At 75.9% G+C, this 113742-nt stretch carries 105 protein-coding genes and 2 tRNA genes (1 of these 107 only partly in view); 66 read left to right on the plus strand and 41 right to left on the minus strand.

The genetic code is table 11. The annotated features are described in order from the left end of the window. Positions 1-118: 118 nt before the first annotated feature. Positions 119-1207, minus strand: a complete 1089-nt coding sequence (locus tag ACI8AC_RS06770) for an EAL domain-containing protein (protein WP_456896449.1) — start codon at positions 1205-1207, stop codon at positions 119-121. 166 nt (positions 1208-1373) lie between these two features. Here ACI8AC_RS06770 and ACI8AC_RS06775 point away from each other — a divergent pair, with 166 nt between their 5' ends. Continuing rightward, positions 1374-4124 carry a SpoIIE family protein phosphatase gene (locus ACI8AC_RS06775; protein ID WP_456896451.1) on the plus strand — a complete coding sequence of 917 codons (2751 nt, stop codon included), beginning with the start codon at positions 1374-1376 and terminating at the stop codon, positions 4122-4124. Here the strand turns inward: ACI8AC_RS06775 and ACI8AC_RS06780 are convergent. Beyond that, positions 4103-5323: a saccharopine dehydrogenase family protein gene (locus tag ACI8AC_RS06780; protein WP_456896453.1), complete on the minus strand. Its 1221-nt coding sequence runs from the start codon at positions 5321-5323 to the stop codon at positions 4103-4105. The genes ACI8AC_RS06775 and ACI8AC_RS06780 overlap by 22 nt on opposite strands. A 273-nt stretch (positions 5324-5596) precedes the next feature. Here ACI8AC_RS06780 and ACI8AC_RS06785 point away from each other — a divergent pair, with 273 nt between their 5' ends. The 6 genes from ACI8AC_RS06785 (at position 5597) to ACI8AC_RS06810 (ending at position 12989) form a co-directional block, all read left to right on the plus strand. Next, the gene (locus tag ACI8AC_RS06785; RefSeq protein ID WP_456896455.1) at positions 5597-7147 is read left to right on the plus strand and encodes an amidase; all 1551 of its coding nucleotides are present in this window, start codon (positions 5597-5599) and stop codon (positions 7145-7147) included. 272 nt (positions 7148-7419) lie between these two features. After that, a complete protein-coding gene (locus ACI8AC_RS06790; protein ID WP_456896457.1) occupies positions 7420-8946 on the plus strand; it encodes an ABC transporter substrate-binding protein in 1527 nt (508 codons plus the stop codon). Between the two features lie 3 nt (positions 8947-8949). Continuing rightward, positions 8950-9894 carry an ABC transporter permease gene (locus ACI8AC_RS06795; RefSeq protein WP_456896459.1) on the plus strand — a complete coding sequence of 315 codons (945 nt, stop codon included), beginning with the start codon at positions 8950-8952 and terminating at the stop codon, positions 9892-9894. Positions 9895-9943: 49 nt separating this feature from the next. Beyond that, positions 9944-10882: an ABC transporter permease gene (locus tag ACI8AC_RS06800; protein WP_456896461.1), complete on the plus strand. Its 939-nt coding sequence runs from the start codon at positions 9944-9946 to the stop codon at positions 10880-10882. Then, complete coding sequence (locus ACI8AC_RS06805) at positions 10879-11904, plus strand: ABC transporter ATP-binding protein (protein WP_456896462.1); 1026 nt, start codon at positions 10879-10881, stop codon at positions 11902-11904. Before ACI8AC_RS06800 ends, ACI8AC_RS06805 begins: the two co-directional genes overlap by 4 nt. Further along, positions 11895-12989 carry an ABC transporter ATP-binding protein gene (locus tag ACI8AC_RS06810; RefSeq protein ID WP_456896465.1) on the plus strand — a complete coding sequence of 365 codons (1095 nt, stop codon included), beginning with the start codon at positions 11895-11897 and terminating at the stop codon, positions 12987-12989. Before ACI8AC_RS06805 ends, ACI8AC_RS06810 begins: the two co-directional genes overlap by 10 nt. 461 nt (positions 12990-13450) lie before the next feature. Here ACI8AC_RS06810 and ACI8AC_RS06815 read toward each other — a convergent pair whose 3' ends face one another. Then, positions 13451-13990 carry a hypothetical protein gene (locus ACI8AC_RS06815; RefSeq protein ID WP_456896466.1) on the minus strand — a complete coding sequence of 180 codons (540 nt, stop codon included), beginning with the start codon at positions 13988-13990 and terminating at the stop codon, positions 13451-13453. Positions 13991-14187: 197 nt separating this feature from the next. On the opposite strand from ACI8AC_RS06815, the gene ACI8AC_RS06820 reads away from it, so the two are divergent. Both ACI8AC_RS06820 and ACI8AC_RS06825 read left to right on the plus strand, forming a co-directional pair. After that, positions 14188-14601 (plus strand): TIGR03668 family PPOX class F420-dependent oxidoreductase, encoded by a 414-nt coding sequence (locus ACI8AC_RS06820; protein WP_456896468.1) that lies wholly within the window; start codon positions 14188-14190, stop codon positions 14599-14601. A 15-nt stretch (positions 14602-14616) separates the two neighbouring features. Further along, positions 14617-15480 (plus strand): LLM class flavin-dependent oxidoreductase, encoded by an 864-nt coding sequence (locus tag ACI8AC_RS06825; protein ID WP_456896470.1) that lies wholly within the window; start codon positions 14617-14619, stop codon positions 15478-15480. 135 nt (positions 15481-15615) lie between these two features. Here the strand turns inward: ACI8AC_RS06825 and ACI8AC_RS06830 are convergent, their stop codons facing one another. Then, entirely contained in the window at positions 15616-17949 is a 2334-nt protein-coding gene (locus tag ACI8AC_RS06830; RefSeq protein WP_456896472.1) for a glycoside hydrolase family 65 protein, read from the minus strand. 171 nt (positions 17950-18120) lie between these two features. Here ACI8AC_RS06830 and ACI8AC_RS06835 point away from each other — a divergent pair. Then, positions 18121-18207 (plus strand) — tRNA-Ser (locus ACI8AC_RS06835). 91 nt (positions 18208-18298) lie between these two features. Here ACI8AC_RS06835 and ACI8AC_RS06840 read toward each other — a convergent pair. From ACI8AC_RS06840 to ACI8AC_RS06850, 3 genes are read right to left on the minus strand one after another with little or no spacing between them, the layout of a single operon-like run. Further along, positions 18299-18550, minus strand: coding sequence for an STAS domain-containing protein (locus ACI8AC_RS06840; RefSeq protein ID WP_456896474.1), 252 nt, complete (start codon positions 18548-18550; stop codon positions 18299-18301). Between the two features lie 25 nt (positions 18551-18575). After that, complete coding sequence (locus tag ACI8AC_RS06845; protein ID WP_456896476.1) at positions 18576-18743, minus strand: hypothetical protein; 168 nt, start codon at positions 18741-18743, stop codon at positions 18576-18578. Between the two features lie 33 nt (positions 18744-18776). Then, positions 18777-19121: an STAS domain-containing protein gene (locus ACI8AC_RS06850; protein WP_456896478.1), complete on the minus strand. Its 345-nt coding sequence runs from the start codon at positions 19119-19121 to the stop codon at positions 18777-18779. A gap of 135 nt (positions 19122-19256) precedes the next feature. On the opposite strand from ACI8AC_RS06850, the gene ACI8AC_RS06855 reads away from it, so the two are divergent. The 3 genes from ACI8AC_RS06855 to ACI8AC_RS06865 are packed head-to-tail and all read left to right on the plus strand — an operon-like array spanning position 19257 to position 22095. Then, the gene (locus ACI8AC_RS06855) at positions 19257-19979 is read left to right on the plus strand and encodes a response regulator (protein WP_456896480.1); all 723 of its coding nucleotides are present in this window, start codon (positions 19257-19259) and stop codon (positions 19977-19979) included. After that, positions 19976-21433, plus strand: coding sequence for a sensor histidine kinase (locus ACI8AC_RS06860; protein ID WP_456896482.1), 1458 nt, complete (start codon positions 19976-19978; stop codon positions 21431-21433). Before ACI8AC_RS06855 ends, ACI8AC_RS06860 begins: the two co-directional genes overlap by 4 nt. Further along, entirely contained in the window at positions 21430-22095 is a 666-nt protein-coding gene (locus ACI8AC_RS06865; protein ID WP_456896484.1) for a GerMN domain-containing protein, read from the plus strand. The genes ACI8AC_RS06860 and ACI8AC_RS06865 overlap by 4 nt, the downstream gene beginning before the upstream one ends. Before the next feature lie 165 nt (positions 22096-22260). Here ACI8AC_RS06865 and ACI8AC_RS06870 read toward each other — a convergent pair whose 3' ends face one another. The 3 genes from ACI8AC_RS06870 to ACI8AC_RS06880 all read right to left on the minus strand — a co-directional run bounded on the left by ACI8AC_RS06870 (position 22261) and on the right by ACI8AC_RS06880 (position 26711). Further along, a complete protein-coding gene (locus ACI8AC_RS06870) occupies positions 22261-24864 on the minus strand; it encodes a phosphatase domain-containing protein (RefSeq protein ID WP_456896486.1) in 2604 nt (867 codons plus the stop codon). Between the two features lie 117 nt (positions 24865-24981). Continuing rightward, on the minus strand, positions 24982-26103 hold the full coding sequence (locus tag ACI8AC_RS06875) for an NAD(P)/FAD-dependent oxidoreductase (RefSeq protein ID WP_456896488.1): 1122 nt from the start codon (positions 26101-26103) through the stop codon (positions 24982-24984). A 38-nt stretch (positions 26104-26141) separates the two neighbouring features. Then, positions 26142-26711: an LOG family protein gene (locus tag ACI8AC_RS06880; RefSeq protein WP_456896490.1), complete on the minus strand. Its 570-nt coding sequence runs from the start codon at positions 26709-26711 to the stop codon at positions 26142-26144. A gap of 69 nt (positions 26712-26780) precedes the next feature. Between ACI8AC_RS06880 and ACI8AC_RS06885 the strand changes: the two genes are divergently transcribed. Further along, positions 26781-27245: an NUDIX domain-containing protein gene (locus ACI8AC_RS06885; RefSeq protein WP_456896492.1), complete on the plus strand. Its 465-nt coding sequence runs from the start codon at positions 26781-26783 to the stop codon at positions 27243-27245. A 167-nt stretch (positions 27246-27412) separates the two neighbouring features. Here ACI8AC_RS06885 and ACI8AC_RS06890 read toward each other — a convergent pair whose 3' ends face one another. Beyond that, a complete protein-coding gene (locus tag ACI8AC_RS06890; protein ID WP_456896494.1) occupies positions 27413-28222 on the minus strand; it encodes an endonuclease/exonuclease/phosphatase family protein in 810 nt (269 codons plus the stop codon). A 991-nt stretch (positions 28223-29213) separates the two neighbouring features. Here ACI8AC_RS06890 and ACI8AC_RS06895 point away from each other — a divergent pair. The 3 genes from ACI8AC_RS06895 (at position 29214) to ACI8AC_RS06905 (ending at position 31293) form a co-directional block, all read left to right on the plus strand. Next, on the plus strand, positions 29214-30134 hold the full coding sequence (locus tag ACI8AC_RS06895) for a 1,4-dihydroxy-2-naphthoyl-CoA synthase (protein ID WP_456896495.1): 921 nt from the start codon (positions 29214-29216) through the stop codon (positions 30132-30134). A gap of 97 nt (positions 30135-30231) precedes the next feature. Continuing rightward, a complete protein-coding gene (locus ACI8AC_RS06900; protein ID WP_456896497.1) occupies positions 30232-30561 on the plus strand; it encodes a hypothetical protein in 330 nt (109 codons plus the stop codon). Between the two features lie 135 nt (positions 30562-30696). Next, a complete protein-coding gene (locus ACI8AC_RS06905; RefSeq protein ID WP_456896499.1) occupies positions 30697-31293 on the plus strand; it encodes a TetR-like C-terminal domain-containing protein in 597 nt (198 codons plus the stop codon). A 6-nt stretch (positions 31294-31299) separates the two neighbouring features. On the opposite strand, the gene ACI8AC_RS06910 is transcribed toward ACI8AC_RS06905, so the two are convergent. Both ACI8AC_RS06910 and ACI8AC_RS06915 read right to left on the minus strand, forming a co-directional pair. Continuing rightward, a complete protein-coding gene (locus ACI8AC_RS06910) occupies positions 31300-31713 on the minus strand; it encodes a helix-turn-helix domain-containing protein (protein ID WP_456896501.1) in 414 nt (137 codons plus the stop codon). 33 nt (positions 31714-31746) lie between these two features. Then, positions 31747-32196, minus strand: a complete 450-nt coding sequence (locus tag ACI8AC_RS06915) for a DUF5946 family protein (protein WP_456896503.1) — start codon at positions 32194-32196, stop codon at positions 31747-31749. Between the two features lie 88 nt (positions 32197-32284). Here ACI8AC_RS06915 and ACI8AC_RS06920 point away from each other — a divergent pair, with 88 nt between their 5' ends. Next, complete coding sequence (locus ACI8AC_RS06920; RefSeq protein ID WP_456896505.1) at positions 32285-33235, plus strand: Gfo/Idh/MocA family protein; 951 nt, start codon at positions 32285-32287, stop codon at positions 33233-33235. A 56-nt stretch (positions 33236-33291) separates the two neighbouring features. On the opposite strand, the gene ACI8AC_RS06925 is transcribed toward ACI8AC_RS06920, so the two are convergent. The 3 genes from ACI8AC_RS06925 to ACI8AC_RS06935 all read right to left on the minus strand — a co-directional run bounded on the left by ACI8AC_RS06925 (position 33292) and on the right by ACI8AC_RS06935 (position 36541). Beyond that, complete coding sequence (locus tag ACI8AC_RS06925; RefSeq protein ID WP_456896507.1) at positions 33292-34434, minus strand: glycosyltransferase; 1143 nt, start codon at positions 34432-34434, stop codon at positions 33292-33294. Positions 34435-34442: 8 nt separating this feature from the next. After that, the gene (locus ACI8AC_RS06930) at positions 34443-35408 is read right to left on the minus strand and encodes a glucosyl-3-phosphoglycerate synthase (RefSeq protein ID WP_456896509.1); all 966 of its coding nucleotides are present in this window, start codon (positions 35406-35408) and stop codon (positions 34443-34445) included. A 158-nt stretch (positions 35409-35566) separates the two neighbouring features. Further along, complete coding sequence (locus ACI8AC_RS06935; RefSeq protein ID WP_456896511.1) at positions 35567-36541, minus strand: glucosyl-3-phosphoglycerate synthase; 975 nt, start codon at positions 36539-36541, stop codon at positions 35567-35569. A gap of 179 nt (positions 36542-36720) precedes the next feature. Here ACI8AC_RS06935 and ACI8AC_RS06940 point away from each other — a divergent pair, with 179 nt between their 5' ends. Both ACI8AC_RS06940 and ACI8AC_RS06945 read left to right on the plus strand, forming a co-directional pair. After that, positions 36721-37425, plus strand: a complete 705-nt coding sequence (locus tag ACI8AC_RS06940) for a 4'-phosphopantetheinyl transferase family protein (protein ID WP_456896513.1) — start codon at positions 36721-36723, stop codon at positions 37423-37425. Further along, positions 37422-40496 carry an acetoacetate--CoA ligase gene (locus tag ACI8AC_RS06945; protein ID WP_456896515.1) on the plus strand — a complete coding sequence of 1025 codons (3075 nt, stop codon included), beginning with the start codon at positions 37422-37424 and terminating at the stop codon, positions 40494-40496. The genes ACI8AC_RS06940 and ACI8AC_RS06945 overlap by 4 nt, the downstream gene beginning before the upstream one ends. Positions 40497-40616: 120 nt before the next feature. Here the strand turns inward: ACI8AC_RS06945 and ACI8AC_RS06950 are convergent, their stop codons facing one another. The 3 genes from ACI8AC_RS06950 to ACI8AC_RS06960 are packed head-to-tail and all read right to left on the minus strand — an operon-like array spanning position 40617 to position 44238. Further along, positions 40617-42785 carry a phage holin family protein gene (locus tag ACI8AC_RS06950; RefSeq protein WP_456896517.1) on the minus strand — a complete coding sequence of 723 codons (2169 nt, stop codon included), beginning with the start codon at positions 42783-42785 and terminating at the stop codon, positions 40617-40619. Next, positions 42782-43444, minus strand: coding sequence for a DedA family protein (locus tag ACI8AC_RS06955; RefSeq protein WP_456896519.1), 663 nt, complete (start codon positions 43442-43444; stop codon positions 42782-42784). The genes ACI8AC_RS06950 and ACI8AC_RS06955 overlap by 4 nt, the downstream gene beginning before the upstream one ends. After that, positions 43441-44238 (minus strand): MBL fold metallo-hydrolase, encoded by a 798-nt coding sequence (locus tag ACI8AC_RS06960; protein WP_456896521.1) that lies wholly within the window; start codon positions 44236-44238, stop codon positions 43441-43443. Before ACI8AC_RS06960 ends, ACI8AC_RS06955 begins: the two co-directional genes overlap by 4 nt. Positions 44239-44757: 519 nt before the next feature. Between ACI8AC_RS06960 and ACI8AC_RS06965 the strand changes: the two genes are divergently transcribed. The 7 genes from ACI8AC_RS06965 to ACI8AC_RS06995 all read left to right on the plus strand — a co-directional run bounded on the left by ACI8AC_RS06965 (position 44758) and on the right by ACI8AC_RS06995 (position 50862). Next, positions 44758-45468 carry a hypothetical protein gene (locus tag ACI8AC_RS06965; RefSeq protein ID WP_456896523.1) on the plus strand — a complete coding sequence of 237 codons (711 nt, stop codon included), beginning with the start codon at positions 44758-44760 and terminating at the stop codon, positions 45466-45468. A gap of 225 nt (positions 45469-45693) precedes the next feature. Next, the gene (locus tag ACI8AC_RS06970) at positions 45694-46197 is read left to right on the plus strand and encodes a hypothetical protein (RefSeq protein ID WP_456896525.1); all 504 of its coding nucleotides are present in this window, start codon (positions 45694-45696) and stop codon (positions 46195-46197) included. Between the two features lie 165 nt (positions 46198-46362). Beyond that, positions 46363-47391 (plus strand): beta-carotene 15,15'-dioxygenase, Brp/Blh family, encoded by a 1029-nt coding sequence (locus ACI8AC_RS06975; protein WP_456896527.1) that lies wholly within the window; start codon positions 46363-46365, stop codon positions 47389-47391. Positions 47392-47475: 84 nt separating this feature from the next. Continuing rightward, a complete protein-coding gene (locus ACI8AC_RS06980) occupies positions 47476-48393 on the plus strand; it encodes an ATP-binding cassette domain-containing protein (protein WP_456896528.1) in 918 nt (305 codons plus the stop codon). Next, on the plus strand, positions 48390-49136 hold the full coding sequence (locus tag ACI8AC_RS06985) for an ABC transporter permease (RefSeq protein WP_456896530.1): 747 nt from the start codon (positions 48390-48392) through the stop codon (positions 49134-49136). Before ACI8AC_RS06980 ends, ACI8AC_RS06985 begins: the two co-directional genes overlap by 4 nt. 20 nt (positions 49137-49156) lie before the next feature. Beyond that, the gene (locus ACI8AC_RS06990) at positions 49157-50260 is read left to right on the plus strand and encodes a sensor histidine kinase (RefSeq protein WP_456896532.1); all 1104 of its coding nucleotides are present in this window, start codon (positions 49157-49159) and stop codon (positions 50258-50260) included. Further along, positions 50257-50862, plus strand: coding sequence for a response regulator transcription factor (locus tag ACI8AC_RS06995; protein WP_456896534.1), 606 nt, complete (start codon positions 50257-50259; stop codon positions 50860-50862). The genes ACI8AC_RS06990 and ACI8AC_RS06995 overlap by 4 nt, the downstream gene beginning before the upstream one ends. A 118-nt stretch (positions 50863-50980) precedes the next feature. Here ACI8AC_RS06995 and ACI8AC_RS07000 read toward each other — a convergent pair whose 3' ends face one another. Then, the gene (locus ACI8AC_RS07000) at positions 50981-51301 is read right to left on the minus strand and encodes a type II toxin-antitoxin system VapB family antitoxin (protein ID WP_456896765.1); all 321 of its coding nucleotides are present in this window, start codon (positions 51299-51301) and stop codon (positions 50981-50983) included. 250 nt (positions 51302-51551) lie between these two features. Here ACI8AC_RS07000 and hrcA point away from each other — a divergent pair, with 250 nt between their 5' ends. From hrcA to ACI8AC_RS07015, 3 genes are read left to right on the plus strand one after another with little or no spacing between them, the layout of a single operon-like run. Continuing rightward, positions 51552-52574, plus strand: a complete 1023-nt coding sequence (gene hrcA, locus ACI8AC_RS07005) for a heat-inducible transcriptional repressor HrcA (protein WP_456896536.1) — start codon at positions 51552-51554, stop codon at positions 52572-52574. Between the two features lie 15 nt (positions 52575-52589). Then, a complete protein-coding gene (dnaJ, locus tag ACI8AC_RS07010; protein WP_456896538.1) occupies positions 52590-53726 on the plus strand; it encodes a molecular chaperone DnaJ in 1137 nt (378 codons plus the stop codon). A gap of 5 nt (positions 53727-53731) precedes the next feature. Then, positions 53732-54487: a 16S rRNA (uracil(1498)-N(3))-methyltransferase gene (locus tag ACI8AC_RS07015; protein WP_456896540.1), complete on the plus strand. Its 756-nt coding sequence runs from the start codon at positions 53732-53734 to the stop codon at positions 54485-54487. A 165-nt stretch (positions 54488-54652) separates the two neighbouring features. Here ACI8AC_RS07015 and ACI8AC_RS07020 read toward each other — a convergent pair whose 3' ends face one another. From ACI8AC_RS07020 to ACI8AC_RS07030, 3 genes are read right to left on the minus strand one after another with little or no spacing between them, the layout of a single operon-like run. Then, positions 54653-56275, minus strand: a complete 1623-nt coding sequence (locus ACI8AC_RS07020; RefSeq protein ID WP_456896542.1) for a PhnE/PtxC family ABC transporter permease — start codon at positions 56273-56275, stop codon at positions 54653-54655. Next, positions 56272-56985, minus strand: a complete 714-nt coding sequence (locus tag ACI8AC_RS07025; RefSeq protein ID WP_456896543.1) for a phosphonate ABC transporter ATP-binding protein — start codon at positions 56983-56985, stop codon at positions 56272-56274. The genes ACI8AC_RS07020 and ACI8AC_RS07025 overlap by 4 nt, the downstream gene beginning before the upstream one ends. Before the next feature lie 29 nt (positions 56986-57014). Further along, on the minus strand, positions 57015-58010 hold the full coding sequence (locus ACI8AC_RS07030) for a putative selenate ABC transporter substrate-binding protein (RefSeq protein WP_456896545.1): 996 nt from the start codon (positions 58008-58010) through the stop codon (positions 57015-57017). A gap of 211 nt (positions 58011-58221) precedes the next feature. Here ACI8AC_RS07030 and ACI8AC_RS07035 point away from each other — a divergent pair, with 211 nt between their 5' ends. After that, positions 58222-58578: a histidine triad nucleotide-binding protein gene (locus tag ACI8AC_RS07035; protein ID WP_456896547.1), complete on the plus strand. Its 357-nt coding sequence runs from the start codon at positions 58222-58224 to the stop codon at positions 58576-58578. 22 nt (positions 58579-58600) lie between these two features. On the opposite strand, the gene ACI8AC_RS07040 is transcribed toward ACI8AC_RS07035, so the two are convergent. Next, complete coding sequence (locus ACI8AC_RS07040) at positions 58601-59296, minus strand: hypothetical protein (protein ID WP_456896549.1); 696 nt, start codon at positions 59294-59296, stop codon at positions 58601-58603. A 211-nt stretch (positions 59297-59507) separates the two neighbouring features. Here ACI8AC_RS07040 and ACI8AC_RS07045 point away from each other — a divergent pair, with 211 nt between their 5' ends. From ACI8AC_RS07045 to ACI8AC_RS07075, 7 genes are all read left to right on the plus strand, one after another. After that, on the plus strand, positions 59508-60641 hold the full coding sequence (locus ACI8AC_RS07045) for a sensor histidine kinase (protein WP_456896550.1): 1134 nt from the start codon (positions 59508-59510) through the stop codon (positions 60639-60641). Then, the gene (locus ACI8AC_RS07050) at positions 60638-61306 is read left to right on the plus strand and encodes a response regulator (protein WP_456896552.1); all 669 of its coding nucleotides are present in this window, start codon (positions 60638-60640) and stop codon (positions 61304-61306) included. Before ACI8AC_RS07045 ends, ACI8AC_RS07050 begins: the two co-directional genes overlap by 4 nt. 17 nt (positions 61307-61323) lie before the next feature. Next, on the plus strand, positions 61324-62142 hold the full coding sequence (locus ACI8AC_RS07055) for an enoyl-CoA hydratase/isomerase family protein (RefSeq protein ID WP_456896554.1): 819 nt from the start codon (positions 61324-61326) through the stop codon (positions 62140-62142). A 218-nt stretch (positions 62143-62360) separates the two neighbouring features. Next, positions 62361-63374, plus strand: a complete 1014-nt coding sequence (locus ACI8AC_RS07060) for a PhoH family protein (RefSeq protein WP_456896556.1) — start codon at positions 62361-62363, stop codon at positions 63372-63374. Between the two features lie 5 nt (positions 63375-63379). Further along, positions 63380-63883: an rRNA maturation RNase YbeY gene (gene ybeY / locus ACI8AC_RS07065; RefSeq protein ID WP_456896558.1), complete on the plus strand. Its 504-nt coding sequence runs from the start codon at positions 63380-63382 to the stop codon at positions 63881-63883. Then, the gene (locus tag ACI8AC_RS07070) at positions 63880-65220 is read left to right on the plus strand and encodes a hemolysin family protein (RefSeq protein ID WP_456896560.1); all 1341 of its coding nucleotides are present in this window, start codon (positions 63880-63882) and stop codon (positions 65218-65220) included. The genes ybeY and ACI8AC_RS07070 overlap by 4 nt, the downstream gene beginning before the upstream one ends. A 6-nt stretch (positions 65221-65226) precedes the next feature. Further along, positions 65227-65565 carry a cytidine deaminase gene (locus ACI8AC_RS07075; protein WP_456896562.1) on the plus strand — a complete coding sequence of 113 codons (339 nt, stop codon included), beginning with the start codon at positions 65227-65229 and terminating at the stop codon, positions 65563-65565. A gap of 54 nt (positions 65566-65619) precedes the next feature. On the opposite strand, the gene ACI8AC_RS07080 is transcribed toward ACI8AC_RS07075, so the two are convergent. From ACI8AC_RS07080 to ACI8AC_RS07090, 3 genes are all read right to left on the minus strand, one after another. Beyond that, on the minus strand, positions 65620-66687 hold the full coding sequence (locus tag ACI8AC_RS07080; RefSeq protein WP_456896564.1) for an NAD(P)-dependent alcohol dehydrogenase: 1068 nt from the start codon (positions 66685-66687) through the stop codon (positions 65620-65622). Next, positions 66684-67883 carry a serine hydrolase domain-containing protein gene (locus ACI8AC_RS07085; RefSeq protein WP_456896566.1) on the minus strand — a complete coding sequence of 400 codons (1200 nt, stop codon included), beginning with the start codon at positions 67881-67883 and terminating at the stop codon, positions 66684-66686. Before ACI8AC_RS07085 ends, ACI8AC_RS07080 begins: the two co-directional genes overlap by 4 nt. Before the next feature lie 74 nt (positions 67884-67957). Next, complete coding sequence (locus tag ACI8AC_RS07090; protein WP_456896568.1) at positions 67958-69595, minus strand: flavin-containing monooxygenase; 1638 nt, start codon at positions 69593-69595, stop codon at positions 67958-67960. A gap of 174 nt (positions 69596-69769) precedes the next feature. Between ACI8AC_RS07090 and ACI8AC_RS07095 the strand changes: the two genes are divergently transcribed. Further along, the gene (locus ACI8AC_RS07095; RefSeq protein ID WP_456896570.1) at positions 69770-71560 is read left to right on the plus strand and encodes a sigma-54-dependent Fis family transcriptional regulator; all 1791 of its coding nucleotides are present in this window, start codon (positions 69770-69772) and stop codon (positions 71558-71560) included. A 10-nt stretch (positions 71561-71570) separates the two neighbouring features. Here ACI8AC_RS07095 and ACI8AC_RS07100 read toward each other — a convergent pair whose 3' ends face one another. Together ACI8AC_RS07100 and ACI8AC_RS07105 are read right to left on the minus strand one after the other, a co-directional pair. Beyond that, a complete protein-coding gene (locus ACI8AC_RS07100) occupies positions 71571-72980 on the minus strand; it encodes a short-chain fatty acid transporter (RefSeq protein WP_456896572.1) in 1410 nt (469 codons plus the stop codon). 124 nt (positions 72981-73104) lie between these two features. Further along, positions 73105-73701: a hypothetical protein gene (locus tag ACI8AC_RS07105; RefSeq protein ID WP_456896574.1), complete on the minus strand. Its 597-nt coding sequence runs from the start codon at positions 73699-73701 to the stop codon at positions 73105-73107. 116 nt (positions 73702-73817) lie between these two features. On the opposite strand from ACI8AC_RS07105, the gene ACI8AC_RS07110 reads away from it, so the two are divergent. The 7 genes from ACI8AC_RS07110 (at position 73818) to ACI8AC_RS07140 (ending at position 80245) form a co-directional block, all read left to right on the plus strand. Continuing rightward, on the plus strand, positions 73818-74018 hold the full coding sequence (locus tag ACI8AC_RS07110; RefSeq protein WP_456896576.1) for a hypothetical protein: 201 nt from the start codon (positions 73818-73820) through the stop codon (positions 74016-74018). Positions 74019-74085: 67 nt separating this feature from the next. Further along, positions 74086-75000, plus strand: a complete 915-nt coding sequence (gene era, locus ACI8AC_RS07115; protein WP_456896578.1) for a GTPase Era — start codon at positions 74086-74088, stop codon at positions 74998-75000. After that, the gene (recO, locus tag ACI8AC_RS07120) at positions 75000-75791 is read left to right on the plus strand and encodes a DNA repair protein RecO (protein WP_456896580.1); all 792 of its coding nucleotides are present in this window, start codon (positions 75000-75002) and stop codon (positions 75789-75791) included. Before era ends, recO begins: the two co-directional genes overlap by 1 nt. Continuing rightward, on the plus strand, positions 75781-76545 hold the full coding sequence (locus ACI8AC_RS07125; RefSeq protein ID WP_456896582.1) for an isoprenyl transferase: 765 nt from the start codon (positions 75781-75783) through the stop codon (positions 76543-76545). The genes recO and ACI8AC_RS07125 overlap by 11 nt, the downstream gene beginning before the upstream one ends. 212 nt (positions 76546-76757) lie before the next feature. Next, on the plus strand, positions 76758-78305 hold the full coding sequence (locus ACI8AC_RS07130; protein WP_456896584.1) for a hypothetical protein: 1548 nt from the start codon (positions 76758-76760) through the stop codon (positions 78303-78305). A 36-nt stretch (positions 78306-78341) separates the two neighbouring features. Continuing rightward, positions 78342-78773, plus strand: a complete 432-nt coding sequence (locus tag ACI8AC_RS07135) for a hypothetical protein (protein ID WP_456896585.1) — start codon at positions 78342-78344, stop codon at positions 78771-78773. Continuing rightward, positions 78773-80245: an FHA domain-containing protein gene (locus ACI8AC_RS07140; RefSeq protein WP_456896587.1), complete on the plus strand. Its 1473-nt coding sequence runs from the start codon at positions 78773-78775 to the stop codon at positions 80243-80245. Before ACI8AC_RS07135 ends, ACI8AC_RS07140 begins: the two co-directional genes overlap by 1 nt. Positions 80246-80257: 12 nt before the next feature. Here the strand turns inward: ACI8AC_RS07140 and ACI8AC_RS07145 are convergent, their stop codons facing one another. Next, positions 80258-82360 (minus strand): cation:proton antiporter, encoded by a 2103-nt coding sequence (locus tag ACI8AC_RS07145; RefSeq protein WP_456896589.1) that lies wholly within the window; start codon positions 82358-82360, stop codon positions 80258-80260. Positions 82361-82658: 298 nt separating this feature from the next. Here ACI8AC_RS07145 and ACI8AC_RS07150 point away from each other — a divergent pair, with 298 nt between their 5' ends. After that, positions 82659-83492: a serine/threonine-protein kinase gene (locus ACI8AC_RS07150; protein ID WP_456896590.1), complete on the plus strand. Its 834-nt coding sequence runs from the start codon at positions 82659-82661 to the stop codon at positions 83490-83492. Positions 83493-83572: 80 nt separating this feature from the next. Here ACI8AC_RS07150 and ACI8AC_RS07155 read toward each other — a convergent pair whose 3' ends face one another. Beyond that, a complete protein-coding gene (locus ACI8AC_RS07155) occupies positions 83573-85432 on the minus strand; it encodes a serine/threonine-protein kinase (RefSeq protein ID WP_456896592.1) in 1860 nt (619 codons plus the stop codon). 295 nt (positions 85433-85727) lie between these two features. Between ACI8AC_RS07155 and ACI8AC_RS07160 the strand changes: the two genes are divergently transcribed. Both ACI8AC_RS07160 and ACI8AC_RS07165 read left to right on the plus strand, forming a co-directional pair. After that, positions 85728-86579 (plus strand): hypothetical protein, encoded by an 852-nt coding sequence (locus ACI8AC_RS07160; RefSeq protein ID WP_456896594.1) that lies wholly within the window; start codon positions 85728-85730, stop codon positions 86577-86579. Positions 86580-86685: 106 nt separating this feature from the next. Beyond that, entirely contained in the window at positions 86686-86970 is a 285-nt protein-coding gene (locus ACI8AC_RS07165; protein ID WP_199522339.1) for an antibiotic biosynthesis monooxygenase, read from the plus strand. 97 nt (positions 86971-87067) lie between these two features. On the opposite strand, the gene ACI8AC_RS07170 is transcribed toward ACI8AC_RS07165, so the two are convergent. Continuing rightward, positions 87068-88417, minus strand: a complete 1350-nt coding sequence (locus ACI8AC_RS07170; protein WP_456896596.1) for a cation:proton antiporter — start codon at positions 88415-88417, stop codon at positions 87068-87070. Positions 88418-88590: 173 nt separating this feature from the next. On the opposite strand from ACI8AC_RS07170, the gene ACI8AC_RS07175 reads away from it, so the two are divergent. The 6 genes from ACI8AC_RS07175 (at position 88591) to ppdK (ending at position 96499) form a co-directional block, all read left to right on the plus strand. After that, the gene (locus ACI8AC_RS07175) at positions 88591-89994 is read left to right on the plus strand and encodes a glycine--tRNA ligase (RefSeq protein WP_456896598.1); all 1404 of its coding nucleotides are present in this window, start codon (positions 88591-88593) and stop codon (positions 89992-89994) included. A gap of 232 nt (positions 89995-90226) precedes the next feature. Further along, the gene (locus ACI8AC_RS07180) at positions 90227-91363 is read left to right on the plus strand and encodes a glutathione-independent formaldehyde dehydrogenase (RefSeq protein ID WP_456896600.1); all 1137 of its coding nucleotides are present in this window, start codon (positions 90227-90229) and stop codon (positions 91361-91363) included. Between the two features lie 110 nt (positions 91364-91473). After that, on the plus strand, positions 91474-92646 hold the full coding sequence (gene dusB, locus ACI8AC_RS07185; protein WP_456896602.1) for a tRNA dihydrouridine synthase DusB: 1173 nt from the start codon (positions 91474-91476) through the stop codon (positions 92644-92646). 85 nt (positions 92647-92731) lie between these two features. Continuing rightward, on the plus strand, positions 92732-93175 hold the full coding sequence (locus ACI8AC_RS07190) for a hypothetical protein (RefSeq protein ID WP_456896604.1): 444 nt from the start codon (positions 92732-92734) through the stop codon (positions 93173-93175). Positions 93176-93273: 98 nt separating this feature from the next. Next, positions 93274-93555 (plus strand): hypothetical protein, encoded by a 282-nt coding sequence (locus tag ACI8AC_RS07195; RefSeq protein WP_456896606.1) that lies wholly within the window; start codon positions 93274-93276, stop codon positions 93553-93555. Between the two features lie 241 nt (positions 93556-93796). After that, on the plus strand, positions 93797-96499 hold the full coding sequence (ppdK, locus tag ACI8AC_RS07200; RefSeq protein ID WP_456896608.1) for a pyruvate, phosphate dikinase: 2703 nt from the start codon (positions 93797-93799) through the stop codon (positions 96497-96499). Between the two features lie 13 nt (positions 96500-96512). On the opposite strand, the gene ACI8AC_RS07205 is transcribed toward ppdK, so the two are convergent. Next, positions 96513-97775, minus strand: a complete 1263-nt coding sequence (locus ACI8AC_RS07205; protein WP_456896610.1) for a multidrug effflux MFS transporter — start codon at positions 97773-97775, stop codon at positions 96513-96515. A gap of 205 nt (positions 97776-97980) precedes the next feature. Here ACI8AC_RS07205 and ACI8AC_RS07210 point away from each other — a divergent pair, with 205 nt between their 5' ends. The 4 genes from ACI8AC_RS07210 to ACI8AC_RS07225 are packed head-to-tail and all read left to right on the plus strand — an operon-like array spanning position 97981 to position 101593. After that, positions 97981-98610 carry a YdcF family protein gene (locus tag ACI8AC_RS07210; protein WP_456896612.1) on the plus strand — a complete coding sequence of 210 codons (630 nt, stop codon included), beginning with the start codon at positions 97981-97983 and terminating at the stop codon, positions 98608-98610. A gap of 9 nt (positions 98611-98619) precedes the next feature. Then, positions 98620-99132: a hypothetical protein gene (locus ACI8AC_RS07215; protein WP_456896614.1), complete on the plus strand. Its 513-nt coding sequence runs from the start codon at positions 98620-98622 to the stop codon at positions 99130-99132. Then, a complete protein-coding gene (gene dnaG, locus ACI8AC_RS07220) occupies positions 99132-101015 on the plus strand; it encodes a DNA primase (protein WP_456896616.1) in 1884 nt (627 codons plus the stop codon). The genes ACI8AC_RS07215 and dnaG overlap by 1 nt, the downstream gene beginning before the upstream one ends. Further along, entirely contained in the window at positions 101012-101593 is a 582-nt protein-coding gene (locus ACI8AC_RS07225; RefSeq protein ID WP_456896618.1) for a hypothetical protein, read from the plus strand. The genes dnaG and ACI8AC_RS07225 overlap by 4 nt, the downstream gene beginning before the upstream one ends. Positions 101594-101602: 9 nt before the next feature. Here ACI8AC_RS07225 and ACI8AC_RS07230 read toward each other — a convergent pair whose 3' ends face one another. Then, on the minus strand, positions 101603-101962 hold the full coding sequence (locus ACI8AC_RS07230; RefSeq protein ID WP_456896620.1) for a hypothetical protein: 360 nt from the start codon (positions 101960-101962) through the stop codon (positions 101603-101605). A 131-nt stretch (positions 101963-102093) separates the two neighbouring features. Between ACI8AC_RS07230 and ACI8AC_RS07235 the strand changes: the two genes are divergently transcribed. Continuing rightward, positions 102094-102166, plus strand: a tRNA-Asn gene (locus ACI8AC_RS07235). A gap of 99 nt (positions 102167-102265) precedes the next feature. Here ACI8AC_RS07235 and ACI8AC_RS07240 read toward each other — a convergent pair. Further along, positions 102266-103489, minus strand: coding sequence for a site-specific integrase (locus ACI8AC_RS07240; protein WP_456896622.1), 1224 nt, complete (start codon positions 103487-103489; stop codon positions 102266-102268). 568 nt (positions 103490-104057) lie between these two features. Between ACI8AC_RS07240 and ACI8AC_RS07245 the strand changes: the two genes are divergently transcribed. Together ACI8AC_RS07245 and ACI8AC_RS07250 are read left to right on the plus strand one after the other, a co-directional pair. Beyond that, on the plus strand, positions 104058-104498 hold the full coding sequence (locus ACI8AC_RS07245; RefSeq protein WP_456896624.1) for a type II secretion system F family protein: 441 nt from the start codon (positions 104058-104060) through the stop codon (positions 104496-104498). 245 nt (positions 104499-104743) lie between these two features. Next, positions 104744-105331, plus strand: coding sequence for a hypothetical protein (locus tag ACI8AC_RS07250; RefSeq protein WP_456896626.1), 588 nt, complete (start codon positions 104744-104746; stop codon positions 105329-105331). A gap of 466 nt (positions 105332-105797) precedes the next feature. On the opposite strand, the gene ACI8AC_RS07255 is transcribed toward ACI8AC_RS07250, so the two are convergent. Both ACI8AC_RS07255 and ACI8AC_RS07260 read right to left on the minus strand, forming a co-directional pair. Beyond that, positions 105798-105971: a hypothetical protein gene (locus tag ACI8AC_RS07255; protein ID WP_456896628.1), complete on the minus strand. Its 174-nt coding sequence runs from the start codon at positions 105969-105971 to the stop codon at positions 105798-105800. After that, positions 105968-106672, minus strand: coding sequence for a hypothetical protein (locus ACI8AC_RS07260; protein ID WP_456896630.1), 705 nt, complete (start codon positions 106670-106672; stop codon positions 105968-105970). The genes ACI8AC_RS07255 and ACI8AC_RS07260 overlap by 4 nt, the downstream gene beginning before the upstream one ends. 283 nt (positions 106673-106955) lie before the next feature. On the opposite strand from ACI8AC_RS07260, the gene ACI8AC_RS07265 reads away from it, so the two are divergent. Continuing rightward, positions 106956-107549, plus strand: coding sequence for a hypothetical protein (locus ACI8AC_RS07265; RefSeq protein ID WP_456896631.1), 594 nt, complete (start codon positions 106956-106958; stop codon positions 107547-107549). 9 nt (positions 107550-107558) lie between these two features. Continuing rightward, complete coding sequence (locus ACI8AC_RS07270) at positions 107559-108173, plus strand: tetratricopeptide repeat protein (RefSeq protein ID WP_456896767.1); 615 nt, start codon at positions 107559-107561, stop codon at positions 108171-108173. A 148-nt stretch (positions 108174-108321) separates the two neighbouring features. Here ACI8AC_RS07270 and ACI8AC_RS07275 read toward each other — a convergent pair whose 3' ends face one another. Continuing rightward, entirely contained in the window at positions 108322-109281 is a 960-nt protein-coding gene (locus tag ACI8AC_RS07275; protein ID WP_456896633.1) for a helix-turn-helix domain-containing protein, read from the minus strand. A gap of 140 nt (positions 109282-109421) precedes the next feature. On the opposite strand from ACI8AC_RS07275, the gene ACI8AC_RS07280 reads away from it, so the two are divergent. Together ACI8AC_RS07280 and ACI8AC_RS07285 are read left to right on the plus strand one after the other, a co-directional pair. Then, positions 109422-110240, plus strand: coding sequence for an alpha/beta fold hydrolase (locus tag ACI8AC_RS07280; protein ID WP_456896635.1), 819 nt, complete (start codon positions 109422-109424; stop codon positions 110238-110240). Positions 110241-110341: 101 nt separating this feature from the next. Continuing rightward, a complete protein-coding gene (locus ACI8AC_RS07285) occupies positions 110342-111841 on the plus strand; it encodes a flavin-containing monooxygenase (RefSeq protein WP_456896637.1) in 1500 nt (499 codons plus the stop codon). Between the two features lie 231 nt (positions 111842-112072). On the opposite strand, the gene ACI8AC_RS07290 is transcribed toward ACI8AC_RS07285, so the two are convergent. The 3 genes from ACI8AC_RS07290 to ACI8AC_RS07300 all read right to left on the minus strand — a co-directional run. Then, entirely contained in the window at positions 112073-112378 is a 306-nt protein-coding gene (locus ACI8AC_RS07290) for a hypothetical protein (protein WP_456896639.1), read from the minus strand. A gap of 102 nt (positions 112379-112480) precedes the next feature. Then, entirely contained in the window at positions 112481-113245 is a 765-nt protein-coding gene (locus ACI8AC_RS07295; protein WP_456896641.1) for a GAF and ANTAR domain-containing protein, read from the minus strand. Between the two features lie 249 nt (positions 113246-113494). Continuing rightward, positions 113495-113742, minus strand: the 3' end of a protein-coding gene (locus ACI8AC_RS07300; protein ID WP_456896643.1) for a hypothetical protein. The gene runs 265 nt beyond the window's last position; 248 of the gene's 513 nt are visible here — the last part of the coding sequence; its start codon lies beyond the right edge, outside the window; it ends in the stop codon at positions 113495-113497.

Raw genomic sequence — 113742 nt, forward strand, 5'->3', positions numbered from 1 at the left:
CCCCCCCCCCCCCCCCCCCCCCCCCCCCCCCGCCCCCCGCCCCCCCGCGCCCCCCCCCGCCCCCGCCCCCCCCCCCCCCCCCCCCCCCCCCCCCCCCCCCCTCCACCCGGGCGGCCGCTCAGACCGGGCGGGCGGCGGCGAGGTCCTCGACGCGCAGCAGGCCGACGACGGCGCCGGCCGGGTCGGTGCACAGCACCGGCTCGAACCGGTGCGCCGGCGGCCGGGTGAGCGCCCGGCGCAGCACCTCCGGGACACCGGCGGAGGGGTGCACCCGCAGGCTGACCGGCGCGGTGTAGGTCTCGCCGGTCCGCGGGTCGGCCAGCAGCAGGCCCACCGGCTCGCCGAGCGGGCCGAGCAGCACGGCCGGCGGGGCGCCGGCCGGCTCGCCGGCGTCGCAGCGGCGCATCGGGCGCACCAGGCCGGCCACGCTGTCGGTGAGCCGGCCGCGGGCGACCTGGGCCTGCACCAGCCGGGTCACCTCGGGCGCCAGCGGGGCGAAGCCGGGGGCGGGCCGGCCCAGCAGCCAGCCCTGCGCGAGCGGGACGCCGAGCCGCGCGAAGGCGGCCAGCTCGCCGGCGGTCTCCACGCCCTCGGCCAGCAGCCGGGCGTCGATGCGGCCGGCGAACTCGCCGACCAGCTCGGCCAGCGCGCTGCGCACCGGGTCGGTGTCGACGCCGGAGACCAGCGCCCGGTCGAGCTTGACCAGCTGGGGCCGCAGCACGGTCATCGCCTGCAGGCCGGCGTAGCCGGCGCCGGCGTCGTCCAGCGCGACCAGGGCACCGCGGGCCCGCAGCTCGTCGGACAGACGGCGCACCAGGTCCAGGTCCGCCGCGGGGACGTGCTCGGTCAGCTCGAGGACGACGCGGGCGAGGTCGGGACGCCGGTCGAGCGCGTCCTGCACCGGGCCGCTGCCGAGCAGGTGCGGGCTGACGTCGACGGTCAGGAAGGTGTCCTCGGGCAGCTGCGGCACGACGGCCAGCGCCTTGGCGATCGCCAGCGCCTCGAGCTCGGCGGCCAGCCCGAGGTCCGCGGCGGCGGCGAACCACACGTCCGGCCCGGCCGTCCCGGGGAAGCGGGACAGCGCCTCGTACCCGGCGACCCGGGCCCCGGCGAGGTCGACGACGGGCTGGAAGACCAGCGTCAGGTCGTCGGGGTCGGCCAGGAGCGGACGGCAGTCCGGCAGCGTGGCGGCGGAGGGGGCGGCCATGCCCCTCCATCGGCACGGGCCGGGCGCCGCGCCACGCCGCGGGGCCGGGCCTCACCCGCCCGGGTGGGACCGCTCGTGGTGGCGGTTCCGGTCCGGGGGCCCTCCCCGTGCCAGCATGACGGCCACGCGGAGCCCCCGTGTCCCGTACGACCGCCGAGGAGGGGCCATGCTCCCCGCGACGCCGGCCGAGGAGTCCGGTGTCCGCGGCGACCCCGGTCGTGTCGCCGCGGCCCGCCGGCTGCTGGCGGGGGTGCCCGGCCCGGTCGCGTCGGACCGGCTGGCCGGGTTGGCCGCGCGGCTGCTGGGCGCCGCGCGGGCCACGGTCACGCTGGTCACCGACCGGCCGGTGGTCGTCGGCGGGTACGGGCTGTCGCCGGAGACGGTCGGCGGCCCGGCGCAGCTGACCGGGTCCCTGGCGGTCGAGACGGTCCGCCGCGGTGCGCCGCTGGTCGTGGCCGACGCCGCCGCCGATCCGGTGGCGGCCGGTCTGCCCGGCGTGCGCGCCGGCCGGCTCGGCGCCTACCTCGGCGTCCCCCTGACCACCGCCGCGGGGGAGGTGGTGGGGGCGCTGTCGGTGCACGACGCCCTGCCGCGGGCCTGGGCGGAGGGCGAACCCGCGCTGCTCGCCGCGCTCGCCGACTCCGTGGTCGCCGAGCTCGAGCTGCCGGCGGTCCGCGCGGCCGTCGACGCCTCCCTGACGCGCCTCGACGTCGCCCTGGAGGCCGGGTCCGTCGGCATCTGGGAGGTCGACCTGCGGGCCGGGCACATCGACTGGGACGCCCGCTGCGCGGCGATCTTCGGCCTGGACGACGCCGCGAGGCTGCCCCTGGACCGGCTCTTCGCCGAGCACGTGCACCCCGAGGACCGGGAGCGCGCCGGCGAGGCGATGGGCGCGGCCGTGGCCGCTCGGGCCCAGTACACGGTCGAGCTGCGGGTGGTGCGGGCCGACGGCGGGGTGCGCTGGACGATCAGCCGCGGCCGGGTGCTGACCGGCCCGGACGGCGAGCCCGACCGCATCCTGGGCACGGTCGTGGACGTCACCGACGCCCGCGACCAGGCCGAGCGGCAGCTCTCCGCCGTCCGCCGGGCGGCCGCCGTGGCCGAGGTCGCCGCGCAGCTCGCGCACGGCACCCGCATGGCCGAGCTGGCCGAGATCGCCCTGCGGGGCGCGGAGGTGCTCGGGGCGGACGCCGTCGGGCTCGCCGTCGTCGACCCCCGCGACGGCAGGCTGTACGCGCACCTGTCCCGCCGCCTCGCCGACACGGTGGCCGGCGCGTCCGACGTCCACCTGCCGGAGGACGGGCTGCAGGTGCCGCTGGACGACGAGCTGCCCACCCAGTGGGTGGCCCGGCACGGGGAACCGCTGCTGTTCCCCGACGCCGCGGCCGCCGTCGCGCGCTTCCCGGCGATGGACCGGGTGCAGGCGGTGCTCGGCGTCCGCGCCCTGGCCGCCCTGCCGCTGCGGGTGGGCGGGCGGCCGGTCGGCTCGTTCGTCGTCGTCTGGAGCACCGACCACGCCTTCCGCGCCGAGGACGTCGAACTGCTCGAGGCGCTCGCCGCGCAGATCGCGCTGACCTCGTCGCGGCTGCACGCCGACGCGGCCCGCGGCGAGGCGGTCGCCGCCATGCGGGAGGCCACCGCGCGGCTGCAGCTGCTGGCCGACGCCGGCCGGGTCCTCTCCGGCAGCCTGGAGGTCACCGCGCAGGTGCGGCAGCTGGCCGACCTGGTCGTCCCGGCCCTCGGGGACTGGTGCTGGCTGGTCGTGACCGACGAGCAGGGCCGGCACCACGAGCTGGCCTCGGCGCACCGCGACCCGGGGCTGCGCGCCGAGCTCGAGCGCTACGTCCGGCAGATGGTCGTCGGCATGACCGAGCAGGCGGCCGCCCGCGTGGTCACCAGCACCGGCCGGCCGCTGCGGCTGCCGCGGATCGGCGCCGAGCGCCTGGAGCGGGCCCTGCCCGACCCGGCGACCCGCGAGCTGGCGGTCCGGCTCGGCCTCGCCTCCGGGGTCATCGTCCCGCTGACGGCGCGCGGGCAGACGCTGGGCGCCCTGGGCCTGTTCTGCGACGACCGCCGCGGGCCGCACACCGACGCGCAGGTGGAGACCGCGGCCGAGATCGGCCGGCGGGCGGGGCTCTCCCTGCACCACGCCCGCCTGCACGGGCAGCAGCGAGAGCTGGCGGGCGCGCTGCAGCACAGCATGCTCACCGCGCCGCCGCGGACCCGGCACTGCTCGATCGTCGTGCGCTACGTGCCCGCGGCCGCCGGGGCCGAGATCGGCGGCGACTGGTACGACGCCTTCCTCGAGCCCGGCGGGACCACGGTGCTGGCCATCGGTGACGTCGCCGGCCACGACAGCCGCGCGGCGGCGGCGATGGGGCAGCTGCGCGGCCTGCTCCGCGGCATCAGCTACGCCGGCGGCGGGTCACCCGCTCAGGTGCTCACCCAGCTGGACCGCGCCGTCGACGGCCTGGACCTCCAGACGCTGGCGACCGCCCTGGTGGCGCGGCTCGAGACCGGCGACGGCGACCCGGACGGCGTCCCCGCCCGGCTGCGCTGGTCGAGCGCCGGCCACCCGCCGCCGCTGCTGGTGGCGCCCGGCGGCCGGGTCGAGGTGCTCGACGGCCGTCCGGCCGACCTGCTGCTCGGCGTCGACCCGGCCGCCCCGCGCACCGACCGGGTCAGCGCGCTGCCCCCGGGCAGCACCCTCCTGCTGCACACCGACGGGCTGGTGGAGCGGCGCGACCGGGACCTGGACACCGGCACCGCCGCACTGGTCGCGGCCCTGCGGTCGCACGCGCACCTCCCGCTGGGGGAGCTGTGCGACCGCGTGCTCGCCGAGCTGTTCCTCCCCGACGCCGAGGACGACGTCGCGCTGCTCGCCCTGCGGCTGGATCAGCCCTCGCCGACCTCGTAGGTGTGGCCGGCGGCGCGCAGCCGCTCGACCAGCGCCTCGCCGAGCGCGGTGGCCGGGGTGAGGGACCCGGCCCGCTCCGGCAGCCGGTCGCCGTCCCCGGCCAGCGCCAGGGCGGCCTGCCCCAGCATGACGGCGGTGGCGGCGTACCCCGGGTCCCCCGGGCCGGCCGCGGTGGCCCGGTACCGGCGGCCGCTCTCGGTCTGCGCGTCCACCTCCATCCGGAACCAACCCCGGCTGCGGGTCCGCTCGCCCGGCCCGCTGCCGGGGGCGGGGAGCACCCGGTCCAGCAGCGCGCGGGCCGGCGGCAGGCTCATCGCGGCCAGACCGGCGGCCAGCCCCGTGGTGAGGGCCGCCGCGGAGGCCGCGCCGACCGGGCCGCGCCCGCACCCCATCACCTCGCCGTAGCGCAGGCCGCGGCCGTAGGCCCAGTCCTGCAGGGCGTTGCTGCGGCGCACGACCCGGGTGTTGAACGGCGCCATGACGAACGGTGCGGTCCAGACGCCGTCGCGGGTGCGGGCCGGCGGCCCGGCGTCCGGGGGCTGGCGGGTGCTGGGCTCGGCGTCCCGGTCGGGGGAGAGGGCGTGGGGGTCGGCCGCCAGCCGGCGCGCGGCAGGGTCCCGCCGCACGGCCTCCAGCTGGCCGCGCAGCGAGTCGATCGTGCCGCCGCTGACCCCGCCGCGTGCAGTGGCCACGAGGCGGACATCGGTGAGCCCGCCCGCCCCGTCGGCCGCGGCCCGCCGGGCGAGCAGCAGCACCGAGAGGTCCGAGGGCACCGAGTCGTACCCGCAGGCGTGCACGACGCGGGCCCCGCTGTCCCGGGCCGCCGCGTCGTAGCGGTCGGTCGCCTCCCGGACGAAGAGGACCTCGCCGGTGAGGTCGGCGTAGTGCGCCCCGGCCCGGGCGCAGGCCTCGACCACGGGCAGGCCGTACCGCGCGTAGGGGCCGACCGTGGTGGCCACCACCCGGGTGCCCGCGGCCATGGCGGCCAGGGAGTCCGGGTCGGTGGAGTCGGCGACCACCAGCGGCCAGTCGTGCGCGGCCGGCGGCAGCCCGGCCCGGACCTCGGCGAGCCGCTGCTCCGAGCGCCCGGCCAGCGCGACGCGGGTGCCGGAGGGGGCGTGCACGGCCAGGTGCTCGGCGAGCAGGCGGCCGACGAACCCGGTGGCGCCGTAGACGACGACGTCGGAGGTGGGGGTCACCCGGCCATCCTCGCCCGGACGGCAGCACCCGGCCTCCCGCGCCCCGGGCCGGCCGCCGCGCCTCCCCGGGTCCCGGCCCGTCCCGCGGTGATCATGGGCTTCTTGCTCGTCGACGCGCCGCTCCCGGTGCGTCCGCGGGCAAGAACCCCATGATCACGGCGGAGGAGGGGGCGGCCGCTACCGGACGACCGGACGGCCGGACGACCGCCGCCGGGATGGACCGGGCCGCGACGGGTCGCTAGCGTCGGCCTCCCGCGCTCCAGGAGGCCCACCGTGCCCGTACGACCGCCGGACGAGAACCAGGTGACCGCGCTCGCGGCCGGTTACGGGATACAGCTGCCGCCGGGGGAGGTGGCGACCTGGACCACGCTCGTGGCCGGTGCGCTGTCCTCCTACGACGCGGTCGAGGAGCTGCACGCCACGCTGGAGCGGCAGCCGCCGGTGGACCGGCCGAGCAACCGGCCGGACGACGCCGACAACCCGCTGGGCGCCTGGTACGTCACCACCGACATCAGGGGCGCCGACTCCGGTCCCCTGGCCGGCCGCACGGTCGCCGTCAAGGACAACGTGGCGGTCGCCGGCGTCCCCATGATGAACGGTTCGCACACCGTCGAGGGGTTCGTGCCGGCCGAGGACGCCACCGTCGTCACCCGGCTGCTCGAGGCCGGGGCCCGCATCACCGGCAAGGCGGTCTGCGAGGACCTCTGCTTCTCCGGCGGCAGCCACACGTCGGTGACCGGCCCGGTCCGCAACCCGTGGGACCCCACGCGCACCACCGGCGGCAGCTCCAGCGGCAGTGCCGCGCTGGTCGCCTCGGGCGCGGTGGACCTGGCCGTCGGCGGTGACCAGGGCGGGTCGATCCGCATGCCGGCCGCGTTCTGCGGGATCGTGGGGCACAAGCCCACCCACGGCCTGGTGCCCTACACCGGCGCGTTCCCCATCGAGCTGACCCTCGACCACCTCGGCCCGATGACCCGCACGGTGGCCGACGCCGCGACGATGCTCGACGTCCTCGCCGGGCGCGACGGGCACGACCCCCGGCAACCGGCCGACCTGCAGGCGGGCGGCTACGCGGCGGCCCTGGACGGCGACGTCCGCGGGCTGCGCGTCGGGGTCCTGACCGACGGCTTCGGCTGGGCGGAGCTGTCCGAGCCCGGAGTCGACGACACCGTGCGGGCCGCCGCCCGGCGGCTGGGCGAGCTCGGCATCGACGTCGTCGAGCTGGAGCTGCCCTGGCACCGGCACGCGCTGCACGTCTGGAACGTCATCGCCACCGACGGCGCGACCACGCAGATGATCGAGGGCAACGGGTACGGCCAGAACTGGGAGGGGCGCTACGACCCCGAGCTCGTCGCGCACTACGGCCGCCGCCGGCGGGAGGTGACCGACCGCTGGTCGCCCACGGTCACCCTCGTCGCGCTGGCCGGCCGGTGGTCGGCCGAGCAGGAGCAGACCCGGCACTACGCCATGGCCCAGAACCTGGCCGCCGAGGTGCGCCGGCAGTACGACCGGGCGCTGGCCGACGTCGACCTGCTCGTGCTGCCCACGGTGCCGATGGTGGCCCCGGAGATCCCCGCGCCGGACGACCCGCTCGAGATCCGCATCGCCCGCGGGCTGGAGATGATCGTCAACTGCGCGCCGTTCGACGTCAGCGGTCACCCGGCGACGAGCGTCCCGGCGGGGCTGTCGGAGGGCCTGCCGGTCGGCATGATGCTGGTCGGCCGGCGGTTCGAGGACGCCACCTGCCTGCGGGTCGCGCACGCCTTCGAGCAGCTCGTCGGCGGCTTCCCGCGCCCGGGCGACCGCGCGGCCGCCCCCGCCTGAGCCGCCCCCCGCCTGAGCCGCCGCCGGGGCCGCTGCCCCTGCCCGGCGTGATCACGGGCTTCCGGCACGCCCGCGCGGCGTGTCGACCCGTGTCCCCTGCAAGACGCCCGTGATCACCGCGGGGAGGGGCGGCGGGGCCGGACAGGGGTGCCGCGCCCGGTCGTGCGCAACGATCACGGGCAGGCAACGATCACCGCTTCGACCTGCGAGGTGGGCGCCAGGGGGCCAGTGTCGAGGGCGGACGACGAACCGCCGAGCCCCCGGAGGTCCCCGTGCGCGCTCCCCGAACCCTGTCGTCGGTCGCGGCCGGCGCCCTGCTGCTCACCGCCTGCTCGGGCGGGGAGAGCGTCGACACCGGCGGGGGAGGGGGCGGCGGGGGCGAGAACGTGCTCGTGGCCGCGGTGAGCGCCCAGCCCGACCAGCTGGACCCGCACGTCACCAGCGCCTACCCGAGCTTCCAGGTGCTGGAGAACGTCTACGACACCCTCGTGGTCCCCAACGCCGAGGACCTCACGATGGAGCCCAGCCTGGCCACCGAGTGGGAGACCAGCGAGGACCAGCTGACCTGGACCTTCACGCTCCGGGACGACGTCACCTTCCACGACGGGAGCGAGTTCGACGCCGCCGACGTCGTCTACTCCTACAACCGGATCATCGACGAGCAGCTGAACAACGCCTACCGCTTCGCGACGGTGGAGTCGGTGGAGGCCGTCGACCCGCGGACGGTGGAGATCCGGGTCACCCAGCCGACGCCGAACCTGCCCGCGCTCATCGGCGGCTTCAAGGGCATGGCGATCCTCCCGGAGGGCGCGGCCGACCAGGTCGACCTCACCACCGAGGCGATCGGCACCGGGCCGTTCCAGCTGGAGAGCTCCGACGCCGGCAGCACCGTGCTCACCGCCTACGAGGACTACTGGGGTGGCACGCCGACGATCGACGGGGTCGAGTTCCGCTACATCACCGAGCCGGCCGCGGCGCTGACCGCCCTGCAGAACGGCGAGGTCGACTGGACCGACAACATCCCGCCGCAGCAGGTCAGCGCGCTGGAGAGCGAGGAGGGCGTCGAGCTCCAGAGCATCCCCAGCGTCGACTACTGGTACATGACGATGAACTACGACCGGCCGCCGTTCGACAACCCGCAGGTGCGTCAGGCCGTCGCCACCGCCGTCGACCGGGCCGCGGTCACCGAGGCCGCCCGCTTCGAGGCGGCCCAGCCGAACCAGACCGCGATCCCCGAGGACAACTTCTACGCCTCGGACTACGCGCCCTTCGACACCGACCAGGAGGCCGCCCGCCGGCTGCTCGAGCAGTCCGGCGTGCCGCTGCCGATCGAGATGGGCCTGATGGTCACCGACGAGTTCCCCGAGACGGTGACCGCCGCGCAGGTGATCGCCAGCCAGCTCGAGCCGATCGGCATCAACGTCAACGTCGAGACGCTGGACTTCGCCACCTGGCTCGACCGGCAGGCCCAGGGCGACTTCGACGCCTTCATGCTCGGCTGGCTGGGCAACATCGACCCGTTCGACTACTACCACGCCCAGCACATCACCGACGGGTCCAGCAACTACCAGGGCTACAGCAACCCCGAGGTCGACCGGCTGCTCAACGAGGCGGCCACGGAGACCGACGAGGAGACCCGGCGCGACCTGTACCACCAGGCGGTCCAGCTGATCGTCGACGACGTCTCCTACCTCTACCTGTACAACCCGAACGTGGTGCAGGCCTGGGCGCCGGAGCTGACCGGGTACCAGATCCGACCCGACAAGGCGATCAACTTCGAGAACGTCGAGCTGCCCTGAGCCGTGGGCGGCTACCTGCTGCGCCGCGTCGGCCAGGCCGCCGTCGTCCTGGTCGGCGTCAGCGTGGTCGTGTTCGGGCTGCTCCAGCTGGTGCCGGGCGACCCGATCCGGCTCGCGCTGGGCACCCGCTTCTCCCAGGAGACCTACGACGCGCTGCTCGAGCGCTCCGGCCTGGACCAGCCGGTGCTCCAGCAGTACTTCACGTGGGCCGGCAACGCGCTGACCGGCGACCTGGGGGTGAGCTTCCGCAGCGGCGAGCCGGTCACCCGGCTCGTGCTGGAGCGGCTGCCGGCGACCCTCACGCTGGCGTTCGCCTCGATCCTGGTGGCGCTGCTCATCGCCGTCCCGCTGGGCACGATCTCGGCGCTGCGCCCGCGCTCGGTGGTCGACCGGGGCGCCACCGTGCTCAGCCAGTTCGGCATCTCCGTGCCGGACTTCTGGATGGCGATCGTGCTCATCCTGATCTTCGCCGGGACGCTGGGCTGGCTGCCCTCCGGCGGGTACGTGCCCATCACCGAGGACCCGCTGGGCTGGCTGCAGCGGCTGATCCTGCCGGCGATCGTGACCGGCGTGGTCTCCGGCTCGGTCATCACCCGGTTCGTGCGCTCCAGCGTGCTCGAGGTGCTGGGCCAGGACCACGTGCGGACGGCGCAGGCCAAGGGCATGCCGACCCGCCAGGTGCTCGGCTGGCACGTGCTGCGCAACGCCCTGCTGCCGCTGGTCACCGTCACCGGCGTGCAGCTGGCCTACCTGCTGTCGGGGGTGGTGGTCGTGGAGATCGTGTTCGCCTGGCCGGGCCTGGGCCAGCTGGCGCTGCAGTCGGTGCAGGCCCGCGACTACCCGGTGCTGCAGGGCGCCGTCCTGCTGTTCGCGCTGGTCTTCCTCCTCATCAACCTGGTGGTGGACCTGCTGTACAGCGTGATCGACCCGAGGATCGCCCGGCGATGACACACAGCCGAGGCCTGCTGCGGATGACACACAGCCGAGGCCTGCTGCGATGACCGGCGCCCCCTACCCCGAACCGGCGGCCAGCCCCACCGCGACCGAGGCCGGCCGCGAGCCCTCGCTGCGCCCGGCCCGCCCGCGCTGGCGGGAGACCCTCGGGCTGCTGGCCCGCAACCCCACCGCCGCCGGCGCCGCGACGGTCCTCGTGCTCGTCGGGCTCGTGGCCGTCTTCGACCAGCAGCTGGCCCCCGAGGGCCCGAACGAGATCTCGGTCGAGGACCGGCTGCAGCCGCCGAGCACCGAGCACTGGCTCGGCACCGACGACCTCGGCCGCGACATCCTCAGCCGGATCATCCTGGGCGCCTCGGTGTCCCTGCGGGTCGGGTTCACCGCCGTCGGCATCGCGCTGGTCGTGGGCACGCTCATCGGCCTGCTCGCCGGCTACTACGGCAAGTGGGTCGACGACGTCCTCATGCGGTTCATGGACGTGATCTTCGCGTTCCCGGCGGTGCTGCTGGCCATCGCGGTGCTCGCCGTCCGCGGGCCCGGGCCCACCAACACCGCCGTCGCCATCGCGGTCGTCTACGTGCCGATCTTCGCGCGGGTGACCCGGGCCAGCGTGCTCGGCGTGCGGGAGGAGGTCTACGTGCGGGCCTCGCGCTCGGTCGGCGCCTCCGACTGGCGCATCCTGACCCGGCACATCCTCCCCAACGCCGCGCCGCCGATCATCGTGCAGACCTCGATCAGCCTGGCCTTCGCCGTCCTCGCCGAGGCGGCGCTGTCCTTCCTCGGCCTGGGCACCCAGCCGCCGAACCCCTCGTGGGGGCTGATGCTCGCCGAGGGCCGCGGCTACATCGAGCTGGCCTGGTGGATCGCCTTCTTCCCGGGCATGGCGATCTTCCTCGTCGTCCTGTGCTTCAACCTGCTCGGCGACGGGTTGCGCGACGTGCTCGACCCCCGGCAGCGGACGGCGATGGGGGGTGGCCGGTGAGCGAGCCGGTGCTGGAGGTCGAGGACCTGCGGGTGGACCTGCGCACCCCGCGCGGGACGGCGCACGTGGTCAACGGGCTGAGCTACACCGTCGGCCGCGGCGAGACCGTGGCCGTGGTGGGGGAGTCCGGCAGCGGCAAGAGCGTCTCGGTCCTGGCGCTGCTCGGCCTGCTGCCGGCCCGGACGTCCACGGTGACCGGCCGCGCCGCCCTGCAGGGCGAGGACCTGCTCACCATGTCGAAGAACCGGCTGCGGGAGGTCCGCGGGCCGGGCGTCGGCATGGTCTTCCAGGACCCCATGACCTCGCTGAACCCGGTGCTCACCATCGGCCGCCAGCTGGCCGAGGCGGTGCGGGCGCACGGGGAGGTCTCCAAGGCCGCCGCCCGGCAGCGCGCGGTCGAGCTGCTCCGCGAGGTCGGGCTGCCCGACCCCGACCGCGCCGTGGACCGCTACCCCCACCAGCTCTCCGGCGGTATGCGGCAGCGGGTCATCATCGCCATCGCGCTGGCCAACTCCCCGGCGCTGCTGATCGCCGACGAGGCCACCACCGCCCTCGACGTCACCGTGCAGGCGCAGATCATCGAGCTGGTGGACCGCCTGCAGGAGGAGCACGGCACCGGGGTCGTGTGGATCACCCACGACCTCGGGGTGGTCGCCGGCATCGCCGACCGGGTGCTGGTCATGTACGGCGGCCGGTGCGTGGAGGACGGCACGGTGGACGACGTCCTCGAGCGCCCGGCCCACCCCTACACGCGGGGCCTGCTCGGCGCGCTGCCCGACCTGGCCGAGGAGACGGGGGACGGCGAGGTGCCCGACCTCGCCACGGTGCCCGGCGTCCCCCCGCCGCCGACCGACCTGCCGGAGGGGTGCGTGTTCTGGCCGCGCTGCCCGGTGCGCTCGGACCCGCGGTGCGAGACCGAGCAGCCGCCCCTGGAGGTGGTGGGGGGATCGCTGCTCCGGAAGGGCGACGGGCTCCCGCACCGTGCGGCGACCTGGTGCCGGGAGGGGGCGGGATGGACCTGACCAAGCGGGCCGAGCCCGAGCGGGACGTGCTGGTCTCCGCGCGCGGGCTGGAGGTGCACTTCCCGATCCGCGGCAGCGGTCTCCGCCGGCGGCCGATCGGGGTGGTGCGGGCCGTCGACGGCGTCGACCTGGACGTGTACCGCGGCGAGACGCTGGGGCTGGTCGGCGAGTCCGGCTGCGGCAAGTCGACCCTGGGCAACGCGCTGCTGCGCCTCGTGCCCCCGACCGGGGGCCGGGTGACCTTCGACGGCATCGACGTCACCGCGCTGGACCGGCGGCGGCTGCGGGAGCTGCGCCGCCGCGCCGGCATGGTGTTCCAGGACCCGTTCGCCTCCCTCGACCCCCGCCGCACCGTCGCGCAGACGGTGTCGGAGCCGCTGGAGGTGCACGGGCTGGCCGGGGACCGGCGGGAGCGCGCGGCCCGGGTGGGCGAGCTGCTCGAGCTGGTGGGGCTGGACCCCGCGGTCGCCGGGCGCTACCCGCACGAGTTCTCCGGCGGGCAGCGGCAGCGGGTGGGCATCGCCCGCGCGCTGGCCGGGGAACCGGACTTCCTGGTGTGCGACGAGGCGATCGCCTCCCTCGACGTGAGCGTGCAGGCCCAGGTGCTCAACCTGCTGCGCCGGCTGCAGCGGCAGCTGGGCCTGACCCTGCTGTTCGTCTCGCACGACCTGTCGGCGGTGCGGCACATCTCCGACCGCATCGCCGTCATGTACCTGGGGCGGATCGTCGAGGTGGGTCCGGCCGCGGCGGTCGCGGGTGACCCGCAGATGCCCTACACGCGGGCGCTGCTGTCGGCGGTGCCCGTGCCGCACCCGGAGCTCGAGCGGTCCCGGCAGCGGGTGGTGCTCGGCGGCGACGTGCCCTCGCCGGCCGCCGTCCCGAGCGGGTGCCGCTTCCGCACCCGCTGCCCCGACGTCTTCGAGCCCTGCCCCGACGTCGACCCGGCGCTGCAGCCGGTGGGGTCGGCGCCGGGTCACGTGGCCGCCTGCCACCTGCACGGCGTGGTGGGCACGCCGGTGGCGGCCGAGGCGGACGGCGCCGCCGGTCAGCCGCCGCGCACCTCCACCGAGTCCGCGACCAGGTAGACGTCGGCGGCGTACCCCTCGAACAGCGGGCCGTCGAGGTCGGGCGCGGCCGCGCTGCCGGGCTCGCCCGCGCCGTCGACCAGGGTGCCCGTGACCCGGCCGGGGTGCCGGGTTGCGCCGCCGGCGGCGGGTCGTCGGTGACCACGAGCAGCGGTTCCACCTCCGTGGCGTCCGGGGCGCTGAGCGCGAGCACGCCGGGGTGGACCACCTCGGCGAGCTCGCCGGGCAGCGCCACCCGGTTCCCGGCCAGCTCGCCGGCCCGGTCGAGGACGGCCGGGCCGTGGTCGCCCGCGAGGTCCGGCGCGGGGGCGGCCGTGCCCGGCCCGGTCCCCTCCCCGGCGTCCTGCCCGAGGGAGACCGACGGCACCGGCTCGGTGGCCTCGGGTTCCCCCTCCCGCAGGCGGCGAGCCCGGTGAGCACCGCGACGGCGAGGACGGCCCCCGCCGCGCCGCGGCCCGTCCTCACGCGTCCGGGTCCTCCTGCAGCTCGACGCTGTCGGCGTTCAGGTACGGCTGGCCGGAGTACTGCTCGAACAGCGGGTCGTCGAGGTCGACGCCCTGCTGGTCCTCGACGTCGGTGACCTCGAAGCCCTCCATGAGGGTGCCGGTGACCTGGGCGGGGGTGCCCGCGTCGATCGACTCGGGGGCCTCGATGCCGATCACCAGGATCGGCGCCGCGCTCGTGTCCTCGGTCGAGGTCAGGGTGAACAGACCCGGCTGCAGCACCTCGCCGACCGTGCCGCGGAGGGTCACCTGCTCCCCGGTGTAGCCGCCGGCCCGGTCGATGAAGTCCTCGGTGTAGTCGCCCTCGAAGGCGGGTTCCGTGAGCTCCCCGCCGGGTTCGATCTCCTCGTCGACGGGGTCCTCCGTCGCCGCCACCGTGTCGTCGGCGGTCTCCTGGGGGCCGGTCGCGACGGGCTCGTCGTCCCCGCAGCCGGACAGCCCCAGGACGACGGCGGCGGCGAGACCGGTGAGTGCGGTCCGGGTCCGGTGGGTGCGCATGGGGTGAACCTCCTCGCGTGCCCGGGGACGTCCGCCGTCCCCGGCCGTCGGTGTGGTCTCCCTCTCCTTCCCGCGGGAGGGCCGGCCGCCTCGGATCGGCCGGCTTCGTCAACGCACCGACATGTGGCCGCGGGGACCGTGGCGAGCCGGGCCGGTGCGGACTCCCGCCGGGGCGGCCGGTGCGGTAGGAACGGCCCGTGCGGACGGCGGAGGCCCGGGAGCGCTTCGCCTCCTGCCCCGTCGCGCGCCTGGCCACGGTGCGCCCGGATGGCGCCCCGCACCTGGTCCCGGTGACCTTCACGGCGGTGGGCGACCTCGTCTACACCGCCGTGGACGCCAAGCCGAAGCGCTCGCCCCGGCTGCAGCGCCTGGCCAACCTGCGCGCCGAGCCGCGCTGCGCCCTCCTCGTCGACCACTACGAGCAGGACTGGGCCGCGCTGTGGTGGGTGCGTGCGGACGGGACGGCGGAGGTCCTCGACGCGCCGGACCCGGCGCACCCCGGGCTGGCCGCACTGGCCGCCCGCTACCCCCAGTACCGCGCGCAGCCGCCGTCCGGGCCGCTGCTCGTGGTCACCGTCGACCGCTGGAGCGGTTGGTCGAGCAGGTCCTGACACGAGGAGGTCCGGGTGGAGATCGCGATCGGGATGCCCAACAGCATCCGCGGGACGACGGGTGGGCAGCTGCTGGACTGGGCGCGGCGGGCCGAGGCGGCCGGGTTCTCCAGCCTGGCCTCGATCGGCGCGGTGTCCTACCCGACCTACGAGGAGCTGACGGTGTTCGCCGCCGCCGGGGCGGTGACCGAGCGGATCCGGTTCCTCAGCAACGTGCTGATCGCGCCGGCCCGCAGCACCGCCGAGCTGGCCAAGCAGGCGGCCACCGTGCACGAGCTCACCGGCGGGCGGTTGACCCTCGGCCTGGGGGTGGGGTGGCGGGCCGGGGACTACGCGCTGACCGGCCGGGACTTCGGCGGGCGCGGCGCTGCCTTCGACCGGCAGCTGGCCGACCTGCGCCGCGCCTGGGCCGGGGAGGCGCTGGCGGAGGGCACCCGCCCGCCGGCCCCGGAGACCGGGGTCGGCCCGGTGCCGGTCCTCGTCGGCGGCAACACCGACGCGGCGATCCGGCGGACCGTCGAGCACGGGGTCGGCTGGACCGCCGGGGGGCTGCCACCGGAGGCGACCGCGCCGTTCGTCGAACGGGTCCGGGCGGCCTGGCAGGAGGCCGGCCGGGAGGGCTCCCCGCGGATCGTGGCGCTCAACTACTTCGGCCTCGGCGACACCGAGGAGCGCTCCCGCGGCTACCTGCTCGACTACTACGCCGCGATGGGGGACGAGACCGCGCAGTACATCGCCGGCAGCGCGCACCGCTCGCCGGAGGCGATCCGCGAGGTGATCGCCGGGTTCGAGGCGATCGGGGTGGACGAGCTCGTGCTGGACCCGACGGTCCCGGACCCCGACCAGGTGGAGCTGCTCGCGGAGGTCGCGCTCTCCTGATCGCCGGCCACGCCGCCGCCCGCCGTCCCGCCGCCGCCGCCCACTCCGCGGTGATCATGGGGATCTGGCTCGTCGACACGCCGGCCTCCGCGTGTCCCGTGGCAAGAACCCCATGATCACCGCCGCGGGGGCGCCTCAGGTGCGGGGCTCGCGGCCCACGGGCTGCCGCGGCTCGTCGAGCAGCGGGGTGGGGGCGCGCAGCGGCGCGGAGGCGGGGGCGGCGGCCGTGACCGTCAGGGGTGCGCCGTCCACGACGACGGTCACCGGCTCCTCGCCGCGCACCAGCGCGACCGTGGTGCCCTCCCGCGTCGTCTCGACGCGCAGCAGCCTGCCCCGCCAGGTGACGGAGTAGGCGGTGCGCGCGAGCGAGGCCGGCAGCAGGGGCGCGAGCTCGAGCTCCTCGTGGTCCTCGCGCAGCCCACCGAGACCGGCGACGAAGGCCAGCCACGCCCCACCCACCGAGGCCATGTGCAGCCCCTGGGCGGTGGCGCCGTGGACGTCCCGCAGGTCCACGAGCGCGGCCTCGCGCAGGTAGCGCAGCGCGAGGTCCGGGTGCTGCGCCTGCGCGCACACGACCGCCTGGACGGCGGCCGAGAGCGAGGAGTCCCGGACGGTGCGCGCCTCGTAGTAGTCCAGGTCGCGCGCCACCTCCTCGGCGGTGAAGTCGTCGCGGCACCACCACAGCGCCTGCACGAGGTCGGCCTGCTTGAGCACCTGCCGCCGGTAGAACGTGGCGTAGTGCTCGTGCTCCTGGACCGGGTAGGAGTCGCGCGCCTCCTCGAACCGCCACTCGCGGTAGGACGTGAAGTTCTCGTTCATCGGGTGCACCCGCAGGCCCTCGTCCCACGGGACGTGGACGGCCTGCGCCGCGGCCCGCCAGGCGGCGGTCTCGGCGTGGTCCACGCCCAGCGCGGAGGCGCGCGCCTCCAGCCTCCGGCACGCGTCGGCGGCCCACAGCAGGTTGCGTCGGGCCATGAGGTTGGTGAAGACGTTGTCGTCGACGATCCCGGTGTACTCGTCCGGACCCGTCATGCCGAACAGGTGCCAGCCACCGGCGGCGTCCTCGTGGCCCATGGACATCCACAGCCGCGCCGTCTCGACGAGCACCTCCAGGCCGCCGACGGAGTCGAGGTCGGAGCCGGTGACGTTCTCGTACAGCCGGAAGGCGCGGGAGATGTCGGCGTTGACGTGCATCGCCGCCGTGCTCGCGGGCCAGTACGCGGACACCTCGCGCCCGCTGATCGTGCGCCACGCGAAGCACGCGCCCTCCAGCCCCAGCGTCGCGGCCCGCTCGCGGGCGTGGTGCAGGCCGGCCGAGCGCCACCGCAGCAGGCGGGCCGCCGCGTCCGGGCGCAGCAGCGTCAGGGCGGGCAGGACGAACCCCTCGACGTCCCAGAAGGTGTGGCCGCTGTAGCCCATGCCGGTCAGGCCCTTGGCGCCGACGGGGGCGTCGGAGATGCAGGCGGCGGAGCAGAACAGCTGGAAGACGGCGTAGCGCAGGGCCTGCTGGAGCTCGGCGTCGCCGTCGACCTCGACGTCCGCCGTTTCCCACAGCTCGTCGAGCACGGCCCGCTGACCGGCGAGCAGCCGCTCCCAGCCGAGGTCGAGCGCGGAGCTGACGGCGGCCGACGCCTCCCCGAGGACGGAGTCGGACCCGGCGTCGCGCGACCAGCTGTACCCGACGACCTTGACGATCGTGAGGCTCTCGCCGGGGAGCAGGTCGGCGGCGACCGTGGTGACGACGTGCTGCTCGTCGGCGTGGGAGTCGACCCGCCCGCCCTCGACCCGGTGGTCGACCGCGGTGGCGACCGTGATGCCCGACCGGCGGGTCCGCTCCACGAGGGCGCCACCGGTCGCGGTGCCGATCTGCGCGTGCGGCTCGAAGGCCCGGTCCAGGCACTCCGCGACCCGTGGGTCGTCGTTCACCACGCCCGAGGGCGTGACCTGCCCGGCGGCCAGCTCCGACCGCACGAGGACGTGCGCGGGCCCGTCCAGGGCGCGGACCTCGTACCGCACGGCGCAGACCGACCGTTCCACCAGCGAGACGACCCGCCGGGAGGACACCTCGACCGACGTGCCCGACAGCGCCGTCCACCGCACGCGGCGGTCCAGCGTGCCGGCCCGCAGGTCCAGCGTGCGCTCGTGGACCTGCGGCCGGACCTCGCGCACGTCGAGCGCGACGCCGTCGACCAGCAGGCGCAGCGGCGTCCCGTCCGCGACGGTGAGCAGCGCCTGCCCCTCCTCGGGGTGCCCGTAGCCGCCCTCGGGGTAGGACAGCGGGTGCGTCTCGTAGACCCCGGACAGGTACGTGCCCCGCATGTCGGCGGGCTCCACCTCGTCGAGCGTCCCGCGGATCCCGACGTAGCCGTTGGAGAGGCTGAACACCGACTCGGCGACGGCGAGCGTCTCGAGGCCCACGTGCGGCTCCCGGACCTGCCACGGGTCGGTGTCGAGGGTCGGGGCGGCCACGGGCTGTCCTCACTCGCGTCGTCCGGGGTCGGGACGGCACGCCCGGGCCGGGCGTCCCGGTCCATGTCCTACCGGTCGGCGCCCGCCGGCGCGATCCGGACGGCGGAGGTCCTGGCGGGACGGCGGCCGGACGGCCGCGGGCCGGCCTCCGGGATAGCCTCGACGGCGCCGGGAGGGCTCGCCTAGTGGCCGATGGCGGCGGTCTTGAAAACCGCTATGGGGTGACACCCATCGTGGGTTCGAATCCCACGCCCTCCGCTCGGAGCGCGGGACGACCGCGCGCGGCCGCCCCGTGTCCGGCATGCGGACCACGGGGCGGCCGGTGCCGGGGTGCGGTGGGGCCGCGCGGTCAGGTGCGGACGACGAGCTGCCCGCCCTCGGCGGCGAACTCGTCGCGCATCTCGCGCAGGATGTCCAGGGCCCCGAGATCGGCGCCGCGGACCCCGCGCAGGTCGAGCACCACCCTGGGCAGGCCGCTGCCGCGCAACCCGTCGGCGGTGCCCCGGAGCAGGTCGGCGCCGAGCGAGGTGAGGGGGCCGCGCACCCGGATCAGCCCGGCGCTGCGGTCCACGACCTCGACCTCGACCAGGTCGGGGCTCACCGACGGCCCCGGCCGGCCGCCCCGGTCAGGTGCCGGGGTGCCGCGTGGGGCGGTACAGCGCCTCGGCCCCGGCCACGGTGGCCAGGAGCAGGGCGAGGCCGACGACGGTCAGCCAGAACCAGCCGGTGAGCACGGTGCCGAGGACGGCGAGGGTCAGCCAGACGACGGCCATCAGGGCGGTCAGGACGAGCACGGTCCACCTCCGTGGACGGGGAGGGTTCGGTGCTCACGCGACGGCTCTGTTCGGCGCGGGCTCCAGCTGCATCACACGCCACAGGCCGGTGCGGTGCAGGAGGTCCTCGGTCCGCCGGTTGGCGCCGCGCAGCACCACCGCCCCGCCGCGGGCGCGGCAGGTGCGGTGCGCCCACAGGAAGCTGGCCACCGCGGAACTCGACAGATGGGCGACCCCGGTGAGGTCGACGACCAGCCGCCGCGCGCCGGCGAGCAGCGCGTCGTGCAGCAGCCACCGCACGTCGGCCAGACCGTCGGCGAGCATCGCGTCGTCGAGGTGGACGGTCACCACGTCGTCGCGCGTCTCGACCTCGGCCCGGGCGCGGGCAGCAGTGGTCATCGGTGTCCTCCTGGAGTCGGTGACCGGATCCTGTGAACGGGTACCGACAGCCTCCGGGGAGGACGTTGCGATACCTCTTGGAGTTGCTTTGCGATCCCATGACGGAAGCGCGTCGGGGAAGGGGGCGGTGGCAGCATGATCCGGGTGCCACCCCGCCTGCTGGTCGTCGAGGACGACGACCCGATCCGCACTGCCCTGCGCTGGGCGCTGGAGGACGAGGGCTACGACGTGGCCGAGGCGGCCACGGGGGAGGACGCGATCGCCCAGGTCGCCGTCGCCGCGCCCGACCTGATGGTCGTCGACCTGATGCTCGGCTCCACCGACGGCTTCGCCGTCATCCGCGAGGTCCGCCGCGAGCACGACCTGCCGATCATCGTGGTCAGCGCCCGTGCCGACACCCACGACATCGTCGCCGCGCTGGAGGCCGGCGCGGACGACTACGTGACCAAGCCCTTCCAGGTCAAGGAGATCACCGCCCGGCTGCGCGCCCTGCGCCGCCGGGTGCGGGCCGGCGGCGGCTCGGCGCCCGACCTCCCGCCCGACGAGGCGGTCCTCGACGCGCACCCCGAGGCGCCGCTGGTGCTCAGGGAGCAGCGGGGCACGGTGCACCGCGGCGACGAGCAGGTGCCCCTGACGCTCACCGAGTTCCGTCTGCTGTGCGAGCTCGCCGCCGCGCCGGGGCGGGTGTTCAGCCGCCAGGCCCTGCTCGAGCGGGTCTGGGAGCACGGCTTCTTCGGTGACGAGCGGATCGTCGACGTGCACATCCGCCGGCTGCGCACCAAGGTCGAGCTCGACCCCAGCTCCCCCCGTCTGGTGGTGACCGTGCGGGGGTTGGGCTACCGCCTGGACCCCCAGTGACCGAGTCCCTGCGTTCGCGGGGGCTGCGGGCGCGGATCGTGCTGGGGTTCGCCGTCGGCACCCTGCTGGTCTCCGCCGTCCTGGTGACCACGACCTGGCTGCTGGCCCGCGGCTACCTGCTCGACCAGCGCGAGCGCTCCCTGACCCGCCAGGCGTTCGCCGACGCCAACGTGCTGGCCAGCCGGCTGGCCACCGCCGGGACCGAGGTGGGTGAGGTGCTCACCGAGCAGGTGCCCTCCGGCGGGGCGGACGTCGTCGTCCGCAGCGGCGACTCCTGGTACTCCACCAGCCTGGACGTCGGCGCCCGAGACGTGCCCACGTCCCTGCAGACGCTGGTCGAGGACGGGTCGGCCGGTACGGCGCGGGTGGAGATCGGGGGCGTGCCGGCGCTGCTGGTCGGCGTCCCCGTGGCCTCGGCCGACGTCGAGTTCTACGAGGTCACCCGGCTCACCGAGCTCCAGCAGGTGCTGCGGACGCTGGCCGCCGTCCTCGGCGCCGGCGCGCTGGTCGCGACCGCCGCCGGCGCGGCCTTCGGGGTGTGGGCCAGCCGACGTGCGGTCACCCCGCTGGAGCAGGTGGCCGGTGCCGCGACCCGCATCGCCGGCGGCGAGCTGACCACCCGGCTGCCGCCCACGGAGGACCCCGACCTGGTCGGCATCGTCGCGGCGTTCAACAGCATGGTCGACGCCCTGTCGGCCCGCATCGAGCGCGACGCCCGGTTCGTCGGCGACGTCAGCCACGAGCTGCGCAGCCCGCTGACCGGCGTGGTCACCAGCGTCGAGGTGCTCGCCGCGCGGCGGGCGGAGCTCAGCCCGCGGGCCGACCAGGCCCTCGCGCTGGTGGAGCGCGAGCTCGACCGGTTCCGGCACATGCTCGACGACCTGCTGGAGCTGGCCCGCATCGACGGCGCCCCCGACCCGGCCACCGGCGTCCCCGTGTCGATGGCGGCGCTGGCCCGGGAGACGCTGGCGGCCACCGGCCGGGACGCCGGCCTGCTGCGGGCCGCGGAGGGGGAGGACACCACGGTCGTCGGCGACAAGACGGCCCTGGAGCGCGCCCTGCGCAACCTGCTCGACAACGCCGACCGGCACGCCGGCGGGGCGGTCGCGGTGGTGGTGCGCCGCACCGGGGACACGGTCGTCACCAGCGTGGACGACGCCGGCCCGGGTGTCGCGCTCGAGGACCGCGAGCGGGTGTTCGAGCGCTTCGCCCGCGGCACCGGCGCCGCCCGCGGCTCGCTGCCCGGCGCCGGGCTCGGCCTGGCCATCGTCGCCGAGACCGCGGCCCGGCACGGCGGCGCGGCGTGGGTGAGCGAGGCGCCCGGGGGCGGGGCGCGGTTCAACCTGTCGGTGCCGGCGACCCCGGCCGGCGACCCGCAGGGCGACGACACCGCCCCCGGCGGGGAGGCCGGGTCGGTCGCCCCGGCGGGGAGCACCCGCAGGGGAGCGCCGTGACCGCACGTCCCCGGCGCGGGGGCCCGGGAGCGGTCCTCCCGGCGGCGCTCGTGCTGCTGCTGGCCGGCTGCGGGGTGCCCACCGGTGAGCCGGCCGAGCCGATCCCGGCCTCCGAGGTCCCCTTCGGGCTGGCCACGCCCACGACCGAGCCGGCACCCAGCACCTCGCCCACCCCCGCGCCCGGCGTCCCCGAGGTGTACCTGCTCGCCGCGGAGGACCAGCTCGTCCCCCGCGGCCGGGAGGTGCTGGCGGGGGCGCTGCCGGACCGGCTGGAGTCGGTCCTCGACGAGCTGGCCGAGGGCCCGACGAGCACCGAGCGGGACGCACAGCTGTCCACCGCGCTGCCGCCCGAGGTCGAGCTCGACGTCGTCGAGGTCTCCGACGGGACGGCGACCATCGACCTCAGCGGCTCGGAGCAGGTCCCCTCGGGCGCCGCGGGCCGGCGGGCGGTGGCCCAGGTGGTGCTGACCGCGACCAGCGTCGCCGGCATCTCCGCGGTCGTGCTGACCGTGGACGGCGCGCGGGTCGAGGCGCCGCTGCCGTCGGGCGAGCTGACCGCCGAGCCCCTCACCGAGGCGGACTACACCGAGTTCCTGACCCCCGTCGCGACGACCCCCGCCCCGGCGAGCCCGGCTCCGGTGAGCCCCGCACCGCCCTCCTGAGCCCCCCGGTGCGCGGGGTCCGAAGGTCCGCGGGATCCGAGCGTCCTGCGGGATGGGAAGCTATGCCCCCGTCACGGGCCCCTGGACGCGGGTGAGGCTTCCTGTTCCGCGGGCACCCGGGGTCGGGGGCGGTCGGGGGTCGCGGGCACCGGGCCCGGCCGGGGGTCACATCGTGCGGCGCAGCTTCATCCGCGGCGGCCGGCCGTCGGGGTCGAACACCAGGCGGTAGGCCGGGGCGGCGAACAGCCGCTGCCAGCGCGGTGGCGACTGGACCCGGTGCGGCCGCAGCCGGCCGGGCGGCCGGGGGCCGGTGCGCCCGCCGGCGTGCCAGGCGTCCAGGGCGGCCGCGGAGGCCCGCAGCGCCTCGGCGGCCGAGTCGGGGTCGACCAGGTCGGCGTCGTCCCCGTCGGCGCGGTCGAGGTGCTCGCGCAGCAGGCGCAGCCGCAGGTCGCGGGCGAACACCCGCGCCCCGTCGCCGAGCCCGGCGGGGTCGGCCGGCGCCCGCTCGTCTCGGGTCGCGTCGAGCACCGCGGCGGTCAGCTCCGAGTCGTGGGTCCAGGACCGGCGGTTGAAGTTGTCGCTGCCGACCGCGGCCCACACGTCGTCGACGACGCAGACCTTGGCGTGCACGTACACCGGCTCGCCGGCCCGGTTCTCCACGTCGAACACCTGCACCCGGTCCCCGCCGGCCTCCTTCACCATGTCCAGCGCCTCGGCGTGGCCGAGCAGCACCGCGGGGACGCTGAAGCGCCCGTCCTGGTCGGGGAAGCGGGGGACGACGGCGACCAGGTGCAGCTGCGGCTGGGCGCGCAGCGCCTCGGCGAACACCCGGGCCACGTCGATGGACCACAGGTACTGGTCCTCGACGTAGACCAGCCGGCGGGCCCGCCGCAGCGCCTTGGCGTAGCCGCGGGCGGCGCTGCGCTCGCCGTCGGGGGCGAACGGGTAGCCCGGCCAGCGGTTCGGGTAGGTGCGCAGCAGCTGGACGGCGCAGCTCCCGGCGGCCGGTGGGTCCGGTCGTGGCTCCGGCAGGTGCGAGGGCTCGCGGTCCAGCCGGCGCAGCACGTCGGGGATCGCCTGCCACGGCAGCCGGGTCAGGGCGGCCGGGTCCTCCCAGCGCTCGCGGAAGACGTCCTCCACGTCACGCACGGCCGGCCCGTGGATCTGCACCTGCACGTCGTGCCAGGCGGGGCTGCCGCCGTAGGGGTCGGCGAACGGCTGGGGCTGCGGGTCCCCGCCGTGGTCGGCGTCGTCCCGCCGGCTGTGGCCGAGGTCGATGCCGCCGAGGAACGCGACGTCCCGGCGGGGGTCGCCGGCGTGCCGGACGACGACGAACTTCTGGTGGTGGCTGCCCATCGGTCGCACCCGCTGGTCGAGCAGCACCTCGCCGCCGTCGTCGTTCACGTCCTCGGAGAGGTCCCGGTTCTGCTCGGCGGAGAACTGGAACCGGTCCATGTGCGAGCGCCAGACCAGCCCCTTGACCAGCGCGCCCCGCCCCGCGGCCCGCGACAGGGTCTCGCCGAGCCGCGGGCCGTCGTCGGTCAGCTGCTCGTCCGGGTCGCCGCGCCAGTCGGCGAAGAAGACCAGGTCATCCTCGCCGGCGCCCTCCAGCGCGTCGAGCAGCACCGGGAAGTAGCTGCGGCCGTCGACCAGCGCCCGCACGGCGTTGCCCTCGGTCCAGGCCCGCAGCCGGGTCGCGGCGTTGCCCCGCTCGGCGGAGGAGAGGAACCAGGCCTCGGTCCCGGTCCGCTCCGTCCCCGGCTCCGGCCCGTCGAGGACGGCGTGCAGCCGGGCGTAGAGGTCGGCCCCGTCGGGGGCCGCGACCACCGGCACGTCGCCCACCCGGTCCCCGATCCGCGGGGCCGGCTCGGGCGTCCCGGGCGGCGCGACGGTGCGCAGCGCGATGGCGACCACCCGGTCGGGGTGCCGCCGAGCGAAGTCGGCGTAGATCTCGGGGTCGTGCTCGCCGTCGTCCCCGACGAGCACCCAGCGGACGCCCGGCAGGTCGGCGGCCAGCCGCTCCAGCTCGGCCCGCTTGTGCGCCTTGCCGCTGCGGAACCAGGCCGTGGGGCTGATGCCCCAGTCGGTCATGAGCAGCGCGCCGGCGGGGAACTCGTGCCGGACCAGGAACCGGCTGATCACGCCGGCCAGGTTCCACGGCCCGTTGCTCAGGTAGACCACCGGCGGGTGCGGCTCGGCCTCGACGAGGCGGTTGAGCAGGCCGGCCATCCCGGAGACCGGTCGCCGGCCGGCGCCGCTGCGGGCGAACGTCCGCCAGGCCGCGCGCAGCGGGTGCCGCAGCCCGGTGACCCACACGGTGTCGTCGACGTCGCAGACGACGCCGCGGGCCGCGTCCGGCGCGGCCACGTGCACCGGCGCGGGCACCGGCGGGCGCCCCTCGACGTGCAGCAGGGCGTGCGTGTGGCCCGGGGGCAGGTCGGCGTCGAGGGTGACGTCGAGCAGCCCGGCCCGGTCGGCGCGGACCCGGGTGCGCCTGCCGCCGAGGGCGACCTCCACCTCCCCGCCCGGCTCCTCCAGGGTGAGCAGCCGCCGCCAGCCCGGCAGGTCGCGGCGCGCGCCCGGGTCGGTGCCGCTCGGGGCCAGCAGCAGCCGGCCGAGCACGCGGGCCCGGCCGGAGCCGCCGAAGCCGGGGAAGGCGAGGGCCGCCGTCGTCCAGCCGCTGCGCCGGGCCACCGCGGCCGAGGCCTCGCGGGCGGCGGTGCCGAGCCGGTTGGCCAGCGCCAGCAGCCGGCGGGCGGGTGGGGGCACGCTCTCCTGGGGGCTGTCCCCCGGAGGGCCGTCCCCCGGGACTCGGCTCGGCCGGGCGGTGGTCACCTGGACCGTCCTACTCGTCCTGCGGCCGCGGGGCCACCGCTCCGGCGCTGGTCACCGGCCCGGGGGACGCAGGCCGCGGACCGTCCCGGCCAGCGCCCGCGCGGTGAGCCGGCCGTCGGCCAGCCCCAGGGCGACGACGTCGTCGAACACCCGCCGGTCGGCCGCCGCGGCGCGGACGGCGGCGTCCATGAGCGCCGGCCACCGGGACAGCTGCGAGGCCGCCGACGACGACCGCAGGTGCCGGCCCAGCCGCCGGCGCAGCGCCGACCGGTAGCGCGCCCCGGCGCCGGTGCCGTCCCGCGCGCACGCCCCGGCCAGCGCCCCGGAGAGGACGGCGTAGAAGATCCCCTCCCCGGTCAGCGGGTTGACCAGCGAGGCGGCGTCCCCGGCCAGCAGCACCCGGCCGTCGGGCTGGCGCGGGCGCTCGGTGGACAGCGGCAGCCGGTGCGCCCGCAGCGCCGTCGGCTCGACCCCCGGCAGCAACCGGGCCAGGCCCTCGAGCAGCGCCGCCCGCGTCGCCCCGCCGGAGACCAGTTCGCCGTAGCCGGCGTTGACCCGCCCGTCGCCGACCGGGAACGACCACGCGTAGGCCGGCCACCGCCGCTCGGTGGTGACCAGCACCTGGGTGCCGGGCCGGCCGGGCGGCTCGGGGGCGTAGCCGCGGATCGCCACGGCCAGCCGGTCGGGGCGGTTGGTGCGCAGCCCCAGCGCCCGGCGGACGACGGACTCCGCGCCGTCGGCCCCCACGAGCACGCCGGCGCTCAGGGCGCCGTCGACGACCACGCCGTCCGGGCCGGCCACCACCCGGCGCACCGCGTGCCGGCGCACCTGGGCCCCGCGCGCGCGGGCGGCGGCCAGGAGCCGCGCGTCGAGCACCAGCCGCGGGACCACGTACGAGGGCCGGGCGACGTCCCGCTCGACGGTCGCGCCCCGCGGCGAGCGCAGCGACAGCCGCGGCACCGGCGGGTGCCCGGCGACCACCGCGGCCGGGTCGACCCCGAGGCCGGCGAGCACGTCGAGCGCCTCGGCGGCCACCCCGTCGCCGCACACCTTGTCCCGCGGGAAGCCGGCCCGGTCGAGCACCAGCACGGAGGCGCCGGTGGCCCGGGCCGCGAGCGCGGCGGCCGCTCCGGCCGGGCCGCCGCCGACGACGACGACGTCCCAGCGCTCCACCCGACCGACGCTAGGTGGCCCGGCTCAGCGGCGCACGATCACGGGGGCGTGGGCGTCCACTTGCGCTCGGGGTGCTCGTAGGCCTCGATGAAGGCCAGCAGCTCCGCCGCGCTGCCCACCACGCCGAGCGCGTCGAGGCGGTGGGCGTCGAGGTAGCCGTCCTCGACCATGCGCTGCACCTGGTCCAGCAGCGGCTGCCAGAACCCGTCGACGTCCACCAGCACGACCGGCTTGGCGTGCAGCCCGAGCATCCCCCAGGTCCAGGCCTCGAACAGCTCCTCGAGGGTGCCGGCCGCGCCGGGCAGCGCCACGAAGGCGTCGGCCAGCTCGGCCATGCGGGCCTTGCGCTCGTGCATCGACCCGACGACCTCCAGCTGCGGCAGCCCCGGGTGAGCCAGCTCGTCGTCGACGAGGTGCTGCGGGATCACCCCGATCACCTCGCCCCCGGCGGCCAGCGCCGCGTCGGCGACCACGCCCATCAGCCCGACGTGCCCCCCGCCGTAGACCAGCCCCACCCCGGCGCGCGCCAGGTCGGAGGCGAGGGCGGCGGCGGCCGCGCGGTGGGACGGCGGCCCGCTGCGGGATCCGGTGAAGACGGCGACGCGCACGCCCCGAGCCTGGCACGTCCGCCCGGGGCGTCCGCCGCGCCCCCGCCCCGCCGCGGTTCACTGGTCGGCGTGTTCACCTCCACCGACGGCTGGGTGCGGTGCGACCTCGGGCACCGGCACTGGGGCCTGGTCGGCGCGGCCGGCCTCCTCGTGCACCGGGACGGCGACGACGGCCCCGAGCTGCTCCTCCAGCACCGCGCGGTCTGGTCGCACCACGGCGGCACCTGGGGCACCCCCGGCGGCGCGCTGCACGCGGGGGAGAGCCCGGAGCACGGGGCGCTGCGCGAGGTCCGCGAGGAGCTGGGCCTGGACCCGGCCGACCTGGTGCTCGGGCCCTCCTCGGTGGACGACCACGGCGGGTGGTCCTACACCACGGTGCTGGCCCGGCCGGTGCGCCGCATCGAGGTGGCCGACCTGCGGCTGGACGGCGAGAGCGACGGCGTGGCCTGGATCCCGGTCGCCGACCTGGTGTCGGTGCCGCTGCACCCGGGGTTCGAGGCCTCGCTGGTCCGCGTCGCCGCCCTCCTCCCCTGACCGGGGGGCGCGGGCAGCCGGTGACCAGGTGACCTGGTCGTCGCCGGTCCTGGCTCACCACCGTGGAAGGACCCCGCCCTCCTCACCGCTCGCAGGCTCGCGGCGAGCCTCGGGACGGGGCCGGCCCGCAACGGTGCGCCCGGACGACCGGCGACCGGCGGCCGGGGTCAGGCCGGGGCGACGGTCACCGACAGCGCCCGGTGGTCGCCGACCGCCAGCCGGGTGGCCGCCGGGTCGTGACCGGCCAGCCCGTCCCCGACGGCGAGCACGTGGTCCAGCTGCAGCCGCGGACCGTGCGCCGGGAAGCTGGGCAGCCGCACCAGCGGGTGGCCCCCGGCCAGCCGGGCGGGCACCCGGCCGGGCAGGTTGAGGTCACCGGCCAGGACGACGGGCCCGCGCAGCCCCGCCATCCACCGGCGCAGCCGCAGCAGCTGGCGCACCGCGGTGTGCGGCGCGAACGACAGGTGCGTGGCGACCACGGTCACCGCGTCCAGCCGGGCGGCGACGGCGACCCGCGGCTCGTCGGGGATCCACCACCAGCGCGGCCGCCCGGTGCGCGGGTCGAGGGCCTGCATCGGCAGGCGGGCGCGGCCGGCGCCCAGCCCGAGCACCGACCACTCCCGCACGGGCAGGCGGCTGAGCAGGGCGATGCCGTAGGCGGGGCCGTCGGCGGTGCCGTCGTCCGGGCCGCGCAGGGCCGGGGGCGCCGGCCGCCAGCTCCGGAAGGGGTCGGGGGTGCCCGCCACGGTCGCGGCACCGCGCCAGTGCCCGGCGTCCAGCGCCCCGGCGAGGACGGCGGCCTGGTCGGTGCCCTGCGAGCGCGGCTGGGCGGCGTCCACCTCCTGCACCGCGAGGACGTCGACGTCCAGGCCGGTCACCGCCGCGGCGAGCTGGTCGGGGCCCAGCACCGCGCCGCCGGGACCGCGGCCGCCGGCGAGGTTGAGGGTGCCCACGCGGACGGCGGGGGCGGGCGGCACGCCCCGGACGCTACCGGGGCCGGCGCCGTCCGGCCGGACACGCGGGGCTGTACCGGACCGTACCCGAACCGTTACCTTACGTCGTCGCTGTCACCCGTTCGGAGGAACCGGCCGTGAGCTCCCGCCACCGCTCCCGTCGCACCGCCCCAGGTGCGTCCCGTCGGCGCGCTCGCCGCCTGGCCGGACTGCTCATGCTGCTCGGCTGCGTCGCGGCCCTGGTCGCGGTGCTGTCGGGGGCGTCCCCGGGCACGGCGACGGTGGCGGCCGAGGGGCGGGTGCAGGAGGCCCCGGCGGCGTCCCCCGCCGGGACGGGCAGCGGCCTCTCCCGCGCCTGGAGCCGGCCCCCGTCCGGCTCGGAGGTGCCCGCGCCGACCGTGTCCCCGGGGGCCCCGCCGCCGGCCGGGGCCACGTGGGCGCCGGTGGGTACGGGCCCGGCCGCGACCGGCACCACAACCCTGCCCGGGGGCGGCGGCGCCCCGGCGCCCGACGTCCCGGCGGGTGCGGCGACCGCCGCCGGCACGACCCCGGCCGGCACGTCGTCCCCGGCGGCGCCCGTCGCGCCGGGGACGACGCCCCCCGCCCCGGGTCCCGGAGCGGCCGCCTCCTCCGCCGCGGGGAGCACCCCGACCGCGCCCGGCGGCGCCACCCTGCCCGCGGCCACCACGGCGCCGAGCGGCGCCACGGCGCCGAGCGGTTCCACCGCACCGAGCGGATCCACGGCGCCGAGCGGCACCACCGCCCGCGCGGCGGCGCCGCCCCCTGCGCCCACGACCGACCCGAGGCCGGCCACCACCCCCGCCCCGACGCCCGAGCCCGACCCGAGCCCGACCGACACCGACCCGACCCCGACCGCCACGGCCACGGCCACGGCCACGGCCACGGCTACGGCCACGGCCACGGCCGAGCAGACCGCCGTGCCCGCCCCCGAGAAGCCGGGGCGCCGCCACGGGCACGCCCGGCCGTAGCCGAGCCGGAGCACTAGGTTCGGGTCATGCCCGCCCGCGACGACGTCTCCGAGCTGTTCGACCCCGCCGCGTGGCAGCCGGTCGAGGGCTTCGACCTCTCCGACCTCACCTACCACCGGGCCGTCGACGCCGGGGTCGTGCGCATCGCGTTCGACCGGCCGGAGGTCCGCAACGCCTTCCGGCCGCGGACGGTCGACGAGCTCATCGCCGTCCTGGACCACGCGCGGCTGTCCACCGACGTCGGGTGCGTCCTGCTGACCGGCAACGGCCCGAGCCCCAGGGACGGCGGGTGGGCGTTCTGCTCCGGCGGTGACCAGCGGGTGCGGGGCCGGTACGGGTACGAGCACGAGAAGGCGGCGCCGGCTGCCGGGGGTGGTGCGGGCGGGGGAGGACTCGGCCGGCTGCACGTGCTCGAGGCGCAGCGGCTGATCCGCTTCATGCCCAAGGTCGTCGTGTGCGTCGTCCCCGGCTGGGCCGCCGGTGGCGGCCACAGCCTGCACGTGGTCAGCGACCTCACGCTGGCCAGCGCCGAGCACGCCCGGTTCAAGCAGACCGACGCCGACGTCGGCAGCTTCGACGGCGGCTTCGGCTCGGCCTACCTGGCCCGCCAGGTGGGGCAGAAGTTCGCCCGCGAGGTCTTCTTCCTCGGCGACGAGTACTCCGCCGCCGACGCGCACGCCATGGGCATGGTCAACCGCGTCGTCCCGCACGCCGAGCTGGAGCGCACCGCGCTGGACTGGGGACGGCGGATCGTGGCCAAGAGCCCGACCGCGCAGCGGATGCTGAAGTACTCGTTCAACCTGATCGACGACGGGCTGGTCGGCCAGCAGCTGTTCGCCGGGGAGACCACCCGGCTGGCCTACATGGCCGAGGAGGCCGTGGAGGGCCGCGACGCCTTCCTGGAGAAGCGGGAGCCGGACTTCTCCCGGTTTCCCTGGCACGTCTAGGACCCCGTCGCCCCCCACCGTTCGCAGCCTCGTGGCGGGGCCCTGCGACGGGGCCTTCCAGCAACACCCGGGAGTTCCACTCACGAAGGGCGGAGGAATGATCGTCGAGGTGGTCGGCGGGGCGGACGAGCGCCCCGAGGTGAAGGTGGTGGACGTCGACGAGCTGACGTCCCTGCACCTGGCGCTGGGCGAGGTCACCGACGAGGAGGCCGACGGCGCCCTGCGCGCCGCGGGCCTCGGGCGGCTGGCCGACGCCGAGACCGGGTACCTGGACCCGGCGGCCCTGCGCGCGTCGGCGGAGCCGCAGGCGCGGGCCGCCGACTGGGCGCAGCGCTGGGACGGGATGCTGGAGTCCGCCCGAGACCGGGGCTGGGTGGCCGACGACGGGAGCCTGCAGGTGCACGTGGAGAGCGCCGCGGGTGCGTGAGACCGGTCCCGTGCGGGGGCGGCAAATTGAGAAAGTAAGGAAAAGCGGGTCGGAACGGTTGCGGGTGATTGTGGTGACCCCAATCCGGAGTCCACGATGGCCTGCGTCGGGATGAGCCAGGAGAGGGGCCGAGAGGTGACAGGGACGCCGGGGCGCCCGCTGAGCGCGGAGCTGTCCGAGCAACTGCTGACCGTGGCGGTCGACATCCTGGCCGAGGACGGGTGGGGCAAGCTCAACAGCGACCGGGTCGCAGCCCGTGCGCGGGCGGGGAAGGCCGGGATCTACCGGCGCTGGCCGACGATGGCGGCGATGGCCCGGCACGCGGTCAGCCGCACCGCGGTGGTCGCCGCCCCGGTCGACACCGGGTCGCTGCGGAACGACCTGGCCGCGCTCGTGGACCGGTGGCGCCGTCCGCTGGACCGGGAGGAGCGGGCCGTGGCGAGCCTGGTCGGCGCCGCGCGCCACGACGACGAGCTGCGGGCCGGGCTGGAGGCCGCGCTGGTGCAGCCGCTGGCGGCGGCCGTGGCGGAGATCGGGGCCCGCGCCGAGGCCCGCGGTGAGGGCCTGCCGCCGGCGCGGCTGGCGCTGCTCGGCTCGGTGCTCGAGGCCTTCTGGTGGCAGCGGTTCACCGCCGGGGCCGGTCCGATGGCCGACGACCAGGTGCAGCGGGTGCTCGACGAGGTGCTGCTGCCGATCGTCCGCGTGCCCGCCGACGAGGCCGCCTCCGTCTGACCCCGGTCAGCGCCGGGAGCCGGTGGCCGCCGCGGCCGCGGCGGCCAGGCCCCCGAAGACCTGCGCGGCGACCCGGCGGACACCGGCCTCGCCCGCCGCGGGGTCGGCGACCGGGTGCCCCGTGCGCAGCTCCCGGATGAGCGTGCCGACGGCGGCCAGCCACACCGCGGCGGTCACCCGGGCCGCGGTGCCGGGTGCCGCCGGGCCGGCCACCCACGGGGTCCGGTCGGCGGAGAAGAGCGCCTCCTTGCCGGGGAAGTGGTTGAACACCGTCTGGACGGCGACGTCGGCGGTGGCCGCGACCTCGGCGACCGTCACCGCCTCGAAGCCGCGCTCGGTGAACAACCGGTCGGCGGTGTCCCGCACGTGCTCCCGCGTCCGGGTCCTCTTGCGCGCCCAGCGGTCCTGCGTGTCACTCACGGTGTCCACGATGACTGCGCTCCGCAGCCGGGTTCAGGCGGGTGCGATGCGCCGCCAGTCCTCGAGCACGGCCCGGGCCCACGCGTCGACCAGCACGGTCAGGTCGATGACGTCGAGGTCCGCCGCGACGTCGGCGACCGTCGTCCGCCACACCGCCGGCGGCGCCGTGCCGTCCGGGACCGCGGGGGAGGCCGTCCGGGTGGCCAGGGCGGCGAGGGCGGCGCGCACCCGGTCGGGTCCGGCCGCGGCCGTGTGCTGGGCGGTCCAGGCGGCCTCGGCCAGGGCGAGCGTGGCCGCCGGCCGCGGGTCCGCGCCGTCCTCGTCGCGCAGCCCGCGCGTGGTCTCCTCGAACAGCCGGGCGCAGGCGGCCGTGGGGAGGGCGTCGGGCTCCGGGGCGGCGAGCACCGATCCGCAGCCGGGGCACTGCACCGCGGCGTCCGCGTCGGTGCGGGCGGGCGGGACGGCGGGCGACGGCGAGGGCACCCGCCGATCGTGCCCCACGCCGGCCGCCCGAGCGGTCCGGCTCCCCGTCCCGCGGTTGACCGGGGTGCCGCGAGGGCACCGCCCCGGCGTGACGCTGCGCGTGGGGCTCGTCGGTGCCGGTGGGGTGGGCGCCCGGCACGCCCGCACCCTGGCCGGGTTCCCCGACGTCGAGCTGATCGGGGTCACCGACCCCGCGCCGGGGGTGGCCGACGCCCTGGCCGCGGACCTCGGCGTCCCGGTCGCCGCGGACCTGCCGAACCTGCTGCGGCAGCGGCCGGACGCGGTCTGGCTGTGCGTGCCGCCGTTCGCCCACGGCGGGCCCGAGCTGACCGCCGTCCGCGCGGGCGTGCCCTTCCTGGTGGAGAAGCCGCTGTCCACCGGCCTGCCGGTGGCCGAGGAGGTGGCCGCCGCCGTCGCCGCGGCGGGCCTGCCCACCGCCACCGGCTACCACTGGCGCCACCTCGACACGGTGGCCCGCGCCCGGGAGGTCTGCGCCGCCGCCCCGCCCCGGCTGGTCGACGCGACCTGGCTGGACAAGGTCCCCCCGCCGGCCTGGTGGCGGCGGCGGGAGGCCTCCGGCGGCCAGGTCGTCGAGCAGCTCACCCACGTGCTCGACCTGGCCCGGCTGCTGGCCGGCGAGGTCGCCGAGGTCCGCGCCCTCCCGGCCCCCTCGACCGGTGAGGGGCGGGACGTCGACGACGCCACCGCGGCCCTGCTCGCCTTCGCCGGCGGGGCGGTGGGCACCGTGACCGCCGCCTGCACGCTGCCGGCCAAGGTGCGCGCCGGCCTGGACGTCGTCTGCGACGGGGTGGCGGTCGAGCTGACCGAGACCGGGCTGACCGTCACCACCCGGGACGGCGTCGAGACCCGGCAGCCGGAGGTCGACGCCCGCACCGCCGTCGACCGGGCCTTCGTCGACCTGCTGGCCGGCCGGCCGCCGGCCCCGGGGCTGGTCGACTACGCCGAGGCGCTGCGCACCCACCGGGTGGGGGTGGCGATCGCCGAGTCGGCCCGCACCGGCGCCGCCGTCCGCCCCTGACGGTCCGTCCCCGACGCGGAGTGGCACGGCGCGGGGAACGCGCCCCTCCCACTCCGCTACCGCCCGGCCCGCCGCAGGACCTCCGCGTAGAGCCGCAGGTAGCCGTCGGCCATGACGGCGGGGGCGAACCGGCGCCGGGCCTGGGCCGCGCACACCTCCGGGTCGATCGCGTCGAGCCGGCCCAGCGCCGCCGTGAAACCCGCCTCGTCGCCGGCCAGCCACCCGGTGCGGCCGTCGTCCACCAGGGAGGGCAGGCAGCCGCGCGCCATGGCGACCACCGGGGTTCCGGCGGCCAGCGCCTCGCACACCGCGGTGCCGCCGGGTTCCTCCCAGCGGATCGGGAACAGGACCGCCCGGGAGGTGCGCAGCAGCTCCTCCTTCACGGCGCCGCCGACGCTGCCGATCCAGCGGGCGGACCGGCCGTCGAGGTGCGGCGCCACCTGGTCGGTGAACCAGGCGACGTCGGGGTGCGAGCGGGCCGGGTGGTCGGGGTCGGCGAGCGCGGCGTCGAGGGCCGCGCGGTCGGGCAGGCCGCCGACCGGGCCGGCGAGCACCAGCGGGACCCCGGCCGCGCGGCAGGCCCGCAGCGCGGTGTCGACGCCCTTGGACTCGCACAGCCGGGCGAGCAGCAGGACCCGGTCGGCCCGCCGCTCGCGCGGCACCGGCGGCCGCTCGTCGACCGGCACGGCCAGGGGGACGACGCCCACCACCTGCTCGCGCAGCCGCGGGGCCGCCCGCGCCACCTGGCTCTCGGAGACCCCGGCGAAGAACACCCGCCCGCGGCCGTCGAACGCCGCCCAGAAGTCGGCGTTGCGGTGCAGGTCCCAGTGCAGCGTGCCGAGCACCGGGGGGCCGGCGGTGTCGAGGGCGCCCAGCACGGCCGGCCCCACCACCTCGACGTGCGTGTGCACCAGGTCGAACGGCCGCCCGGCGACGGCGTGGTCGGCGACGGCGCGCAGCACCGCCTGCTCGTGCGCGTGGGCGGTGCCCACCACCCGCGGGTAGGGGCCGCCCAGCACCTCGAACCGGCCGGTGGGGAAGGCGCTGACCAGCCCGTCGACCGGCAGCGCCGAGTCGCCGGGGGCGGCGAGGACGACGGTGTGCCCGCGGGCGCGCAGCTCGGTGGTGAGGGTGGCCACCACGTTCTCCACCCCGCCGTAGCCGGGCGGGGGCACCGGGAGCCACGGCCCGGCGTCCATGAGGACCCTCACGGCCGTGGGGCGCCGCCGCGGGCGGCCGCGCGCCGCACCGACCGCATCGGCGGGCGCTCGGCGACCCCGACGTCCCAGGTCACCCCCTCCAGCCCGTCGGTGGTGCGCAGGAACTGCAGCAGCTCGGTGGCCGGCCGCCCGCCACCGGGCCGGCGGGCGAGCGCGGTCTGCAGGATCTGCCCGGCCATCCGCCCCAGCGCCGCGTCGGGTTGGTGGCCGTGCCGGCGGGTGCCGAGGTCGACCTGGGCCAGGGCGTCGAGCCCCGCCAGGGCGGCGAGGTCGACCAGCAGGCCGAGCTCCACGCCGTACCCGGAGACGAACGGCACCCGCTCGAGGAGGTCCCGCCGCCCGGCGTACTCCCCGGACAGCGGCTGCACGAAGCCGGCCAGCTCCGGCCAGAAGGCGTTGATCAGCGGCCGGGCGACCAGCTCGGTGACCCGCCCGCCGCCGGAGGGCACGATGCCCTCGACGGTGGCGAGCGGGCGGTCGTAGAGGGCCTTGACGTAGCCGACGGTCGGGTCGGTGAGCAGCGGGCCCAGCAGGCCGACGACGAACTGCGGGTCGAAGCCGATGAGGTCGGCGTCGACGAAGACGACGAGCTCACCGGTCGTGGCGTGCAGCGACTTCCACAGCGCCTCGCCCTTGCCGGGGCGCCCGCCGTGCCCGGGCAGCACGTCGGCGGCGGTCACCACCGTCGCCCCGGCGGCGGCCGCGACCTGCGCGGTCCGGTCGGTGGAGCCGCTGTCGACGACGACCAGCTCGTCGACCAGCGGATGGCGCTCGACCAGCTCGGCCCGGAGGGCGGCGACGATGTCGCCGACGGTCCGCTCCTCGTCGAGGGCGGGCAGCACCACGCTCACCGTGGCCCCGCCGTCGGCCTTGCGCTCGAGCAGCTCGGCTGCCCGCCAGGTGCCCGCGGTGTAGGTGCGGGCGGTCAGCCAGTGCCGGACGTCAGGCCGCACGTGCCCTCCCGGGGAGGCGGTGCCGACGCCCTCGTCGGCACACGGGCCCGTCGCGCCGGGACGGCGGACCCGGACGGTCCCGGGCGGCTGGTCCGAACCCGGGCTGCTGGTTCTACCGGATCGCGGGCCCCACGTCGCGCCCGAGCGTCCTCGGGCGCTCAGCCGACCTCGTCGGTGCGCGCCCGGTACTCGGGCACGGTGGCCATCGGCGGGCGCTCGTCCACGGCCACCGCGGTGCTACCCGGCACGAACGCCGTCCCGTCGTGGGTGAACTGGGTGAGCAGGCCGCCGGGGTCGGTGCGCAGCCGGCCGGTGCGGGCGAGGACCGTCGACACCACCTGGCCGGCCATCCGGCCGAGCGCCACCTCGTCCTGGGAGGTGTGCCGCCGGACGCCGAGGTCGACCTGCGCCAGCGCGGACAGCCCGACCAGGTCGAGCAGGTCGACCAGCAGCCCGACCTCCACCCCGTAGCCGGAGACGAACGGCACCTGCTCCAGCGCCGAACGCCGGCCGGCGTACTCGCCGCCCAGCGGCTGGACGACGCCGGCCAGCTCGGGCCACAGCGCGTTGAGCAGCGGGCGGGCGGTGAGCTCGGTGACCCGCCCGCCGCCGGCGGGGCGCACCCGGCCGCCGACCTCCAGCGGCCGGGTGTAGCAGCCCTTGACGTAGTCGACGCCCGGGTCGGTGAGCAGCGGGCCGAGCAGCCCGGGGACGTAGTGCCGGACGTCGCCGAGCAGGTCGGCGTCGAGGAAGACGACGAGGTCCCCGGTGGTGGCGGCCAGCGACTTCCACAGCGCCTCGCCCTTGCCGGGCCGGCTGCCGTGGGCCGGCAGCACGTCGCCGGCGGCCACCACCTCGGCACCGGCGGCGCGGGCCACCGCGGCCGTGCCGTCGGTCGAGTCGGAGTCGACGACGACCAGCTCGTCGACCAGCGGGGCCTCCTCGACCCACTGCCGGCGCAGGTCGGCGACCAGCTGCCCCACCGTGGCCTCCTCGTCGCGCGCGGGGAGGACGACGCTGACCCGGTGCCGGCCGCGGCGCTTGGCCCGCAGCAGGCGGTCGGCGTCCACCGCGTCGAGGGAGGGGACCGTGGTCGTGCGGGTCCGGAACCACGCACCGGCGTCGGGTCGCATCGCACCACTCTCGGGGACGGCCGTCCCCCGGCGCCACGGCGGTGCCGACTGTTCACACGGACGTCCGGCGGCCGTCATCGGGCTCGGAAGCCCGGGACGGTGGCAGGCCCGGGGAGCCGCTCGTACGGTGGGGCGGTTGGACCGAGGTCCGGGGGGACACGGCGGAACGCGCGGAGGGCATGGCGGAACGCTCGGCTGGACACCTGACGCGGCGGCGCCCTGCCCGGGGCCCCGCCGCGGTCGTCGTCCACCTCCTCGACCTCGCCGACCCCCGGTGGGACGCCGCCGGGGCCGCCGCCGTCCTCACCGCCGGCGAGCGCGAGCGCGCCGAGCGCGGCGTCCCGGCCGTGCGGCGCCGCCGGCTCCTGGTCCGCGCCGGCCTGCGCCGGGTCCTCGGCGGGCTGCTCGGCGTGCCGCCGGCCGCGGTGCCCCTGCGCGGCGACCGCGGCCGGCCGCTGGTCGAGGGGGCCGACCTCGGCCTGTCCTGCTCGGCCAGCGGGGACCTCGCCCTGGTGGCGGTCGCGGCCGGCGCCCGGATCGGGGTCGACGTGCAGCAGCACCGGGACGCCGAGGCCGCCGCCGCGCCCGCTGAGGGCTGGCTGGCCCCCGCCGAGCAGGCCCGGATCGCCGCCCTGCCCGTGGCCGCCCGGCTGCCCGCGGTCACCCGCTGCTGGGCGCAGAAGGAGGCCGTGCTCAAGGCGCGGGGGACGGGGCTGCGCCGTCCCCCCGCCGACGTGGTGACCCCGGTGGCCGACTCCGGGCGGGTCGGGCCGGAGTGGGTGACCGCGCTGCCCGTCCCGGCCGGGTCGCTGGCCGCCCTGGCGGCCGACGTCCCCATGCCCGCCCCCGGTGTCGTCCTGCTCCCCCCAGGAGGTCCACGGTGAAGACCCAGTCCCCCGCGGCCCGGACCGCGGCCCCGCAGGTCGCCGGCTTCCGGGCGCGCGCCGAGACCGTCGCCGGCCGCCCGCTGCCCACGCCCGGCGCGCTGCACGCCTGGTCGGTGGCCTCCCCCCGCGACTTCTGGCGCACGTTCCTCGACTGGTCCGGCCTGGTCTGGGAGGGCTCGGCCGACCCGGTGCTCACCGACGGGGACGTCCGGACGGCGCGGTTCTTCCCCGGCGTCCGGCTCAACTACGCCGAGAACGCGCTGCGGGCGGTGGACGGCGCCGGGGACGACGCCCCCGCCCTGACCTCCGTGCACGCCGACGGCTCGGTCGAGCGGTACACCCGCGGCGAGCTGCGCGCCGCCGTCCGCCGGACCTCCCGCGCCCTGGCCGACCTCGGCGTCGGCCCCGGCACCACGGTCCTGGCCGTCGCCCCCAACACCGCCGCGGTCACCGTCGCCGCGCTCGCCGTCGCCGGGCTGGGCGCCGCGCTCTCCACCGCCACCCCGGACATGGGCCCGAGCACGCTGCTCGGCCGGTTCGGCCCGGTGCGGGCGGCGACCGTGCTGGTGGACCGGACCGGCATGGCGCGGCCCGACGCGCCGGCCGACGCGGTGCTCGCCGCGGTGCTCGCCGGCCTGCCCGCCACCGAGCGGGTGCTGCTGCTCGACGACGGGCCGCTGCCCGCCCTGGAGGGGGTGGCCGTGGCCCGCCTCGCCGACCGGGTGGCCGCCGTCCCGGCCGGCGACCCCGGCCCCGCCTGGCCCCGGCAGGCCTTCGACGCGCCGCTGTGGGTGATGGCGTCCTCCGGCACGACCGGCCCGCCGAAGGCGATGGTGCACGGCACCGGCGGCTCGCTGGTCGAGCACGTCAAGGAGCACCGGCTGCACGGCGACCTGGGCCCCGGCGACACGCTGCACTTCCACACCACCACCGCCTGGATGATGTGGAACTGGCAGCTCTCGGCGCTCGCCGTCGGGGCGCACGTGGTGCTCGGCGACGTGCCGCTGACCGGGCCGGACACGCTGTGGCGGCTGGCCGCCGAGCACGGGGTCACGGTGCTGGGCACCAGCCCGGCCTACCTGCAGCTGTGCCAGGACGAGGGCTACCGGCCGCGCGAGGAGGTGGACCTCTCCCGGCTGCGCGCGGTGCTCTCGACCGGCGCCGTGCTGCACGACTGGCAGTTCCGCTGGGTCGCCGACGCCGTCGGCGACGTGCCGCTGCAGTCGATCTCCGGCGGGACCGACATCCTCGGCTGCTTCGTCCTCGGCTCCCCCGAGCTGCCGGTGCGGCCGGGCCGGTCGCAGGCGCTCAGCCTCGGCCTGGACGTCGCCGCCCTCGACGACGCCGGCCGCCCGGTGCTCGGGCAGGTCGGCGAGCTGGTCTGCCGCAACCCGTTCCCCTCCCGCCCGACCGGCTTCCTGGACGACCCGGACGGCGAGCGCTTCCGGGCCGCCTACTTCGCCGAGCACCCCGGGGTGTGGACGCACGGCGACCGCATCGAGATCGACGCCGACGGCTCGGCGCGGGTGCACGGCCGCTCGGACGGCGTGCTCAACGTCGCCGGCATCCGGATCGGGCCGTCGGAGATCTACACGATCGCGCGGGCGCTCCCCGGGGTGGCCGACGCCATGGCGGTCGAGACCCGCGACCCTGCGGCGCCGGGCGGTACCCGGCTGGCGCTGCTCGTGGTGCTGCGGCCCGGGGTCGCACTGGACGACGCGCTGGCCGTCGCGATCCGGACGGCGCTGCGGCGGGAGGGGTCTCCGGCGCACGTGCCGGACCTGCTGCTGGCCGTCGACGAGCTCCCGCTGACGCACAACGGCAAGCGGTCGGAGGCCGCCGCCCGCGCGGTGCTCGACGGGGAGCCGGTCCGCAACACCGCGGCGCTGCGGAACCCGGGGTCGCTGCAGGGCATCGCGGAGGCGGCGGCGCGGGCCGCGGCACCCGTGGCGCCCGCCGCCTCCGCGACCGCGTCCCCGGCCGCGGACGGGCCGGAGGCCGGGCTGCACGACGTGGTGGCCCGGGTGTTCACCGAGGTCCTCGGCGCCCCGGTGCCCGACGACCGGGACTTCTTCGACGCCGGCGGCACCTCCCGCAGCTCGATGACGGTGCTGCGCCGGCTCCGCAGCGAGCTGGGCCGCCCGGTGGGCCTCGAGGTGTTCGCCGCCGAGCCGACCGTCCGCGGCCTGACCACGGCCCTGGCCGAGGCCGACCCGGCGGGGGCGACGGTGGAGCCGCTGCGGGAAGGGGCGGCCGGTGAGGCGCCCCTGGTCCTGGTGCACGGGGCCTTCGGGGACGTCGACGCCTACCGGGCCTTGGTCGAGGCGCTGGACACCGACGCCCCGGTGTACGGCCTGCCGGCACCCCTCGACGAGGACGGCGGGGTCGCCGAGCTGGCGCGCCGGCACGTCGAGACGGTCTCCGCGGTGTGGCCGACCGGGCCGGTGCGGCTGGCCGGCTACTCCTTCGGCGGGCTGGTGGCCTACGAGATGGCCCGGCTGCTGACCGCCCGGGGCAGGGAGGTCCCCTTCCTCGGCCTGCTCGACGTGCTGCCGCCCACCGGCCGGCTGTCCCGGAACCGGCAGCGGCTCTACCACCTGGCGGCGCTGCTGGCCCGCTTCGTGCCGGGGATGGCCGAGGACGGCCCGGTGGACTTCCTGCGGGCGAGCCCCCTGGCTCCGCTGCTGCGCCTCGAGCCGGCCCCGCCGGCCCCCGAGGAGGCGGCGCTGCGGCGCAGCGAGGAGCTGTTCAACGCGCACGCGTGGGGCCCGTACGGCGGCCGGGTGAGCTACTTCCGGGCGCGCCGGCGGATCCCGGTGATCATGAACCAGCTCGCGGTGTGGCGGCGGGTCGCGCCCGACCTCGCGGTCGCCGACGTGCCCGGGGCGCACCACGACCTCCTGGCCGCCGAGCACGCCCCCGGGCTGGCGCGGGCGGTGTCGGCGGCGCTGGCGGCCTCGTCCTCGGCTGCGTCGACCGCGGCCGCGTCGTCCTCCGCCGCGTCGTCCGGTGCGGCGTCCTCGGCCGCGCCGGCGTCGGGGCGCTCCGGCCCGCCGCCGCCCGGCTGACACCGGGCCCGTCCCGGCCGGCACCGGGATCCGCCGGGGCCCGGCTGACACCGGCCCCGTCCCGGCCGGCACCGGGAGCCGCCGGGGCCGCCGGCGGGTCAGGCCGGGACCGCCGGCGGGTCAGACCGGGACGTCGGCCGCGGGGGCGGGGGACCGCCGCGCCCGCGCGGTGACGCTGTCCGGGCCGACCTCGGCGCCGTCCCCGGTGGGCTCGGGGTGGCCGAGGTCGGTCAGCCAGCCGCGCAGCACGTGGTGCAGGTGCTCGGCCCCGACGACCTCTCCGGGCGGCCGGAACGAGCGCGGGTGCAGCAGGAAGCCGAGCTGCTGCGGGCCGCCGAGCCCGCCGTGCGAGCCGACGTGCGGCTCGAAGGCCGACGCCTCGTCGGTGTGGGGGTCGTACCGGCTGTTGACCACGACGTCGGCGCAGTGCCGGAACGTCGAGCCGCGGGCCACCAGGCGGGCGGCGTGCGGGCCGTAGGGGGCGAGCGGGTCCTCGCCGAGCACCTCGCCGGTGGCCAGCCGGTGCACGCCGTCCCGGCCGAGCACGACGGGGCCCTGCTCGGCGGAGTGCACCAGCAGGAACCCGACGCCGTCGTGGTCGACCAGCCCGGGCAGCAGGGCCGGCCAGTGCTGCTCGATCTCCTCCAGCGGCACCCGGCCCGGGATGTCGGGGAAGGAGACCATCGCGGTGTGGCCGGAGACGGCGACGACGACCCCCGGGGCCACCCGCGGCACCTGCCCGGCGCGGTCGGGCGGCAGCTCGTGGTCGTGCGGCCGGCCGCTGCCCCGCTCGGCCCGCTCGCGCAGCCGCCGGGCGATCGGGCCCGCGCCCTCGGCCAGGGCGGCGCCGACCTGCCAGCCCTCGGTCAGCCGGCGGCTGTCGCGAGGGCCGGTGAGGTGCCCGGTGCCGGCGCCCGAGCCGCCGCAGAGCCGCCCGACGAGCGCCTCGACCGTCTCCCCGAAGCGGGTGGCGAAGGACTCGCCCTGGGTCTGGCCGTGGTCGGACAGGCAGACCAGGTGGTACTCGCGGGGCGCGAGCTGGGCGGCCCGCTGCAGCCGGCCGATCTGCTGGTCGATGGTGCGCAGCACGGCCAGGCTGTCGGCCCGCTCCAGCCCGGCGTGGTGGGCCGCCTCGTCGTAGCCGAGGAAGTCCGCGTAGGCGACCGGGCGGCCGGCCAGCATGTCCTCGAGCAGGGCGAAGACGACGACGTCCCGGCTGATCACCGTCGTCCCGGGACGGGCCAGCGGGTAGAGGCCGCCGCGGGAGGTGCGCGGCCGGACGTCGTCGCGCCGCTCCCGGGCCGCGGCGACCAGCTCCCGGCCGATGTCGACCACGGAGACCGCGAGGGTGCGCAGCGCGTTCACCGGGTTGGCGAAGTAGGCGTAGTAGCCGGTGCCGACCCGCTCCCGGCGGCGGGCCCGGCGGGCGCGGGCGGGCACCACGTGCGCCAGCGAGCTCATCGTGAGGCTGACGTGCGTGGCGTCGCCGGTGAACAGGTTGCCGCGGCTGGCCCCGCCGCCGGCGAGCAGCCCGCGGCCGTCGGAGAGCCGCCGCTCGATCTCCGCGGCGTCGGTGGGGGAGGAGACCCGCACGATGCGGTCGCGGTCCTTGTCGTACCAGCGGAAGCCGGGGACGTCCTCGTTCGACCCGTGCAGGATGCCGCTGACCGCCGCGCCGGTCTGCGAGCTCCAGTCGGTGTGCCAGGAGGTCAGCGCGTGGCTGCCCGAGCGCAGCCAGGCGGAGAGGACCGGCATCGAGCCGTCGCGGACCGCGCGCCGGGCGGTCTCGTACGACAGCGCGTCGATCTGCAGGAACAGCACCCCGGGCGGGCGGTCGCCGTCCGGGGGCGCCCGCCGGGCCCGCCGCCGCGCGCGCCGGAAGAACAGCTCGTCCTCGTCGAGGGCGAGCACGCTGCTGACCACGCCGGAGACCGCGGCCATGATCACCCAGACGACCAGCGCGGTGGGCAGCCCGGCGATGACCACGCCGGGCACGAGGAAGGACAGCCCGAGCACGGCCGCGCCCAGCATCAGGAAGCTGCCCAGGCCGAGGGTGAGGAAGGCCAGGGGCAGGGCGATCCGCATGACCAGGGGCCAGGCCACCGCGGTGAGCAGCCCGAGCAGCAGCGCGATGACCGGGGGCTGCCACCAGGAGGCCATGGTGAAGGTCCGCAGCCGGTCGTCGAGCAGGACCAGCGCCGCGGTGGTGGCCGCCCAGGTGAGGACCAACCGGGCCGGGGTGCGCCCGGCCTGCAGGACGCGGCCGACGACCCGGGGGGCCGCGCTCACGCCGGACCGCAGCGGGTGGCGTCGGGCCGGGCGCCGTCGGCTGCGGCGGCGTCGGGACAGGGTTCGACCGGTTCCCGCGCCCGGCGCCGGTGGCTGCCGACCAGGTTGAGCAGCGCGCCGACCACCAGGACGAGGACCGTGGCCAGCAGGACGGCGGTCAGCGGCGAGTCGAAGATGCCGCCGCTGACCACGCCGAGCAGCGAGTAGGCCAGCGCCCACAGCGCGGCGGCGGTGAACGAGGCGGGCAGCAGCCGGCGCCACGGGTAGGCCAGCGCTCCGGCCGCCAGCAGCACCGGGATGCGCCCGGCGGGCAGCAGCCGGCCGACGACGATGATCTGCCAGCCGTGCTGCCGGAACTGCTCGCGGACCTCGGCGATGCGGTCGGCGTGCTGGCCGCGGGCCACCCAGCGCACCGCGGCCGGGCCGCCGAACCGGCAGATGGTGAAGGTGACGACGTCCCCGGTCCAGGCCGCCAGCGTGGCGACGAGCACCACCAGCGGCAGGTTCAGCCCGTGCGCGGTCATCGCGAACGCCGCCCCGGCGCCGACGATCGCCCCGGTCGGCACCACCGGCGCGATCGAGCCGAGCAGCACGCCGCCGAAGAGGACGGGGTAGCCGATGCTCGCGCCGTCGGTCCAGCCCGAGGCGAGCGCGCTCATGCCGGCGTCCCGAGCAGGACGGGGTGACCGGGGAGGGTGACCGCCACCCGCGTGGGCAGCGCCCGGGCGGCGACGGCGGCGGCGAACTCGTGCGGCGGGGAGGTGAGCAGCCGGCGCATCCGGCTGCCCAGCCGCGGCAGCGCGGTGGCCCCGCGCACCGCGAGGGTGCCCCAGTGCACCGGCACGGCCAGCCGCGGACGCAGCCGGGCGACCGCCTCGGCCGCCTCCTGCGGGTCGAGGTGGCCGGGGCCGAGCGAGGGCCCCCAGCCCCAGACCGGCAGCAGGGCGACGTCGAGGGCGCCGGCGAGCTCGCGCATGCCGTCGAAGAGCCCGGTGTCGCCGCTGACGTAGACGGTCTTCCCGCCGCCCTCGAGCAGGTGCCCGACCGCGCGGGTGTCGGGGCCGGAGGTGAGCCGGGGCCCCCAGCGGTGGCCGCTGTGCGCGGCCGGGACGGCGGTCACCGTCAGCGGGCCGTGGGCGAAGGACTCCCCGGGGGCGACCTCCACGACGTCGCGCAGCCCGCGCCGGCGCAGCCAGGACCCGGCGCCGCGGGGCACGGCGACCCGGACGTCGGGCCCCAGCCGGCGCAGCGAGGGCAGGTGCAGGTGGTCGCCGTGCAGGTGGCTGACGAGGACGAGGTCGACCCCGGCCCAGGTCTCCGGCGCCGGCGGGGGCACGACGCGGCGCAGCGGCCCGACCCGCGAGGTGAGCAGCGGGTCGGTGAGCACGGTGACCCCGGCCAGCTCGACGCGGACCGTCGAGTGCCCGAGGAAGTGCATCGACGGCCCACCCACCGCTCCAGTATCGGGCCGGGGAGTGACAGGACCCAGGGGATTCACCCCCATCAGCAGCCCGGGACCACCCTGGTTCCCGGGCTCCACCGGCCGTTCACCCGCCCGCCACCCGCCGGCCCCTCCCCCTTCCGGCCGCCTTCCCTTTTCCGGCCGTTCCCCGGTGGGCCCACCCGTTCCGCCCCCTTCCCCGGTGATCATGGGCGTCTGGCCGGTCGCTGCGGCGAGTCCGCGCGTGTCCTCGGCAAGAGGCCCGTGATCACCGCGGCCGGGCGGGGGCCGTCCACACCCCGGGGCAGCGTCCACAGGCCGTCGTCCCCACCGCTACCGAGCGGCCCGGGCCAGCACGGTCGCCGGGTGACCGGCATATAGCTGGGCGAGGCCTGCACCTGGGCGGCGGCGCGGGCGGCCGGCGCCACGCGGGGGCGGATCCGGCGGGACGGCGTCCGGCTGGGCAGGGGCCTGTACCTGTCCTCGGCCGCCGAGCCCGACCTGCGCACCCGGTGCGCGGCATGGGCGCCGGTGCTGCCGGACGACGCCGCCTTCGGCCTCTGGACGGCGGCCGAGCTGCTGGGTGCGCCGGCCCGCCGTCCCACGGTCCACGTGGTGCTCAGCCCCCGGTCGTCCCTGCCGCGGCGCAGCGGCCTGGTCGTGCACGCCCGGGGGGTCGAGCCCGCCGACGTCGTGGACCTCGAGGGCCTCGCCGTGACCTCCGGCTCCCAGACCTGGCTCGACCTGGCACCGCTCCTCCCGCCGCAGGAGCTCGTCGCGGTCGGGGACGCGCTGGTGCGGGGCGGGCACCTCACCGCCGGCGACCTGCTCCGGCGACTGGAACGGGCGGGCGGCCTGCGGGGCGTCGTCCGCGCCCGCGAGTGCGCGCCGCTGCTCGACGGGCGCTCGGCCTCCCGGCCGGAGAGCCTCACCCGGTACTGGCTCGTGACCAGCGACCTGCCGGCCCCGGAGGTGCAGGTGCCGGTGCACGACCGCCGGGGCCGGGACGTGGTCCACGCCGACCTGGGGTGGAGCCGGTGGCGGGTGGCGGTGGAGTACGAGGGCCGCCAGCACGCCGAGCCCGACCAGTTCGGCCGGGACGTCGACCGGTACTCGCTCATGGCCGCGGACGGCTGGCTGCTGCTCCGCTTCGCCGCACGGCACGTCGACGGCCCGGCCGTGGTGGTCGACCGCTGCCGCCGGGCCCTGCTGAGCCGCGGCTGGCGCGCGGGCTCACCGTGATGGGCCCCTCCCCGCCGTGGTCGCCCGTCCCGCCACCTCCCGCCGCGGTGGTCATGGTCCCTTTCCGGGCGTGACCGCGGCCGCGGGGTCGGTCACCCGATCGGATGTCACCCTCCGCAGCCGGACCAACCCGTGCAGAAACCCCTGGCCGGTCCGGTGACCCTCTGGCACGGTGCGCCGGGCTCGCACGCAGGGTGCGGGCCCGTGTACCCCAGGAGTGCATCGATGCAGGTCCGCACGTTCCTCACCGGCAGCGCGCTCGCCGCGGCGGCCGTCCTCACCGCGGCCGTCCCGGCGGTTGCCGCACCGCCGGCGCCGACGATGGAGGCCGACGTCCTTGGCGTCGTCCGGATCGACCGGGACGACCCCACGGTCGGCTACGTCAAGGCCCGGTACCGCTGCGAGGGCGGCGAGCAGGTCGGGCTGTGGGTGTCGGTCAAGCAGACCGCGGACCGCACCGCCGACCCGGCCCTCGCCCAGGAGGGCAGCAGCCGGATCTCCGCGGCCTGGAGCGACAGCCACCGCAACCCGATCACCTGCGACGGCCGGTGGCACGTCGACGAGTTCACGGTGGACCAGCTGGAGCCGAACTGGGACCCGGAGGTCCCGCGGCCCGGTCCGGGAGCTCTGGCGCGCGGCGAGGCCTACGTCCAGTTCTGCATCACCGATCCCGCCCTCGGCGAGCACGGGTTGCTGGTCAGCCAGAACGAGTTCGTGCACGTGCGCTGAGCTGGACCCGGGCATGGAGGAGGCCACCCGCCCCGCCGGCCGGGGGGCCACCACCACTACCGCCCCCCCACGTGGCGCCACCACCCTAATCCCGCCCCCCCCCGCCCCCCCAGGGACACGGGGCGGGGCCCGCCCGGGGGGGGGGGGGGGGGGGGGGCCGGTCCGGTGCCGGTCGAACGCGGGACCGCCCCCCCCCGGGCGGCGGTCCCCCCGGCCGGGACGCCGGCGGCCCCGTGCCCCCGGGCCCTCGGGCAGCTGCGGCTGCTCACGTGGCTCCCGGTCGGCGCCCTGGGAGCGCTGCTCGCGCTCAGCGTGCTCGCTCCCGGGGCGGCCGCGGCGGCGGCGGTCCCGGTCGCGGTGGCCGGCGCCGTCGTCGGGATCCCGCACGGTGCGGCCGACCACCTGGTGCCGTGGTGGTGGTCCGGCGCCCGGCGGGCCCCCCGCCGGGCGCCGGCCGCCCTCACCGCGGCCTACGGGCTCGTCGCCGGCGCCGCCGCGGCGGCCCTGGTGCTGGCGCCGGCCCCCGCGCTGGCCGCCGCGCTCGTGCTCTCCGCGGTGCACTTCGGCCGTGGCGAGGTGGTCGCCTGGGCCGAGCGGGCCGGCCGGCCCGTCCCGGGTCCGACGACCGACGCGCTGCCCGCGGCCGCCGCCGGCCTGGCCGTGGTCGGCCTGCTCCTCTGGCGCGACCCGGCCACCACGGACCCGTGGCTGCGCCTGCTCTCGCCCGCCGTGGCCGACGCGGCGCTGGCCTCCCGGGCGGCCGGGCTGGTGCTGGTCGCGGTGACCGTCGTCGCGGCCGTCACCGCGCTGGCGCTCCGGCACCGGGCCGGCGAGGCCGCGGAGCTCGCCCTGATCTCCGCGGTGTTCGCGGTGGCGCCGCCGCTGGCCGCCTTCGGCGTGTGGTTCGGCCTGTGGCACGCCGTCCGCCACACCGGCCGGCTGCTCGACCTCGCCCGGGCCGCCGGCGGGGACCGGACCTGGCGCGCGGCCACGGCCCGGCTGGCGCGGGCCTCCGCCGTCCCCACCGCGGCGGCGCTGGCCGCCGTGGCCGCGCTGTGGCCGCTGCGCGACGCGGTGGGCCTCGAGGTGGTGGTCGGCGTCCTGCTGGCGCTGACCTTCCCCCACGCCGCGGTGGTCTGGGCGCTCGACCGGCGGGCGGCCCGCCCGGGCCCGGCACGCCGGCCGGCGGGCTGAGTGCGCCCGGGCCTGACATCCGTCAGGTCCGGGTCCCGACGTCCCGCACTACAGGGCGGACGCCGGCGCCGACAGGCTGGTCGCATGAGCGCCGGACCCGCCCTCTCCCTCGAGTCCCTCACCGTCCGCTACGGCGGCACGGTCGCCGTCGACGGCCTGGACCTGCAGCTGCGCCGCGGCGAGACCGTGGCCCTGCTGGGGCCCAACGGCGCCGGCAAGTCGACCGTCGTCAACGCCGTCCTCGGCCTGGTGCCCTTCTCCGGCCGCATCACCGTGCTCGGCCGCGACCCGCGCGCGGCGGTCCGGGCCGGGTGCGTCGGCGCGATGCTGCAGCACGGCGGGCTGCCCGGGGAGGCGCGGGTCGGCGAGGTGCTCGGGCTGGTCCGCCGCAGCTTCGGGCGGGCCGGGCGGGCCATCGCCTGGCCGCTGGCGGACCTGGTCGCCACGGCCGGCATCGACGGCCTGCTCGACCGGCCGGTGGAGGCCCTCTCGGGCGGGCAGCGGCAGCGGGTGCTGCTCGCCGTCGCCCTGGCCGGGGAACCGCCGCTGCTCCTGCTCGACGAGCCCACCTCGGCCATGGACGTCGCCGGCCGCCGCGCGTTCTGGGCGACGATGCGCTCGCTGGCCGACCGCGGCACGACCGTCGTCTTCGCCACCCACCACCTCGACGAGGCCGACGCCGTCGCCGACCGCGTGGTCGTCGTGGCCGGTGGCCGGGTCGTGGCCGACGGCTCGGCCGCCGAGGTGAAGGCCGGCATCGGCGGCCGCACCGTGGCCTTCACCGCCGCGCCCGGCGCCCCGCTGCACGACCTGCCGGGCGTCACCGCCCTCGACCGGACCGGCGACCTCGTCCGGCTCGTCACCGACGACGTCGAGGCGACCCTGCAGGCCCTGCTCTCCCGCGGCACCCGGCTGGCCGACCTCGAGGTCCGCGGCGCCAGCCTCGAGGACGCCGTCGTCTCCCTGACCACCGCCCGCGCCCCGATCGGAGCGACCCGATGAGCACCCTGCTCGCCTTCCAGCTGCGCCGCGTCGGCCGCAACCGGCAGTTCCTCTTCTTCACCGTGCTGCTCCCGGCGCTGTTCACCGTCTTCTTCAGCAAGGTGCTCGGCGCCCAGGCCGGGTCGGCGGCGGAGTACCGGTCCTACGCCACCGCCTCGATGGTCTCGATGATGGCCTACGGGGCCCTGGGCGCCGCCCTCGGCGCGACCATCCGCGTCTCCTTCGACCGCGCCTCCGGGTGGCTGCGCCAGCTGCGGGTCACGCCGGTGGACACCTCGGCGGTGGTCGGCGTCGACGTCCTCGTCGGGATGCTGCTGACGCTGCCCAGCCTGGTCGCCGTGGCGCTCGTCGGGCGGCTGGTCAACGGGGTCGTGCTGCCGCTGGGGACCTGGGTGTCGCTGGTCGCCGTCCTGTGGCTGGGGTCGGCGGTCTTCGTCGCGCTCGGCCTGCTGGTCGGGTTCTCCCTCGAGGAGAAGGCCGCCGGCGGGGCGGCCGGCATCCTCGGCGTCGTCCTCGCCGCGCTGGGCGGGCTGTGGGTGCCGGTGCAGTTGTTCCCCGACGCCCTCCGCGCGCTGGCGCAGACGCTCCCCTCGTACTGGTACGCCGAGATGGGCCGCGACGTGGCCGCCGGGGCCGCCCCCGCGCCGCTGACCGTGCTCGCCCTGGCCGGCTTCGCCGCCGCCTTCGGGCTGCTGGCCACCGCGGTGGCCCGGCGCCGCCCGTTGCACGCCGTAGCGGGCTGAGCGGACTACCGTCCGTGGCCGTGGACCCGCGCACCCGCCGGCAGCGGCTCGGCTGGGCCGTGCCGTGGCTGCTCTTCCAGGTCTTCCCGATCAGCGACCTGGTGAGCACGCCGCGGCCGACCCCGGTCCGGGTCCTCGCCGCGCTCGGCCTGCTGGCCTTCACCGCCGCCTACTTGGTCGTCTTCACCGGGGTGTTCGAGCGCCGGGCCGTCCGGCGCTGGCGGGAGCTGCTGGTCGTGGCCGTGCTCGGGGTGGGGCTCGCCGTCTGGATGGGCCCGTCCTGGTCCGGGCTGATGATCTACGTGTCGGGCGCCGCGGCGGCCACCCTGCCCGAGCGGTGGGTCTGGCCCGCGGTGACCGCGGCGGCCGCGGTGTGCGCGGGGGTCATCGCGTCCGAGGGGTTGCTGGGCGACATGTTCGTGCTCCCCGTCATCTGCCTGCTCACCGCGTTCGCCCTGCGCGGCACCCGCTACCTGGTCTCGGTGAACGCGGAGCTGGTCGAGGCGCGGGAGGAGCTGGCCCGCTCCGCGGTCGCCGAGGAGCGGCTGCGCTTCGCCCGGGACCTGCACGACCTGCTCGGGCACTCGCTGTCGATGATCGCCCTCAAGAGCGAGTTGGCCGGCCGGCTGGCCGAGCGGGACCCCGCCCGGGCCCATACCGAGATGGCCGACGTCGAGGCCGCCGCCCGGCGGGCGCTGGCCGAGGTCCGCGAGGCGGTCAGCGGCTACCGGCAGGTCGGCGTCGCGCTCGCCCTGGCCGAGGCCCGCGCCGCCCTCTCGGCCGCGGGCATCGGGCTGCGGGCGCCGTCCCCGCCGCCGGTGCTGCCCGGCCCGGTCGACGCGGTGCTGGGCTGGGTGGTGCGCGAGGCCACCACCAACGTGCTGCGGCACAGCGGGGCCCGCACCGTCGTCGTCGACGTCGCGGTCGGCGACCGCGAGGCGATGCTGACCGTCACCGACGACGGGCGGGGTCCGGGCGGGACGCCGGGCACCGGGCTGTCCGGGCTCGCCGAGCGGGTGGCCGCGCTGGACGGCGAGCTGCAGCACGGCCCCGCGGCCGGCGGCGGCTTCCGGCTCGCCGCACGGGTCCCGCTGGCGGCCGCCGACCGGGTGGGCGCGCCGTGATCCGCGTGCTCGTCGCCGAGGACCAGGGGATGGTGCGCGGTGCGCTGCGCGCCCTCCTCGACCTGGAGGAGGACATCGAGGTGGTCGCCGAGGTCGGCCGGGGCGACGAGGTCGTCGACGCCGCCCGCGCCCACCGGCCCGACGTGGCGCTGCTGGACATCGAGATGCCCGGCTGCGACGGCATCGAGGCGGCCCGCGAGCTGGCGACCGCGGTGCCCGGCTGCCGTGCCGTCGTCCTCACCACCTTCGGCCGGCCGGGCTTCCTGCGCCGGGCCATGGAGGTCGGCGCGGCCGGCTTCCTGGTCAAGGACGCACCCGTCGCCGAGCTGGCCCGCGCGATCCGGGCGGTCGTGGCGGGGGAGCGGGTCATCGACCGGGAGCTCGCCGCCGCCGCGCTGGCCCTGGGCGCCACCCCGCTGTCGGCGCGGGAGGCCGACGTGCTGCGGGAGGCCGCGGACGGCGCCACCGTCGCCGACATCGCCCGCCGGCTGTTCCTCTCCGAGGGGACGGTCCGCAACTACCTGTCCTCGGCGATCGGCAAGACCGGCGCGCGCACCCGCGTCGAGGCCGCGCGCGTGGCCGAGGAGAAGGGCTGGCTCTGACGGCCCCCGGAAGGACCCCGTCCCCCCACCCCTCGCAGGCTCGGGGCGGTGCCCCGGACGGGGCCGGGAGCCGCGGCGGGCCCCTGCACGGAGCCGGGCGGGGCCCGGCGCGTGGGCTTCAGCGCACGGGGTCGGCGGGCATCAGGGCGTCGAGGTCGAGCACGCGGACGTGGATCACGTTGCGCTGCTGCAGGGCCGCCCGCAGCGCGCGGTGCAGGCCGTCCTCCAGGTAGAGGTCGCCCTGCCACTGCACCGCGTGCGGGAACAGGTCGCCGTAGAACGTCGAGTCGTCGGCCAGCAGCGTGTCCAGCGCCAGCTCCCGCTTGGTCGTGACCAGCGCGTCCAGCCGGATCTGCCGCGGCGGGATCATCGCCCAGTCCTTCGTGGACAGCCCGTGCTCGGGGTACGGGCGGCCGTCCCGGACCGCTTTGAAGATCAGGGGGACCGACCTCCGTCCTGCTGCTCGCCCGGGCTGGCGCGACCGCGGCCAACCCTAGCGGCCGCCCCCGGGCCGGCCCGGGCCGGTGCCGCGAGCCGCGGGACCGACGGGCTCCGGGGACGTATGCTGTCCTGGCACTCTGTCCGTGCGAGTGCCAGCTCGCCGGGCGGTCGCCGGGAGGCGAGCCGGGCGGGAGCCGACCGCCGCGGGGTGCCGTACGACGCGTCGACCGGTACGGGGAGGTGTCACCGTGGCGCACGAGGACCGCCGCCTGCAGGTGCTGCGGGCCATCGTCCAGGACTTCGTCTCGACCAACGACCCGGTGGGCAGCAAGGCGCTGGCCGAGCGGCACGACCTGGGGGTCTCGCCGGCGACCATCCGCAACGACATGGCCGTGCTCGAGGAGCAGGGGTACATCACCCAGCCCCACACGAGCGCCGGGCGGGTGCCCACCGACAAGGGCTACCGGCTCTTCGTCGACCGGCTCTCGGCGGTGAAACCGCTGTCGGCGGCCGAGCGGCGGGCCATCGAGCGCTTCCTCGACGGGGCGCTGGACCTGCACGACGTCCTCGGCCGCACCGTCCGCCTGCTCGCGCAGCTGACCCACCAGGTGGCCGTCGTCCAGTACCCGACCCTCTCGCGCAGCGCCGTCCGCCACCTCGAGGTGGTGCAGGTGGCCACCACCCGCCTCCTGCTGGTGCTCATCACCGACACCGGGCGGGTCGAGCAGCGCGTGGTCGAGTGCGCGGCCGACCTCGACCGGGACGACGTCGCCGAGCTGCGCAGCCTGCTGAACACCGCCTTCGCCGGGGCCAGGCTGTCGGACGCCGCGGGCAAGGTCCCCGACGTTCTCGACACCGCACCCCCGCACCTGCGGCCGCTGGTCGCCGCGGTCAGCGCCGCGCTGGTGGAGACGCTCGTCGAGCCGGGCGAGGACCGGCTGGTCATCGGCGGCACGGCGAACCTGGCGCGCGGGCTCACCGACTTCCCGGGCAGCCTGCGGCCGCTGCTGGAGGCGTTGGAAGAACAGGTGGTGGTCCTGCGGTTGATCTCGGAGGTGGACACCGGCGGGGCGGTCCTCGTGCGCATCGGCGAGGAGAACGCCCACGAGGCCCTCACGGGCGCCTCGGTGGTCTCCGTGGGTTACGGCACGGAGGACCGGGCACTCGGGGGACTGGGCATCGTCGGTCCCACCCGCATGGACTACCCGGGCAACATGGCCGCGGTGCGCGCCGTGGCCCGCTACGTCGGCCAGATCCTGGCCGGGAGCTGAGGCTGAGACTTCTCGATGGCAACCGACTACTACGGCGTGCTGGGCCTGTCCCGCGGGGCCACCGACGCCGAGATCAAGAAGGCCTACCGGCGGCTGGCGCGCGACCTGCACCCGGACGTCAACCCCGACCCGGGCGCCAAGGAGCGCTTCCAGGAGGTCAGCCGCGCCTACCAGGCCCTGACCGACCCGGAGAAGCGGCGCATCGTCGACCTCGGCGGCGACCCGTTCGACAACGGGCCCGGTGCAGGGGCGGGCAGCCCGTTCGGCGGGGCCGGGTTCGGCGGCCTCGGCGACATCATGGACGCCTTCTTCGGCGGCGCGGCCACCGCCCGCGGCCCGCGCAGCAGGGTCCGGGCCGGCGGCGACGCGCTGATCCGTCTCGACCTCGACCTCGACGAGACGGTCTTCGGCGCCACCAAGGACATCACCGTCGACACCGCCGTCCTCTGCGACGCCTGCACCGGTGCCGGCACCGCGCCCGGCACGCACCCCACCACCTGCACCACCTGCTCCGGCCGGGGCGAGGTGCAGAGCGTGCAGCGCTCCTTCCTGGGCCAGGTCGTCTCCTCGCGGACCTGCCCGACCTGCGTCGGCACCGGCCAGGTCATCCCCGAGCCGTGCCCGCAGTGCGGGGGCGACGGCCGGGTCCGCGCCCGGCGCACCATCCCGGTCAAGGTGCCCGCCGGCGTCGAGGACGGCATGCGCATCCGCCTGACCGGCCACGGCGAGGTCGGCCCCGGCGGCGGCCCGGCCGGCGACCTGTACGTGGAGATCGCCGAGCGCCCGCACCCGGTCTTCACCCGGGACGGCGAGGACCTGCACTGCCGGGTCACGCTGCCCATGACCTCCGCGGCGCTGGGCACCACCCTCACCCTCGAGACGCTCGACGGGGAGGAGGAGGTCGACATCCGGCCCGGCACCCAGTCCGGCAGCACGCTCACGCTGCGGGCCAAGGGCGCGCCGCGGCTGCGGGCCACCGGCCGGGGCAACCTGCTGGTCCACGTCGAGGTGGAGACCCCCACCCGGCTGGACGCCGAGCAGGAGAAGCTGCTGCGGGAGCTCGCCGCCCTGCGCGGTGAGGACCGCCCGGCCGCTGCCTCCCCGGAAGGGCACGGCGGGCTGTTCTCCCGCGTCCGCGACGTGTTCAAGTGACGGGCGTGGCCGGCGGATCCCTCCCCGAGCTGGACGGCGCGCCGCTGTTCCTCCTCGAGGAGCTGCCCGACACCCCCGAGGTCCTGGTCGACGGGACCGAGGGGCGGCACGCCGTCGACGTCCTGCGGCTGACGGCCGGCGAGCGGGTCCGGGTCGGCGACGGCCGGGGCACCCTCGTCGAGGGCGAGGTGACCGCCGCCGGCCCGGCCGGCCTGCGGGTGGGCGTCAGCGCCCGCCACGAGGTGCCCCCGCCGGCGCTGGAGCTGCTCCTGGTGCAGGCGCTGCCCAAGGGCGACCGCGGCCCGCTGGCCGTCGAGCTGGCCACCGAGCTCGGCGTCGACCGCGTGGTGCCCTGGACGGCGGCCCGCTGCGTCACCCGCTGGCGCGCGGACCGCGTCGACAAGGGCCTGGCGCGGTGGCGCTCGGCCGCCCGCGCCGCCAGCAAGCAGGCCCGCCGCCCGCGCGTCCCGGAGATCACCGGGCCGATGACCATCCGCGAGGTGTGCGGGGTGCTCGCCGACGTCGACCTCGCGCTGGTCCTGCACGAGCAGGCCCGCCACCCGATGGCCGGGGTCGACCTGCCCGCCGAGGGCACCGTGGCGGTCGTCGTCGGCCCCGAGGGCGGGCTCACCGACGGCGAGGTCGTCGCCCTGGCCGCCGCGGGCGCCCACCCCGTGCGGCTGGGGCCCGAGGTGCTGCGCACCTCGACCGCCGGCGCCGCCGCCCTGGCCGCGATCTCGGCCCGCACCCGCTGGCGGTGACGGCGATGCCCCTCCGGGATCAGGTGACCTGATCGTCGCCGGTCCTGGCTCAGCACCGGTGGTGAGCCAGGACCGGCAACAGTGAGCCCGGACGGGTCGCACACCGTGCGGACGCCCACTTCGCGGCGCGTGGTGAGGTCGGCACCCGTGCGGTGCGGACGGCGATCACCGCAGCGCGCGGCGGGCGCGGGCGCTCACCAGGTCCACGGCCAGGGTGAGGACGACGACCGCCACCAGCACCGTGGTGACCGCCGGCCAGTCGAAGGTCGCCATCTCCGAGGCCAGCAGCGCGCCCAGACCGCCGGCGCTCAGCAGCCCGACCAGCACCGTGTCCCGCACCACCACCTCCCAGCGGTAGAGCGCGTAGGCCAGCACGGGCCCGGCCGCCCGGGGCAGCACCCCGTAGAGCCACGCGCCGGCCGGCCGGGCGCCCAGCGCGGTCAGCGCCGCCCGCGGCCGCGGGTCGAGCTCCTCGGTCGCCTCGGCCGCCAGCCGGCCCAGGACCCCCAGCGCGTGGACCCCGAGCGCCAGGGCCCCGGGCAGCACGCCGGGCAGGAGCACGAACAGCAGCACCAGCGCCCACACCGGCGGTGGCACCGCCCGCAGCAGGAGCAGGCCGAGGCGTACCAGGGAGCCGGCCAGCCGCCGCCCAGCCGGCAGGGGGCCGGGCGGGCGCGCGGCCACCCCGGCCACCAGGACCGCGCCGAGGGTGGCCACGGCGACGGCGACGACGGACGTCTGCACCGTCTCCACCGCCAGCCGGCCGACGGAGGCGAGCAGGCCGGCGTCGGTGGCCGGCGGCCAGGCCGCGGCCCCGACCCAGGCCAGCTGGGCGCCGGTCCGCTCCGACAGCAGCGTCGCGGGGGTGAGCGCCAGGTACCACCACGACCACGCCACCAGCCCTCCCGAGGCCAGCACGGCCGCGGTCAGGACCCCGTCGCGGGCCGGCCGGTCGCCGGGCGAGCGGGGCGCGGCCAGCCGCCGGCGCACCTCGCGGCCGGCGACGTCGGCGACCAGGCACAGCAGCGCCAGCGCGTAGACGGCGCTCCACACCTCCTCCCAGCGCAGCGACCGGAACGACAGCGCCAGCTCGTAGCCGAGCCCGCCGGCGCCGATGAGCCCCAGCACCACGGCCGAGCGGACGGCGCACTCCAGCCGGTAGAAGGCGTAGGAGAGCAGGCTCCCGGCCGCCGGCGGCAGCAGGCCGTAGAGAGCGGCCGGCACCCGGCCCGCGCCCGCGGCGAGCAGCGCATCGTACCCGCCGCGGGGGACCTCGTCGACCAGGTCGGCGAACACCTTCCCGGTGACCGCCCCGTAGGGCAGGCCGATCGCCAGCACCCCGACCCAGGGGTCCAGGCCGAGGACGGCCACCAGCAGCAGCCCCCACACGGCCTCGTGCAGCCCGCGCGGAACCGACAGCGCGCCGCGCGCGAGCAGCCAGCCGAGCCGGCGCCGTCCCCAGGTGCTGCGGGAGACGAGGACGGCGCCCACCGCCCCGAGGACCAGCGCCAGCGCGGTGCCGGCTGCCGCGAAGGCGACGGTGACCAGCGCCGCCTGCGCCAGGACGCCGAGGAACGCGCCGTCGAGGGAGGGGGAGAGGGCCGCGGCCGCGAACCGGCCGAACCGGTCCAGCCCCGCGGTGTTCAGCACCTCGCCGGTGAACACGCCCGCGCCGGCCAGCGACCACAGCAGCAGCGCCGCCCCGCCCAGCCCCCAGGCCCAGCGCCTGCGGTCCCGGTGCAGCCGCGGGCGCGCCGGCGCCGCGGCCCGGTCGAGCACCGCACTCACGTCGGCGCCCCGTAGAAGTCGGCGAGGTCGGCGGCGGACAGGCGGGCCGCGGGCGCGTCGAGCACCACCCGCCCGTCGGCCAGGCCGACCACCCGGTCGCAGTGCCGCAGCGCCAGGCCGGGGTCGTGCAGGCAGGCCAGCAGCGCGCCGCCGCGGCCGGTGGCCGGCTCGCCGAGCAGGGTCAGCGCCCGGTCGGCCAGCCGCGGGTCCAGCGCGGACGCCGGCTCGTCGGCGAGCACCAGCTCGGGTCGCTGCACGAGCAGCCGGGCGATGGCCACCCGCTGCCGCTGCCCGCCGGAGAGCCGCTCGGTGCGCTCGAACGCGCGGTCGGCCAGGCCCACCCGGTCCAGCGCCGCGAGCACGTCGGGCACCCCCTGCGGCCGCAGCAGCGACCAGGCCGCCCGCGCCGGCGACCACGCCCCCAGCCGGCCGGCGTTGACGTTGTGCACGACCCGGAGCTGCCCGACCAGCTCCAGGTGCTGGTGCACGGTGCCCACCCGCGCACGCAGCCGGCGCAGGTCGCGGCCGGCCAGCGTCCCCGGATCGGCGCCGAGCACCTCCACCGCGCCGGCGGTCGGGGGCACCGACCCGTTGACCACGCCCAGCAGCGTCGACTTGCCGGCCCCCGAGGCGCCGACCACGGCGACCCGCTCGCCGGGGCCGACGGTCAGGTCGACGCGGGCCAGCGCGGTCGTCGCGCCGAAGCGCACCTCGATCCCCGACAGCCGCAGGACGGCGGTCAGCTGACCAGCCCCAGGTCGCGGCCGACCGCCTCGATCCGGTCGTAGTTCGAGGCCTCGGTGGGGATGAACGACCCGGCGCCGAACAGCTCCAGCACCTCGGCGTCCGCCGGGTCGTCGGCCGACAGCCCGGTGAAGTAGCCGAGCAGCCGGTCGGCGAGGTCGTCGACGCCGAGCCGCCCCGCGGCCTGCGGGCCGAGCAGCCAGTGGTAGTCGTGGTACGGCGGGGTCTCGGTGTACCGCACGACCGACGGCGCGACCTCGCCGGCCTCCCACCGCGCCCGCCAGACCTGGCTGTTCAGGGCCCCGGCCTGGTAGCTGCCGGACGCCACGAGCTCCAGGGTCGCGTCGTGCGAGCCGGAGAAGCCCGGGCCCGCGGGGAAGCCCTGCGGGTCGACGCCGGCCTCCTGGAGGAAGTACGCCGGCATCAGCCGCCCCGAGGTCGACGTCTCGCTGCCGTAGGTGAAGCGCAGCGGGGCCAGCGGGGCGAGGTCCTCCGACGGGGCGAGGTCCTCCGACGGGGCGAGCCCGGTGCCGACGTTGACGACGAACACGGAGGTGAACCGCTCGTCGATGTCCCGCTGGGCGATCGGCCGGGCGCCCGGGGTCTGCAGCCGGGCCTGCACGCCGGTGAGCCCGCCGAACCAGACGAGGTCGAGGTCGCCGGTGCGGAAGAGGGAGACGGAGGCGGCGTAGTCGGTCACCGGGCGGTACTCGACGTCGACGTCGAGCGCGGCGGACATCGAGTCGGCGACCGTGCCGTGGAGCCGCTGGAGGACCTCGGGGTCCTGGTCGGGGATGGCGCCGATGCGCAGCGGGCCCGACCCGCCGGAGGTGCCGGCGGCCGACCCGGAGACGGGGGACGACCGGCCGCAGCCGGTGAGCGCGGCGGCGAGGGCGAGGCCGGCGCCGCCGAGGAGCGTGCGGCGGGAGAGCGGGGGGAGGGGGGACGGGGCACCGGGGCCACCCGACCGGGCGGCGCGACGGGCGAGCACTACGTCCTCGTGCGGGGGGAGAGGGCGGGCACGGGACACCTCCGGGGAGAAGGGAACGGGTGTCCCCATCCTGTACCGGGCCGCGGGCGGCCACGCCTCGGAGGCAGGCGCCGGGCGTGCGGGGTGTGGGGGGAGGGGCGGCCATCCCTCGGGGGCCCGCGCCGGGCGTGCGAGGTGTGGGGGGAGGGGTGGCCCTTCTAGGGTCGCCCCCGTGGACTGCCTCTTCTGCCGCATGGTCGCCGGTGACGTGCCGGCCACCGTGGTGCACGAGACCGACCGGACGCTGGCCTTCCGGGACATCAACCCGCAGGCGCCGACGCACGTGCTGGTGATCCCGAAGGCCCACCACGCCACCGTCGCGGCGCTGGCCTCCGACGACCCCGACCTGCTCGGCGCCGTGGTCCGGGCGGCGCGGCAGGTGGCCGTGCAGGAGGGCCTGGCGACCGAGGACGGCGTCGAGCCCGGCTACCGCCTGGTCACCAACACCGGCCCGGCCGCCGGGCAGACGGTGCACCACGTGCACCTGCACCTGCTCGGCGGCCGGGACCTCGGCTGGCCGCCCGGCTGAGGAGCCCGGCGGCCGGCCGGCGTCAGCCGACCCGGCAGGTCCGGGCCACGAGCCGGACCCCTGCCACGGCGAGCGGCAGCTGCATGACCGCGAAGGCCACGGCCGGGACGAGGTTGCCCTGCGCCGGGGAGAACGGCAGCAGCAGCGTCCCGGTGACCACGGCGCCCAGCGCCCACCAGCCGAGCACACCGGCCCGGCACAGGCCGAGGACGACCAGCGGCAGTCCCAGCGCCAGCAGCGGGTCGAGGCCGAAGCACAGCTGCTGGAGCGGGGCCGAGGTGACGCGCTCGGAGATGGCCACCGCCTGCTCGACGGGCAGGGCCCGGGCCAGCTCCATGTGGTACCAGTCGGTCATCAGCGCGCCGGACGTGCTCAGCAGGCCCAGCGCACTCAGCAGCGCCCCGAGCAGCGCCGGCAGCCAGCCCCGCCGGCCGCGCACCAGGAGCGGCAGGGCCAGCGCACCGACGCCGAGCAGCAGGTTCCCGTGGTGGAGCAGGACCGCCGACAGCTCGGTCAGCCACGGGTCGCGGCCCAGCGACCGCAGGTAGGCGGCGCGGCCGTCCCCGTCGGCGAGCGGGCTGGTGAGGACACCCGCGACGAAGGCGGCGGCGCCGAGCGGGAGCGCGCCTCCGGCGAGGCGGGTCAGGACCCGCGGCGCGGGGTTGGCGGCCCCGACGGGGGGCGCGACGGTCGGGGCGGGCGGGGCGACGGTGCTCACGGTGGGTGCCTTCCTGGGCGGGTCTGGTTCGGACGGCGAGGACGGTAGGGAGCCGGGCGGGTCCGCCACTGCCTTCCGCGGGCTCGACCTGCGTCCCCTCCCGGGGGGACGGTCCGGCGCCGCGGTGTCCCCCGCGCGGTGGACCCGCGGCGGCCCCCGGCGTCCCTACGCTCGGCGGGCCGTCGCCGCTCACCCGCCCGGGAGGCCCTCCGTGCCCGCGTTCCTGCGCACCGTCGCCGTCCCCTGGGGCGGTGCCGCGGTGGTCCTGCTGGTGGGCGTCGCGGAGTTCGTGCTCGACGCCCGCAGCCCGGGGGTGTCGGCCACCGCCGCCGTCCTGGCCCTGGTCGCGGTCGCCGGGGCGCTCGCCCCGTGGACGCCGGTGGGTGCCGCGGTGGTCGTCGGGCTGACCTTCCCCGCCGGCGCGGCACTCGGGCTCGACGGGCCCAACGGCGCACAGCTGTTCGCGCTGCTGCTGTCCACCGGGTGGGCCGGCAGCCAGGAGCCGCCCCGCCGCTCGTGGCCGGCCCCGGCCGCCGACCAGGCCCTGGCCACCGCGGGCATCCTGCTCTGGGCCCCGCCCGGCCAGGCCTGGGAGAACCTGTTCTTCTCCCTCCTGCTGTGGGCGGCGTGGGCGGTGGGCCTGCTCACCCGGCGGTCCCGGGAGCGGGCCGAGCGGTTGGGCCGGCTGGCCGCGCGGCTCGACGCCGAGCGCGAGGTCGCCGAGGCCACCGCGGTCGCCGCGGAGCGGGCCCGCATCGCCCGCGACGTGCACGACTCGGTCGCCCACTCGGTGAGCGTCATGGTGCTGCAGGTCGGGGCCCTGCGGACCACCCTCGACCCCGCCGACCGCGCGGCCCCCGTCCTGGCCGGCGTCGAGCGCATCGGCCGCGAGGCGGTCGACGAGCTGCGCGGGCTGGTCGGGCTGCTCCGCGAGGAGCAGGGCGTGGCGGCACCGCCGTCGCTGGCGCGGGTGCCCGAGCTGGTCGAGGAGGTCCGGGCCGCGGGCCTCCCGGTCGAGCTCGCGGTGCACGGCGACCCCGGGGACCTCCCGCAGGCGGTCGAGGTGTCGGCCTTCCGCGTCCTGCAGGAGGCGCTGTCCAACGTGCTTCGGCACGCGGGCCCGGTGCCCACCGCGGTCTCGGTCCACCACGGACCGGCGGCGCTGGTGCTCTGCGTGGAGGACCACGGGGCCGGCCCGGTCGCGGGGTCCCCGGGACCGGGAGGGCACGGGCTGCTCGGCATCCGGGAGCGGGTCGCCGTCCTCGGCGGGTCGGTCGACGCCGGACCGCGGCCCGGGGGTGGGTTCCGCCTGCAGGCGCGCTTCCCGCTGCAGGGGGCGCGGTGACCGTCCGGGTGGTGCTGGCCGACGACCAGGAGATGGTGCGGGCCGGTCTGCGGATGCTGGTCGACTTCCAGCCCGACCTGGAGGTCGTCGGGGAGGCGGCCGACGGGCTGGAGGCCGTGGACGTGGTGGCCCGCACCCGGCCCGACGTTGTCCTCATGGACGTCCGGATGCCGCGCTGCGACGGGCTCGAGGCCGCCCGGCGGGTGCTCGCCGCGGGCCCGGACGTCGCCGTCGTCGTCCTCACCACGTTCGACGAGGACGCCTCCCTGGCCGAGGCGCTGCGCGCCGGGGTGAGCGGCTTCCTGCTGAAGACGGCGCCGCCGGAACAGCTGCTGCACGCCGTCCGCACCGTGGCCGCCGGCAACGGGCTGCTCGACCCGGCGGTGACGCTGCGGGTCATCCGGTCCTCGGCCGCAGCCCCCGCCCCGGACCCGCGGGCGGCCGCCGCGCTGGCCACGCTGACCACCCGGGAGACCGAGGTCCTCCGCCTGGTGGCCGACGGGCTGTCCAACGCCGAGATCGCGGCCCGCCTGTACCTGGGCGAGGCGACGGTGAAGACCTACCTGTCGCGCACGCTCACCAAGCTGGGCCTGCGCGACCGCGTCCAGGCCGTCGCCTTCGCCTTCCGCAGCGGCCTGGTCCCGCTGTCCGCGCCCGGCGCCTGACCTGCCAGGCTCGGGGGGTGACCGACAACGCACCCGTGCGCATCGAGCGGGACGGCGACGTCGCCGTCGTCGTCCTCGACCACCCGCCGCTGAACCTCTTCGACGAGGCGGTGCTCGCCGCCCTGGACCGGGTCGTCCACGACCTGGTCGGGCTCACCGACCCGGCCCGCACCGACCGGGCCCGCGCGGTGCTGGTCGAGGCGCGCGGCAAGGTCGTCTCCGGCGGGGTGGACGTGCACCTGTTCGCCGACATCGCCGAGGGCCCGGAGCCCACCGAGCGGGGGGCCGAGCTGTGGCGGCGGTTGCTGCGGGTCGCCCAGACCGTCGAGGACCTCCCGGTGCCCACCGTCTTCGCCGCGCACGGGCTCACCCTCACCGCCGCCTTCGAGCTGGCGCTGGCCTGCGACATCCTCCTCGCCGCCGAGCGGGCCTCCTTCGGCCTGGTGGAGGTCGTCGTCGGGCTGACCCCCTCGATGGGCGGGCCGCAGCGGCTGGCCGAGCGCGCCGGCCCGGCGCGGGCCAAGGAGCTGGTGTTCACCGGCGAGCGGTACCCCGCCGCCGTCCTGGAGCGGTGGGACGTCGTCAACCGGGTGCTCCCCGACGACGGCTTCGCCGAGGCCGCCCGCGGCTACGCCCGGCAGGTCGCCGCCGGGCCGACGGTGGCGCACGCGGCCACCAAGCGGCTGGTCACCACCGCCGTCCGCCAGGGGGCGCGGGCCGCCGACGAGCTGGTGCCCGAGGTCTCCGGCGCGCTGTTCGCCACCGCGGACCTGCGCGGCGCCGTGCGCTCCTTCCTCGCCGAGGGGCCGGGGAAGGCGACCCACACCGGCCGCTGAGCGGCGGTTCGGGGGGTCCGCCGCGGGTAGCATCGGGGTCGTCCGCACCCCCTCCCGCAGGAAGGCAGGGTCGAGGGTTCTTGCCCGACTCCTCCCCGAACGTCCCCGTGCCCGGGGCCCCCACGTCGCGTGAGGCCTCGGCACAGGCTGCCGCGGCGGACGGCCACCTCGGCGCGCCCGCCCCGTCCGGTACCGGCACCGGGGGCACCCCGGCCGCCGTGCGGACCACCATCACCGTCCCGGACGCCGTCCCCATGGTCGCCCTGCTCGGCTCGGGCGACGAGCTGCTCCGGCTGGTCGAGACCGAGCTGACCGCCGACGTGCACGTCCGCGGCAACGAGATCGCGATCACCGGCCAGCCGGCCGACAATGCCTTCGCCGTCCGGGTGTTCGACGAGCTGATCGCGCTCATCGGCACCGGGCAGCAGCTGCGGCCGGACTCCGTGCGCCGGGTGATCGCCATGCTGAAGGCCGGGGGCTCCGAGCGCCCGGCCGACGTGCTGTCGCTGGACATCATCAGCCGCCGCGGCCGCACGATCCGGCCCAAGACGCTGAACCAGAAGCGCTACGTCGACGCCATCGACGCGCACACCATCGTCTTCGGCATCGGCCCGGCCGGGACCGGGAAGACCTACCTGGCCATGGCCAAGGCGGTCCAGGCACTGCAGACCAAGCAGGTCAACCGGATCATCCTCACCCGGCCGGCGGTCGAGGCGGGCGAGCGGCTGGGCTACCTGCCCGGCTCGCTGTCGGAGAAGATCGACCCCTACCTGCGGCCGCTCTACGACGCGCTGCACGACATGGTCGACCCGGAGTCGATCCCCCGGTTGATGCAATCGGGGACCATTGAAGTAGCGCCGTTGGCATACATGCGTGGCAGAACGCTCAATGATGCATTCGTCATCCTCGACGAAGCCCAGAACACCACCGCGGAACAGATGAAGATGTTCCTCACCCGGCTCGGGTTCGGCTCGAAGATCGTGGTCACCGGTGACGTCACCCAGGTCGACCTGCCCGGCGGCGCGCAGAGCGGGCTGAAGATCGTCCGGGAGATCCTCGACGGCGTCGAGGACGTGCACTTCGCCAACCTGAGCAGCTCCGACGTCGTCCGGCACCGGCTGGTCGGCGACATCGTGGACGCCTACGAGCGCTGGGACGCCGGCCGCCAGCAGGGCCCGGCCCCCGCGCCGGGCCCGGTGCGCGGCGCCCGGCCGCGCCGGCAGGGGAGCTGAGCGCCGTGCCGGTCGAGGTGGCCAACGAGTCCGAGATCGCCGTAGACGAGTCCGCGATCGCCGCGGTCTGCACCTACGTGCTCGGCCAGCTGGGCGTCAACCCCATGGCCGAGCTGGCCGTGCTGTGCGTCGACCCCGACTACATGAGCACGCTGCACGAGCGGTGGATGGGGGAGAAGGGGCCCACCGACGTCCTCGCCTTCCCCATGGACGAGCTCGACACCGGCCGGCCCGACGAGCCGGACCCCGGCCCGGCGCTGCTCGGGGACGTCGTCCTCTGCCCGTCGGTGGCGATCCGGCAGGCGCGGGCCGCCGGCCACTCGATGGACGACGAGCTGCTGCTGCTCGCCACGCACGGCGTCCTGCACATCCTCGGCTACGACCACATGGAGCCCGAGGAGGAGAAGGAGATGTTCGGCCTGCAGAACGAGCTGCTGGTCGGCTGGCGCGCCAGCCCGCGGGAACCGATGACCGGCGCGCCCGTCGAGCGGGGGCCGGCGGGCCGATGACCTCCGGCGAGATCACCCTCGCGGTGGTCGCCGTCTGCCTCATCCCCGTCGCCGGCCTGGTCGGGGCCGTGGAGGCCGCGCTCCAGCGGGTCTCCGTGGCCCGGGTCGACGAGCTGCGCCGCGACGGCGTGAAGCGGGCCGGGGTGCTGGCCGACGTGGTGGTCGAGCGGGCCCGGCACGTCGCGCTGCTGCTCCTGCTGCGCATCGCCTGCGAGATGGTGGCCGCGGTCCTGGCCGCCGTCGTCCTCTACCGGCTCTGGGGCGGCGGCTGGCAGACCGTGCTCACCGCCGCCGGCGTCATGACCGTGGTCAGCTACGTGCTGGTCGGCGTCGGGCCGCGGACGCTCGGCCGCCAGCACGCCTACGCCACGGCCCTGCGCGCCGCCGGCGCCGTGCGGCTGCTCGGCCGGGTCCTGGGCCCGGTCTCCACGCTGCTCATCCTGGTCGGCAACGCGATCACCCCGGGCCGGGGGTTCCGGGACGGCCCGTTCTCCTCCGAGGTCGAGCTGCGCGAGCTGGTCGACATGGCCGAGGCCCGCGGCGTCGTCGAGTCCGGCGAGCGCAACATGATCCACTCGGTGTTCGAGCTGGGCGACACCATCGCCCGCGAGGTGATGGTCCCGCGCACCGACGTGGTGTGGATCGAGCGCACCAAGACCGTGCGGCAGGCCCTCGCACTGGCCCTGCGCAGCGGGTTCAGCCGCATCCCCGTCATCGGGGAGAACGTCGACGACGTGGTCGGCGTGGTCTACCTCAAGGACCTCGTCCGCCGCTCGCAGAACTCGGGCGACGGCCGCGGCCCGCGGGTCGAGGAGCTGATGCGCCCGCCGACGTTCGTCCCCGAGTCCAAGCCGGTCGACGAGCTGCTGCGCGACATGCAGGCCCAGCGCATCCACATCGCGATCGTGGTCGACGAGTACGGCGGCTTCGCCGGCCTGGTCACGATCGAGGACATCCTCGAGGAGATCGTCGGCGAGATCGCCGACGAGCACGACACCGTGGCGCGCCCGGCGGTCGAGCACCTCGAGGACGGCGCGGTCCGGATCACCGCCCGGTTGCCGGTGGAGGACCTCGCCGGGATCTTCGACGTCGAGCTGCCCCGCGACGACGACGTGGAGACCGTGGGCGGGCTGCTGGCCCGCGAGCTGGGGCTGGTGCCGATCGAGGGGTCGGCCGCCGAGGTCGCCGGCCTGCGGCTGGTCGCCGAGAGCACGGGGGGCCGGCGCAACCGGATCGACACCATCCTCGTCTGCCGGGTGCCCGACCCCGCGGCGGCGGAGGACGGCGGGCCGCAGGGGGCCACCCGCGTGGAGGACCCCGCCGACGTGACAGGCTGACCCCCCGTGAGCACGCAGGACCTGCAGCCCGAGGACGCCAAGCTCGTCACCCTCGCCCGCTCGGCACGTGGGCGCACGGGGGCACCGGAGGGGGCCTGCGTCCGCGACACCGACGGCCGCACCTACCTCGCCGCCTCCGTGGAGCTGCCCTCGCTGCGGCTCTCGGCGCTGCAGGCCGCGGTCGCCGCCGCCGTCTCCAGCGGGGTCACCGCGCTGGAGGCCGCCGCGGTCGTGTCGGCCGCCGACGCGGTGGAGGAGGCCGGGTTGGCCGCCGTCCACGACCTGACGCCGTCCGCCCCGGTGTTCCTGGCCGGGCCGGACGGCGCCGTCCGCGCCACCGCCTGACCCGGTCGATCGCCTGGCCGGCGCCCCCGGCGGGCGACGGTCGGGCGACCCCGCTCAGCCGAAGGTGATCAGCGGCTTGATGATGCCGTCGTCCTTGGTCGTCATCATGTCGAAGGCCCGCTCGATGTCGTCGAAGCCGAAGCGGTGCGTGGTCATCGGCGTCGGGTCGATCCGGCCGTTGTGCAGCAGCCGCAGCAGCCGGGTCATCCGCTCGCTGCCCCCGGGGCAGAGCCCGGTGTGGATCGACTTGTCGTTCATGCCGAGCCCGAAGGCGTCCAGCGGCAGCTGCAGCGGTGACGGGTCCTCCCCGTGGTACCCGATGTTGGACACGCGCCCGCCCGCCTTGGTCACCCGCACGCACGCCTCGAACGTCTGCGGGAATCCGAACGCCTCGATGGCCGCGTCGACGCCGGCCCCCCCGGTGCGTTCCATCACCTGCTCCACCGGATCGCCCACCGTGTGGTCGACGACCGCGTCGGCGCCGAACCGCCGGGCCAGCTCCTGGCGCTCCGGCCGGGACTCGACGGCGATGATCTGGCCGGCACCCATCAGGCGGGCGCCCATGGTGGCCGACAGCCCCACCGGGCCCTGGGCGAAGATCGCCACCGTCTCCCCGAACTGCAAGGCGGCGTGCTCGACGCCCATGAAGCCGGTGCTGAGCATGTCGCAGGTGTAGACGGCCTGCTCGTCGGCGACCTCGTCGGGGATGGGTGTGAGGTTGGCAGCCGCCGCCGGGACGACGAAGTACTCCGCCATCGTCCCGTCCATCTGCGCCGTGTACCGGTAACCACCCAGTGCCCCGCCGCACTGGCTGGGGAAGCCCCGCTGGCAGTAGCTGCACCGGAAGCAGGGGGTCACCGCGTTCACGGCGACCCGCTGGCCCTCCTCGAACCCCTGCACCGCCGACCCGAGCTCGTGCACCACCCCGACGGACTCGTGACCGAGCGTCCGGCCGTCCTCGACCGGCAGGGCGCCCTTGACCGTGTGGACGTCGGAGGTGCACACGAGCGCTGCGGTCGTGCGCACCACCGCCTCCTCGGGCCCGGGCCGCGGGATCGGCTTCTCGACCACCGCGGTCCTCCCCACGGCAGCGATGACGAAGGCCTGCATCGTCCCGGTCACGAGGCGTCCAGCGAGCGGTAGAACGCCGACTCGAAGTCCAGGTAGCCGCCGAACGAGGTCGGGTCGCCGAACGGCAGGACCTGGGTGGCCCAGAAGCCGCCGAAGCCGTTGTCGCGGTCGATCCAGTAGAAGAGGTTGGCCAGCCCGGCCCAGCCCAGCGCCCCGGCCGGCCGGCCGGTGGGCGCCGTCTCCTCGTTGGTCATGAACGGCAGCGACCAGGACTTGCGGATGCCGGGGAAGAACTCCGCGTCGTTGGACAGGGACGGGATCACCCCGGGCAGCGCCGTCACCTCGAGGTCGCCGAGGTGGTTCTGCACGGCCATGCGGACCGTCTCCGCGGCGAGCACCCGGCCGTGCTCGCCCTGTCCGTCGTCGAGCCACATGCGGATGAAGCGCATGTAGTCGCCGACGGTCCCGTAGAGGCCGTGGCCGCCCATGTGCACCTCGGGCGTCGAGGTGAGCTCGAAGTCGTCCATCGGGGTGAGCGACCCGTCCTCGTTCCGGGCGTGCATGGTGGCCCGCCGTTCCCGCAGCCGGTCGTCGAGCTCGAAGGTCGTGTCGGTGATGCCGAGCGGGGCGAAGATGCGCTCGGCGAACACCTCACCGAGCCGCTTGCCGGCGACGCCCTCCACCACCTGCCCGACCCAGTCGATGTTCGAGCCGTACTCCCACCTCTCGCCCGGCTCGAACAGCAGCGGGGTCTGCAGGCAGCTGCGGCTGGCGGTGATGACGCTGACCTGGCCGTGCTCGGTGGCCATCCGCAGGTAGTGCTCGTTGAAGAAGTCGTAACCGAAGCCCGCGGTGTGGGTCAGCAGCATGCGGGTGGTGATGTCCCGCTTCGGTGCCCGCAGCCGCGGGGATCCGTCGGCGTCGAAGCCGTCGAGCACCTGCAGTTCGCCGATGCCGGGCGCGTACTGCTTGGCCGGTGCGTCGAGGTCCAGGCGGCCGTCCTCGACCAGCTGCAGCGCGGCGGTCGCGGTGACCGCCTTGGTGGTGGAGAACAGCGCGAAGACGGTGTCGGTCGTCATCGGCTGGTCGCCGTCGAGCCGGCGGGCCCCGGCGGCCCCCTCGTAGACGTTGCCGTCGCGGTCGGTGACCATCGCGACGACCCCGGCGACGGGGGCCTGCGCGTGGACGGTGGCGTCGAGGATCGCGTCGGCGTCCTGGGCGAAGGTGCGGGTGAGCTGGGTGGTCATCGTCGTCCTCTCAGCGGGGGGTGCGGCGCGCCGGGGCCCGGCACCGCGGATCCTGCTCCGGCGCGCCGGGGTTGTCAGCGGATCTCGAAACCCGGGTAGCCGCCGGCGGCCACCTCGGCGCACTTGTCGCGGTAGGTGCCGACGCCGCCGGTGTAGGACAGGACGCGGCGCGGCTTGCCCGGCACGTTGGAGCCCACGTACCAGGACGTCGTCCGGGAGATGAGGTTCGCCGCGGCCGTCTCGTCGTGGTGGGCCACCCAGGCGTCCTCGGCCTCCCGGGTCGGCTCGACCACCGAGCCGCCGCGCTCCCGGACGTGCGCCACCAGGTCGGTGATCCACTCGGTCTGCTGCTGCAGGCAGGTGGTCATGTTGCACAGCGCGGCCGACGGGGCGAGGGGGACGGCGGTGGTCAGCAGGTTCGGGTAGCCGTGCTTGGCCAGCCCCATGGTGGTGCGGATGTCCCGGCCCCACTCCTCGGTCAGCGACCGCCCGCCCCGGCCCCGGATGTCGATGCGCGTGAGCGCGCCGGTGCCGGCGTCGAACCCGGTGGCCAGGATGATGACGTCCAGCTCGTGCACGGTGCCGTCGGCCAGCTGCAGCCCCTCGGGCAGGACGCGCTCGATGGGGTTGTCCCGGACGCCGACCAGCTCCACGTTCTCCCGTTGGTAGACCTCGAGGTAGTTCGTCTCGAGCGGGACCCGGTGGGTGCCGAAGCCGTAGTCGGTGGGCACGAGCACGTCGATCAGGTGCTGGTCCTTCAGCCGGGCGCGCATCTTCTCCCGGACGAACTCCGAGACCTGCTCGCTGACCTCGGGGTCGAAGAACATCTCCGCGAACGAGGCCAGCCACAGCTTCAGCGACCCGTTGTCGTGGATCTCCTCGAGCCGCTCCAGCCGCTGCTCCGGCGTGAGGTCGGCCCACGCCACCTCGAAGTCGTACTCGAAGCCGGTGAAGGTGCGCGGCAACGTGTCGCGCAGCTCGGGGAAGCGGGCCTTGTAGGCGGCGACGTCCTCCGGCCCGTAGGCCGGGTTCTTCATCGGCAGCACGTACTGCGGGGTGCGGGCGAAGACGGTCAGGTGCCCCACCTCGTCGGCGATCGTCTGGATCACCTGGATGCCGGTCGCCCCGATCCCGACCACGCCGACCCGCTTGCCGGCCAGGTCCACGCCCTCCCTGGGCCACCGCGAGGTGTGCACGATCGCGCCCCGGAAGGTGTCCTGCCCCGGGAAGACGTCCTCGAGCGGCGCGGAGAGCATGCCGGCGCAGGTGACGAGGAACTGGGTGTCGATCGTCTCGCCCCGGTCGGTGCGCACCGTCCAGCGTTCCCGCTCCTCGTCGAAGTGCGCGCTGGTGACCGTGGTGGAGAACTCGATGTCGCGGCGCAGGTCCAGCCGGTCGGTGACGTAGCGCATCCAGCGCTCGATCTCCGGCTGGCCCGGGAAGCGGTGCTCCCAGCTCCACCCCTCGTACAGCTCCTGCGAGAACAGGTACTGGTAGATGTAGGCCTCGGAGTCGAACCGCGCCCCGGGGTAGCGGTTCCAGTACCAGGTGCCGCCGACGTCGTCGGCCGCGTCGTACACGCGGACCCGCAGCCCCCGTTCGCGCAGCTGGTGCAGCTGGTAGAGCCCGGCCACGCCGGCCCCGATCACCAGGGCGTCGAGCTCGCGGGTGGCCCGGGCGCCGGTCGCGTCCGGTGCCGTGTCGACCGTCATGTCTGTCCCTCCCGTGTGTTCCGCGCCACAATGGCGAAACCGAGTGCACCGGTGCTCCGCGGCGGCGGGGTGTCCCATTCCGGGACACCTCGCGGACCGGCGGGATGTCCCATTCCGGGACACCTCCCGGACCGGCGGGTGTGGTGTGGTTCCGGTGAGCGCTGGGAGGTGGCCGTGCCGGGGACCCACGAGGAGCGGTTGCCGGCGACGGCGGCGGCCCGGGCGGCCTTCCTGGAGGACGGGGGCCGCTCGGCGGCGGGGGTCCGGACGCTGGTCGCGGCGTCCTGGCTGCGCAGCCGGTCGGCCGGGGTGGACGCCGACCGGTACGGCATCACCTACCACGAGGACGTCGACCTCGACTCGCGGCTGGTGCGCTGCGCCCGGCCGGTCATCGAGCGGATGGCCGGCGAGATGGTCGACGTGCCGGTGGCGATCGCGCTGTCCGACGCCCGGGCGCGGATCGTGCACCGGCTGGACTGCTCCACCGCGGTGGGCCGCCCGCTGGACCGCGTGGACTTCCTCGCCGGGTTCAGCTTCGCCGAGGGCGGGGTGGGGACCAACGGCATCGGCACGGTGTTCGAGGCGGGGGCGCCGGTGAGCGTCGTCGGCGCCGAGCACTTCACCGAGGCGCTGGTGCGGTTCGCCTGCACCGGGGCGCCGGTCGTCGACCCGGTGACCGGCCGGGTCGAGGGCGTGCTCGACGTCAGCTCGCTGGCCGAGGACTGGACGCCCCTGATGTCCACGGTGGTCCGCCGGGCGGCCGCCGACATCGGCCGCGCCCTGCTGCGCGACCGGGGCCAGGCCCGGCAGGCCCTGTTCGAGGCCTTCGCGCGGGCGGACTCCCGGCCGCGGCAGGCGGTCATGGCCGTGGGCGACTCACTGGTCGTCAACCGGCGGGCGCAGCAGCTGTTCGGCCCCGCCGAGCAGTTCGCCGTCCACCAGCACGCGCTGGCCCTCATGGCCCGGCGGGACCGCGCCACCGACACGCTGGTCCTGGACTCCGGGCGCCGCGTGCGGCTGCGGGCCACCCGCGTGCTCGTGGGCGACGACGTCGCCGGCCTGGTCCTGCTGCTCGACGAGGAGGCCGACCGGCCCGCGGTGCCGGTGCCGCGGGGTGCGGGGGACCGGCCGCGCCCGGCGCCCCGGGCGCGCGCCGACCGGGCCGGTACGGCGCCCCCCGTCTCGCCGGCCTGGGCCCGGGCCGCCGCCGAGGTCGCCGCCGCCGTCGAGCGCCGGGAGCCGGTCCTGGTGCTGGGCGAGCCGGGGACCGGGCGGCGGACCCTGGTGACCGAGCTGTTCGCGCGCGTGCACCCGGCCGCGCCGGTGGTGGCGGTGGACGCCGGCGCCCCCGTCCCCGGCCCGCCCGGTCCACCGGCCGGGCCCGCGCCGGCCCTCCTGTTGCTCGCCTCCCTGGACCGCCTCGACGGCTCGGGGGCCGCACGGGTGCGGGAGCTCGTCGGCGGCCTGGACCGCCGCACCTGGCTGGTCGCGGGGACCGCCGACGCGGCCGGCCTGGCGGCCGGGGGGCCGCTGGAGTCGGTGCTGGGCTGCTTCGAGCAGGCCGTGACCGTGGCCCCGCTGCGCTACCGCGTCGACGACCTCCCGCGGCTGACCGCCCGGCTGCTGGCCGACCTCGCCCCGGACCGGCGGGTCCGGCTCTCGGCCGGGGCGGCCCGGCTGGTCGCCCGGTACGGGTGGCCGGGCAACCTCCCCCAGCTCCGGGAGGCGCTGGCGGACGCGCTGCGCCGCCGCCCGGTGGGGGAGATCGGACCGGAGGACCTGCCGGCCTGGTGCCGCACGGCCGGCAGCCGCCCCCTGACGCCGATCGAGACGGCCGAGCGCGACGCGATCGTCGCGGCGCTGCACGAGCACGCCGGCAACCGGGTGCACGCCGCGGCGGCGCTCGGCGTGGCCCGCAGCTCGCTCTACCGCAAGATCCGGGCCTACGCGATCACCGAGGTCTGAGACCGCACCCTCAGGCGGTCAGCCCCAGCAGCAGCATGGTGCCGCCGAACACCAGGCCGCTGGCCACCAGCGTCACGGTCGTGTAGCCGAGGATGTCGCGCATCTTCAGCCCGGCGATCGCCAGCACCGGCAGCGCCCAGAACGGCTGGATCATGTTGGTCCACTGGTCCCCGTAGGCCACGGCCATGATCGCCACCGCCGGGTCCACGCCCAGCCGCTCGGCGGCGTCGAGCACGATCGGGCCCTGGACGGCGAACTGCCCACCGCCCGAGGGCACGAAGAAGTTGACCAGGCCCGCCGCGAGGAAGGTCAGCAGCCCGAAGGTGGCCGGGCTGGCGATGCCGACGAAGGCGTCGGACAGCACCGTGATCAGGCCGGTGGCCGTCATGATGCCGAGGATCCCGGCGTAGAGCGGGAACTGCAGCAGGATCTCCCCGACGTTGGACGCCGCGTTCTTGACCAGCGCGATCAGCTCGAACGGGCTGCGCACCAGCAGCAGGATGAGCGCGAGGAAGGTCCAGTTGACGATGTCGAGGGTCGGGGTGCCGCCGTCGACGTAGTGCAGGACCAGGTAGGCGCTCAGCGCGAGGCCGGTGAGCAGGGTGGGCACCCGGCTGGCGTCGACCCGGTCGGCGGGGGTGACGACCTGGTCCTCGGCGTCGGGCGCGGCGCCGTACTCGGCGCCCGCGGGCAGGGGGACGACGGGGTCCCCGGGCTTGGGGGCCGCCCAGCCGAGCGCCAGCCCGACCACGACGATGGTCACCGCGGCGGCCGTCAGGTTCCACCAGGTGAAGGTGGTCTCGGTGACCGGCAGGGTGCCGCCCAGCTGCTCGGCGAGGAAGGAGTCCTCGGTCGCCGCGGTGAGCGGCCCGGACCCCGAGTAGCCCATGTGCCAGATGACGTAGCCGGAGTAGCCCGCGGCCACCAGCAGCGGGAAGTGCAGCCGCAACCCCCGCTCCCGGCCCTGCTCGGCGACCTCCTTGGCCAGCAGCGCGCCCACCACCAGGCCCAGGCCCCAGGTGATCAGCGAGGCGAGCGCGGCGACGACGAAGACGTAGACGTAGGCGGTGCGCGCCGAGCGCGGGACCCCGCCGAGCCGGACCAGCAGGCGCCGCACCGGGCCGGTGTTGGCCAGGGTGTGCCCGAGCAGCAGGATCAGCGCCATCTGGGTGATGAAGGCCAGCAGGCCCGCCAGCCCGTCGCCCCACGCGACCACCACCTCGCGCGGCCCCGAGTCGGTGAGCAGCAGGGCCAGCAGCGCGACGACGAAGGTCAGCACGATGGCGAAGACCAGTGCGCTGGGGATGTAGCGCTCCACCACGGAGTTGACCGGCCGCATCACCGCGGCCAGCCCGGAGGAGCGGCCGGCGGACCCCCGTGGGCCGCCGCCGGGGGTGCTGCCGTGGTCGGTCCTGGTCATGTACCGCCTCCTGCGGTCGCCGGACCCGCGCCGGCGGGCCCGCCGGCCGCGAGGCGCGGCCGACGGCCGACGCAGCCAGCATCGTGGCACCGCCCGGGGCCGGCCGCGTGCCGGGCCCGGGTGCTCAGCGCAGCGGCTGCCCCAGCGCCGCGGCGAAGGCCTCCGGGTCGCGCAGCCACAGCACCGTCGCCTGCTCGCCCGACCCGTCGGCGGTCAGGTGGCGGACGGCGACCCGCGCCCGCCCCGGCCACCGGCCGCCCCGCCGCCGGGCCCGCGGCCAGCCCTCCGGCGGCGCGCCGCGGCGCACCTCGCGGACCAGGCTGCGCGGCACCACGTGCAGGGCCGCCGTGCGCCGCAGCCCGGCCACGTCCACGGAGAACCCGGCGTCGGAGACCGTCAGCCGGGACGTCGACAGGCCGATCACCGCCGCGCCGACCAGCAGCGCCAGCGGCAGTTCCCCCACGGCCGCCGGCACCCCGCCGGTCCACGCGAACAGGCCGAGCCACGCCGCGACGAAGGCGGCGGCCGAGAGGACCACCCAGGCCCGCGGCGGGTCGTGCTGCCAGTAGGCCAGCGGCGCCGGGACGACGGTGGCCGACCGCCGCGGGCCCCGGCCGGGGAAGAACCCGTACCCGGCGACCTGGACGGCGTGCCGCTCCCGCTCGCGCAGGGCCCGGACCGGGAGGGGCTCGTCCGGGGTCCGCCGTCGCCGTCCCGCCATGCCGGGCATCCTCTCAACCGCCCGCGGCCGCCCCCGGCCCCCCGGTGGCAGGTCCCTTGCGCACCGCGTCCGTCCTGCCCCTGTCGCCGGCGGGCCGGACTGCCGATGGTGGAGGCGTGACGACGTTGCTCTTCCTGCTCCTCTGCCTGCTCGTCCTCCAGGAGCTCGGTCGTCCCGCGGCCGGACCGTCCCGCCCGGCGGCGGCCTCGTGGTCCGAGGTCCTGCACCGCCTGGTCACCGACGTCCTGACCGGCGCCCGGGTGCTGAGCCGGCTCGACGCGCTGCGCCGGCACGGGCACGGCGGCTCCGGCGCCTGACCGCCGCGCCGCGCGCGGCGGGGCTCCGGCGCGCGGGCCTGTCGGCCGTCGGTGGGAGACTGGCGCCGTGACCGCCCCCGACCAGCCGTACCGCAGCGGCTTCGCCTGCCTGGTCGGGCGCCCCAACGCCGGCAAGACGACGCTGACCAACGCGCTGGTCGGCACCAAGGTCGGCATCGTCAGCAACCGGCCGCAGACGACCCGGCACGCGATCCGCGGCGTCGTCCACCGGCCCGGCGGGCAGCTGGTGCTCGTCGACACCCCGGGGCTGCACAAGCCGAGGAGCCTCCTGGGCCGCCGGCTCAACGACGTCGTCCGCGACACGCTGGCCGAGGTCGACGTGATCGTGCTCTGCGTCCCGGCCGACCAGCCGGTCGGCCCGGGCGACCGGTTCATCGCCCGGCAGCTGCGCGAGCTGCGCACGCCGGTGGTGGTGGTCGTGACCAAGACCGACGCCGCGTCCCGGCAGCAGGTCGCCGAGCAGCTCCTGGCGGCCAGCGCCCTGGTCGAGGCGGCCGAGGTGGTGCCGGTCAGCGCGGTCGCCGGCGACCAGGTCGAGCTGCTCGAGGACATCCTGGTGGGCCTGCTGCCCGAGGGCCCGCCGCTGTACCCGGAGGAGCAGGCCACCGACTCCGACGTCGACCGGCAGCTGGCCGAGCTGGTCCGCGAGGCGGCGCTGGAGAAGGTGCGCCAGGAGGTGCCGCACTCGCTGGCGGTGACGATCGAGGAGACCGCCCGCCGCCCCGACCCCAAGCGGCCCGGCGGCGAGCTGGTCGAGGTGCACGCCCTGCTGCACTGCGAGCGGCCCAGCCAGAAGCCGATGCTGCTCGGCCGCGGCGGTGAGGTGATCCGCGCCATCGGCACCGAGGCCCGGCAGGGCATGGAGGCGCTGCTCGGCGCCCGGGTGCACCTGGACCTGCACGTGACCGTGCTGGGGGAGTGGCAGGACGACCCGAAGAAGCTGAACAGGCTCGGGTACTGATGAGCGGCACGCCGAAGTCCCTCTACCGGGACGAGGGGATCGTCCTGCGCACCCAGAAGCTGGGCGAGGCCGACCGGATCGTCACCGTGCTCACCCGCCGGCACGGCAAGGTCCGCGCCGTCGCCAAGGGGGTGCGCCGGACCAAGAGCAAGTTCGGCGCCCGGCTGGAGCCGTTCAGCCACGTCGACCTGCAGCTCTACACCGGCCGGAACCTCGACATCGTCAGCCAGGCCGAGTCGATCCGCTCCTACGGGCAGCCCATCGTCACCGACTACCCGGCGTACACCGCCGGCACCGCGGTGCTCGAGACCGCCGACCGGCTCACCGCGGAGGAGCGGGAGCCCTCGCTGCGGTTGTTCCTGCTCGTCGTCGGCGCGCTGCGCGCCCTGGCCGGGCGGACGCACCCCGCCGGGCTCGTGCTCGACGCCTTCCTGCTGCGCGCCATGTCGGTCGCGGGGTGGGAGCCCGCGCTCGGCGACTGCGCCCGCTGCGGCGAGGCCGGCCCGCACCGCCACTTCTCCGTACCGGCCGGTGGCACCATCTGCCCGCCGTGCCGGCCCGCGGGCTCGGCCACGCCGAACCCGGTCACCATCGAGCACCTGGAGGCACTGCTGTCCGGCGACTGGGACACCGCCGAGGCCAGCCAGGGCGGCACCCGCCGGGAGGGCAGCGGCCTGGTCGCCGCCCTCCTGCAGTGGCACCTGGAGCGCGGGCTGCGCTCCCTGCCCCTAGTCGACCGCTCCGAGCCGGTGGCCGCGGGCCGGGAGGCGGGCCTGCTGCGTGAGGCGTGAGGTGAAGGCCCCGTCCCCGCACCCCTCCGGCGCCCGGCCGCCGGACATCCCCGCCGACCGGGTGCCCCGGCACGTGGCGATCGTCATGGACGGCAACGGCCGCTGGGCGCAGCAGCGCGGGCTGCCCCGCACCGCGGGCCACGAGGCGGGGGAGTCCTCGCTGTTCGACTGCGTCGAGGGCGCGATCGAGCTCGGCGTCCGGGCCCTGTCGGCGTACGCGTTCTCCACGGAGAACTGGCGGCGCAGCCCGGAGGAGGTCCGCTTCCTCATGGGCTTCAACCGCGACGTCATCCGCCGCCGCCGCGACGAGATGCACGAGCTGGGCGTGCGGGTGCGCTGGGCCGGCCGGCGTCCGCGGCTGTGGCGTTCGGTGATCCGCGAGCTGGAGGTCGCCGAGGAGCTGACCCGGGACAACGACGTCCTGACCCTGACGATGTGCGTCAACTACGGCGGGCGCGCCGAGATCGCCGACGCCGCCGCGGCCATCGCGCGGGAGGTGGCCGCCGGCCGGCTGCGCCCGGACAAGGTCGACGAGCGCACCGTGGCCCGGTTCCTCGACGAGCCGGACATGCCCGACGTCGACCTGTTCGTGCGCAGCTCCGGGGAGAACCGCACCAGCAACTTCCTGCTCTGGCAGGCCGCCTACGCCGAGCTGGTCTTCCTCGACACGCTCTGGCCCGACTTCGACCGCCGGCACCTGTGGGCCGCCTGCGAGGAGTACGCGTCGCGCCAGCGCCGCTTCGGGAAGGCCTAGCAGGACCCCCGGAAGGACCCCGTCCTCCTCGCCCCTCCCAGGCTCGCGGCGCGCCTCTGGGACGGGGCCGGGCCGCATCCTCCGGTGTCCCACCCCGCACCGGCCGCAACGCTTCTCGGGCAGGGCTTCCCGGGCACGGCGCGCAGGTGCGTTGACAGCTCTGCGCGCCGGCCCGACAGTGGCGGCTCCCCGTGAGAGGACGGACCCCCACCGTGAGCGAGAGCACCGCCGCGCCCGCGCATGCCCAGAACCGGCCGCCGCTGCCCGGCGACCTCACCGACGCCCTGGTCGCCACCGACCTGTGGACCGACGAGATGGTCGCCGAGGCCGGCATCCCGGTCATCGACGTCCCCCTCGTCACCGTCGGTGGTGGCGTCGGGTCGTTCGTGCTCGTCGACTACCTGCGGATCTGCGGCGTCCCCACCGACGCCATCCGCGTCCTGACGCCGCTGCGCACCCCGTGGGAGAGCTACGAGTACCTGACGACGGTCTCCCAGATCCCGCGCGGCGAGCGGCTCCGCTCGGACTCCTCCGGCACCCCGGACAACATCTGGGGCTTCCCCGGCTACGCCATCCGCGAGGCGCTGCAGGGCAACCTGAGGATGGCGTGGAACGTGCTCGTCGAGCCGGTGTTCGCCGACTACTACACGCCGAAGGCCGGGATGGTCTTCGAGTCGATGGAGAAGGAGATGCACCGGATCCGCTGGCCGGAGATGGTCGTCCCCGGGCAGGTCCGCATGACCCGCCGGCGCGTCGGCGGCGGCTACTTCACCGTCCTCACCCCACCGGAGGGCGCCACGCCCACCCGGCGGATCGCCTACCGCAGCCGGTTCGTGCACCTCGCCGTCGGCTACCCCGGCCTGCGCTTCCTGCCCGACCTGCAGCGGTACCGGGCCGAGCACGACGACTACAGCAGGGTGGTCAACGCCTACGAGCCGCACGAGCACGTCTACGAGCGGCTGGCCCTGCGCCCCGGCACGGTGCTGGTCCGCGGCGGCGGCATCGTCGCCTCCCGCGTGCTGCAGCGGCTCATCGACGACCGCGACCGGCGGGGCCTGAACACCCAGATCGTGCACCTGTTCCGGACCTACGTGGACAAGCCGCACGGGCCGAGCCTCTTCATGCGCCGCAAGGGGGCCGACGGCTGGGCCTACCAGGGCTTCAACTGGCCGAAGTCGACGTGGGGCGGCCAGCTGCGCGCCCGCATGTCCCGGCTCGAGGGCGAGGACCGCGCCCGGATCTACAAGGACATGGGCGGCACCAACACCCCGGTGCGCAAGGACTGGCAGGAGCAGCTGGCCCGCGGGCGGCAGCAGGGCTGGTACCGCGTGGTCGTCGGCCGGATCGAGGGCATGCGCCCCGTCGGTGACCTGGTCGAGGTCTCCGTCTCCAGCGACCAGGGCCCGCAGGTGGGCACCTTCGACGTCGTCGTCGACTGCACCGGCCTGGAGGCCGACATCCGCGAGCACCGGCTGCTGGCCGACCTGCTCGACCACTCCAACGCCCAGCGCAACCCGCTCGGCCGGCTCGACGTCGGGCGCGAGTTCGAGGTCACCGGCACCCGCAACGGCGGCAAGGTCTACGCCTCGGGCAGCGCCACGCTCGGCGGCTACTTCGCCGGCGTGGACAGCTTCCTCGGCCTGCTCGTGGCCGCGCAGGAGATCACCGACGACCTCGTGGCCCAGGGGTTCGGCCAGAAGCTCACCCCGGGGCGGTCCACCAGCCAGTGGTGGAAGTGGGTCCGCAACACCACCATCTGACGCCCCTCCCCCGACGTCCTCCGCGAGAGAGATCCCGTGATCCCCACCCTCAACGGCCGCATCCAGACCCGGGTCGCCCTGCTGGCCACCGTCGGCGTCCTGTGGACGCTCGTGCTCACCCCGCTGCTGCCCACCGGCGCCCCGCTGGGCGCCTCCTACGGGGCCACCTTCTCGGTGCTGCTCCTCGTCACCGTGCTGGGCGTGCTCTGGGAGCTCGTCTACCACGGGCTGCAGCAGTTCCGGTGGGAGAAGGACTGGCCGACCCTCTTCACCCTCGTCACCGGCATCCCCGAGGGGCTGCTGGTCTGGTTCCTGCTGGCCGGCGGCGCCACCTGGGTCGACAGCATGGCCGGGCCGGCCTACGTCATCCTCTTCACCAGCACGTGGCTGCTGGTCTTCCTCGTCGCCAACGGCCCCCTGCGGGTGCCCTTCGTGCACTGGCGCAACCGGGGCGGGAGGTTCGTCTGATGGCGGTCCCCCCACCGCTCGGGGCGGGCACCGTCCCGCCGTTCGACCAGGTGGCGGTGGCCGTCGCCCCCGGGGACGACCTGGTCGTCCGGATGCCCGGCATCGTGCTGGTGGTCTCCGTGCGGACCACCGGTGCGCCGGCCCCCTCGTCGGCGCACCGGCTCGGCGGCTGGGGCGCGCCCCCGGTCGCCGCGCCGCCGGCGGCCCCGGTGGGGCACCAGCGGGTCGGTGAGCTGGTCGACCTGTGCCGCGCGGTGTCGGCGGCCGGCTCCCGCGCCCCCGGCCGGCGGCTGCACGACGAGGTCCGGGCCTGGCTGTCCTCGGCCCGCGACCTGCCGTCGTTCGCGGTGGCCGCGGCCACCGAGGAGGGGCTGGCCGTCGGCCTGGTCGGCCGGGGCGTGGCCGAGGTGCCCGACCTGGGGCTGCGGCTGACCCCCGCCGACGGCGAGCGGCTGCCCGACGGCACCGCGTTCCTCGCCCGGCTGGTCGACTGGCCGCCGGCGGCGCTGCGCCTGTCGGCGGGGGCCCCGATCGGCACCGCCCCGCACCCGCTGGCCGACCTCGAGGCGGGCGCGGTGCCCGGCGCGGCCGCCGTCCTCTCGCCGGCCCCGGCCCCCGGGCGGCCGGCCGCCGCGGACGCCCCGCCGGCCACCACGGCGGTCCGGCTCCCCGCGCCCGGCGCGGTCCCGGCGGCCCCCGCCGCCGTCCCGCCGCCGCGGTCGCTGCGCAAGCCGGGCCGCGGGGGAGCACCCGGCACACCGGGCACCGGCGCAGCGCCGGTCGCACCGCACGCGGACGCCGGCCCCCACCACGGGCACGGGACCCCGGTCGCGCCCGCCGTCCCCGAGCCGCCGGTGGAGCTGCCGCCGCCGGCCCGGGCGGTGTCGCTGCTCGCCCCGCCGCCGCCCGAGGAGGCCGAGGCCCCGCGGGCCCCGCTGCCGGTGGTCTCCGGCGAGCAGCCGCCCGCGGCCCTGGCCCGGGACCCCGACGACGGCCGCCCCCGGGTGAAGGGCTTCCTCTGCTCGCGCGGGCACCTCAACGACCCGCGGGTGCAGTTCTGCGCGCTGTGCGGCGTGCGGATGGCCCAGCAGACCGGCGTCCTCACCGACGGCGTCCGGCCGCCGCTGGGCCTGCTGGTGTTCGACGACGGCGCGACCGTGAGCCTGGACGCCGACTACCTGCTCGGCCGGGAGCCGGAGACCGACGAGCGGGTCCGCGCCGGGGCGTTCCGGCCGCTGCTGGTGGTCGACCCCACGGGTGGGGTGAGCCGCCACCACGCCGAGATCCGGCTCGAGGGCTGGGACGTCGTCCTGGTCGACACCGGCTCGGCGAACGGCACCCTGGTCGCCGCCCGGGGCGCCCCGGCCTGGTCCTCCCTCGTGCCGGGCCAGCCGGTGCAGCTCACCCCCGGCATGGCGGTGCGCATGGGCAGCCGGAGCTTCGCCTTCGAGTCCCCGCACGGCGGGTACTGACCCGGCCGGAGGTCAGGGGACCGCCGGGCCGGCGGTGAGGCCGGCCAGCGTCTCCTCGAGGTCCCGGTCGCGGTCGGCCTGCCCGGCGTGCACGTGCAGCACCGGGGTGAGCAGGTCGGCCTCCTCGCCGGCCGGCGCCCCGGCGGGCGCGACCACCAGCGCCGGCAGCTGCTCCCCGGCGCCCGCCTCGTCCAGGACGGGGACGCCGGCGCGGCGCAGCCCCTCGGCGACCCCCGCGGCCCGGCGGCCCGCCCGCCACCCGTCGCCGCCGGCCCGCAGCCGCAGCGGCACCGCGCGGCCCAGCGCCGCCTGGGCGGCCAGCCGCACCGCGGCCCGGCCGTCGGGCCCGCCGTCCTGCACCAGCGACACCGGCCCGGACGGCGCCAGCCCGGCCTCGCCGAGCTCGCCGCTCACCGTCACCACGGTGCCGGCCGGCCGCGCCGGCCACGCCGGGGCCGGCCCGGGCGCGCCCTCGGGCAGCCCCCAGCCGCTGCGGACCAGCACGACGTCGGCGGCCGCGGCGCCCGCCACGTCGGCCACGTCGCTCCACGGGTCGTCGCCGAACCGGGAGGCCACCGAGGCCCGGATCCCGCGCGCCTCGACGATGCGGGCCAGGTCGCGCAGCTCGACCCCGGCCGAGGCCATGAGCGCGAGGTCGGCGCCCAGGCCGCTGGCCACCTCCGGCCGGGGCCGGGACCGCCGGACCACGCGGGTCAGCACCACCTGCGCGGGGGCCTCCCGCCCGACGAGGTCGCAGGCGAGGTGCACCAGCGCCGCGTCGCGCTCCGGTTCCTCGACCACGACGAGCACCGTGTAGGCCTCCTCGAGGCCCAGGGCGGCCCGCTCGGCGGCCGCGATGTCCCGCTCGAGCACCCGCGGCGGGTAGACCAGCCGCAGCAGCGGCGAGGTCATGAGCGTGGTGACGACGGCCATGATGACCAGCAGGGTGAACATCTCGCCGTCGAGGACGCCGAGCTGCACGCCGATGTTGAGGATCACCAGCTCGGTGAGCCCGCGGGTGTTCATGAGCACCCCGAGCGCGGTCGCCTGCCGGCGCGGCACCCGCTGCGCGCGGGCCGCGGCGAAGGCGCCCACCGCCTTGCCGGCGATCGCGACGAGCAGGATCAGCCCCAGCTCGCCGAGCCCGGTCACGTCGATGGCGCCGACGTCGACGTTGAGCCCGGTGACGACGAAGAAGACGGGCAGGAGCAGCAGCACGCTGACCTGCTCGAGCCGGTCGGTGATCTCGTGGGTGAGCGCGGCGGCGCCCTGCCGCGGCATGACGACGCCGAAGACGAACGCCCCGAAGATGAAGTGGATGCCGATCTCCTCGGTGACCCACGCGCAGCCGAGGATGCCCACGAGCACCAGCGCCAGCATGTCGGGGGTCAGCCGCCCGGCCCGCTCGTGCCCGGCCACCAGGCGGCGCAGCAGCGGCTTGACGACGGCGAACATGACGACGGCGAAGACCGCGGAGAACACCAGGATCTGGGCGACCCCGGCCAGCGAGGTCGCCGCCACCGTGGCCACCACGATCGCCAGCAGCGCCCAGGCGAGGACGTCGTCCACCGCGGCGCAGGCCAGGCTGAGCACGCCGGTGGGGATCCGGTGCATGCCCCGCTCGGCGAGGATCCGCGCGAGGACCGGGAACGCGGTGATCGACATCGCCACGCCCAGGAACAGCGCGAAGGACAGCAGCGGGACCGCCTCCCCGCCGACCACGTCGTGCCGCGCGTGCAGCACGGTGGCCAGCAGGAACCCGAGGGTGAACGGCAGCACGATCGAGGCCACCGACACCGAGAGGGCGATGCGCTCGCGGCCGCGGATGAAGGACAGGTCCACCTCGAGGCCGACGAGGAACATGAACAGCACGAGGCCGAGCTGGGCCAGCACCTCGAGGAAGGGCCGGACGTCGGGCGGGAAGAGCAGGGTGTCGAGGTCGCCGGGCAGGGCGCCGAGCAGGGTCGGGCCGAGCAGGATGCCGGCGATGATCTCGCCCATGACGGCGGGCTGGCCGACCCGGACGGCGAGCCGGCCGACCAGGCGGGCGAGCAGGACGATCACCGCCAGGTCGAGGAAGACGTAGGCGACGATCTCGGCGATGCTGTGTTCCACCGGTGCTCCGACTGCAGCCGGGCCCGTGCTGCCGGGTCCCGGGGGGCGTGGGGAGGCGGACCCGTTCGGGGCCGGGGACCGCCCGCAGCAGGGCGGATCCGGGCGCGGATGGTAACGGCGGGTCCCCGGTCGTGGCAGTTCCGCGCGCGCGGTGCGGCCGGCGTCCCGGACGCGGACGGCGCGGGCGGGCCCGGGAGCCGACGGCTTCCCGGACGGGCCCCGCTTCTGCACACTGGGCCGCCGCCGCGCGCGCGGCGCCCCGGCACGCGCCGGGGGAGGAGATCCAGGAGGACATTCGATGGATGCCGTCGGCCTGGTGGGCCCGGCGCCTGCCGCCATCGCGGACTACCAGGTGGTCCGGGTGCTGGGGGAGGGCAACAACGGCCGGTTCTACCTGGCGCGCCCGCCGGCGCGGCTGGGCCTGCCGGACGAGTACGTGGCGGTGAAGGTCTTCAGCGGCACGCACAGCGAGCAGGCCTACGAGCGGGGGGTGCGGGAGCTGCGCGCCTTCGCGCAGGTGCGCTCCCCCTACCTGGTGCGCGTCTACGACGCCGTCCTGCAGGACAGCTTCCTGTACGCGATGGAGTACTGCCCGCTGGGCTCCCTCGCCGCCCCCGCCCGGCCGCTGGGGCGCCGGGAGGTGCTGCGGGCGATCGCGCACGCCTCGTACGCCCTGCACGCCCTGCACGAGGCGGGTCTGACGCACGGTGACCTCAAGCCGGCCAACATCCTGCTCACCGAGGAGGGGGGCAAGCTCTCCGACCTCGGCCTGGCCCGGTTCCTGACCCCCGGGGTCACGCTCACCGGCATGGCGGGTGCGGCGTCGGTCGAGTTCCTGGACCCGGCGCTGCTGCGCGGCGAGCGGCCCTCGCGGGCCACCGAGGTGTTCGCGATCGGGGCCACGCTGCACCGCTCGCTCACCGGCAACGGCCTCTACGGGGAGCTGCCCGACGGCGAGCCCCTGCTGGCCATCCGGAAGGTGATGACCGCCAGCCCGGCCGTCGCCCCGGGGATGACCCCCGAGGAGGAGGCCCTGGTCCGCGACTGCCTGGCCCCGGTGGGGCAGCGCCCGGCGACCGCCCAGCAGGTGGCCCAGCGGCTCGAGGCGCTCGCGGCGGCCGCACCCGCCTGACCGGGAGCGCGACGCCGGCGAGGGCCCCGGCCCGGCAGCTGCCGGACCGGGGCCCTCGCCGCTCGCGACCGGGTCGCCGGTCAGGGGCGGACGAAGTCGCTGTTGGCGTTCTGCCGCCACCACTCCATGAGGGTCACCAGCCCCTCCTGACCGGCGCCGGCGATGGCCACGATCGCCTCGGCGTTGAACTCCTCCTCGGTCCAGATGAGGAAGGCGTTCTGCGTCTCCTCGTCGACGTAGCAGGCGATCCGGCCGACCTGCTCGCCGTCGGCCTGCCAGTAGCCGTACCCCTGGGCGTCGGGGCACAGGGTCCCGGCGGGCAGCTGCGGGATCCCGTTGCCGTTCACGTCCCGCAGGAAGACGCTGTCGAGCGTCTCCGCGTCCGGGTACAGGTAGAACGAGGAGTCCTCCGGGCCCGGCTGCGCGGTCGAGGGCCCGCAGTCGAGCACCGCGAGCTCGCCGTCGTTGGACGGGTCGCCGGTGCGGCAGCCGGCGCCGTCGAAGCCCAGCGGGATGATCGCCCGCAGGTCCGCCTCCGGGTCCGGCTCGGGGGTCGGCTCGGGTGTCGGCTCGGTGGTGACCGGCGCGGTGGTCGCGTCGCTGGCCACCGGCGGTGTCGGGGTGCCACCGCCCCGGGTCAGCGCGATGACGCCGACGACCACGAGGACGACCACCACCGCGGCGGCGCCCAGGACGAGCGGCAGCCGGCTCCTGCCCCCGCGGCCGGGGGTCGGTGCGGCCGGGGGGAACCCGGGCGGGCCCGGGCTGGACGGCGGGCCGTAGCCGGTGCCCGGGCTGGACGGCGGCCCGTAGCCGCCGCCGGGGGCGGACGGCGGCCCGTAGCCGCCGCCGGGGGCGGACGGCGGGCCGTAGCCGCCGCCGGAGGCGGACGGCGGGCCGTAGCCGGTGCCCGGGGTCGACGGTGCGCCGTACCCGGTCGCGGTGCCCGCACCCAGGCCCGCGGCGGTGCCCGCCAGCGGCTGCGGGTAGCCGGCCGCCGGCCCCCCGGGCGCGCCCGGCTGCGAGAAGCCCACCGTCTGCGGGATGAACGGCATCGGGGTGATGGAGGTCGGCGGCGCCGCCGGCACCGGCCGCGCCTCGACCCCGGACTCCTTCAGCGCCGCCCGGGCGGCCGCGGCGAACTCCCCGCAGCTGGCGTAGCGCTCGGCGGGATCCTTGGCCAGGCCCCGGCGGATCACGTCGTCCAGCGCGAACGGCAGACCGGGGCGCACCGAGGAGACCGCGGGCGGCTCGGTGTTGAGGTGGGCGAACATGAGCGTGGCCAGGCCGTCGCCGGCGAACGGCCGCTGGGCGGTCAGGCACTCGAAGAGCACGCAGGCCAGGGCGTAGACGTCGACCCGGCGGTCGATCGGCTGCTCGAGGAAGCGCTCGGGCGCCATGTAGTCGAACGAGCCGAGCGCGGCGCCGGTCTGGGTCAGTGCCGGGCCCTGCGCGTCGGCGGTCGAGCGGGCGATGCCGAAGTCGACCAGGTAGACGAACTCGTCGTCCCCGCTGCCGGTGACGATGATGTTCGAGGGCTTGACGTCGCGGTGCACCAGCCCGTCGGCGTGCGCCGAGTCCAGCGCCCGCGCGGTCTGGCCGATGATCGACACGGCCCGCGCGGGCGTCATCGCGCCCTCCTCGGCGAGGACGGCGGCGACGTCGCGGCCGGGCACCAGCCGCATGTCGAGGAACAGCCGCCCGTCGATCTCGCCGTAGCGGTGGATCGGCACGATGTGCGGCTCGTTGAGCCGGGCCGCCAGGTGGGCCTCCCGGCGGAAGCGCTCCCGGTAGCCGGCGTCGGCGGCCAGGTGAGAGGAGAGGACCTTGAGCGCGACCACCCGGTCGTGCTCGGTGTCGTAGGCGCGGTACACCTCTCCCATGCCGCCGCGCCCGAGCAGCGCCTCGATGCGATAGGCGCCGAACTGTTCCAATTCCACCGCTGGCCTTTCCGTTCCCCCCGCTGGGCGGGTGCTCGTCCGGGCAGGCGCCCGGACGGCGTCGAGGGAGTGTAGGGACGCCACCGGGCCCCGACCAGCGCCCCGCGCGCGGCCGGTCCGGCTTCCGGTGGCCGGTGCGCAGTGCCGTGACCCAGCCGTGATCGACCGTCGCGCTGGAAGCGGTAGGCGGATCGCCGGTGCACCTCTACCTTGCTCTCGCTCCGGGCCCGCCCCGGTCGCTGCCAGGGGGCCCGCGCGCCGCCCGCGCACCCTCCGCCCGAACGGGAGAAGCACGATGAGCCAGCCTCCAGGCCCCTACGGGCAGCCCGGCGCCTACGCCCAGCCCGGCCCGTACGCCCAGCCCGGCCCGTACGGCCAGCCCGGCCCGTACGGCCAGCCCGGCCCGTACGGCCAGGCCGGCCCCTACGGCCAGCAGGCCGGCCCCGGCGGGCCGTTCGGCCCCGGTGCCTTCGGCCCGGGCGGCCCCGGCGGGTACGGCGGGCCGCCGAAGAAGGGCAGCGCCCTGCCGTGGGTGGTCGCCGCGCTCGTGGTGGTCCTGGTCGCCGCCGGCGTCGGGGGCTTCTTCCTGCTGCGGGACGACGACGGCGGGGGGGCGACGACCGCGGCCCCGGCGACGACCAGCACCAGCGCCCCGACCTCGTCGCAGGCCCCGGCGATGGACATGGACATGTCCGGCCCGGTCAGCATCCCCGGCGGTGCGGGCAGCTCCCCGGGCGGCGGCACCGACACCGGCGGCGGCATGACCGAGACGACCCCGCAGGTGCCCAGCGGCGACGGCAGCACCGAGCAGTTCCCGGGCTCGGTCCAGCTGGCCTTCGACTGGATGGTCGGGATGGCCAGCATCGACCCGGCGGCGGTGTGGGCGCTGACCTGCCCGGAGCTGCAGCAGGCCGCCGCCGACGGGGCGGCCGGCACCGACCTCACGCCGCAGGACTACCTGGTCGGCTTCTTCGTCACCGCGACGCTGGGCGGTGCGACCATCGTCGACGGCAACGCGGTCGAGGTGCGGTACGACGCGGCCAACGCCGTCGACGTCGTCACCTTCGACCTCCAGCTGGACAGCGGCAGCACCCAGTCCGTGGAGGTCTGGGTGGACTCCCGGCTGCTGGTCTGCAACTTCGCCTGACGACGGCACCCGCCGACCGCACCCCACGGCCGGTCCCGGGCACCCGCCCGGGGCCGGCCGTCGCCGTGCCCGCGGGCCCGGCTGCCGGGCTGGCACGATGGCCGCCGTGTTCGCGGTGACCAGGTTGCGGGTGCCCGAGGCGGACGCCGGGGCGGTCGCCGCCGACGTGGCCGCGCTGCTGGCCGCCCTCGCCGGCCGTCCGGGGTTCCGGGACGGGCGCGTGGGCCGGGCCGCGGACGACCCCACCCTGTGGGCGCTGCTCACCCGCTGGGAGGGGGTCGGCGCCTACCGGCGGGCGCTCTCCGCCGCCGAGGTCAAGGTGGCCGGCGCGCCGGTGTGGGTCCGCGCCCTCGACGAGCCGGGCACGTTCGTCGAGGACGCCGGCGCCTGACCCACCCGCCGGGCCGGCTCCCGGTCGCACCCGGCCCGGGCAGGACGCGGCGAGGCGCCGGTCCGGGTGACCCGGGCCGGCGCCTCGCTCCTGGGGGTCAGTCCGCCTCGAGCACCTTGTTCTCCACGGGGGCCGCCGGCGCGGGGCGGCCGAGGAAGCGGTCGACCAGCGGGCCGGTCATCGCCGTCGTCACCAGGGCCATGACGACCACCCCGGCCTGCATCTGCGGGCTGATCACCCCGGCGTTGAGCGCGACCAGTGCCACGACCAGGACCAGCAGCCCGCGGCAGTTCATCAGGATGCCCAGTGCGTTGCTCTCCGCCCAGCTCAGCCCGCCCAGCCGGCCGCTGACCAGGCCGCCGCCCCACTTGGCGGCGACCGCGACCACGACGAACAGCGCGATGCCGGGGACCACCGCCCAGGTCAGCGTGGTGAAGTCGGTGCGCAGCCCGCTGTAGGCCAGGAAGACCGGCAGCAGGAAGACCACCGCCACGTCGGAGAGCTTCGACACCAGGGCCCCGGTGAGCACCGGGTGCCGAGGCAGCACCAGGCCGGCGACGAACCCGCCCACGATGACGTGGACGCCGATCCGGTCGGCGGCGTACGCCGAGGCGAGCACCAGCACCAGGACGGCGGCCAGCTGGGTGCCCTCCAGCGGCCGGTCGGCCGAGGTGCCGGAGAGCAGGCGGGCCATGAGCGGGCGCACGGCGAACCACATGACCGCGAGGTAGACCAGCGTGCCGACCAACCGCCACAGGTGCGTCGTGCCGGGCTCGCCGGCGGCGACCCCGCGGGCCACGCCGACGGCCAGGAACATGAGGACGGTGACCGCGGCGGCGGCGGCGATGCCCGTGACGCCGAGCGGGGTGGCGGCCAGGCCCTTCTCCTGCAGGATGCGGGCGGCCACCGGGAAGGCGGTCACCGCGAGCATCGCGCCGACCATGAGGGTGAAACCGAGCCGCGTCGGGTCGCCGGCGCCCAGGAACTTCTCGTCGAAGAGCACCGGGGTGAGCAGGAACGCGGCGGCCACCGGGATGGCGACCACACCGACCGCCACGGTGGCGATGCCGGCGTAGCGGCCCCTGAGCCGGTCGGTGTCCAGCTCCAGCCCGACCAGGAACATGAAGAGGATCAGCGCGAGCTGGCCCAGCAGGTTCAGCCCGCTCTGCGCCTGGGCCGGGAAGAAGCAGGACGTGATGCTGGGGGCGACGCCCTCGGCCAGGGACCGGTCGCAGGCGAGGAACGCCCACGGCTCGTCCCACCGGAAGACGCTCGCGCCCAGCAGCGAGGGCCCGAGCAGGACGCCGGCGAGGATCTCCCCGACCACGCGTGGCTGGCCGACCCGGAGGGCGAGGGCGCCGACGAGCCGGGCGACGACGAGGATGATCGCGACGTCCAGGAGGACGAAGGCGACCACCTGGTCCCCGGGCAGGGAGGGAACGGGCATGGCGGGTCTCCGGGGGGCGGGCGGGGAGGAGGGCGGCGCATTGTGGCCCACGCCCCCGACCGGCGTCACCGGTTCTGCGTGCGGGTTCTCGCCGGGCGCCGGGGCGCGGCCGCGCGGGCCGACTACCGTGGACCGGTCAGCCGCCGACCGCCAGCCGGATGGAGCCCCCGCCCGTGGACCCCCGCACCGCCCCGCACGACCCCGCCCGCCTCGACAAGGTGGTCAACCTCTGCAAGCGACGGGGCTTCGTCTTCCCGTCCGGGGAGATCTACGGCGGCACCCGCTCGGCCTGGGACTACGGCCCGCTGGGCGTCGAGCTCAAGGAGAACATCAAGCGGCAGTGGTGGCGGACCGTCGTCCAGGGCCGGGACGACATCGTCGGCCTGGACTCCTCGGTGATCCTGCCGCGGCAGACGTGGGTGGCCTCCGGGCACGTCGGCGTCTTCACCGACCCGCTCACCGAGTGCCAGAACTGCCACAAGCGGTTCCGCGCCGACCACCTCGAGGAGGACTTCGAGGCCAAGAAGGGCCGGGCCCCCGAGAACGGGCTGGCCGACATCACCTGCCCGAACTGCGGCACGAAGGGCGCGTGGACCGAGCCGCGCGACTTCAACATGATGCTCAAGACCTACCTCGGCCCGGTCGAGGACGAGTCGGGGCTGCACTACCTGCGCCCGGAGACCGCGCAGGGCATCTTCGTCAACTTCGCCCACGTCATGGGGGCCGCCCGGAAGAAGCCGCCGTTCGGCATCGGCCAGATCGGCAAGTCCTTCCGCAACGAGATCACGCCGGGCAACTTCATCTTCCGCACCCGCGAGTTCGAGCAGATGGAGATGGAGTTCTTCGTCGAGCCGGGCACCGACGAGACCTGGCACCAGTACTGGATCGACGAGCGCACCCGCTGGTACACCGACCTGGGCATCCACCCGGACAACCTGCGGCACTACGAGCACCCGAAGGAGAAGCTGTCGCACTACTCGACGCGCACCGTCGACATCGAGTACCGCTTCGGCTTCACCGGCTCGGAGTGGGGCGAGCTCGAGGGCATCGCCAACCGCACCGACTTCGACCTCAAGACCCACTCGGAGCACTCCGGCGCCGACCTCACCTACTTCGACCAGGCCACCAACAGCCGCTGGACGCCGTACGTCATCGAGCCGGCGGCCGGGTTGACCCGCTCGCTCATGGCCTTCCTCGTCGAGGCCTACACCGAGGACCAGGCCCCCAACGCCAAGGGCGGGGTCGACACCCGCACGCTGCTGCGGCTGGACCCGCGGCTGGCCCCGGTGAAGGCCGCCGTCCTCCCGCTGTCGCGCAACGCCGACCTCTCGCCCAAGGCACGCGACCTCGCGGCGCGGCTGCGCCAGAGCTGGAACGTCGACTTCGACGACGCCGGCGCCATCGGCCGCCGGTACCGCCGGCAGGACGAGATCGGGACGCCGTTCTGCCTCACCGTCGACTTCGACACCCTGGAGGACCAGGCGGTGACCGTGCGCGAGCGCGACTCGATGAGCCAGGAGCGCATCGCCCTGGACCAGGTCGAGACCTACCTGAAGACCCGCCTGCCCGTCTGCTGAGCGCCGTGGAGGTGCGGGCACGCGGAGGTGGGGGCATAGGAAGCTCTTCACCCGTCCGGCGGCCGGATGCGGGAGAACAGCTTCCTATGCCTCTGGAGGTGCTGCCCTCGGAGGTGGGCTCCCGCGGGGCGGGTGTCGGCCGCGCCCGTCCCGGGCAGGGGACAGGGGAGCGCGGGGGAGACGCAGGGCGGCCAGGCCGCCGTCCGGTCCCCGCGCGGGGAAGGGGACCCCCGTGAAGGCAGTCGTCTACAAGGGTCCGTTCGAGGTCGCGGTCGAGGACGTCGAGGACGCCCGGATCGAGGACCCGACCGACGTCCTGGTCCGGATCACCTCCACCAACATCTGCGGGTCGGACCTGCACATGTACGAGGGCCGCACCTCGGCCGAGCCGGGCATCGTGTTCGGCCACGAGAACCAGGGGATCGTCGAGGAGGTCGGGCCCGGCGTCGCCAAGGTCAAGCCCGGCGACCGGGTGAACCTCCCGTTCAACATCGGCTGCGGTTTCTGCTTCAACTGCGAGCGCGGCTTCACCGGCTTCTGCCAGACGGTCAACCCCGGGTTCGCCGGCGGGGCCTACGGCTACGTGAGCATGGGCGGCTACAAGGGCGGCCAGGCCGAGTACCTGCGGGTGCCCTTCGGCGACTTCAACTGCCTGGAGCTCCCGCAGGGCGACGAGCACGAGGCCGACTTCGCCATGCTCAGCGACATCTTCCCGACCGGGTACCACGGCGCCGAGCTGGCCGAGGTCCGGCCCGGGGACACGGTGGCGGTCTTCGGCGCCGGGCCGGTGGGCCTGATGGCGGCCTACTCGAGCCTGCTGCGCGGCGCGAGCGTGGTCTACGTCGTCGACAAGGTGCCCGAGCGGCTGGCCAAGGCCGAGGAGATCGGCTGCGTCCCGATCGACTTCAGCCAGACCGACGCGGTCGAGCAGATCCGGGAGATGCGGCACGGCGACGGCGTGCAGAAGGGCATCGACGCGGTCGGCTACCAGGCGCACGGCGAGGGCGGCGAGGAGCACGCCAACGCCGTCCTCGAGTCGCTGATCGCGCTGGTCAACCCGACCGGGCGGCTCGGCGTCCCCGGGCTGTACCTGCCGGCCGACCCGGGCGGGGCCGACGAGGCCGCCCGCAAGGGGCAGCTGCTGCTGTCCTTCGGCACCTTCTTCGAGAAGGGGCTGTCGCTGGGCTGCGGGCAGGCCAACGTCAAGCGGTACAACCGCTACCTGCGCGACATGATCGTCGCCGGCCGGGCGACGCCGTCGTTCGTCGTCAGCCACGAGCTGCCGCTGGACCAGGCGCCCGACGCCTACGAGAAGTTCGACAAGCGGATCGAGGGCTACACCAAGGTGGTGCTGCACCCGGCCGCGTGACGGCGGGCGACGGGCGGGCAGCTGTGGTCGCCGACACGGCCTGACACGCCGCGGGAGGCGACCGCAGCTGCCCGCTCGGGCCCCGCCCGCGCGCCGCCTACCCTGGAGCGGTGAGCAGCAGCGTCCTCGAGCGGGGCCCGTCCACCGGGACGGGCCCCGCTCCGCTGCGCCTGGGAGGGCTCACCGTCGACCCGGCCGTGGTGCTGGCGCCGATGGCCGGCATCACCAACCCGGCGTTCCGCACGCTGTGCCGCGAGTTCGGCGCGGGGCTCTACGTCTGCGAGATGATCACCACGCGGGCGCTGGTGGAGCGCAACGAGAAGACGCTGCAGATGGTCCGGGCGACGCCGGACGAGGAGGACGCCTTCTCCGTGCAGCTCTACGGCGTGGACCCGGCCACCGTCGGCCGGGCCGTGGAGATGCTCGTCGACGAGGGCGTCGCCGGCACGCGGCCGGCGCACGTCGACCTGAACTTCGGCTGCCCGGTGCCCAAGGTGACCCGCAAGGGCGGCGGCTCCGCGCTGCCGTGGCGGCGGGTGCTCTTCCGCGACATCGTGCGGGCCGCCGTCCGCGCCGCCGGGGACGTCCCGGTCACGGTGAAGACCCGCATCGGCATCGACGCCGATCACGTCACCTACCTCGACGCCGGGCGGATCGCGCAGGACGAGGGCGCCGCGGCGATCACCCTGCACGGGCGCACCGCCGACCAGCTCTACAGCGGCACCGCCGACTGGGCGCCCATCGCCCGGCTGGTCGAGGCCGTCGACATCCCGGTGCTGGGCAACGGCGACATCTGGGAGGCCGACGACGCCCTGCGCATGGTCGCCGAGACCGGGTGCGCCGGCGTGGTGATCGGCCGCGGCTGCCTGGGCCGGCCGTGGCTGTTCGGCGACCTGGCCGCCGCCTTCGCCGGGCGGTCGGAGCGCGCGCTGCCGAGCCTGCGCCAGGTGGCCGCGGTCATGCTCCGGCACGCGGAGCTGCTCAGCGCCGAGCAGGGCGAGCGGCACGGCTGCACCGACTTCCGCAAGCACGTCGCCTGGTACCTCAAGGGCTTCTCGGTCGGCTCCGACGTCCGGCGGGCGCTGGCGATGGTGAGCGCCCTCGACGAGCTGGCCGGGCTGCTGGCCGGCATCCCGGACCAGCCCTACCCGACCGCCGTCCTCGGCGCGCCGCGCGGGCGGACCAGCCCGCCCCGCCCCCTGGCGCTGCCCGAGGGCTGGCTCGAGGACCGCGACGACCCCCGGCCGCCGGCCGGGGCCGAGCTGATGGTGAGCGGCGGATGAGCAGGACCCTTGCGAGGACGACGGTCCAGGGAGCATCGCAGCGAGCGCCGGCGAGCGAGGAGCGGATCGAGAGCGGAGTCGAGCCATGAGCACGGGTCCCTACCTCTACGACGACGGCCCGGCGCCGCTGCACACCGGCACGCCCCGCTCGGCCCGCGGGCTGATCCTGGCCGTGCTGGGCGGGACCGTCGCCGTCGCGCTGGCGATGGCCGTCGGGCTCCCGCTGGTCAAGGGCAGCCCCCAGGAGCAGGCCCGCGAGGTCACCGGCGTCTTCCTCGACGCGCTCGGCCAGGGCGACACCGAGACCGCGTACCTGCTGCTGTGCAACGAGGAGCGGGCCCGCGTCGTCCCCGAGGACGTCGCCGACGCCTACGGCGTCACCGGCGCCGGTGAGATAGCCGCGGTCAGCGCCGCCGAGGTCGGCGGTGAACCGGCGCAGCGGGTGCGGATCGACTGGGCGGACGGCGGCTCGTCGACCGTGACGGTCGTCAGCGAGGACGGCCCGCGCATCTGCGGGACGACGGGCTGACGCCGCGCGCCGTTCCCTTCTCAGCACCGGGCCGGGGTGCCAGCATGTTCGCCGCCCACCCGGCCCCCGCCCGGGGAGCCCCGAGAGAAGGAACCGCGTTGTCGCACCCGTCGCCCCAGCCGGTCGCCGGCCCGCCCGCCGCACCCGTGCCGCCGCCCGCGGCGCCCACGCAGATCGGCTTCCCGGGCCAGGTGCCCCTCGCCCCGCACCCCCAGTACGCCCCCCAGCAGCTCCCGGCGCCGCAGCAGTACGCCACCGGGTTCCCCGACTACGTCTCCCCGCGGCCCTCGCCGCCGAACCACACCAGCCTGATCGTGGGGTCGGTGATCGTGGCGGTCACGCTGCTCTTCGCCCTCGTCGGGTTCCTCCTCGTCGCCTGAGTCCGTCGCCTGAGTCCGTCGCCTGACGTCCGTCGCCCGGCACGCCCGGCCGGGTCGCCGGTCCGGCCCCACGGTCGTGGGACGACGGCTGGCGTGTCCCCGCCGAGTGGGCCACCATCCCCCCACAGGTCTCGACCGAGACGTATGAGACGTCTGGGTCGACGGCGCCGTCGCCGGTCGGGACCGCGCGCCGGGCCGTGCCGGGGTCCGGCGCCGACATCGGCGAGCGCGGAGGTGCACGGTGGGCGGACCGACGACGTGGGTCTACGACTTCAGCGAGGGCAGCAAGGACCAGAAGGACCTGCTGGGCGGCAAGGGCGCCAACCTGGCCGAGATGACCAACCTCGGGCTGCCGGTGCCGCCCGGGTTCACCATCACCACCGACGCCTGCCGGTACTACCTGGAACACGGCAGCACACCGCCGGAGCTGGCCGACCAGGTCACCGAGCACCTGACCGCCCTGGAGAAGGCCATGGGCAAGACGCTCGGCGACCCCGGTGACCCGCTGCTGGTCTCGGTCCGCTCCGGGGCGGCGGCGTCGATGCCCGGGATGATGGAGACCGTCCTCAACGTGGGCCTCAACGACGAGTCGGTCCGGGGCCTGGCCGAGCAGTCCGGCAGCGAGCGCTTCGCCTGGGACTCCTACCGGCGGCTCATCCAGATGTTCGGCAAGACCGTGCTGGACCTCGACGGCCAGCTGTTCGAGGAGGCCCTCGACGAGGCCAAGCGCGAGCAGGGCACCGACCTGGACCTGGACCTCGACGCCGAGCACCTGCGCGACGTCGTCGGCCGGTTCAAGGCCATCGTGCGCGAGCAGTGCGGCCGGGACTTCCCCCAGGACCCCCGCGAGCAGATGGACCTGGCGATCAACGCCGTGTTCGACTCCTGGAACTCCGAGCGGGCGATCCTCTACCGCCGCCGCGAGCGCATCCCCGGCGACGCCGGTACCGCGGTCAACGTCTGCTCGATGGTCTTCGGCAACCTCGGCGCCGACTCGGGCACGGGGGTGGCGTTCACCCGCGACCCGGGCAGCGGCGCGCAGGGCGTCTACGGCGACTACCTGCAGAACGCGCAGGGGGAGGACGTCGTCGCCGGCATCCGCAACACCGTGCCCCTCACCGAGCTCGAGCGCATCGACGAGGCCGCCTACCGCGAGCTCATGGACACGATGGCGACCCTCGAGGCGCACTACCGCGACCTGTGCGACATCGAGTTCACCATCGAGCGCGGCAAGCTGTGGATGCTGCAGACCCGGGTCGGCAAGCGGACGGCGGCGGCCGCCTTCGTCATCGCCACCCAGCTGGTCGACGAGGGCCTCATCGACATGGACGAGGCGGTCCGGCGGGTGACCGGCGAGCAGCTGGCCCAGCTGATGTTCCCCCGGTTCGTCTCCGGCGGGGACGCCCAGCAGCTCACCCAGGGCATGAACGCCTCACCCGGCGCCGCGGTCGGCAAGGCGGTGTTCTCCTCGGAGACCGCCGTCCAGTGGGCCGACCGCGGGGAGAAGGTCGTGCTCGTCCGGCGGGAGACCAACCCCGACGACCTGTCCGGGATGATCGCCGCCCAGGGCGTGCTGACCAGCCGCGGCGGCAAGACCTCGCACGCCGCCGTCGTCGCCCGCGGGATGGGCAAGACGTGCGTGTGCGGCGCCGAGGAGCTGCAGGTCGACACCAAGGCCGGCCGGTTCACCGCGCCCGACGGCACGGTGGTCTCCGAGGGCGACGTCATCTCCATCGACGGCTCGACCGGGAAGGTGTGGCTGGGGGAGGTGCCGGTCGAGGACTCGGAGGTGGTCCGCTACTTCGAGGGCGAGATCGACCCCGCCTCCGAGGACGCCGGCGACCTGGTGCGCAGCGTGCACCGGATCCTCGCCCACGCCGACGGGGCGCGCCGGCTCGACGTCCGCACCAACGCCGACACCCCCGACGACTCCGCCCGCGCCCGCCGGTTCGGCGCCCGCGGGATCGGCCTGTGCCGCACCGAGCACATGTTCCTCGGCGACCGGCGGCAGCTGGTGGAGAAGCTGATCCTCGCCGAGACCGACGAGGAGAAGCAGGACGCCCTCGACGGGCTGGCGCCCCTGCAGAAGCAGGACTTCCTCGAGATCTTCGAGGTGATGGACGGGCTGCCGGTCACCGTGCGGCTGCTCGACCCGCCGCTGCACGAGTTCCTCCCCGACCTCACCGAGCTGTCGGTGCGGGTGGCCGTCGCCGAGGCGCAGGGGCACCCGGACGAGGCCAACCTGCGGCTGCTGGCCGCCGTCCGCCGGCTGCACGAGCAGAACCCCATGCTGGGGCTGCGCGGCGTGCGGCTGGGCCTGGTGGTCAAGGGCCTGTTCGGCATGCAGGTCCGCGCCATCGCCGAGGCCGCGTGCGAGCGCAAGGCGGCCGGCGGCGACCCCCGCCCGGAGATCATGATCCCGCTGGTCGGGGCGGTGCAGGAGCTGGAGGCGATCCGCGAGGAGGCCGACGCGGTGCTCGCCGCCGTCTTCGAGGAGTGCGGGGCGGAGCTCGACGTCCTCATCGGCACCATGATCGAGGTGCCCCGGGCCGCGCTCACCGCCGCCGAGATCGCCCAGTCGGCGCGGTTCTTCTCCTTCGGCACCAACGACCTGACCCAGATGACCTGGGGCTTCTCCCGCGACGACGTCGAGGCGGCGTTCTTCCACGCCTACCTGGACAAGGGCATCTTCGGCGTCTCGCCGTTCGAGTCGCTGGACCGCCCCGGCGTCGGGGAGCTGGTGCGGATCGGGGCGGAGCGGGGGCGCGCGGCCCGGCCGGACCTCAAGCTCGGCATCTGCGGCGAGCACGGCGGGGACCCCGACTCGGTGCACTTCTTCCACGAGGTGGGTTTGGACTACGTGTCCTGCTCACCGTTCCGGGTCCCGGTGGCCCGGCTGGAGGCGGGCCGGGCCGCGCTGGGGGCCGAGCACGTCGGCAGCTGACGCCCGGTAGGCCTCAGGCGGTCGCGGCGGCCGGCGCCTCCGGGGCGTCGGCCAGCTGCCACGGCCGGACGACGGCGCCCAGCACGGCGATGGCCAGGAGCAGCCCGGTGACGATGACCCCGGCCATCGCGGTGGCGTCGTTGCCGAGCACCCCGACCAGCGGTGAGATCGCCGCGCCCACGCCGAACTGGGCCGCCCCGAGCAGCGCCGCCGCGGCGCCGGCGGCCTCGCCGTGCGCGGCCAGCGCCAGCGCCGGGGCGTTGGGCAGCGCCAGGCCGGTGGCGGCCAGCACGCCCCACAGGGGGACGACGACGCCCGGCAGCCCACCGGTCCCGGTGGTCGCGAGCACGAGCATGACCAGGGCGGAGCCCGCACCGGCGAGCACGGCGACCGAGAGGATCCGGGCGGGGGACCACCGGCGCAGCAGCACGGGGTTGAGCTGGGTGGCGCCGATCAGGAAGAAGGCCCCGGCGCCGAAGAGCAGGCCGAACTGCTGCGCGTCGAGGCCGAACTGGCCCTGGTACACGAACGAGGAGCCCGACACGTAGGTGAACAGCCCCGCCATGGTGAGCGAGGCCACCAGCACCAGGCCGACGTACACCCGGTCGCCCAGCAGCCCGCGGTAGGTCCGCAGCGTCCCGGCCAGGCCCGCGGTCGCGCGGCGGGACGGCGGCAGCGTCTCGGGCACCGCCAGCGCGCCGAGCACCAGGAGCAGCAGCCCGTACAGGGAGAGGACGACGAAGACGCCCCGCCAGGAGGTCACCCGCAGCAGCTCGCCGCCGAGGGTGGGGGCGAGCACGGGAGCGGCGCCGAGCACGAGGAAGAGCCGGGAGAGCATGGTGGCCGCGGCCCGGCCCTGGAACAGGTCGCGCACGATCGCCATCGCGATCACGCTGCCGGCGGCGCTGCCCACCCCCTGCAGCACCCGCAGCACGCCCAGCGTGACGATGTCGGGCGCGACCAGCACCAGCAGCGAGGCCACCACGTGCAGGGCCGTGCCGGCCAGCAGCGGGCGGCGCCGGCCGAGGGCGTCGGAGAGCGGCCCGATCACCAGCTGGCCCAGCGCCAGGCCGGCCAGCGTGCCGGTCAGCGTGAGCTGCACCATGGCCGAGCTGGTGCGCAGGTCGGCGGCGATCGTGGGCAGCGCGGGCAGGTACATGTCGATGGTCAGCGCGCCGGTCGCCACGAAGGCGCCGAGGACCAGCGCGAGCACCGCCCGGCGCGGTGGGTGCGCCGGCGCGGGCGTCGCGGTGGTCTGCTCCTGGAGGGCGGTCACGGTGCTCCCCTCGGGCGCCGGCGGCGGCCCGTCTCGTCGGTTCGTTGCATCGGGCAACTCCGGCGGGGGGCCGCGTCATCCCGGTCGCCGGTGAACTCCCGGGGACGGGCGCGTCGCGCACGCCACCGCGGGGACGCGCCGGGCCGGCGTGCACACCGGCCCCGGGCGTCCCCGTCCCGACGGCCCCGCGTGGTACCCATGACGCGTGGCGGTGCGTGCGGGGAGCCTGGTCGGCAGGGTGGTCGGTGCCGTGGTGCTGGCCACCGTGCTGCTGGTCGGCGCCACCGCCGGGGCGATCTGGTGGACGGCGCGGCAGGACTCCCGCCCGGGGTCGGACGCGATCGTGGTGCTCGGCTCGGCGCAGTACAACGGCGTCCCGTCCTCGATCTTCGAGGCGCGCCTGGAGCACGCCCTGCGGCTCTACGAGCAGGGGGTCGCCCCCGTCGTCGTGACCGTCGGGGGCAAGGCCGCCGGTGACCAGTTCACCGAGGCCGAGGCCGGGCGCGACTACCTCGCCGCGGCCGGGGTCCCCGGGGACGCGCTGCTCGCGGTGGAGGAGGGCGTCGACACGCTGGAGAGCATGCGGTCGGTGGCCACGGCCTTCGACGAGCGGGGCTGGCGCACCGCCGTCCTGGTGACCGACCCGTGGCACGCCCTGCGCGCCGAGCGGATGGCCGAGGACGCCGGCATCGCCGCCGAGAGCTCGCCGACCCGGCAGGGCCCGGCGGTGCAGACCCGCACCACGCAGTTCCGGTACATCCTGCGGGAGACGGCGGCCTACCTGCTGTACCGCGCGACCGGCGAGAGCGTGGCCGGGGCGCCGGGGATCGGCTGAGGGGGCGCGGTGCTGGAACTGGGGAAGGCCGGCTCGGCCGGGTGCGAGGCCGGCGCGCGGCCCGTGCTGCGCGACGGCACGGTCGTCGCCACGCTGCGGGCCTCGAACTGGAAGGAGGCGGCCACGGCCGTCGTCGGCGACCGCGCGTGGGTGTTCGCCAAGCGGTCGGGCGAGCTGACCGCCCGGTGGGCGAGCGAGCCGGAGGGCGCCGCGCGGCTGCGGGCCCGGCAGACCTCGTGGTGGCGGGGCACCTGGGCGCTCGACCTGGCCGGGACGGCGGTGACCGCCGAGCGCAGCTCGTGGTGGGGGAGCCGGTACCGCTTCTCCGCCGGGGGGCGGGTGGTCGCCGGGACCGGGAGCACCGGCCGGTGGTCCCCGCGGCCCACGCTGGACGCCGGGGACGACCTGCCCCTGGACTCGCAGGTGTTCCTGCTGTGGATCGCACTGGTCCTGGGCCGCCGCGACCAGACCGCCACGACGGCCGCCGTGGCCGGCGGCGCCGCCGCAGCCGGGAGCAGCTGATGGCCGGGCGTGGGCGGATCCGCGCGGCGGACATCGCGCTGGTCCGGGAGCGGAGCCGGATCGACGAGATCATCGGCGAGCACCTGCAGCTGCGGCGGGCCGGCGGCGGCAGCCTCAAGGGGCTGTGCCCGTTCCACGACGAGAAGTCACCGTCCCTGCACGTCACCCCCGCGCGCGGGCTCTACCACTGCTTCGGCTGCGGGGTGGGCGGCGACGTCATCCGCTTCGTGCAGGAGATCGACCACATCTCCTTCACCGAGGCGGTCGAGCTGCTCGCCCGGCGGGCGAACGTCGAGCTGCGCTACGAGGACGACGGCGGCCGGCCGACCGGGGCCCCCGATCGCGCCCAGGCCGGTCAGCGGGCCCGGCTGGTGGCGGCCAACACCGCGGCGGCCGCCTTCTACGCCGAGCAGCTGCGCACGCCCGAGGCGGCACCGGCCCGGCAGTTCCTCGCCGACCGCGGCTTCGACCGGCAGGTGGCGCTGGACTTCGGCTGCGGCTTCGCGCCCAGCGGCTGGGACTCCCTCACCCGCCACCTGCGCGGCGCCGGCTACACCCAGCAGGAGCTGGTGACCGCCGGGCTGGCCAAGGAGTCCTCCCGGGGGACGCTCATCGACCGCTTCCACCGGCGGCTGGTCTGGCCGATCCGCGACATCACCGGCGACGTCATCGGCTTCGGCGCGCGCAAGCTCGCCGAGGACGACCCGGGCCCGAAGTACCTCAACACCCCGGAGACGCCGCTCTACAAGAAGAGCACCGTGCTGTACGGCATCGACCGGGCCAAGCGGGACATCGCCCGCCGGCGCCAGGCGGTCGTCGTCGAGGGCTACACCGACGTCATGGCCTGCCACCTGGCCGGCGTGACGACGGCGGTGGCCTCCTGCGGGACGGCGTTCGGCCCCGAGCACATCGGCGTGCTGCGCCGGCTGCTCATGGACCAGGACGAGTTCAGCGGGGAGGTGATCTACACCTTCGACGGCGACGCCGCCGGCCAGAACGCGGCGATGCGGACCTTCGCCGAGGACCAGCGCTTCGTCGGGCAGACCTTCGTCGCGGTGGAGCCCGACGGCATGGACCCCTGCGAGCTGCGGCAGGCGCACGGGGACGCCGCCGTCCGGGACCTCGTCGCCCGCCGCACGCCGCTGATCGCCTTCGTGCTCAAGACCACGCTGGCCGGCTACGACCTCGACACCGTCGAGGGCCGGGTCGCCGCGCTGGAGAAGACCGCGCCGCTGGTCGCGCAGATCAAGGACCACGCCCTGCGCCCGGCCTACGCCCGCCAGCTGGCCGGGATGATCGGCAACACCGACGAGGGGGAGGTGCTCGAGCGGGTCCGGCGGATCACCGGGGACGGCGGTGCGCCTGGCCGCGGCCGGCCGCGGACGCCGCGGCGTTCGCCGGACGAGATCGCCGTGGCGGTGGAGCGGGAGGCGGTGAAGGCGGCGCTGCAGGTCCCCGAGCTGGCCGGACCGTCGTTCGACGCCATCCCGGTGGAGGCCTACACCGACCCGGACCTCGCCGCGGTCGCCGCCGCGGTGCAGGCGGCCGGGGGAGCGGCCGCGACCCGGGTGACCGGGCCCGAGTGGCTGGACGAGATCGCCGGGCACTGCTCCCGGGAGTCGGCGCGGGCGCAGCTGACCGCGCTGGCCGTGGAGCCGCTGCGCTCGGCGACCGAGCCCGACGCCGGCTACGTCGGGGCGGTGCTGGCCCGGCTGGAGGAGATGCACACCGTCCGGCAGGTGGCCGCGCTCAAGGGCCGGCTGCAGCGGATGAACCCGGTCGAGGCCGCCGACGAGTACATGCGCGCGTTCGGCAGCCTCATGGAGCTGGAGCAGCGGGCGATCTCGCTGCGCCAGCGGGCGATGGGCGGTCTGGGCGCATGAGCCTCGCCGAGCGGCTGCGCCGGCGGTTCACCCGGCCGCCGGGGCCGGTGCGCGCTGTCGCCCTGGCCTCCACCGACCCCGACGAACGGGTGCTGGCCTGGGGCGTGCTGGTCCGCGACGAGGGCTGGCTGGTGGCGACCTCCCGGGGGCTGCGCCGGGTGCCAGCCGACCTCGCCCTGCCCGACGCCGGGGAGGTCGACGTCCTGCCGTGGCACGAGGTCGGCTCGGCCCGGTGGACGGCGACCGCCGACGGCGGCGGGCGCTTCGAGGTCGTCCCGCTGACCGAGGTGGAGCCCGGCGTGCAGGCGCGCCTTCCCGCGCAGCGGCACGCGCTCACCGACGCCGGGGACCTGCCGGCCGTCGTCCGGCGGCGGGTCGACCAGACCGTGGTCGCCAGCCGGCGCACCCCGCTGCCCGGGCGCGGGGGAGTGGTGCTGGTCGCCCGGCGGGTGCCCGGTCAGGCCGCGCGCGAGTGGAGCGTCGTGTTCGACGACGACGCCGACCGCTTCGACCCCGAGGCGCGCGAGGTCGCGCGGCAGAAGCTGGCCGAGGCGGTCGCCGCCGACCAGGTCGGCTGACCGGTCGCGTCAGGGCATCGGGGGCGTGCCGGCCGGCCCGCTGGTCGTCGGCCCGCCGGTGGTCGGCGAGGTGCCGGACGGCGTGCCGCTGGAGGGCACGTCGTTCAGGGAGCCCCCACCCGCCGAGCCCCCGCCCGACGAGCCGCCGCTGCCGGAGCCCCCGCCCGAGCTGTCGCGGCCCATGCGCGCCTTGACCGAGTTGGCCACCGCGTCGGCGCGGGCCTGGGCCATGCCGGCGACCTCCTGGAGCTGCGGGTTCTCCTTGGCGTTGCCCCAGGCACGCCGGATCTGCTCGTACCGCTCGCGGCCGGCCTTGGCGCCGAGCACGTACCCGGCACCGAAGCCGGCGAGGAAGGACAGCTTCGCCACGAGGGACCTCCTGCTGCGTCGATGGGGTGATCAACGTAACCGCGGTTGCGGTGACGCGCGACGCGGAGCCGCCCGCAGGGCCCCGCCGGGCGTGGGGTACTCTCGTCGAGGCGCGCGGGCGTGCCCGCCGATCCCCCGTAGCTCAATTGGCAGAGCATGCGACTGTTAATCGCAGGGTTATTGGTTCGAGTCCAATCGGGGGAGCAAGAAAAGGCCCCTGCCCAGCGCGTTTGCCGGTCAGGGGCCTTCGTCGTCAGCGGAACGATGGGGCGATCCGCCACTTACTCGCCACTTTCGTCGTGGCTACCGCCCGATGACCAGTAGCTCGGCAGCCCGCTCCGACATGGTGGTCCGGCTCATGTAGCGGTCCATGGTCATGCTGGCCCGGCCGTGCCCCAGGTAGTTGGCGACCTCGCGGGCGGTCAGCACCAGGCCGAGCAGGGTCGCCACGGTGTGCCGGAAGGTGTGCGCGGTCGCCCACTCGTACCCGGCGCCCCTCATCAGGTCGCGCACGTCATGGCTGGTGTTGCTCGGGTCGCGCAGCCTGCCCATCGGAGAGGGGAACACCACGTCCCACTCGTTGGCCACGGCGTTGACCTGCCGGGCCAGCAGGCGGGCCACCAGGTCGGCGGGCAGCTTGATCGTGCGCGTACTGCTGTCGGTCTTGCCGTCGGCCTGGATGTGCACCCCCTTGCCCGTCTCACGGACCACGACCGGGCCGAGCGTCGCCGTTCCCTCGGCCAGGTCCAGGGCCGACCAGCGCAGCGCGCAGACTTCGCCGATGCGTGCCCCGGTGCCCGCCAGGAACGCCACCAGGTCGCCCAGGTCCCGCCGAATGGCCACCGGGTCGGTCTCGGCGAAGGCCACCACGGCATCCCGCTCGTCCTCGGTGAATGACCGCTCGGCCTCGCGGGTGCCCTTGGGCCTGGTCGTCCGGACCTTGAATGGACCGGCCGACCGCACCGGGTTGTGCGGGATGGCGTCGTCCTTCGTCGCCACGTCCAGCACGCCACGGAGCACCGTGCGAACCGTCCGGGCAGCCCCCTTGCCGGAAGCCTTGGCGACCTCCGTGAGGAACCGCTCCACACCACCGGCAGTGACCTCACGAACGGCCAGGTTCGCCAGGGACGACGGTCGCCCCTCCGGGCCGATCACGTGGCGCTGACACATGAGCCGGTAGACCTGACGGGTGTTGGTGGACAGGTCCGCATCGGCCAGGTCCGCCAGCCACCTGCCGGCGACCTCGGCCACGGTCGTGGTCGGCTTGACCAGAGCGTGAGCCGGGGCCGGTGCCACCCGGTTACGGAGCTTGTCCATGAGCGCGCGCCGCGCGGCCTCCCTGGTGGAGCGCCACGATTCGACGGAGCGGAGCTTGCCGTCCAGGTCCCGCACCCTGGCCCGGGCCTGCCAGGTGTCGGCCTTCCGCGCCCCCTCGGGCGCGCGCTGTTTGTTGCCGTTCTCGTCGAACACGAAGCCGGTCATCGTGACCCGGCCCCACTCGCCCAGGTCGTTCCTCGGTCGTGGCATGTGCGCTGGTCCTGCCTCTCGTTGTCGCCCCCCGCTGGTGCTCGGGACGGTAGGGCTGTTTCTGGCGAGTTGATAACTGGTTCATTCGGTAGGGTGATGGGCGAGCGCGAGCCCTGGCCTCGCCCTCGCCGTGGCCCGCGTGCCCTGTGGCTTGGTCCAGCCCTGCCGCAGCGCGCGGCCCTGTCGCCGGGTCGGCTGGTGGCCCGTGGCCGTGGCCGTGGCCTGTGCCAGGGCCTTGGCCCACGGCCCTGGCCTGGCTTGGCCTGGCCGTTGCGTGCCGCGTCGTCGTGCTGCCCGACCGCCCGGAGCTTCGCCGGGTGGCTGGGCCGTGGCTCGGAGCTCGCGCGGCCCGCTGCGGGCATCTGAGCCGATCCGCCGGCATGGTCGCCCTGCGGCGACCCCTGGGGCATGACCCCCTGAGCCATTTCCAGGGCCATCGCCGGGTTAGCAGCCAAGATCGAGCCACGGTAATAGGGTTGACGAACGCACCTAGTGCACGGCGCTGTCATACCCGGCCTGCGAACGGCCGGGCGCGGGCCGGGGTCCCACTGTTCGACGCGCTGAGCAGGTGGCGGAGCGGACCTCCCTCGAACCGCTGGCCCGCTTCGTCGACGGGCTGCTCGTGGCCCTGGAACGCGGCACCCCGCTGGCCGAGGTGCTGCGCGCCCAGGCCGCCGACGCCCGCGAGGCCGGAAAGCGCCTGCTGCTGGAGGCCGGCGGACGCAAGGAGATCGCGATGATGGTCCCGGTCGTCTTCCTGGTGCTGCCGGTCACCGTCCTCTTCGCCCTGTGCTCAATAAGGGACTACTGGCCGCGCGCACACGGTTACGGGTCGGGCGTGCGCGGTACCACTCCGATCAGGCGTGCGGGCGGAAGCAGATGTTCGTCGATGGCAGCTTTACGAAGGCCGCATCCCAAGCGCACCCCCGAGGGCGCCGATAGGCGGCCTGCCATCGATCCGGCAACCGGCGGGTTGCGTTACCAAGGACCCTTGACGGCGCTCGCCTGACTAGCCAGCCTCGTCTTATAGGTGACTGCGTCAAGGGGGTTCATGTGGACCACGAGATTGCCGAACCGGGGAGCGAGCCGAAGCCTGAGTCCGAGCAGCCTGAATCTGATGACACGGCAACAGAAACTGATCGAGACTCGGGTTCATTCGACTTCATCTCGCCGACTTTTGGCAACAATTCCTGCCCTCACGGGAGATTCAGTTACGATGGCAGGTGCGACCCAAAGTGGTGTAACGGATAGCCGGTGGATGCATTCGACCAATACTTGATCGCCTTGGTGATCGTCACCCTGGCTGCACGCATCATCTGGTTCGCCGACTACTTGGTCTTCTCTTGCTGGAGCGCTCCTTCTCCCCGCACGCCGCGAAAACTGTGGCATGGGGTGGTAAAGAAGACGACGGCCAGCCTTGGGGGGTCAGTAGATGTACAAGAACGCCACCTACGGATACTGGATCAGGGAGCTCGCCGCCTGGAGACCATGCTGGTGGGTGGATCTATCGCCCTGGCGGCATGGAGTCAGCTCTTCGTTTCGTCGGAAGAAGCGGCAGATGAGTTGTCAGGTTTGACTTTAGGACTGCTGTTTGCGGGGGCATATGCATTGCTTGTCAGTGGCCTACTGTGGCGAGCGGAGGGGCAGCATCTAACGTATATGGGTCGCGTGACGTCTCTACACGTCGGCTATTACCTCATTGCACTCTCGCTAACCTCAATCATACAAGATCTCGGCCTTGGAGACTGTTTCGTCGCGACCTCTCTTGCGGTCGTCTCTCTAATAGCAGCTAGAGAGGTCTGGGATGTCGTCACCTTGATCAGGACTTTGCACGCACCTTGAATCGCGTTTACGCTGACTTGAGTCTCCTGACCGCTACAATGCGGACGGTCGAGGGCCCAGGGCGCACTATGCAGCCCCATGCTGCCGAGGCGGCCAGGTGAACCAGGCGTAAAGATTGTCGGTGGCACCACCCATTGCAGCAATCTTTTCAAGAGGTCTGCATATGCGCTCCTGCGCTCACGCCACAGCTCCTGAGTTCCTGGCGCTCTCCGGATCCGAGGACTCTCCTGAGTACCAGGAGGACGGCCAGCCCCAAGTGCTGGTCGGTGACGCTAAAGCCGAGGAACAGCTGACCGAGTGACTGCCCGGCGGCAAGACGCTGCCTCTCCCGACCTCGACCGCCCCAGCGGTGCGGCTGCTCCTTACGCGCGCGCAGGATGCCGACCCATCGTTCGCCCTGACGCCTGACAACGCCGAGGAGATGGCCGAGATCACCCGGCGCCTGAGGCGCGTCATGTGGGTTGACTCATGCAACCCCCAGGTCGGCGGAGTGGATCCGTAGCAGGGTGTGCGCCGCGATGGTGGCGGCGGTGCGGGTCAGCAGGCCCCAGAAGGTATGTGCGCCGTGGCGGGCCAGCTCCATCCGGTCGGTGAGCTCGCCGAAGGTGACCTCGATGAGGTTGCGCCAGCAGGCGATCACCGGCGCAAGACCCTGGGCATGCCGGCGCGCTGGACCTTGGTCGGCGCGACGAGCACCGCGGTGCCCCCGGCGGCGCGGGCCGCGGTGAAGGCGCGCCCGGCGAAGCCCTTGTCCAGCAGGAGCTCGCGCGGTGCGGAGCCGGCGGCGAGCAGATCGGCGGCGACGTCCCGCTCGTTGACCGCGGCGGGCACGAGGCTCCAGGCCCGCACCACCCGGGCCCGAAGGTCGGTGCGGACCGCTATCCGGAAGCCGTAGAACCACTCGCCGTGTGCCCCGTCGCGGCCGAACCGGGCGACCAGCCCGTTGGGGCCGACCCAGCCGTCGGGGCCGCGGACCCGGGAGGGGTTCTTGACCGGCAGCGCGCTGGTGTCGATCTGGGCGCAGTCATCGACCGGCGCCCCGGCCACCTGTGCGGCGCGCAGCTGCTCGAAGGCCGCCCACAGCCAGCGGATGCGCCGGTTGGCCTCGGACTGGTGCGGCAGCCGCGGAAACAGCGCCGCCCAGTCGCGGGCCACCTCGGCCAGGAACCCGGCCTCGCTGCGCCGGCCCAGCAGATGACGGACCAGGGCGAGAGTGAGCAGCTCGGCGTCGCTGCAGGCCGGGGCCGGCCCCGGCCGGGCCGGGATGGTGATCTCCCCGGCGGCGATCGCGTCGTCGACGAGCACGTAGACGTGGACGAACAGGTCCTCGGTGGGCAGCATGATGGGCGCCTCTGCGGGCGAGGGGCTTCGACAACCGCCACGCTCCGCAGAGGCGCCCTCATGTCAAGCCATCAGTTGCCGACGGCAACCCACACAACGCGCCTGAGCGGGCTACCGCTCGCTCTGGAGATCGCGGCTGCCCGGGTGAGCTTCCTCGGCCCGACCCAGCTGCTCTCCCGCCTGGACGAGGTACTGGGTCTGCGCGCGCGACCTGCCGGAGCGACAGCGGACGCTCCGGGCCACGCTGGACTGGAGCCATGACCTCCTCTCCCCGGCCGAACAGGTGCTGCTCCGCCGCCTGGGGGTCTTCGCCGGGGGCTTCGACCTGAAGGCGGCAGAGGCAGTCAGCGCGGAGGGCGAGCTCACGGCGGACGCCGTCCTCCCCTCGCTCGCGAGCCTGTGGGAGCAGGCGCTCGTGCGCACCGCCGCGGCCCCCGGTCCCGCCGGGGTTCGCTACGGCTTGCTGGAACCGGTCCGGCAGTACGCGCTCGAGAAGCTCGCCGACAGCGGCGAGGAGGACCAGGTTCGCGCGCGCCATGCCGACTGGTGCCTGACCCTGGCCGAACGGGTCGAACCCGAGCTGAGCGGGGCGGAGCAGAGCCGGTGGCTGGACCTCCTCGACGCCGAGCACGACAACCTCCGAGCCGCCCTGGCCGAGGAACACGGGCGCACGGACCACGACGCCGTGCTGCGGCTCGCAGTGGCGCTGCGGCGGTTCTGGTACGTGCGCGGCCACCTCCGGGAAGGACGCCGGTGGCTGCAGGCGGCGCTGACCGCCTGCTCGTCCGCCCCGCCGCCGCTTCGCGGAGCGGCGCTCGAGGCACTGGGCCACATCGCGGTGAAACAGGGGGACATCGCCGCCGCGGAGAGCTCCTAGGCGCAGGCACTGGCACTCGCCACGACGCTCCGGAGCACCCGTGCGACCGCCGCGGCGACGAGTGGGCTGGCGGTCGTGGCGCTGTGGACCGGCGCGCCCGAGCGGGCGACCCGGCTGTCCCGGCGGAGCGTCGCGCTGTGGCGGCAGACCGGCGACCCCTCCGGCCTCGCGAGCGCGCTCAACGTCGCCGGTCTCGTGGAGATCCAGCGTGGGCGCCACCGGGACGCCGCCGTTCTGCTGGAGGAAGGCCTGGCGGTCTCCCGGGTGGCGGGGGACGAAGGGCTGACGGCAGCTCACCTGGACAAGCTCGGCTGGTGCAGCCTGGAGGACGGCCACCCGGACCGGGCCGCCCGGTTCTTCGGCCGTGCCCTGACCCGCTTTGCCCGGCTGGGGGAGCAGTGGCTGGCCGCCGACTGCCTCGACGGCCTGGCACGCGTCTCGCTCGCCCAGGGCCGGCCGGCGCGGGCGGTCCGGCTGTGGGGAGCCGCCGACGCCCAGTGCGCCGTCATCGGCGCCACCACGCTGCCGCTCGATCCCTCCGTGTACGAACGCCTCACGAGCCGGGCCCGCGCCGAGATGGGCGAGGACGCGTTCGCCGAGGCCTGGGCACAGGGCACCGCCTGAGCCCCGACCGGGTCCTCGACGAGGCGCTCGAGGAGATCGCCGTCGAAGGCGCCGAGCACCCACCGGCAGCACGAGACGACGGGTCGTCCGGCGGCCGCCGCCTCCTTCCCCGCAACCCCGGCGACGGGCCCGGTTGGCGGGTCGGTCCTCAGGTCTGACGGCTCCGGTAGCGGCCGGGAGTGACGCCGATCCTCTTCTTGAACTCGCGGGTCAGGTGTGGCTGGTCGGCGAAGCCGCAGCTCGCCGCGATGTCGGGGATGGGGGTGCCGGTGCGTTCCAGCAGCGCGCGGGCGCGCTCGACCCGTTGGTGGAGGACGAACGCATGCGGGGTGGTGCCGGTCGTGGCCCGGAACGCGCGGACGAAGCGGAACCGGCTGAGGCCGGCAACGGCGGCGAGGTGGTCCAGTGAGATGGTCTCGGCGAGATGGTGGTGGACGTAGTCGCGGACGATGCGCTCCTGCTCGAAGGTCAGTCCGTCGGATCCACCGGCTTCCCGGAACAGGACGTGCGCGTGCTTGCGCAGGATCTGGACGGCGAGTTGGCAGGAGAGCGAGTCGACCATGAGCTTGCTGCCGGCGGCGCCCTGGGCGGCCTCGTGGGCGATCTGCATGACGGTGCGGTGGATCGACGGGTCCGCGGCCTTCACGGTGTCGTGCAGTGCGACGTCGTCCACGTCGCGTTCGTACATCTGGCGGCAGGTCGAGGCGAGCTCGTCCTGCGTCAGGTAGACGTGGACGACCTCGATGTCCCGAGGCCACACCCAGTGCGACTCGACGGCGCGGGTGAGCAGCGAGACGTCACCCGGGCGCAGGTTCTCGGTCGTCCAGCGGGTGTGGACACGTCGGCGCATCGGGGTGGCCCCGCGCCGGTAAGCGATGACCGCGTAGTCGCGCAGCGGTGGAACGGCGACATCCGAAGGCCCGTAGCGGTACCCGCGGACCGACATCCCGTCCCAGCCTGCATCACGGTTGTGGACGGTCAGCCGTCCGGGGACCCAGGTCGGCAGCTGATCGGGGGCTATCAGCTCCTGCGCCATGGTTGGGCCTCCGGTCCGCCCCGCGTCGACACCGACGACCTCTCCCAGGGTAATTCGCGTGGCCGGGATCACGACAGGGACGGCCGTGCGATCTCCGCGTGGTCCTCGACGGACGTCGACGACCGTCGGCCGGAGCCCCTCGCCGCACGTTCCTTCAACTCGCTCGACCGGACGTTCAAGCCACGGAGCGGCATCGCGGGCATCGTCGCGGCATGCCGCTGGAGCACGTCCGTACCGGTGTCGGGCTGCACTACGAGATCAGCGGGGAGGGAGAACCGCTCCTGCTGGTCATGGGGACGTCGGGATCGATCGGCCTCTGGGCGGAGAAGGTGCCTCGACTCGCCGAGCGGCACCAGGTCATCGCCTTCGACAACCGCGGGCTCGGCGGCAGCGAACGCGGCGAGGGGCCCATCACCGCCGCCTCCATGGCCGAGGACGCATCCGCTCTGCTCGAGGCCCTGGAGATCCCGAAGGCGCACGTCGTCGGGTGGTCGCTCGGTTCGGCGGTGGTCCAGGAGATGGCGCTCGCGCACCCGCACCAACTGGCCTCGGCGGTCCTCTACGCCACGTGGGGCCGCTGCGACGGCTTCCAGCGCAGCATCTTCACCGCGCTGCGGCACCCGTACGCGACGCGGGACATGGACGCCGCGCTGGTGGTCGCCGGGCTCGCCTTCTCGCCGCAGATCCTGGACCACCCCGACTTCCTGCAGCTCCTGGAGCCCATGGCGCCCTTCTTCCCGCAGGACGAGGAGCAGATGGCGGTCACCACGGAGCAGTGGGACGCCGACCTGGCGCACGACACGCTCGACCGCCTCGGTGACATCAGCGCGCCGACCCTCGTCGTCGTGGGTGAGCAGGACCTGCTGACCCCGCCGTGGCAGTCCAGGGCCGTGGCCGACCGGATCCCCGGCGCCCGGTACGAGCTGATCACCGGGCCGGGCTCCAGCCACTGCCTGCACCTCGAGCGGCCGGGGGACCTGGTGGGCGTCGTCATGGACTTCCTCGCCCAGCACCCGGTCGATAGCTCGTAGCCGCGCCCCGGCACCGCAGCGCCGAGGGCCGGGTCACCCGTTCGCCGGTGAGACCGCGCAGCACCACCACTTCCGAACCACCACGCCACAGAGGGGGAGCCATGGACACCGAGGTCTACGAGGTCGCCATCCTGGGAGCCGGCCTGGCCGGGCTGGGCATGGGGATGAAGCTGAAGATGGCCGGCGAGGAGTCCTTCGTCATCCTGGAGAAGGAGGACCGCGTCGGCGGCACCTGGCGTGACAACAGCTATCCCGGCGCCAGCTGCGACGTCCAGTCACACCTGTACTGGTTCTCCTTCGACGAGCAGCCGGACTGGAGCCGGGTGTTCGCCTTCCAACCGGAGATCCAGGCCAACATCGAACGGCTGGTGGCCCGCCGCGGCCTCAACCACCACATCCGGCTCAACGCCGAGGTGACCGAGGCGGTGTGGTCGGAGGACAGGGGGCACTGGCTCATCACCACCCTCACCGGTGAGCAGGTGCGGGCTCGAGCCTTCGTGGCGGCGTGGGGTCAGCTGAACCGGCCGAGCTTCAAGGGCATCGAGGGCCGGGAGCACTTCGACGGCGTCTCGTGGCACTCGGCCCGGTGGCGGCACGACGTCGACCTCGCGGGCAAGCGGGTGGCCAGCATCGGCAACGGTGCCAGCGCCGTCCAGTTCATCCCGGAGGTCGCGGAGGTCGCCGGTCACCTGTCGGTCTTCCAGAGGACGCCGAACTACTGCGTGCCCCGGCTGGACCGGCCCTACACCGCGGAGGAGCGCCGGCTGTTCCTGGAGGATCCGGCCCGCCTGCAGGAGAGCCGGGACGCCTTCTACTGGGAGCACGAGGGCTGGATCGGCGCGATGAAGCTTGAGGACAACCCGGTCGCGCAGGAGTTCACCCGGATCGCGCGGGAGCACCTGGAGTCCCAGGTCCCCGACCCCGACCTTCGCGAGAAGCTCTGGCCGAAATACCCGATCGGCTGCAAGCGACTGCTGATCGCCGACACGTTCTACCCGGCTCTCATGCGGGACAACGTCGAGCTCGTCACCGAGCGCATCGACCGCATGGAGTCCGCCGGCGTTCGGACCGCGGACGGCCGCCTGCACGAGATGGACGTCATCATCTACGCCACCGGGTTCGAGACCCTGTCCTTCATCGGACACGTCGAGATCATCGGGCGATCCCCGAAGAGCTGGCCGCCGCGCCGTGGCGAGGGTGTTTCCCTGCGGGACGCCTGGCGGGAAGCACCCGAGGCCTACCTCGGAATGACCGTGTCGGGATTCCCCAACCTGTTCATCCTGTACGGGCCCAACACCAACCTCGGACACAACTCGATCATCGCGATGCTCGAGTGCCAGTTCGACTACGTCCTGAAGGCCCTGGAAGCCGGCAAGCAGAAGGGCGCCGCGCTGGACCTCAAGCCCGACGTGCTCGAGCACTACAACGCACACTTGCAGGACGAGCTCCGCAACAGCTCCTTCGCCGGGAACTGCAACAGTTGGTACAAGACGCCGGACGGCCGGATCACCAACAACTGGTCCGGCAGCGTGGAGGACTACCGCAAGCGGACCGCGGAGCTCGACCTCGCCGAGTACGAGCTGGTGTCGGCGGACGCCTGACCGGGACCGCGACGCCCTTGGACGAAGCCGCAGGTCGCACAGCTGGTCGGCAGCACCGCTGCGGACCTGCCGCTCTGGCGACCCGGCTGGTCGCCCCGACGTCGGCGCGGGCGGCGACTGCCGACCCGAGGCCGAGATGGACGGGCCGCTCACCCGGGTGCTGGCCGAGCGGACCGCCGCGGTCGGCTCACGGCCGCCCGGGTGCGCCGACCACCTGGGCTTCGAGGCAGGTCACCCGGCATCCGTGGCGGCATCCACGTCGCTCTCGCTCATCTGCCCGAGTTCCCACTGGTGGAACGTCTGCCCCGACCACTGGCCCCGCATCTGGACGTCCCGGCCGTGGTCTCCGTCGAGCACGCCCAGCCCCACCTCCTGCAGCTCCTGCTGGGCTGCCTCGGGCTCCATGCCGATGGCGTTGTGCAGGTCGTTCTGCAGGTCCCGGGGCAGGGCGTCCATGAAGTCGGCCATGCGCTCGGCCCGGATCTCGACCTGCTCGCCGTGGTCGCCGGTCACTGCGTTGCGGAGGATCTGCTGCACCTCGTCGGCCGCGGTGTCGACGTCCGCGTCCTCCGACTCCGCGAAGACGTCCTGCGCTGCTTCGGTGGCCGGGTCAGCCGCGTCCTGGCTGCCCGGGCGGCATCATCGGCCGCCCGGCGTGCCGCGCCGACCGCCACCTCGATCGCCTGTGTCGCCTCGGCTCGTGCCCGGGTCACCGAGAGGGATCTCCCCGGTCTCGACCAGGTACCTGGCCACCTCCCGCAGTTTGGTGTTCCTCTCCTGCGACAGCCGGCTGAGGATCCCGAAGGCCTGGTCCGCGGTGATCCTGAGTCGCTCCATGAGGATGCCCTGAGCCTGACCGATGAGCCCCCGGGTGCGCATCGCCGTGCGCAAGTGCTCCTCCATCCTCCCCCGGGTGACCGCGACCGCCGCCTGCGCGGCGAAGGCGAGGGCGTCGCTGCGGGTCGCTCCGTCGAACCCCCGCACGTGGGGTGAGAAGAGGTTCAGCGCCCCGAGGCTCTCGTCCTCGTCGACGAACAACCGCAGGGAGAGGACGCTGCGGAGGCCGGTCTCCGCGGCCACTCTGGTCGACCAGTCCGGGTACTGGCGGTCGACGACCAGGTCGTCGACGCCGGAGGTCGCCTGCTTCCAGATGGCGTCCAGGCACGGCCCCTCGCCGAGCTGGTACTGCAGCTGATCGGCCCGTACCGCCCGCGCATCGGTCGCCGCCGGCGTCTCCACGTCCCGGCCCCGGCGGACGAGCGAGACGCTGACGCTGAGCTCGCGACCCAGGTTCTCGGCGACGAACGCAGCCACCCGCTGCACGACCTGCGCCAGGTCCGGCTGCCGGGTCAGCTCGCGCGCGAGTGCGGCCATCCGGTCGGCCCGGTCCCGCCCCTCGGCCATGAGGGCTCCTCACACCGATCACCGCGGTCCGCCGGATCGGCAGGACTGCGGGCCTTCGCTGATGGCGCGGCGGGCTCGGCGCGTGCTGTCGGCTTACGTCGTTCCCGGTCCCGGGAATGTCTCGCCCGGCCAGGGCACTCTGTCACGAGGTCGAAAGGTGGCCGGTGCGCAGGCGTCACGGACGTGACCGGCAGGCGGACGGTGCAGCGCACCGATCCGTGCGTGTCCCGGGCAGAGGCCGGCGCCGGCTCAGGCAGCGGACTCCACGATCGTGGCGACGAGGAAGGTCTCGTCGTCCCAGCGGTCGAGCCGTTCCGGCGCGACCCCCAGCTCCAGCTGGTCCACGACCACCTCGGCGTCGAAGTCGTCGACCGGGGTGACCGCGATGACCAGGTGCTCCCCGGCCGCGGGTTCGGTTCCGGTGTCGCGGCTGGTGACCACGAGGACCGGGTCCACCCGCTCCCCCGCCGGTGAGGTCACGGCGAATGCCCGCGAGC

This window comes from Geodermatophilus sp. SYSU D00758 (assembly GCF_054049955.1).

What these genes read in the sequence shown, in the direction of transcription:
- ACI8AC_RS06810 (WP_456896465.1), top strand. Translation starts at nt 11,895, where the DNA reads ATGGACCTGACCAAGCGGGCCGAGCCCGAGCGGGACGTGCTGGTCTCC.
- ACI8AC_RS07090 (WP_456896568.1), bottom strand. Translation starts at nt 69,595, where the DNA reads ATGACGGTCGACACGGCACCGGACGCGACCGGCGCCCGGGCCACCCGC.
- ACI8AC_RS06900 (WP_456896497.1), top strand. Translation starts at nt 30,232, where the DNA reads ATGATCGTCGAGGTGGTCGGCGGGGCGGACGAGCGCCCCGAGGTGAAG.
- ACI8AC_RS06855 (WP_456896480.1), top strand. Translation starts at nt 19,257, where the DNA reads ATGATCCGGGTGCCACCCCGCCTGCTGGTCGTCGAGGACGACGACCCG.
- ACI8AC_RS07105 (WP_456896574.1), bottom strand. Translation starts at nt 73,701, where the DNA reads ATGGCGGGACGGCGACGGCGGACCCCGGACGAGCCCCTCCCGGTCCGG.
- ACI8AC_RS06955 (WP_456896519.1), bottom strand. Translation starts at nt 43,444, where the DNA reads ATGAGCGCGCTCGCCTCGGGCTGGACCGACGGCGCGAGCATCGGCTAC.
- ACI8AC_RS07085 (WP_456896566.1), bottom strand. Translation starts at nt 67,883, where the DNA reads ATGACCACCCAGCTCACCCGCACCTTCGCCCAGGACGCCGACGCGATC.
- ACI8AC_RS06935 (WP_456896511.1), bottom strand. Translation starts at nt 36,541, where the DNA reads ATGCGACCCGACGCCGGTGCGTGGTTCCGGACCCGCACGACCACGGTC.
- ACI8AC_RS07070 (WP_456896560.1), top strand. Translation starts at nt 63,880, where the DNA reads ATGACCTCCGGCGAGATCACCCTCGCGGTGGTCGCCGTCTGCCTCATC.
- ACI8AC_RS06940 (WP_456896513.1), top strand. Translation starts at nt 36,721, where the DNA reads ATGGCGGAACGCTCGGCTGGACACCTGACGCGGCGGCGCCCTGCCCGG.
- dnaJ (WP_456896538.1), top strand. Translation starts at nt 52,590, where the DNA reads ATGGCAACCGACTACTACGGCGTGCTGGGCCTGTCCCGCGGGGCCACC.
- ACI8AC_RS06815 (WP_456896466.1), bottom strand. Translation starts at nt 13,990, where the DNA reads ATGCGCACCCACCGGACCCGGACCGCACTCACCGGTCTCGCCGCCGCC.
- ACI8AC_RS06800 (WP_456896461.1), top strand. Translation starts at nt 9,944, where the DNA reads ATGACCGGCGCCCCCTACCCCGAACCGGCGGCCAGCCCCACCGCGACC.
- ACI8AC_RS06925 (WP_456896507.1), bottom strand. Translation starts at nt 34,434, where the DNA reads ATGGACGCCGGGCCGTGGCTCCCGGTGCCCCCGCCCGGCTACGGCGGG.
- ACI8AC_RS07240 (WP_456896622.1), bottom strand. Translation starts at nt 103,489, where the DNA reads ATGCCACGACCGAGGAACGACCTGGGCGAGTGGGGCCGGGTCACGATG.
- ACI8AC_RS06770 (WP_456896449.1), bottom strand. Translation starts at nt 1,207, where the DNA reads ATGGCCGCCCCCTCCGCCGCCACGCTGCCGGACTGCCGTCCGCTCCTG.
- ACI8AC_RS06970 (WP_456896525.1), top strand. Translation starts at nt 45,694, where the DNA reads ATGCAGGTCCGCACGTTCCTCACCGGCAGCGCGCTCGCCGCGGCGGCC.
- ACI8AC_RS07160 (WP_456896594.1), top strand. Translation starts at nt 85,728, where the DNA reads ATGAGCCAGCCTCCAGGCCCCTACGGGCAGCCCGGCGCCTACGCCCAG.
- ACI8AC_RS07280 (WP_456896635.1), top strand. Translation starts at nt 109,422, where the DNA reads ATGCCGCTGGAGCACGTCCGTACCGGTGTCGGGCTGCACTACGAGATC.
- ACI8AC_RS07150 (WP_456896590.1), top strand. Translation starts at nt 82,659, where the DNA reads ATGGATGCCGTCGGCCTGGTGGGCCCGGCGCCTGCCGCCATCGCGGAC.
- ACI8AC_RS06850 (WP_456896478.1), bottom strand. Translation starts at nt 19,121, where the DNA reads ATGACCACTGCTGCCCGCGCCCGGGCCGAGGTCGAGACGCGCGACGAC.
- ACI8AC_RS07225 (WP_456896618.1), top strand. Translation starts at nt 101,012, where the DNA reads ATGAGCCTCGCCGAGCGGCTGCGCCGGCGGTTCACCCGGCCGCCGGGG.
- ACI8AC_RS07295 (WP_456896641.1), bottom strand. Translation starts at nt 113,245, where the DNA reads ATGGCCGAGGGGCGGGACCGGGCCGACCGGATGGCCGCACTCGCGCGC.
- ACI8AC_RS06985 (WP_456896530.1), top strand. Translation starts at nt 48,390, where the DNA reads ATGAGCACCCTGCTCGCCTTCCAGCTGCGCCGCGTCGGCCGCAACCGG.
- ACI8AC_RS07170 (WP_456896596.1), bottom strand. Translation starts at nt 88,417, where the DNA reads ATGCCCGTTCCCTCCCTGCCCGGGGACCAGGTGGTCGCCTTCGTCCTC.
- ACI8AC_RS07100 (WP_456896572.1), bottom strand. Translation starts at nt 72,980, where the DNA reads ATGACCAGGACCGACCACGGCAGCACCCCCGGCGGCGGCCCACGGGGG.
- ACI8AC_RS07140 (WP_456896587.1), top strand. Translation starts at nt 78,773, where the DNA reads ATGGCGGTCCCCCCACCGCTCGGGGCGGGCACCGTCCCGCCGTTCGAC.
- recO (WP_456896580.1), top strand. Translation starts at nt 75,000, where the DNA reads ATGAGCGGCACGCCGAAGTCCCTCTACCGGGACGAGGGGATCGTCCTG.
- ACI8AC_RS06895 (WP_456896495.1), top strand. Translation starts at nt 29,214, where the DNA reads ATGCCCGCCCGCGACGACGTCTCCGAGCTGTTCGACCCCGCCGCGTGG.
- dnaG (WP_456896616.1), top strand. Translation starts at nt 99,132, where the DNA reads ATGGCCGGGCGTGGGCGGATCCGCGCGGCGGACATCGCGCTGGTCCGG.
- ACI8AC_RS06775 (WP_456896451.1), top strand. Translation starts at nt 1,374, where the DNA reads ATGCTCCCCGCGACGCCGGCCGAGGAGTCCGGTGTCCGCGGCGACCCC.
- ACI8AC_RS07285 (WP_456896637.1), top strand. Translation starts at nt 110,342, where the DNA reads ATGGACACCGAGGTCTACGAGGTCGCCATCCTGGGAGCCGGCCTGGCC.
- ACI8AC_RS06980 (WP_456896528.1), top strand. Translation starts at nt 47,476, where the DNA reads ATGAGCGCCGGACCCGCCCTCTCCCTCGAGTCCCTCACCGTCCGCTAC.
- ACI8AC_RS07260 (WP_456896630.1), bottom strand. Translation starts at nt 106,672, where the DNA reads ATGCTGCCCACCGAGGACCTGTTCGTCCACGTCTACGTGCTCGTCGAC.
- ACI8AC_RS07190 (WP_456896604.1), top strand. Translation starts at nt 92,732, where the DNA reads ATGAGCACGGGTCCCTACCTCTACGACGACGGCCCGGCGCCGCTGCAC.